Origin of the sequence: Pseudomonas sp. BN515 (genome assembly GCF_029873155.1) — a bacterium.
In the GTDB taxonomy this organism is placed as follows: domain Bacteria; phylum Pseudomonadota; class Gammaproteobacteria; order Pseudomonadales; family Pseudomonadaceae; genus Metapseudomonas.
In genome coordinates, this window is sequence record NZ_SSOH01000092.1 from 1 (window position 1) to 114,887 (window position 114,887).

The following is a 114,887-nucleotide window of genomic DNA, read 5'->3' on the forward strand; positions in this document are numbered from 1 at the left end:
CTGGCGATGGTGTTCCAGCACTTCAACCTGTGGTCGCACATGAGCGCCCTGGAGAACGTGATCGAAGCGCCGGTGCATGTGCTCGGTGTGCCGAAGAAGGAAGCCATCGAAAAGGCCGAGCACTACCTGGCCAAGGTGGGCGTGGCCCATCGCAAGGATGCCTACCCGGCGCACATGTCTGGTGGCGAGCAGCAGCGCGTGGCCATCGCCCGTGCCCTGGCCATGGAGCCGGAGGTGATGCTGTTCGACGAACCCACCTCGGCGCTGGACCCGGAACTGGTGGGAGAGGTGCTCAAGGTCATGCAGGACCTGGCCGTGGAAGGCCGCACCATGGTGGTGGTGACCCACGAGATGGGCTTCGCCCGCGAGGTGTCCAACCAACTGGTGTTCCTGCACAAGGGCCTGGTGGAAGAGCGCGGTTGCCCGAAGGAAGTGCTGGCCAACCCGCAATCCGATCGCCTCAAGCAGTTCCTCTCCGGCAGCCTGAAGTGATCCACGACGCGGCGGCCCCAGGGCCGCCGCACCGCATTCGAAACCCTGTTTCGCCTTGTCCCTTTCCTTTTGCCGGGGTCTGCTAAGCTGCCTGCCATGACTGCCCATCGAATCGCTTTTCTCCTCTGGCCCGGTACCAAGGCGCTGACCCTGGCGCTGGCCGAGGAAGCCCTGCGTGTCGCCCAGCGACTGCATCCGGAAGTGGTTTACGAGATCTCCTTCCTGCAGGCTGAACCCGCCGCCGAGGGTGCCTGGCGCCTGCCGGGCGAGGCCTGGACCGGCAAGCTGGATGGCCTTCAGCGTCTGTTCCTGGTGGCCGACGAGCCGCCGGCGCAGATATCCCCGGCGCTTTCCGCGGCGATCAAACATTCGGTGCGTGCCGGTTGCGTGGTCGGCGGCCTTTCTGCAGGCGTTTATCCCCTGGCGCACCTGGGGCTGCTGGATGGTTATCGCGCAGCGGTGCACTGGCGCTGGCAGGACGATTTCGCCGAGCGTTTCCCCAAGGTGATCGCCACCAGCCATCTGTTCGACTGGGATCGCGACCGCCTCACCGCTTGCGGCGGCCTGGCGGTGCTCGATCTGCTGCTGGCTGTGCTGGCCCGCGACCATGGCGCCGAGTTGGCGGGTGCGGTGTCCGAAGAGCTTGTGGTGGAACGCATCCGTGAAGGCGGGGAGCGCCAGCGCATTCCGCTGCAGAACCGTCTGGGTTCCAGCCATCCGAAGCTGACCCAGGCCGTACTGCTGATGGAAGCCAATATCGAAGAGCCGCTGACCACCGACGAGATTGCCCAGCACGTCTGCGTGTCCCGTCGTCAGTTGGAGCGCATCTTCAAGCAGTACCTCAATCGCGTGCCCAGCCAGTACTACCTGGAGCTGCGCCTGAACAAGGCACGGCAGATGCTGATGCAGACCAGCAAATCGATCATCCAGATCGGCCTGTCCTGCGGCTTCTCCTCCGGCCCGCACTTCTCCAGCGCCTACCGCAATTTCTTCGGCGTCACCCCGCGCGAAGACCGCAACCAGCGCCGCGGCACCAGCCCCTTCGAAACCCCGCAGCCGGCACCGACCCCAGTGGCGGAGCGGAGCTGACCTTAACCCCGGCCCCTCTTCTTGGGTGCTGCTTTTGTAGGGGCGAATTCATTTGAACTTGGGAAACCACGTCCTGAGGACGTGGTCATGAGTCATCGGCTCTGCGTGTGACGATTCGACTGCTTGGGTTAGCAGGATGAAGGCGATCGGGTAGGGTGCACCGTGCGCACCGGCGGTTTGGCCTGGTGCCGAAGCGGGTCCTGAAGTCGGTGCGCACAGCGCACCCTACGGTCCAGACCGGGCGAAAGAGGTCGGCGTTGTGCTCGGTAGTGAATTCGCCTCCTTCCAGGGGGCTACCGCAAGTCCACGTTCTACGAACGTGGATGTTTACTCGCCAAGGGCAGCGCAGCTGCCCCCTTCATGTCCGAAAGGCAGTCCTGCGGACTGCTTGGCGAATGAATTCGCCCCTACAAGCTTCCCGCTCGCTCCCTGCATGAGTACCCACCAGTCACCCCATGGAGAAAATTTCCCGGCGGGTGCATAGCAGCGGCGATCAGCGTTTAAACTGCGCCTTCCCGACGCTTTCTGTCGCATTTCCATAAGCGCCGGTTTTCGCGGGGTTGGCGCTGTAAGAAGTTGTCGCATGGCGGCAATGCCAACCCCGAATCAGTCCCTACAATCCTTTCATCACTAGCCGTTCATGGCAGGAGAAACTGATGTCCGTTGAGCATGCGCAGGTCGAGCGCGCCGATTTCGACAAGGTGATGGTTCCCAACTACGCCCCCGCCGCTTTCATTCCGGTGCGTGGCCAGGGTTCCCGAGTCTGGGACCAGTCCGGTCGCGAGCTGATCGATTTTGCCGGCGGCATCGCAGTGAACTCCCTGGGGCACGCGCACCCCGCGCTGGTCAATGCGCTGACCGAACAGGCCAACAAGATCTGGCACGTATCCAACGTCTTCACCAACGAGCCGGCCCTGCGTTTGGCCAAGAAGCTGGTAGACGCTACTTTTGCCGAGCGCGTGTTCCTCGCCAACTCCGGTGCCGAGGCCAACGAAGCGGCTTTCAAACTGGCCCGTCGTTATGCCCATGACGTCTATGGCCCGCAGAAACACGAAATCATCTCCGCCACCAACAGCTTCCACGGTCGTACCCTGTTCACCGTGACCGTTGGCGGCCAGCCGAAGTACTCCGACGGCTTCGGTCCGAAGATGGAAGGCATCAGCCATGTGCCCTTCAACGACCTGGACGCCCTGAAGGCTGCCATCTCCGACAAGACCTGCGCCGTGGTCCTGGAACCCGTGCAGGGCGAAGGCGGCGTGCTGCCGGCGGACAAGGCCTATCTGGAAGGTGCCCGCAAGCTATGCGACGAACACAACGCACTGCTGATCTTCGACGAAGTGCAGAGCGGCATGGGCCGTAGCGGCCACCTGTTCGCCTACGAGCACTACGGCGTGACTCCGGACATCCTCTCCAGCGCCAAGAGCCTGGGCGGCGGTTTCCCCATCGGCGCCATGCTGACCACCACCGAAATCGCCAAGCACCTGTCGGTTGGCACCCACGGCACCACCTACGGCGGCAACCCGCTGGCGTGCGCCGTAGCCGAGGCCGTGCTGGATGTGATCAACACCCCGGAAGTGCTGCGTGGCATCAATGCCAAGCATGACCGCTTCAAGACCCGCCTCGAAGCCATCGGTGCCAAGTACGGCATCTTCACCGAGGTTCGCGGCCTGGGCCTGCTGATCGGTGCTGTCCTCTCCGATGCCTGGAAGGGCAAGGCGAAAGACGTGCTGAACGCCGCCGAGAAGGAAGCCGTGATGGTTCTGCAGGCCAGCCCGGACGTGGTGCGCTTCGCGCCCAGTCTGGTGATCCCGGATGCGGACATCGACGAAGGCCTCGACCGCTTCGAGCGCGCCGTCGCCAAGCTGACTCAGGCGTAAGCCTCTGCTGGACGCAGCGCAGGGAAGCGCTGCGCTGCGATCCCAGGGACGGAACAGATTCATGTATGAGTGCGGGCCATCGGGGCCCGGCTTATCTCCGGATGGAATCACTGGTTCGTTCGGAGTTTTCAACAAGAAAAAGGAGTGACCCCCATGTTGGTGATGCGCCCCGCGCAAATGGCCGATCTCGCTGAAGTCCAGCGTCTGGCCGCGGATAGCCCCGTGGGTGTCACGTCGTTGCCGGATGACGCCGAGGTGCTGGGCGAGAAGATCGCCGCGTCCGAGGCATCTTTCTCCGCCGAGGTGAGCTTCAACGGCGAAGAGAGCTATTTCTTCGTCCTTGAGGACACGGCGACCGGCCGCCTGGCGGGCTGCTCGGCGATCGTCGCCTCCGCCGGCTTCTCCGAACCCTTCTACAGCTTCCGTAACGAGACCTTCGTACATGCCTCGCGGGAGCTGAAGATCCACAACAAGATCCACGTCCTCTCGCTCTGCCACGACCTGACCGGCAACAGCCTGCTGACCAGCTTCTATGTCCAGCGTGACCTGGTGAACACCCCCATCGCCGAGCTCAACTCCCGTAGCCGCCTGCTGTTCATGGCCAGCCATCCGGAGCGCTTCGCCGATGCCGTAGTGGTGGAGATAGTCGGTTACAGCGACGAGCACGGCGAGTCGCCGTTCTGGGACGCCGTGGGGCGCAACTTCTTCGACCTCAACTACACCGAGGCCGAGCGCCTGTCCGGCCTGAAGAGCCGCACCTTCCTCGCCGAACTGATGCCGCATTACCCGATCTACGTGCCACTGCTGCCGGATGAAGCCCAGGAATCCATGGGCCAGGTGCATCCGCGTGCGCAGATCACCTTCGACATCCTGATGCGCGAAGGCTTCGAGACCGACAACTACATCGACATATTCGATGGTGGCCCGACCCTCCATGCCCGCACCTCGAGCATCCGCTCCATCGCGCAGAGCCGCATGGTGCCGGTGAAACTGGGCGAGCAGGGCAAGGGTGGCCGCCAGTACCTGGTGTGCAACGGTCAGTTGCAGGATTTCCGCGCCATCGTCGCCGAACTCGACTGGGTGCCCGGCAAGCCGGTGGTGCTTGGCGAAGAAGCCGCCGAGGCCCTTGGTGTCGGTGAAGGCGCCAGCGTCCGTCTGATCGCCGTTTGAGTCTTTGACCCTCTTCCCGCCGGGAGGAGGTGGCCCCTGATGGGGCCGGATGAGGGCACAGCCCTCTCCCTGGCTGCCTTCCCGGACGGAAGGGAGCGAAATTTCTGGAGGCACTATGATCGTTCGTCCCGTACGCAGCGCCGATTTACCGGCCCTGATCGACCTGGCGCGCAGCACCGGCGCGGGCCTGACCACGCTGCCGGCCAATGAGGCGCGCCTGTCGCACCGTGTCGGTTGGGCGGAGAAGGCATTCCGTGGCGAGGCCGAGCGGGCCGATGCGGATTACCTCTTCGTGCTCGAGGACGACGATGGCACCGTCATCGGCATTTCCGCTGTGGCCGGCGCCGTGGGCCTGCGTGAGCCCTGGTACAACTACCGGGTTGGCCTGACCGTCAGTGCCTCCCAGGAGCTGCACATCCACCGCCAGATTCCCACCCTGTTCCTGGCCAACGACCTGACCGGCAATTCCGAGCTCTGCTCGCTGTTCCTGCATGCCGGCCACCGCACCGGCCTGAAGGGGCGTCTGCTGTCCAAGGCGCGCTTCCTGTTCATCGCGGAGTTCCCGGAGCTGTTCGGTGACAAGGTGATCGCCGAGATGCGTGGCATGTCCGATGGCAATGGCGTTTCCCCGTTCTGGGAAAGCCTCGGTCGGCATTTCTTCAAGATGGAATTCTCCCGCGCCGACTACCTCACCGGCGTCGGCAACAAGGCATTCATCGCCGAACTGATGCCCAAGTTCCCGCTCTACACCTGCTTCCTCTCCGAAGCCGCGCGCAACGTCATCGGTCGCGTGCACAACGACACCGAGCCGGCGCTGGCCATGCTCAAAGGGGAAGGGTTCAGCTACCAGGGCTACGTCGACATCTTCGACGCCGGCCCGGCTATCGAATGCGAAACGTCGAAGATCCGCGCCGTGCGTGACAGCCAGAACCTGGTCCTGGCCGTCGGTACTCCGGGTGACGACGCCACGCCTTTCCTGATTCACAACCGCAAGCGCGAAGACTGCCGCATCACCGCCGCTCCGGCCCGCCTGGCGGCCGGCACCCTGGTGGTGGATGCGCTGACCGCCAAGCGCCTGAAACTCTCCGCCGGCGCTTCGGTTCGCGCCGTACCGCTGTCGGCCAAGGAGTCCGTATAAATGAGCACCCATTTCATCGCTGGTAACTGGCAGGCAGGGCAGGGCGAGGCCTTCGATTCGCTGAACCCGGTAACCCAGGCAGCCGTCTGGTCCGGTCGTGGCGCCAATGCCGCCCAGGTGGACGAAGCCGTGAAGGCCGCCCGCGCAGCTTTCCCGGCCTGGGCCCGTCGCCCGCTGGAAGAGCGCATCGCCATCCTCGAACAGTTCGCTGTGACCCTGCGCAACCATGCCGACGAGCTGGCTCGCAGCATCGGCGAAGAAACCGGCAAGCCCCTGTGGGAGTCGGCCACCGAAGTGACCAGCATGGTCAACAAGGTCGCCATCTCCATCCAGAGCTACCGTGAGCGCACCGGCGAGAAGAGCGGCCCCCTGGCCGATGCCACGGCGATTCTGCGCCACAAGCCCCACGGCGTGGTGGCGGTATTCGGTCCCTACAACTTCCCCGGTCATCTGCCGAACGGCCATATCGTCCCGGCTCTGCTGGCGGGCAACGCGGTGATCTTCAAGCCCAGTGAGCTGACCCCGAAGGTTGCCGAGCTGACGGTGAAATGCTGGGTCGAGGCCGGCCTGCCGGCTGGCGTTCTCAACCTGGTTCAGGGCGCCCGTGAAACCGGCGTGGCCCTGGCCGGCAATCCGGGTATCGACGGTCTGTTCTTCACCGGCTCCAGCCGCACCGGCAACCTGCTGCACCAGCAGTTCGCCGGTCGTCCGGACAAGATCCTCGCCCTGGAAATGGGCGGCAACAACCCGCTGGTGGTAGACCAGGTCCAGGACGTGGATGCCGCTGTCTACACCATCATCCAGTCGGCCTTCATTTCCGCCGGCCAGCGCTGCACCTGCGCCCGCCGCCTGCTGGTGCCCGAAGGTGCCTGGGGCGACGCCCTGCTGGCGCGCCTGGTGAGTGTCGCCAGCTCCATCAAGGTTGGTGCCTTCGACGCCCAGCCCGCGCCCTTCATGGGTTCGGTGATTTCCCTGGATGCGGCGCGTCACCTGCTCAAGGCCCAGGATCATCTGATCGCCGGCGGTGCGGTGGCGCTGCTGGCCATGTCCCAGCCGCTGGAAAATGCCGCGCTGCTGACCCCGGGCATCCTCGACGTGACCGCCGTGGCCGATCGTCCGGACGAAGAGTTCTTCGGTCCGCTGCTGCAGGTGATCCGCTACCGCGATTTCGACGCCGCCATCGCCGAAGCCAATGCCACCCAGTACGGCCTGGCCGCCGGCCTGCTGTCAGACTCCGCCGAGCGCTACCAGCAGTTCCTCATCGAGAGCCGCGCCGGCATCGTCAACTGGAACAAGCAATTGACCGGTGCCGCCAGCAGCGCGCCCTTCGGTGGTGTCGGCGCCTCCGGCAACCATCGCGCCAGCGCCTATTACGCCGCTGATTACTGCGCCTACCCGGTGGCCTCGCTGGAAAGCGAAACCCTTGCCCTGCCTGCAACCCTTACTCCAGGAGTCAGCCTGTGAACGCCTATGAAGTGAACTTCGACGGACTGGTCGGCCCGACCCACAACTACGGTGGCCTGTCCTACGGTAACGTCGCCTCGCAGAGCAACAGCCAGGCGGCCTCCAACCCGAAGGAGGCTGCACTGCAGGGCCTGGGCAAGATGAAGGCGCTGATGGAAATGGGCTTCAAGCAGGGCGTGTTCGCCCCGCAGGAGCGCCAGGACGTCGCTGCCCTGCGCAGCCTGGGCTTCTCCGGTACCGATGCGGAAGTCATCGCCAAGGCTGCCAAGGAAGCCATGCCGCTGCTGGCCGCCTGCAGTTCGGCCTCCAGCATGTGGACAGCCAACTCCTGCACCGTCAGCCCCAGCGCCGACACTGCGGACGGCCGTGTGCACTTCACCGCCGCCAACCTGAATTGCAAGTTCCATCGCTCCATCGAGCACCCGACTACCAGTCGCGTGCTGGGCGCCATGTTCGCCAACGACAAGTTCTTCGCTCACCACGCAGCCCTGCCGGCGGTCGGCCAGTTCGGCGACGAAGGTGCCGCCAACCACACCCGCTTCTGCAACGGTTACGGTGAAGCCGGTGTCGAATTCTTCGTCTTTGGCCGCAGTGCCTTCGACAGCCGTTTCCCGTCTCCGCAGCGTTACCCGGCGCGGCAGACTCTTGAGGCCTGCCATGCGGTCGCTCGCCTGCATGGGCTGAGCGCGGAGGGCGTGGTCTACGCTCAACAGAACCCGGCAGTGATCGATCAGGGCGTGTTCCACAACGACGTGATCTCGGTGGGTAATGGCGAAGTGCTGTTCTACCACGAGGATGCTTTCCTCGAGACCGACAAGGTTCTGGCCGAGCTGGACGGCAAGCTGGGCAAACGTGGTGGCCGCTTCCAGGCGGTTCGCGTGCCGCGCAGCGCGGTGGCTGTGGAGGACGCGGTGCGCTCCTACCTGTTCAACAGCCAGCTGCTCAGCCGTGCCGATGGCAGCATGCTGCTGATCGTGCCGGAGGAGTGCCGTGCCAACGCCAACGTCTGGAACTACCTGAGCGAGCTGACCTCGGGCCAGGGTCCGATCCGCGAAGTGAAGGTCTTCGACCTCAAGCAGAGCATGCAGAACGGCGGTGGCCCGGCCTGCCTGCGACTGCGCGTGGCACTGAAGGAAAATGAGCTGGCGGCGGTGAACCAGGGTGTGATGATGACCCCGGAACTCCACGCCACCCTGACTACCTGGGTCGAGAAGCACTACCGTGACCGCCTCAGCGAATCCGACCTGGCCGATCCGCAATTGCTGGTGGAGTGCCGGACGGCATTGGATGAACTGACGCAGATCCTTAAACTGGGCGCTGTTTATCCCTTCCAGCTCAACTGAGAACCCTGAAATGTCCGACGCCCTGCAACTCATCCTCGAAGATACCGACGGCACCCAGCTCGAAACCTCCTGCACCCGGTTTGCCGTCGTCTGGCAGGGCAAGGAAGTCTGGATCCAGCAGGCTGGCAACGGTCAACTGCTGATCGGTGTGGACGTCGAGGAAGACGACACCGAGTACGCCAACCTGCTGCTGCGCCCGCTGGCCACCAACCTGGTCAGCCTGGAGCTGGAAATGGAACCGGCCGACGCCGCTGGCGACGACGACCATGTCCATGGTCCCGACTGCGATCACGATCATTGAGGTAACAGGATGCTAGCCCTCGGAAAACTGCTTGAACTGACCCTCGCCGGCCGTGAGCCGACCGAGAAGATCCAGCTGACATCCGGGGGTGTGCGCCTGCACTGGCTGGGCGAGGGGGCGCTGGACGTCACCCCGCCGGCCGCCGAAGACAGCGGGCTCGACCTGCTGCTTTCGGCCGGGGTGCACGGCAACGAAACCGCTCCGATCGAACTGCTGGACCGCCTGGTCCAGGCCATCGCCCGGGGACATCTCAAGCCGCGCGCCCGCATTCTCTTCCTGCTGGGCAATCCCGAAGCCATTCGTCGCGGGGAGCGTTTCGTCGAGCAGGACGTCAATCGCCTGTTCAATGGTCGCCACGCCGAATCCAGCGGTTTCGAAGCCATGCGCGCTGGAGAGCTGGAGCGCTACGCCGCTGCCTTCTTCAGCAAGCCCGATCGCTCCCGCCTGCACTACGACCTGCACACCGCCATCCGTGGCTCGAAGATCGAACAGTTCGCCCTCTATCCCTATGTGGAAGGGCGTGAGCATTCGCGCCAGGAACTGGCTCGTCTGCGGGACGCCGGCATCGATGCTGTGCTGCTGCAGAACAAGACCGGTATCACCTTCAGCTCCTACACCTACGCCAGTCTGGATGCAGAGGCCTTTACCCTGGAGCTGGGCAAGGCACGGCCTTTCGGCAGCAACCAGGAGGTCAATCTCGACCGCCTCGAAACGCGGCTGAAGTCGCTGATCGAAGGGAGTGAGCCGAAGACCGACGGCGACAGCCTGGACGGGCTGCAACTGTTCTCGGTATCGCGCGAGATCATCAAGCACAGCGAATCCTTCCAACTGCACCTGGCGCCAGATATCGAGAACTTCAGCGAATTGCCCGTGGGCTATCTGCTGGCCGAAGACATCGCCGGCACCCGCTGGGTCGTGGAAGAGCAGGGCGCCCGCATCATCTTCCCAAATCCCAGGGTGAAGAACGGCCTGCGGGCCGGGATTCTCATAGTTCCGGCCGACGTCTGACGATTCTTCCCTTTCTGTACCTGTACCCATATGGCGCCGGGCTTTAGGATCGGGCTCTTCGCCCATCCAAGGAGCCCGGAATGAGCCTGATCGACCTGCGCAGCGACACCGTCACCCAACCCACCGCCGGCATGCGCGAAGCCATGCAGCGCGCTGAGCTTGGCGACGATGTCTATGGCGAAGATCCCACCGTGAACCGCCTGGAAGCGAGCCTGGCCGAGCGCCTGGGCTTCGAGGCTGCGCTGTTCGTGCCAACCGGCACCATGAGCAACCTGCTGGGGCTGATGGCCCATTGCGAACGCGGCGACGAATACATCGTCGGCCAGCAGGCCCACACCTATAAATACGAGGGTGGTGGTGCCGCCGTACTGGGCTCCATCCAGCCCCAGCCCATCGAGGGCGAGGCCGACGGCAGCCTGGATCTCGGCAAGGTCGAGGCCGCCATCAAGCAGGATGACTTCCACTTCGCCCGCACACGGCTGCTGGCCCTGGAAAACACCATGCAGGGCAAGGTCCTGCCGCTGGAGTACCTGGCTGCGGCGCGTGAGCTGACTCGCCGTCGTGGTTTGGGTCTGCACCTGGACGGCGCCCGGCTGTACAACGCGGCGGTGAAGCAAGGCGTGGATGCCCGCGAGATCACCCAGTACTTCGACTCGGTTTCCGTGTGCCTGTCCAAGGGTCTCGGCGCGCCGGTGGGTTCGGTGCTCTGTGGTAGTGCAGGGCTCATCGGCAAGGCGCGGCGTCTGCGCAAGATGGTCGGCGGCGGCATGCGCCAGGCCGGATTGTTGGCGGCGGCGGGACTTTACGCGCTGGATCACCAGGTCGAGCGCCTGGCGGACGATCACGCCAATGCCGAGCGCCTGGGTGCAGGGCTGCGGGAGCTGGGCTATGACATCGAGCCGGTGCAGACCAACATGGTCTACGTGCAGATCGGTGATCAGGCTCGTGCCCTGGGCGAGTTCCTCGCTGGTCAGGGTATCCGCGTCAGCCCGGCCGCGCGCCTGCGCCTGGTGACCCACCTGGACGTGCAGGCCGCCGATATCACCCGCGTAATCGAGGCTTTCGCGGCATTCCGACGCGCCTGAATCGACAGCGTGCATAAATAGCCGCCTTCTATCGCACAAAGAGACTATCCCGCTGGCGCAGGGCCGATATAATGCGGCCCTTTGCCGGTGATTCGTATGCCTGTCGCCAGACGGCTGCGAGTTTCGCGCGCAATGTTGGAAATAGGCGGGAACTGCCGGAATTTTCTTGAAAACCTGCTGCCTTTTCGTCGATTTCCACTTGCCGTCCTTCGCCGATAACGATTTGCACCGCCGTCGTGGCCGCAGTTTCCGTGGAAGAACCTATGAAAAGCGCAGAAATCCGTGAAGCCTTCCTGAGCTTCTTCGAAGAGAAGGGGCATACCCGTGTCGCTTCCAGCTCCCTGATTCCGGGCAACGACCCGACCCTGCTGTTCACCAACGCGGGGATGAACCAGTTCAAGGACTGCTTCCTTGGCCTGGAAAAGCGCGCCTACACCCGTGCCACCACCAGCCAGAAATGCGTGCGTGCCGGCGGCAAGCACAACGACCTGGAGAACGTCGGCTACACCGCGCGCCACCACACCTTCTTCGAAATGCTGGGCAACTTCAGCTTCGGCGACTATTTCAAGCGCGACGCCATTCACTACGCCTGGGAATTCCTCACCGGCGACAACTGGCTGAAACTGCCGAAAGAGAAGCTCTGGGTCACCGTCTACGCCAGCGACGACGAGGCCTACGACATCTGGACCAAGGAAGTCGGCATTCCCCACGAGCGCATGGTGCGCATCGGCGATAACAAGGGAGCGCCGTACGCTTCCGACAACTTCTGGGCCATGGGCGATACCGGCCCTTGCGGTCCCTGCACCGAGATCTTCTTCGACCACGGCCCTGAAATCTGGGGCGGCCCGCCCGGCTCGCCGGAAGAAGACGGCGACCGCTACATCGAAATCTGGAACAACGTGTTCATGCAGTTCAACCGCACGGCTGACGGCGTGATGCACCCGCTGCCGGCGCCCAGCGTGGACACCGGTATGGGTCTGGAACGCATCAGCGCCGTGCTGCAGCACGTGCACTCGAACTACGAGATCGACCTGTTCCAGAGCCTGCTCAAGGCGTCCGCCGAAGCCATCGGCTGCGCCAATGACGACGCCCCGTCGCTGAAAGTGGTGGCTGACCACATCCGTTCCTGCAGCTTCCTCATCGCCGATGGCGTGCTGCCGTCCAACGAAGGCCGTGGCTACGTGCTGCGCCGCATCATCCGTCGCGCTTGCCGCCACGGTAACAAGCTGGGCGCCACAGGCAGCTTCTTCCACAAGATCGTCGCAGCCCTCGTGGGCGAAATGGGCGAAGCCTTCCCCGAGCTCAAGCAGCAGCAAGCGCACATCGAGCGCGTGCTGAAAACCGAGGAAGAGCAGTTCGCCAAGACCCTGGAGCAGGGCTTGCGCATCCTCGAGCAGGATCTGGCCGGCCTGTCCGGCACGGTGATCCCGGGTGATGTGGTGTTCAAGCTCTATGACACCTACGGCTTCCCCATGGACCTGACCGGCGATATCGCCCGTGAGCGCGGCCTGACCCTCGACGAGGAAGGCTTCGAGCGCGAGATGGAGAAGCAGCGCGAAATGTCCCGCGCCTCCAGCGCCTTCGGCATGGATTACAACGCCCTGGTCAAGGTCGACGCCGATACCGATTTCACCGGCTACGTCTGCACCCACGGCGATGCCAATGTCGTCGCCCTGTTCAAGGGCGGCCAGGCCGTCGAGCAACTCGCCGAAGGCGAGGAGGGCGTGCTGGTCCTGGATCGCACTCCGTTCTACGCCGAGTCGGGTGGCCAGGTGGGGGACTGCGGCTTCATCGCCGCCAGCGGCCTGCGCTTCGACGTACGTGATACCACCAAGGCTGGCGGTGCCTTCCTGCACCACGGCGTGGTCGATCACGGCACTCTGCGTGTCGGCGCTGCCGTTACCGCCCAGATCGACGCTACCGTCCGTCAGGCCACCGCGCTCAACCACTCCGCCACCCACCTGCTGCACGCCGCCCTGCGCCGCGTGCTGGGCGACCACGTCCAGCAGAAGGGCTCTCTGGTGGACAGCCAGCGCCTGCGCTTCGACTTCAGCCACTTCGAGGCCATCAAGCCTGAACAGCTGAAGGCCCTGGAAGACATCGTCAACGCCGAAATCCGCAAGAACAGCGAAGTCGAGACCGAAGAGACCGACATCGACACCGCCAAGGCGAAAGGCGCCATGGCCCTGTTCGGCGAGAAGTACGGCGACCAGGTCCGCGTGCTGACCATGGGCGGCGATTTCTCCGTTGAACTCTGCGGTGGCACCCACGTGTCCCGCACTGGCGACATTGGCCTGTTCAAGATCACCAGCGAAGGTGGTGTGGCTGCTGGCGTGCGCCGTATCGAGGCGGTGACCGGCGCTGCTGCTCTGGCCTACCTGAACGGTGCCGAGGAACAACTGAAGGAAGCCGCGGGCCTGGTCAAAGGCAGCCGCGACAACCTGCTGGACAAACTGTCCGCGCTGCTGGAGCGCAACCGCCAACTCGAGAAGGAGTTGGAGCAGCTCAAGGCCAAGGCGGCGAGCGCCGCTGGCGACGACCTGGCTGCTTCCGCCATCGATGTGAAAGGCGTGAAGGTGCTGGCTGCGCGCCTGGACGGACTGGACGGCGATGCGCTGCTGGCGCTGGTCGACCAATTGAAGAACAAGCTCGGCCGCGCGGTGATCCTGCTCGGCAGTGCGCTGGAGGGCAAGGTGACACTGGTCGCCGGCGTCACCCAGGACCTGACCGGCCAACTCAAAGCCGGCGATCTGATGAAGCAGGCCGCGGCAGCGGTTGGCGGCAAGGGCGGTGGTCGCCCTGACATGGCACGCGGCGGCGGTACCGACGCTGCGGCCCTGGAGCAGGCTCTGGCCCTGGCCGCACCGTTCGTCGAACAGGGCCTCTGAGGCCCGCCGCCAGCGGTCCGCCCCACGCCCGGCGGACCTTGGCAGTGTTCTGCGTTGATTGTTTAATGGGCGCCCTTCACGGGATTAGGCGGCTTTTGAAATGGCTTTGATCGTACAGAAGTTTGGGGGGACCTCGGTCGGCACTGTCGAGCGCATCGAGCAGGTGGCCGAGAAGGTGAAGAAGTTCCGCGAAGGCGGCGATGACATCGTGGTCGTGGTTTCCGCCATGAGCGGCGAAACCAACCGCCTGATCGATCTGGCCAAACAGATCAGCGAGCAGCCGGTACCGCGCGAACTGGACGTGATGGTCTCCACCGGCGAGCAGGTGACTATCGCCCTGCTGGCCATGGCGCTGATCAAGCGCGGCGTGCCGGCGGTTTCCTATACCGGTAACCAGGTGCGCATCCTCACCGACAGCGCCCACAACAAGGCTCGCATCCTGCAGATCGACGACCAGAAGATTCGTGCCGACCTCAAGGCCGGCCGCGTGGTCGTGGTCGCCGGCTTCCAGGGCGTGGATGAGCACGGCAACATCACTACCCTCGGTCGTGGCGGTTCCGACACCACCGGCGTAGCCCTGGCAGCGGCCCTGAAGGCCGACGAGTGCCAGATCTACACCGATGTAGATGGCGTCTACACCACCGATCCGCGCGTGGTGCCCCAGGCTCAGCGCCTGGACAAAATCACCTTCGAAGAGATGCTGGAAATGGCCAGCCTCGGCTCCAAGGTGCTGCAGATTCGCTCGGTGGAGTTCGCCGGCAAATACAACGTCCCGCTGCGCGTGCTGCACAGCTTCCAGGAGGGTCCGGGCACCCTCATTACCCTTGATGAAGAGGAATCCATGGAACAGCCGATCATCTCCGGCATCGCCTTCAACCGCGACGAAGCCAAGCTGACCATCCGTGGCGTGCCGGACATCCCCGGCGTGGCATTCAAGATTCTGGGCCCGATCAGTGCCGCCAACATCGAAGTGGACATGATCGTGCAGAACGTCGCGCACGATAACACCACCGATTTCACCTTCACCGTGCACCGCAATGACTACCAGAACGCCCAGCGCGTACTGGAGCAGACCGCTAGCGAACTCGGCGCCCGTGAAGTGATCGGCGACACCAAGATCGCCAAGGTCTCCATCGTCGGCGTTGGCATGCGTTCCCACGCGGGTGTTGCCAGCCGCATGTTCGAAGCCCTGGCCAAGGAAACCATCAACATCCAGATGATCTCCACTTCGGAAATCAAGGTTTCCGTGGTGATCGAAGAGAAATATCTGGAGCTGGCGGTCCGTGCGCTGCACACCGCCTTCGAGCTGGACGCCCCGTCTCGACAGGGCGAGTAAGGCAAATTCCAAAAGGCGCGGCTCATCCCGCGCCTTTTGTCGTTTTTGGCCGCTACGGTGGAACTTTCCTTTTGCCGGGGCTGGTCAATACTTGGGTGTAAGCTCCAGCGGTAATTCTGTGCCGGGGCCGTAACCATTTCTTTTTTGCAGACTGTTGTCCCGAAACGAATCCGTAAGGAGAAAGGAATGCTGATTCTGACTCGCCGGGTCGGAGAGACCCTGATGGTGGGTGACGATGTCACTGTGACCGTGCTTGGCGTGAAAGGTAATCAGGTGCGCATTGGTGTCAATGCTCCCAAGGAGGTTGCCGTGCATCGCGAAGAAATCTACCAGCGCATACAGAAAGAGAAAGACCAGGAACCAAGCCACTAATTTTTCTGCATTTTTTGCTTTGCAAACGGGGAAAACATGGATATCATGCGCCCCGTGTTGCGGAGAGGTGGCCGAGTGGCCGAAGGCGCTCCCCTGCTAAGGGAGTACACCTCAAAAGGGTGTCGGGGGTTCGAATCCCCCCTTCTCCGCCATATTTTGTGTTGTAGGGTGGTCAGCGGTAGATCGATAAGTTATTGAAACTTCTCGAAAAAACAGTTGACCAAGGCTGAAAGTTCCCTATAATGCGCGCCCACAACGCACTCATAGCTCAGCTGGATAGAGTACCCGGCTACGAACCGGGCGGTCGGAGGTTCGAATCCTCCTGAGTGCGCCATCTTTCAAGGCTCTCGGCGTAGCCAGGGTCATGAAGAAACCAGCGGTGATCTGGTCTAAAAACACCAACTACGCACTCATAGCTCAGCTGGATAGAGTACCCGGCTACGAACCGGGCGGTCGGAGGTTCGAATCCTCCTGAGTGCGCCATACCGAAAGGGCCTGCAGAAATGCAGGCCCTTTTTTTTGCATTCAGCGCCTGCCCTTCACACAGCCGTCCTCGTCGAACGCCACTTGCTGGCCGGCTCCTTTCTTCGCCTTGTAGTGGTACCGGACCTGGCCATTGGTGCCGCTAATGCGGTCCGGCTTGCCCAGTGCGCTTTCGACGTCGGCGCGGGTCATGCCTTTGCGGATCTGCTTGCGAATGATCGCCTTGCGCCGTTCCTGCGGCGAAATCAGGTTGCCGCACACTTCTTCTCGTTCACCTACAACTACTATTTCCGTGGAGCGTTCGGGGCTTTCCCATTTCTGACTCGGAAAGTACTGGCCGCCGATTTCCTCCGGTATCGGCTCGCTGCTCAGCAGGTTCGGCGTGCCGGTGCGTTGATGCTTGACCTGGCTGTCCGGCGGGCAGCCATGCTGGTTGAAGCTGACGTTGCCTTCGGAGTCGTTGCAGCGGAAGACGAATGCCGCATTCAGCGGGGTTTGCGGCCAGCAGGGCAGGGTGATGAGCGCGAGGATCGAGAGTCGTTTCATGGTGCCTTCTCCTTGGCATGGGCTCTCGAGCGTATCCGGTGAATTTCTTTGCGTGGGCGTGTCCTACAGGGGGTTGCTTTCGTCGCACCAGGGTGAAGGCAATCCCAGCAATGCGATGCAAGCGATTGTTCTTTCCACGATTTTGTAACGCGTGAGCCGAATGGCGGTGTTATCATTGCGCGGTCAGCCCCGCCGGGGCATTCGGACAACCATCATGGACTTACCCAGTAGTTACTCAGAATCCCGATTGCACAATCGCGAAATGACTGTCTGACCCCATTTCGGCGCGCCCCGCCGCTGGGGGTGGAGCGCGCTATATGACTGAAGTAGAAGCCAAAAAGCCGCAAGAGAGCCTGCAGGACCGCCTGGCCCAGGTTATCGATCTGCTGCATCGCCACAAGCTGGTAGAAGACCTGACCCATCGTCAGGAAGGCCAGCATCGCGACCTCGTTGAAAACCTCGTCCACCGACAGAACCTTGCCGAGCTTCAGCGCAAGCTGGACGAGCTGCACCCTGCCGACATCGCCCACATCCTTGAAGCCCTGCCGCTGAATGACCGTTTGACGGTCTGGCAGCTGGTCAAGGCGGAGCGTGACGGCGACATCCTCCTCGAGGTATCCGACGCCGTTCGAGAGTCGCTGATCGCCGACATGGACGATCACGAGCTGCTCGCTGCGGCCAAGGAAATGGACGCCGACGAGCTGGCCGATCTTGCGCCTGAGTTGCCGCGAGATGTGATCCACGAGCTGATGGAGTCCCTCGATGCGCAGCAGCGTGAGCGCGTTCGCTCCGTGCTGTCTTATGAGGAAGACCAGGTCGGTGCGCTGATGGACTTCGAGATGGTCACCATCCGTGATGACGTGGCCCTGGAAGTCGTGTTGCGCTACCTGCGCCGCCTCAAAGAACTGCCCGGCCACACCGACAAGCTTTTCGTGGTGGATTACGACGGCATCCTCAAGGGCGTCCTGCCCATCAAGCGTCTGCTGGTGAACGACCCGGACAAGGAGGTGGCCGAAGTAATGGCCACCGACCCGGTAAGCTTCCATCCGGATGAAGATGCCTACGATGCCGCCCAGGCGTTCGAGCGCTACGACCTGGTGTCGGCCCCGGTGGTGGACAAGAACGGCAAGCTGATCGGCCGTCTGACGATCGACGAGATGGTCGACCTGATTCGTGAGGAAAGCGAGAACGAAGTCCTCAACATGGCCGGTCTGCGCGAAGAGGAAGACATCTTCGCCTCGGTCTGGAAATCGGTGGGCAACCGCTGGGCCTGGCTGGCGGTCAACCTGGTCACCGCCTTCATCGCCTCCCGTGTCATCGGCCTGTTCGAAGGTTCCATCGAGAAGCTGGTGGCCCTTGCCGCGCTGATGCCCATCGTCGCCGGTATTGGCGGCAACTCCGGCAATCAGACCATCACCATGATCGTCCGCGCCATGGCACTCGACCAGGTCGGGACGGGCAACACCTCGCGCCTGCTACGCAAGGAGCTGGGCGTGGCGCTCATTAACGGCCTGATCTGGGGCGGGGTGATTGGCCTGGTGGCCTACTCCCTGTACGGCAGTTGGTCATTGGGCGCGGTGATGACGGGCGCTATGACGCTGAACCTGTTGCTCGCGGCCCTGATGGGCGTGCTGATTCCCATGACCCTGACGCGCATGGGGCGTGACCCGGCCATGGGCTCCAGCGTGATGATCACGGCCATGACCGACAGTGGTGGCTTCTTCATCTTCCTCGGGCTTGCCACCCTGTTCCTGCTCTGACCAGGGCACAAACGAAGAAGCCGCCTTCAAGGGCGGCTTCTTCGTTTCTGCGGCAGCAGGCAGGCAGCCGCTTCTCCGAACTTCGAATCGGAGGCATGAAAAAACCGGCAATTGCCGGCTTCTTCAATGAATGCGAGGCAGTCTCACGACTCCTCGGCAGCCAGTTCCGCATCGTGAGCGATCAGCGCAACCAGTGCGTTTTGCTGACGCCGGGAGAGTTGACGGAAACGTTGCAGCAGCTCGCGTTCGTGCAGGCTCAGCTCTGGGCTGTCCAGGCGCATGGAAACGCCTTCGTCCAGCGCGCCTTCCTGGAGCATGCTCTGCTCAAGGCGGGCGATTATCTCGGAGTTCATGCTGCGATGGTGGTTGCGGGCCACGACAGCAATGCGCTCTCGCATACCCTCGGGGAGACGAACGACGAATTTGTCAGCCGTGCGACTGGAATAGATAGCCTGTTTCATAGGGCGCATACATTCAACCGGTTAGTTCAGGAAAGCGATGCTGGCAATGAGCCGCAAGATTGTCACCGGTTTGACTGTTCTTGGCAGCAATTGTTCAGCCAGTTTCGCGATTCGAATCGGTATGACCCTAAGGTCAGCAAAACGTTTCCTTGACGTCAAATTGGTGTCAGATTGTGATCGTTATAGCGGCTTTTGGCCAGCACCAATTGTCCGAATTGCGAGTGGATGAACACTTTCCAGACAATTCCCAGATGCCGCTTCCACCGCTCTAAATCCCGCATTGAGCACAATCCGACAGCCGCATTGCCCCTCGAAGCCCCATTCAAGGTCCATGAAGGCATCATGATGCTGTCTGGCCATCACTCTAAAGGGTAGCTGCAGTTGTCAGACCACGCCCTTCGCAAAAGAATCCTTTGCGCTGTCATAAAAGCGGTTCAAAATTTTTGAACCAGTACACACGACGCTCCGTCGTAACCATCGTTCGCAACCCATTCCCACCAGGTGCATTCATGACAGGCAGGCTCATCTACCTCATCGGCCCGTCCGGTTCCGGCAAGGACAGCCTCCTGGATGCCGTGCGAGAGCGCTTGGGCGGGCAGGGCTGCCGTGTTGCGCGCCGGGTCATCACCCGTTCTGCAGAGGCCAAGGGGGAGCTGGCGGAAGCCGTCAGCCCCGAAGTGTTCGCCGAACGCGAGGCCCGTGGCGACTTCGCCATGAGCTGGTACGCCAATGGTCTCTCCTATGGCATTCCCCGAGTGATCGACGATTGGCTCGCTGCGGGCGACGACGTGCTGGTAAACGGCTCCCGTGGCTACCTGCCGGAAGCGCGTCGACGTTATCCACACCTGCTTGCAGTGCTACTGACGGTGGAGGATGGCGTCCTGCGCACACGCCTGCATGCCCGTGGTCGTGAGTCGGCGGAAGAGATCGAAGCCCGCCTGGCGCGCAACGCCGGGTTTGCCGACACCCTGCTGGCTGGCGAGAACGCCGACCTCTGTCTGCTGGACAATTCCGGCTCCCTCACCGAGACCTGCCAGCGCCTGCTGCAGCTCATCGAAGATCACCGGCCCCTGGCCTGGCCCGATTCAGCGTGATACTCAATCCAGCGGCAGCTCCGTGGTGCGCTTGACCTCGCTCATGGCGATGTTCGAGTGCGCCTCCAGCACGTGCGGTCGTTGCAGCAGTTGGTCCCGCAGAAATCGCTCATAGCTGGCGATGTCCTTGGCCACCACCTTCAACAGGTAGTCCGAGCCGCCGGCCATGGTGTAGCACTCCAGCACTTCCGGATAGCCGACGATGGCCTCCTCGAACTCGGTGAGGTTGTTGCGGCCGTGGGCGGACAGCTTGATGTTGACGAACACCGTGATGGAGAAGCCCAGCAGCTTCGGATTGAGCAGGGCTACCTTGCGTTCGATCAGCCCTTCCTCCTGCATGCGATGAATCCGCCGCCAGCACGGTGACTGCGACAGCTCCACCCTTTCGGCCACTTCAGCGGCGGAGAGGTCGGCATCGTGTTGCAGCAGGCGCAAAATCTTGCGGTCGATGGGGCTCAGAGAGTTCTGCATGAGTCAGTCCGAAATTTTGTTTTTGTTGGAAGGATCATGCGCAAGTCTGGCGTTGGAACCCGAAAATAGAAAGAAAAAATCAGCACTGTCCGGTCATAGTCTTGGCACGCGTCCGAGGCAGCGATCCTGCTTCGGGCTGAACACAAGATGGCACCCACCGTTGCCATCAAGGTCGCCATAAAAATAAAAGGAGCGCCTGCATGTCTCTGGCCGAGATCCGCCTGGATGACAAATACCGCCTCGAAACCGGTCACCTCTACCTCACTGGCACCCAAGCACTCACCCGCTTGCCGATGCTGCAGAAGCAACGCGACAAGGCCCACGGCCTGAACACCGCCTGCTTCATCTCCGGCTACCGCGGTTCGCCGCTGGGCAACCTCGACAAGAGCCTCTGGGAAGCCAAGTCCTTCCTCAAGGAAAACCACGTCCACTTCCAGCCCGGCGTCAACGAAGAGTTGGCCGCCACCGCCTGCTGGGGTAGCCAGCAGACCAGCCTGTTCCCCGGTGCTCGCTACGACGGCGTGTTTTCCATGTGGTACGGCAAGGGTCCAGGTGTGGATCGCTGCGGCGACGTCTTCAAGCACGGCAACTCCGCAGGCGTCTCGCCTCATGGCGGCGTCCTGCTGCTGGCCGGTGACGACCACGGTTGCAAATCCTCCAGCATCGCCAACCAGAGCGAGCACGCCTTCATCGGTGCTTCCATTCCCGTGCTGAACCCGTCCAACGTCCAGGAAATCCTCGACTACGGGATCATCGGCTGGGAGCTGTCGCGCTACAGCGGCTGCTGGGTGGCGCTCAAGACCATCGCCGAGAACGTCGACTCCTCCGCGGTAGTGGAAGTGGACCCGCTGCGCGTGGATGTGCAGATTCCGCAAGACTTCGTCCTGCCGGAAGATGGCGTGCACATCCGCTGGCCGGACCCGCCCCTGGCGCAGGAAAAGCGCCTGAACATGTACAAGATCTACGCCGCCCGCGCCTTCGCGCGCGCCAACAACCTCAACCAGGTGATGCTGGATTCGCCCAGTCCGCGCCTCGGCATCATCACCACCGGCAAGTCCTACCTCGACGTGCGCCAGGCCCTGAATGACCTGGGCCTGGACGAAGAGCTGTGCGCCAAGGTCGGACTGCGAGTGCTCAAGGTCGGCATGAGCTGGCCGCTGGAACCCGTCTCCGTCCACGAATTCGCTGAAGGCCTGGATGAAATCCTGGTGGTGGAAGAGAAACGCAGCGTCATCGAGGACCAGGTCACCGGCCAACTCTACAACTGGCCCGTGGACAAGCGCCCGCGCGTCGTGGGCGAGTTCGACGAAGACGGCGTCTCGCTGCTGCCCAACCTCAGCGAACTGACGCCGGCAATGATCGCCCGCGTCATCGCCAAGCGCCTGGCCCCGATCTACTCCAGCGAGCAGATCGAATCCCGCCTGGCCTTCCTCGCCGCCAAGGAAAAAGCCCTGGCCGCGCCCAAGCACACGACAACCCGCACGCCGCATTTCTGCTCCGGCTGCCCGCACAACAGCTCCACCAAACTGCCCGAGGGCAGCCGCGCCCAGGGCGGTATCGGCTGCCACTACATGACCCAGTGGATGGACCGCAACACCGACACCTACACCCAGATGGGCGGGGAGGGCGCCACCTGGATCGGTCAGGCCCCCTTCACCGATACACCGCACATCTTCCAGAACCTGGGTGACGGCACCTACTTCCACTCCGGCCAACTGGCCCTGCGCGCGGCCGTCGCGGCCGGGGTCAACATCACCTACAAGATCCTCTACAACGACGCCGTGGCCATGACCGGCGGCCAGCCCATCGACGGCGAGCTGCGCGTCGACCAGCTCAGCCAGCAGGTCTTCGCCGAAGGGGTGAAACGCATCGCCCTGGTCACCGACGAGCCGGAGAAGTACCCGACTCGCGATACCTTCGCGCCCATCGTCACCTTCCACCATCGCCGCGAACTGGATGCCGTGCAGCGCGAGCTGCGCGAGTTCAAGGGCGTGTCGGTGCTGATCTACGACCAGACCTGCGCCACTGAAAAGCGTCGCCGCCGCAAGCGCGGCAAGCTGGTGGATCCGGCCAAGCGCGCGTTCATCAACCCGGCCGTGTGTGAGGGCTGCGGCGACTGCAGCGTCAAATCCAACTGCCTGTCCGTGCTGCCGCTGGAAACCGAACTGGGCCGCAAGCGCCAGATCGACCAGAACGCCTGCAACAAGGACTTCTCCTGCGTCGAAGGCTTCTGCCCGAGCTTCGTCACCGTGCATGGCGGCAGCCTGCGCAAACCCGAAGCCGCCGGTGCCAAGGCGCTCTTCGTGGCGCTGCCGGAGCCGCGCCAGCCGAGCCTGGAGCGTCCCTGGAACATCCTCCTGCCGGGCGTTGGCGGCAGTGGCGTGACCACCGTCGGCGCGCTGCTCGGCATGGCTGCGCACATCGAAGGCAAGGGCTGCACCGTACTCGACCAGGCCGGCCTAGCGCAGAAGTTCGGCCCGGTGATCACCCACATCCGCATCGCCGCCAAGCAGGACGACATCTACGCCGTGCGCATCGCCGCCGGTGAGACCGACCTGCTGCTGGGCTGCGACCTGGTAGTGGCCGCCAGCGAGGAAGCCTTGGCCAAGCTCAACGACCGCATCGCCCACGCAGTGGTCAACAGCCATGAAGCCGCGACCGCCGAGTTCACCCGCAATCCCGATGCCCAGGTGCCCGGCCAGGCCATGCGCGATGCGCTGGCAGAAGCGGTCGGCAGCGCCAAGACCCACTTCGTCGACGCTACCCGCCTGGCCACCCGCCTGCTGGGCGACAGCATCGCCACCAACCTGTTCATGCTGGGCTTCGCTTACCAGCGCGGTCTGGTGCCGATCTCCGCCGAAGCCATCGACAAGGCCATCGAGCTCAACGGCGTGTCCGTCGCTCTCAACCAGCAAGCGTTCCTCTGGGGCCGCCGCGCCGCCCACGACCTCGTGGCGGTGGAAAAGCTGGCCAAACCGGCGGAAGTGGAAGCACCGCGCTGCGAAACCCTGGAAGAAATCATCCAGCACCGCGCCGATCACCTGCGTGCTTACCAGAACGCCGACTACGCCGAGCGCTACCGCGCCCTGGTGGAGCGCGTGCGTCAGGCCGACAGCAGCGAAGACAAGGCCCTTAGCCGCGCCGTTGCCCGCTACTACGCCAAGCTGTTGGCCTACAAGGACGAATACGAAGTGGCGCGCCTATACAGCGCCGAGGCCTTCCGCAAGCAGCTCGAAGCCCAGTTCGAGGGTGACTTCCATCTGGAGTTCTATCTGGCGCCATCGTGGCTGGCCAAGCCCGACCCGGTCACCGGCGAACCGCGCAAGCGCCGCTTCGGCCCCTGGATGCTCAAGGCGTTCGGCGTGCTGGCGCGCTTCAAGTTCCTGCGTGGCACCGCCTTCGATCCCTTCGGCCATAGCGAGGAGCGCAAGGTCGAGCGTGAGCTGATCGCCGGGTACGAAGCCACGGTCGACCTGCTCATCAAGGAACTCAAGGCAAGCAACTACTCCACTGCCGTCGCTCTCGCCGAACTGCCTGAGCAGATTCGTGGCTACGGCCCGGTGAAGGAGCGCGCCCTGGCGAAGGTCCGCGAGCAGGAGAAGCAGCTCCGCGCCCGCCTCACCGCCAGCGACATCCAGGTGCTGCACCTGTTCGACCCGGCTGCCTGAGTCCAAACCCCTTCAGCCCTTCTCCTTTCCTTCGGGAAAGGGGAGGGCGCTCTTCGACTTGAAACACGCCAACACCGATTCGAGGTACATCCATGTCCGTCTTCACCCACGTCGAGTTCGATCATCACGAGCAGGTGGTTTTCGGCCACGACAAGACCACCGGCCTCAAGGCCATCATCGCCGTCCACAACAGCAACCTCGGCCCGGCCCTCGGCGGCTGCCGCATGTGGCCCTACCTGAACGACGAGCAGGCCCTGCGCGACGTGCTGCGCCTGTCCCGTGGCATGACCTACAAATCCGCCCTGGCCAACCTGCCGCTGGGCGGCGGCAAGGCCGTGATCATCGGCGACCCGCACCGCGACAAGAGCGAAGCGCTGTTCCAGGCCATGGGCGATTTCGTCGACAGCCTGGGTGGCCGCTACATCACCGCCGCCGACTCCGGCACCGGTGTCACCGAGATGCGCATCATGGCCGAGCGCAGTCGCCACGTGGCCGGCGCCGGCACCCGCGAAGCCCTGGGCGGCGGCGTGCGTGACGGCAACCCGTCGCCGTCCACCGCCTACGGCACCTTCGTCGGCATCCGCGTGGCGGCCAAGCATCGCCTCGGCCGTGACGACCTGACCGGCCTGCGCGTGGCCATCCAGGGCGTCGGCCAGGTGGGCTTCAGCCTCGCGCAGTACCTCAAGGACGCGGGCGCTCAGCTTTGGGTCTGCGACATCCACGAAGCCAACGCCCGCAAGGCCGCCGAGCAACTGGGCGCCCAGGTGGTGGGGCAGAACGAAATCTACGGCCTCGATGTGGACGTCTTCGCGCCCTGCGCCATGGGCGGCATCATCAACCCGCAGACGCTGGAAGCCCTGCGCGCGCCCATCATCGCCGGCGCCGCCAACAACCAGCTGGCCGACGCGGGCCTGGCTGAGGAGCTGCGTCGTCGCGGCACCCTCTACGCACCGGACTACGCCATCAATGCCGGCGGCATCATCGACGTCTGGTACGAGCGCAGCAACGGCAGCGAGGCCGAACTGCGCAAGCACGTGGAAGGCATTGGCGAGACCCTGCAGGAAATCTTCGTTCGCGCCGACAGCGAAGGCCGCACCACCACCGCCGTGGCGGACCGCCTGGCCGAAGAGCGCTTCGGCCGCTGAGGTGAATGTCTTGCGGGACCCTGGTCCCGCGAGGCATGACAAAACGCGCGGACGTCGCTAACATGCCGCCCGTCCTCCAGACCTTGCCAGCAATTGGCAAGCCCCGCGTCCCAGTAGCTCAATTGGATAGAGCATCCCCCTCCTAAGGGGAAGGTTGGTGGTTCGAACCCACTCTGGGACGCCATATTTTTCGCGCCTTCCAGTTAAATTACCCGCCAGCGGCTTCAGCTCTTAACAGCAGCGTACCAACGCGAACCTACGCAATCTGTTCGCCATCAATCCTGACGGACGCTTTACCAGTGTGGTCGTAGCGTATGTTGATGGTGATGTACCTGCCCGGACTCAGTGGTTAGTTCTATCACCATCCTGGTCGGAGGCGCTGCGAAGTCGTCACTGTAGAGAGTGTGGATGGCGTTCTTGCATGACTCGCCTTTCGCGTGAAGAAACGGAAACCCGAGCAATCCCCGGGTTTCCGGATGAATCAGCTGGTAGTGGCCGGTGTGGTAGCCCATTGACCAGGCTACGACCGGATTTGCGCTGTTTCCTTGCCGCCTTCCAGATGCTTTCGTGTGCAAGGCGAAGGTCTTGCGAAAGCGGAAATGCATCTAGACGAAACGCTCAGCGAGCCGAGTTGCAATCGCTACTCTTCACTGCGGTAACTGCCCGCAGGATCGCCTCACTCGTTGCGGGTGCATCCAATGGTGGGTTCTTCTTGTATTCAGCCACACTGGCGATGGCATCCCGCAAGGCGAAGAACACCGAGAACGACAGCAACAGCGGCGGCTCACCCACCGCCTTGGAGCGATGTACGGTGTCCTCGACGTTGCGGTTGTCGAACAGACTGACGCGGAAGTCGTCGGGACAGTCGTTAACCGCTGGGATCTTGTAGGTCGAGGGCGCGTGGGTCATCAGCTTGCCGGCCGGGTTCCACCAGAGCTCCTCCATGGTCAGCCAGCCCATGCCTTGGATGAAGGCACCCTCCACCTGGCCGATGTCGATAGCCGGGTTGATCGAGTTGCCGGCATCCTGCAGCAGGTCGACGCGCAGCAACTTCCACTCACCCGTCAGGGTGTCGACCAGCACTTCGGAAACCGCCGCGCCATAGGCGAAGTAGTAGAACGGCCGGCCATGCAGCGTCTCGCGATTCCAGTGCAATTTGGGCGTGGCGTAGAAACCGTCCGACCAGAGCTGGACCCGGTTCTCGTAGCCGAGCCTGACCAATTCGGAGAATGCCAACTGATGGCCGTTGGCGCTGACCAGGTCATTGGCGAATAGCACGTCGTCCAGGCTGCCGCCGAATCGGTCCACAGCCAGCTGCGCCAGCCGTTTGCGGATCTGCCGTGCCGCATCCTGGGCTGCCTTGCCGTTCAGGTCGCTGCCGCTGGAGGCGGCGGTGGCCGAGGTGTTGGGCACCTTGCTGGTGTCGGTGGCGGTGGCCCGGACGTTGCTCAGGCCGATGCCCAACTCGCTGGCGACGATCTGCGCGACCTTGGTATTCAGCCCTTGCCCCATCTCCGTGCCGCCGTGGTTCACCAGCACCGAGCCATCGGTATACAGGTGCACCAGGGCGCCGGCCTGGTTGTAGTGCACGACGTTGAAGGAGATGCCGAATTTCAGCGGAGTTAGCGCCAACCCCTTCTTCAGCACCGGGCTGTCCCGATTGAAGGTCTGGATAGCGAGACGCCGGGCGCGGTAGTCGCTGGTCTGTTCCAGTTCGCCAACCAGCTCGTGGAGGACGTTATCCTCCACCGTCATGCCATAGGGCGTGGTGTTGCGTTCGAGCTTGCCGTAGAAGTTACGCTTGCGTACGTCCAGGGCATCCAGACCGAGGTCGCGGGCGATGGTGTCGAGTATGTACTCGATGGCAATGGCACCTTGGGGGCCTCCAAAACCACGAAAGGCAGTGTTCGATTGGGTGTTGGTCTTCCCCGCCATGGAGCGGATATCGACATCGCTGAGGTAGTACGCATTGTCGAAATGGCACAAGGCGCGGGTCGCCACCGGGCCGGACAGGTCGGTGGAAAAGCCGGCTCGCGAGACCATTTCGATGGCTACCCCGCGAATCATCCCGTCCTCATCGAAGCCGACCTGGTATGCATAATGGAAGCAGTGGCGCTTGCCGGTGATCATCATGTCGTCGTCGCGGTCGAGGCGCAGCTTCACCGGACGTTTGAGGTGACTGGCCGCCACCGCCGCCACGCAGGCAAACAAACCAGATTGCGATTCCTTACCGCCGAAGGCGCCCCCCATCCGGCGCACCTCCACCTTTACCTGGTGGTTGCGCAGACCCAGGGCGTGGGCGACCAGGTTCTGCATTTCCGTAGGGTGCTGGGTCGAGCACCAGACGTGCATACAGTGATCCTCTTTGGGCACCGCATAGGAAATCTGCCCTTCCAGGTAGAACTGTTCCTGGCCGCCGATGAAGAACTCGCCGCGCAGGGTTCTGGGCGCCGAGCCCATGGCCTGCTCGGCTTCGCCCCGGCGTAAGTGCAGCGGAGGCAGCACGAAGGATTGCAGGCGCTTGGCTTCCTGTGGAGTAAGCACCGCCGGCAGCTCCTCGTACTCGACCTTGGCCCGCCGCGCTGCTCGCCGTGCTGCCAGGGCACTTTCGGCGACCACCACGAATAGGGGCTGGCCGATGTACTGCACGATACCGTCAGCGAGTATCGGATCGTCATGCACGATTGGCCCGCAGTCATTGCGCCCGGGAATATCCGCTGCCGTCAGGACGGCGACCACACCGGGGCTGGTGCGCACCGCACTAAAGTCCAGCGAGAGAAGGCGCGCATGGGCCTTCTCGCTCATGCCCAGGGCGGCATGTAGGGTGCCCTGCAACTCCGGGATGTCATCGATGTACGTCGCCTCGCCGGAAACGTGCAGGTGGGCGGACTCGTGGGCCAGCGGTTTGCCCGCTTCGCCATGCCGCGGATGTGTCGCCGGTAGCTCGATTGGTTGGTTCATGGTCACTCCCCGGTCATCGCGAATACGCTGACGCACTGCGCTGCCAATGGCTGCTGCAGGCGGGTTTCAAGGTAGAAGCGGTGTAACAGATTGCGCGCCGATTGCAGGCGGTAGCTGGCGCTGGCACGCATATCGTCGAGCGGCGCGTAGTCCTCCGCCAGGGCGGACATTGCCCTCTGCAGACTGTCCTCCGTCCAGACTTGCCCCAGTAGCGTGCGTTCGCAGTGGCTGGCGCGCTTGACGGTGGCAGCCATGCCGCCGAAGGCCAGCCGGCAATCGACGACGCGCTCCTGGTCCAGGCGGATCGCAAGTCCGGCACAGACCGCGGAGATATCCGAGTCGTAGCGTTTGGACAGCTTGTAGCAGCGAAACTGCCAGGCGGGCTGGGGCAATGGAATGTCCAGCGCCTCGACTATCTCGTCGGCCTGCAGGTCTTTCTGCATGTAGCCCAGGTACAGGTCTTCCAGCGCCAGCTCGCGGCTACCTCTCTGGCTGCGCAGGATCACCCGCGCGCCAAGTGCGATCAGCGCCGGCATCGAGTCGCCGATCGGCGAACCGTTGGCGATGTTGCCGCCGAGGGTGCCGGCGTTACGAATCGGTGGCGAGGCGAAGCGTTGCCAAAGCTCGTGCAGTTGCGGGTAGTACTCCACGAGGGCGGAGAAGCCGTCGGTCAGCGGCACGCCAGCGCCGATGCGCAGGCTCGAGCCATTGTTGTCGATCTGCCTCAGCTCGGGCACCTCACCGAGAAAGAGGATGTCGCCCAAATCGCGAAACTGCTTGTTGACCCACAGGCCGATGTCGGTGCATCCGGCCAGCAGCAGTGCGCGCGGATGCTCGGCACGCAGGCGGACCAGCTCGGCCAGGCTGCGCGGGGCGAAGAAACGCTGTTGCCCATGCTGGTAGAGCAGCGATTCTTCACGCTGCAGACTGCGTAGCCGGGAGCTGAACGCTGCGCAATCGAAGGGCACCGCTGGCAGCTCGAACATTCGCTCGCCGGCATCCAGGATCGGCCGGTACCCCGTGCAACGGCACAGGTTGCCGGACAGCGCACTGCGTATCGCATTGCGATCGGGCCTGTCTCCCTCGCGCTGGTGCTCCAGGTACAGGCTCCACAGAGACATGACGAAGCCCGGCGTGCAGAAACCGCACTGCGAGCCGTGGGTATCGACCAGGGCCTGTTGCACCGGGTGCAGTTCACCACTGGCCTGGCGCAGATGCTCCACGGTGAACACCGCCTTGCCGTCCAATGCCGGCAGGAACTGGATGCAGGCATTTACCGTGCGCATCTGCAACTGTCCGTCGTGCAACTCACCGACCACCACCGTGCAAGCGCCGCAATCGCCCTCGGCGCAGCCTTCCTTGGTGCCGGTCTTGCGGCAGTCCTCGCGCAAGTGATTGAGCAGGCTGCGAGTGGTTTCGGCCTCTTCCAGGGTCTGGAGCTGGCCATCGAGCAGGAACTGGATGACGCCTTGCCGAGGCGCGGCGCAGCTTTCGTTCGGATTCATTGAATATTCCTCGATCAGGAAACCCTTCCACTCCGGCGTTCAGCGCCGGGTGGAAGTGGGGAGTGCGTTCAGGCGTCGGCCGTGCGGGTCAGCTCGTTGATGGCCACACCGGCCTGATCCAGCCAGGCCTGGCGACGGGCAAACAGCTGCGGCACCGCCTGGTTCACCTCTGTGATCAGGAAGTCGAGATCCGCAGTCCTGAGCTGGCCGTTCTCTACCAGCACGCGGCCGGAGACCATCGTCAGGTCGACATCGCCGCCCTGGGCGGCATGCACCAGGTTGTGGTGCATATTGGCCAACGGGCCACTGGCCAGAAGTGGCGTCATCCGTGGCGTATCGACGCGCACGGCGATAAGGTCGGCGGCCTTGCCGACTTCCAGCGAGCCGATCTGCTGGTCCAGTCCCAATGCGCGCGCACCACCGATGGTCGCCATGCGACACACCGACCAGGCATCAAGGGCTGCGGCATCCAGGCCGGCGAATTTGGCCAGCAACGAGGACACCTTCATTTCCTCGAACATGTCCAGGTTGTTGTTCTCTTTCTCGCCGTCTGTGCCAAGACCAACCGACACGCCTGCCGCCAGCATTTTCTCGATTGGCGCGGCGCCGGAGGCCAGCTTCATGTTGCTCACCGGGTTGTGTGCCACGCCGACATTGCGTCGGGCCAGCAGGGCGATCTCCTCGTCGTCCACCCACACGCAGTGGGCCAACAGCACCTTGCGCGCATCGAGCAGGCCAAATTTTTCCAGTGCCTGCACCGGCCGGATGCCATGGCGACGCAGGGTTTCCTCAACATCGAAGCGGCTTTCGTTGCTGTGGGTGTGGAAGCCGACATCGTGGGTGCGGCACATCTCACCGATCCGTTTCCAGGCTTCGGGAACGGCATAGAACAGATGCTCCAGACCAACCCAGACGCTGATCCGGCCGTTGGCCGCCTGGTGCCACTTGCGAATCAGTGCTTCGTTGCTGGCCAGGGTTTCAAAGTAATCGTGGTCAGGGTGCTCGGCCACGTAAGGCACCAGCACCGCGCGGATACCTAGCTCGCTGGCTGCCTCGGCGCTGCCGTCCATGTAGCGCCACATGTCGACTACCGTGGTGGTGCCGGAGAGCAGCGCTTCGGCATAGCACAGCCAGGACGACAATCTTGCCTCCTGTGGGGTCAGCACGCGGTGCATGGGATCGATGAATTGCTGCAACCAGTCCCATACGGGCAGGCCCTCGGCGGTGCCCCGCAGCATGCCGGAATGGCAATGGGTGTTGACCAGGCCGGGCATCAGCAGGCGGTCGGTGAGGCGCCGCACCTTTACCTGCGGGTACTGCTGCAGCAGGTTGCGCGCCGGCCCGACCGCCGCGATGCGGCTGCCCTCTACCAACACCGCACCATCGTTGATCACACGGTTATCGGCATCCATGGTGAGGACGTGGTCAGCCCACAGAAGTTCTCTGTTCATTGTTGTCTACCTTGGTTATTTATCAGGATTCGATGCGTTCAGGCATCGTTGAGAGCGGCACTGCGTTCGGCCTGTTCGGCAGCCTGGCTGGCGATACCCAAGCCGTTGAACAGCAGGTTGAGGATCAGCGCACTGCAGACGCTGAGGACGATGCCGCTCTCGGTGAACACCCGGCTCCATTCGGGCAGGTGGTGGAAGTAGGTCGGGGAAACCATGGGGATCATGCCGATGCCGACGCTGGTGGCGACGATCAGCAGGTTGTGTCTGGAGCTTTCGAAATCGACCGTGGAGAGAATCCGCACCCCCATCATCGCGACCATGCCGAACATCACCATTCCCGCCGCACCGAGCACGTATTGCGGCGTGGAAGCGATGACGAAGGCCAGTTTGGGGAAAAGCCCGAGGAAGAGCAGGATCAAGGCACCGGCGATGCAGACGAAGCGGCTTTGCACTCCGGTCATGGTGACCAGGCCGATGTTTTGCGAGAACGAGGTGTAGGGAAAAGCGTTGAACACGCCGCCAATCACTGCGCCCAGGCCGTCCGAGCGCAGGCCGCGCACCAGGCGTTCGCGGGTTGTCGGACGTTCCACGATCTTGCCCAGCGCGAGAAACATCCCGGTGGATTCGACCATCGTCACCAGCATCACCAGGCACATGGAAACGATGGCCAGGGTGTCGAACTTCGGCGCACCGAAAGCGAATGGCTGGATCACCGCGAACCAGGGCTTGTCGGCCATGCCATCCAGAACGATGTCGCCCATCAGGAAGGCCACCGCGAAACCGAATAGCACGCCAAGCAGTACTGCGATATTGGCGATGAAGCCACGCGCATAGCGGTTGATGCCGAGGATTAGCACCAGCTGTACCAGGGAGATGAGCAGGTACACCGGCTTGCCGTATTCGGGGTTGGGTTCGCCATTGGCCAGGGTCGGCTGGCCGCCGGCCGACCACTCGATGCCGACCCGCATCAGGCTGATACCGATCACCAGCAGCACGGTGCCGGTCACCACCGGCGGGAAGAGTCGCAACAGCCGGCCCATGATAGGCGCGAAGAGGATGCCGAAAATCCCGGAGGCGATGATCGCGCCATAGACGCCAGGCAGGCCCAGCGTGGGGTTGAGCGCGATGGCGATCATCGGCGTGATCGAGGCGAAGGTCACGCCCATCATGATCGGCAGACGGATGCCGAAGAACCTATTGCCCAAGCACTGCACCAGGGTGGCGAGGCCGGCGGCGAACAGGTCAGCGTTGATGATCAGCGTCAGTTGGTCTTTCGATAGCTGGAGCGCGGCGCCAAGTATCAGCGGCACGATGATGCAGGCGGAATACATCACCAGCACGTGCTGGAAGCCCAGGACGGCGGTCTGGGCCAGCGGCAGCCGCTGGTCTACGGGGTGCACGGGGTTATCCACTCTGTTCTCCTTAATTTTCTTGTTGAGGCAGAGATTCGGGGTTCAAATAGTGTTTTTGTTGTCGGTAGTCCTGTCAGGCAGGGCGAAAATGCGCCCCCCGGTCCCCGTTGTAAAAATGGGTTCTATTGATTTCTTTAATGGGGTGAACATGAGGTTGTCCCTGGAACAGCTGGCGGCCTTCTCGGCGGTGGCCAGCGAGCGCTCGTTTTCCGCCGCAGCACGCAAGCTGAACAAGTCGCAGTCGGCGATCAGCATCTCGATCTCCAACCTGGAGATCGACCTGGGAGTCAGCCTGTTCGATCGCAGCCACCGCTATCCGCAACTGACCACCGAGGGCAGCGCCTTGCTGCGTGATGCCGAGGCAATCCTCAATCAGTGCTTCAACATGGAGAACCGCGCCAACAGTCTGGCGAAGGAGTTGGAAACGCAGGTGGTGATCGCCCTTGACGACGCAATCCCCTATCCGGCGCTGGCGGATGCGCTGACGGACTTCAGCCAGAACTTCACCCACGTCGACCTGAACGTGCTACACCCGTCGGCACAGGACTGCCTGGCGATGATTGCGCAAGAGAAGGCGCTGCTGGGGGTGATCTGCACGCGCACGCACTACCCCCGCAGCCTGCAGTTCAAGCGCCTGGGCAGCATCACTTTCACCAATGTCGCTCACCGCGACCACCCACTGGCGAAGATGGACGACATCAGCTTTCCCGAGCTGAGCAACTACCGGCAGTTGATCTACCTGCCGTTCCAAGACAAGTTGCCCACCAGTGAGTACCTCGACTCGCCCAACCACTGGCGCGTGGAAAGCTACCTGACTCTGTTCGACATGCTCAGACGCGGACTGGGTTGGGCGACGCTGCCCAAGCGGCTGATGGAAGACCTGAATCGCGGCGAAGAACTCGTCGAGCTGAAGCTGGCGGCGTACCCCTTTACCGAATGGACTGTGGGCGTCGACCTGGTGTGGTCCTCATCGGCTCGCTCCGGCCTGGCAGGAACCTGGCTGCGGGAAACCCTAGGCCGGAGTGTCGTTATCGCCTAAAACCAATGCGCGAAGTACCACTCCTCGAATGGTTCAAATTGGCGAGTGCTAACGTCTTCCACCTGGCGCATGGTCATGGTTGGCGCGAAGCAGGTCGACAGGGTGTGTGGTTTTCTCGTGGCCGCGGTGGTGGGCGATGAACCAGGGCAGATAGGTGTCGTCGATGAAGTCGCGCAGGGTAGGGGAGGTGGCCGCTGTGCGACCTTGCGCGATGGCCAGGGGATCGCGGTGCTCATGGGCCTCTGCTAGGTAACAGGTGGCCTCCTGGCGGGCCTGGTCGAGCGTCATCTTGCCGACTCGGCCGAGCGTGACATTCTTGTTTTGCGCCCCGGTGACCATGTAGCTCATGTGTCCGCTGGGCAGCACGCGGATGAACAGCCCCGGCTGGCTGGTGTCGTGGACGCGGTAAGGCTTATCTGCAGGTTTCAGGCCGTTGAGCAGTTTCAGGCTGAACTTGGTTTTCATGGCTTTCCGTGACAGCAGCGTGACAGCAAAAAGCGCTATACGGGTGCATTTCCCAGTACTCAATCAGACATAAAGCCTTGATATTACTGGCATGTGCGTGGTCTGGAAGGGCCTTTGATGGTTCTTCTAAGGGGAAGGGTTCGAACCCACTCTGGGACGCCATTTTCCCCGCACGTTCATGACTCCTCATCGCTCCTACCGCTAGCCGCCTGTGCTTGCGGTGCCTTGCGCTGCGCGCTTGACTGAAAGATGGGGGCTCACCTCACGGGAGAACTCAGATGCTCAAGCGCTTGATCCCCTTGTTAATGGTGGCGTTGTTCATCGCGATCAGTGGCTCGTCTTGCGATGGCGGCGGCGGTGGTGGCGGTGGCTCGCAACAGAGCGAGCCCATGGGCGGCGGCGGAGGCGGCGGCGGTTACTAGCGCGAACGAGCCCCGCCTGGTGCGGGGCTTTTCATGTCTGGTGCCCGTTGCAGGCAGCTGCAGCGATCAGCGGGTCATTGGCAGCGCCGCGCCGATCAGCGCGAACAGCGTCCCGCAGCCGCGATTGAAGCCCTTGCCGCCACGCTCCAGCCAGGGGCGGACCCTGAACGCCAGGCGTGCCAACAGATACTCCACCAGGAACTCCGTTGCGGCGAAGGTCGCCGCCATCACCACGAATTGGGCAACCAGGGAACGCTGCAGGTCGATGAACTGCGGCAGGAATGCCCCGTAGAAGAGCAGCACCTTGGGGTTGGCAATGGCGGACAGGAAGCCCTGGCGGAACAGGCTGGAGGCCGGGGGCGTAGCCGCGCCGGTCAGGGGATTCAGGCGAAGCGGCGGCGATCTCCAGAGCTGGATGCCCAGCCACACCAGATAGGCACCACCCACCCACTTGAGCACCGTCAGCGCGGCTGAAGAGGCTTCCAGCAGGGCGCCCAGCCCGAACATCGCCAGGGCGATCAACAGGCTGAAGCCGGTAACCCCGCCGACGATGGTGAACAGCGTCCGTTTCGCTCCATGCAGCGCCCCGTGGGTCAGGGCGAGGAGGCTGTTCGGGCCGGGGGTGAGCGAGAGGCCGATGGTGGCGATGAAGTAGATCAGCCAGGTTTCCAGTGCCATGTGTGGGTCCTCGTTGAAGGCTGGGGCCAGTCTAGGGGCACAAGGTGATTGCATGAGGTATTTTCTGGACATTGACGGGTAGGTTCAGGACATACCGATCATGCATGACGACACCCTCCAGCCCGACGTTCGCTTCCTGTTGCTGCCGCTTCCCGAGTTCAGCCTGCTGCCCTTCGGTGGCTTTCTCGACAAGCTGCGTTTCACCGGCGATGAGGAAGACTACAGCCGCCAGCGTTACTGCAGTTGGACGATCCTCGGCCTCGCGCATGGGCATGTCCTGTCCAGCAGCGGGGCTGCGCTCCAGGTGGATGCCAGTGCGGACGAGGTGACCCTCGCCGAATACGACTATCTGGTGGTGTTCGGCGGGCGCAGTGCAGGTGCCACCGAGGCGCTCGCCCCGCGCTACCGGCCGCTCCTGCGCAAGGCGGCTGCGCAGGGCGTGAAACTGGTCTGCATCGATAACGCGAGCTTCCTGTTCGCCGCCTGCGGCCTGCTGTCTGGCCACAAGGTGGTGGTGCACTGGCGGCACGAGGCCGAATTCCGTGCCTCGTTTCCGCGCATCCAGTTGCAGCGGGACCGGCTCTACTGGCTCGACGGTAATCGTATTTCCTGCGCCGGCGGCGCTGCTGCCATCGATCTGGCGGTGGAGTTGTTGTCCCGAGCGTGCGGCCGCACCAAGGCACTCAAGGGGCTGGCCGACATGCTGGTGGATGAAAGCCGCAGCAGCGAGCACCGGTTGCGTTCACGGGAGGCCGAAGTCATGCACGGGCGGCAAGTGGATCGCGCTATCGCCCTGATGAGGCAGTTGATGGCTTCGGCGACCGGTGCTGACGAACTGTCTGATGTGGTTGGCATCAGCCGCCGCCAGCTGGACCGCTTGTTTCAGGCCAGCCAGGGCATGACGGTGAAGGCCTATTGGACCGAGATGCGCCTGAACCACGCGAGGTGGCGCCTGCTGAACTCCAACCACAGCCTGGCGCTGATCGCCGATGAGATTGGCGCAGTGGATACCAGCCACCTGGCGAGGTTGTTCCGCAAGCGCTTCGGCATCTCACCTGCTTCCTTCCGCATGCAGGAAAGGGCACGGGTGGAACGCATAGGCGAGTAGGGCCGCGTCCTGCATCGCGAATGAATTCGTTCCCACAGCTATCGGAGCCGCCAAATCATACGGCTAGAATGCCCGCACTTTCCCGTTCTGAGGTTCCGTCGCCATGCTCAGCGCTGAGCTCAAGGCCTTCTATATGGTTGCCCGCCTGGGCAGCATCACCCAGGCGGCGAAGAAGCTCGGCCTCAGCCAGCCGACCGTGACCACCCAGATCCGCAACCTGGAAGCCCAGTACGGCGTCGAGCTGTTCCATCGTGGAGGGCGCCGCCTGACGGTGAGCGAGGAAGGGGCGAAGCTGCTGCCCATGGTCAAGGTCCTGCTGCAGCAGGAGGCCGACATCGAATTCTTTCTGCGCAACTGCGGGCAGATGCAGGGCACCCTGCGCATTGGCGCTACCGCGCCGTACTACATCCTCGACCTGGTGCGCAGCTTCCGCGAACGCTTTCCGCAGATCGATGTTTCCCTGGATATCGGCAACTCCCAGCAGGTGATCGAGGCGCTGGAGGAATACCGCGTCGATCTCGCTGCCTCCTCGCAGAAACTGGACGACGCCCGCCTGGTGCGCATGGTGCTGGGCAGCGACCCGTTGGTGTTGGCCGTACACCGTGAACACCCCCTGGCACGACGCAAGTCGGTGAGCCTGGAGGACCTGAAGGGCCACTGCCTGCTGATGCGCGAGCCCGGCTCCACCACCCGCCAGCTCACCGAGGACATGCTCAAGGACGCCGGCATCTCCATCGGTCCGCTGCTGGAAATCGGCAGCCGTGAATCCATCCGCGAGGCGGTGATCCGCAACCTCGGCATCAGCATCATCGCCCGCCACGAAGTGCCGGATAACCCGGAGCTGCGGGTGATCGAACTCAAGGGCGCGCCGCAGATCGACGAATACCTCTATTGCCTCAAGGAGCGCCGCCAGGCGCGCTTGCCGGCGGCCTTCCTCGCAGTGGCGCGGGATACCCTCTCCCCCAGCCCCTCTCCCTGAAGAGGAGAGGGGAGCTGATCCGTGCCGCCATCGTCCATGTCGTTCCGATGAACACCGGTGCGGCCGGCTGATCATCGAATCGGCAGGCGCGAGTCACCCCTCGCCCGCTTGCGGGAGAGGGGCCGGGGGAGAGGGCGGGCCTATCCCAAATCCGCCAATGACACTATCGGCGTAATTTGCCCAACCGCCATCTGACGTTCGCATTGCCTCCCTAGCATCACCCTCGTCGAGTCGTGCCCCCGCGCACGCCAACTGCTCAACGAGGTACCGCCATGACCCCAGCCGATCACCACGCCACCCATATGCGGGTGCGAGATATCCACAAGCGCTTCGGCCATTTCACCGCATTGGGTGGCGTGTCTCTGGATATCGCCGAAGGCGAGCTGGTGTGCCTGCTGGGCCCGTCCGGTTGTGGCAAGACCACACTGCTGCGCTGCATCGCCGGCCTGGAGCAACAGGACAGCGGCACCCTGCATATCGGCTCGCGGGATATCTCGCGCCTCCCGCCCCAGGCCCGTGACTACGGCATCCTGTTCCAGTCCTATGCACTGTTCCCCAATCTGACGGTGGAGCAGAACATCGCCTACGGCCTGTCCGGTAGCGGCCGCGAGCAGGTTCGTGTCCGCGTCGCCGAGATGCTGGAACTGGTGGGCCTGGCGGGTAGCGAGAAGAAATTCCCCGGCCAGCTCTCCGGCGGCCAGCAGCAGCGCGTGGCCCTGGCCCGCGCCTTGGCTCCCGCACCGTCATTGCTGTTGCTGGACGAGCCGATGTCCGCGCTGGACGCCCGCGTCCGCGAGCACCTGTGCACCGAGCTGCGCCAACTGCAGAAGCGCCTGGGCATCACCACGCTGATGGTCACTCACAACCAGGACGAGGCCATGCTGATGGCCGACCGCATCGCGGTGATGAACCAGGGCCGCGTGGAGCAATACGGTTCGCCCCAAGACATCTATCGCCAGCCGGCGACGCCCTTCGTCGCCGAGTTCGTCGGCCAGGGTAACTGGCTGCCCTTCGACTCGCGCTTCAATGGTCATGCCCGAGTCGGCGCCCTCGACCTGCGCCTCCCTGAGACCGCTGGAAGTGCCACCAGCGGCCGCCTGTTCTGCCGCCCCGAAGCCATCGCAATCAACCCGTCCGAGCAGCAGGACAATCGCTTCCGTGCCCAGGTGCGGGAAATCACCTTCCTTGGTAACCGCTGCCGCATGAGCTTCGAGCTGGAGCAACTGCCGGGCCATGCCCTGCTGGCCGAGCTGGACCCGGAAAGCCTGCCGCGCCTCGGCACTCCGGATATCTGGGTGGCCCTGCCGTCCCGCAGCCTGCAGGTGTTCGCCTGAGATGGAATCCGTGATCAAGCTGGATAAGGTTCCGGACAAGGGCTCCTTGCGTGGCGACCTCGGTGACCGCCTCTTCGTGACCGGCGGCAAATACCTGTTCCTCGGCCTGCTGATCCTCGCGGTGCTGTTGCCGTTGCTGGCGATCTTCTGGCGCGGTTTCAGCGGCGAGGCGGGGCAGGGTGGTGGTCTTGTTGCGGCGAAGGACTTGCTCGTCAGCGCCAACTTCCACTGGCTGCTGGGCAACAGCCTGAAGGTATCCCTGAGCGTCGCCTCCATCGTGGTGCCCACGGCCTACCTGTTCGCCTATGCCTTGCAGCGCACGCTGATCCCGGCCAAGGGCCTGTGGCGGGGGATTTCCCTGCTGCCGCTGCTGGCGCCGTCGATGCTGCCGGGCATCGCGCTGATCTACCTGTTCGGCAACCAGGGCCTGCTGCGCGACTGGCTGCCGGACAATATCTACGGCTTCTGGGGCATCGTCCTGGGCGAAGCCATCTACACCTTCCCCCATGCGCTGATGGTGCTGCTCTCGGCCCTGGGCATGGCGGATGCGCGCCTGTTCGACGCCGCCGCGAGCATGGGTGCCGGCCCCTGGAAGGCCTTCCGCAGCATCACCTGGCCGGCCACCCGCCAGGCCGTGTTCGCGGCCTTCTGCCTGGTGTTCACCCTGACCATCACCGACTTCGGCGTGCCCGTGGTCGTCGGCGGCGACTACCAGGTGCTGGCGCTGGAGGCCTACAAGGCGGTGGTCGGCCAGCAGCAGTTCGGCCGTGGCGCGCTGATCGGCATGGTGCTGCTGCTGCCCGCGCTGCTCAGCTTCGGCGTCGATGCCTGGCTGCGCCGCCGCCAGGGCGAGGCCATGAGCGGCCGCGCACAGGTCTTCCACCCGGCGTCGTCGAAGGTCCGCGATGCCTGCTTCCTGGCGCTGGTGCTGGTGGTCTGCGCGGTCCTGCTGCTGGTGCTGGGCATGGCGGTGTATTCGTCGCTGGTGAAGTTCTGGCCCTACAACCTGTCGCTGTCCTTGCGTCACTACGCCTTCGAGGAAACCGCCGGCGGCGGCTGGCTGGCCTACCGCAACAGCCTGACCCTGGCTACTTGCACGGCGATCTTCGGCAGCGCGCTGATCTTCACTGGCGCCTACCTGATGGAGAAGACCCGTGGTCAGCAATGGCTGAACCAGGCGTTGCGCCTGCTCAGCTTCGTGCCCATGGCGGTACCCGGCCTCGTGCTCGGCCTGGGGTACGTATTCTTCTTCAACCTGCCAGGCAACCCGCTGCACGCGCTCTACGGCAGCATGGCCCTGCTGGTGATCTGCTCCATCGCGCACTTCCTCACCACCGCGCAGATGACAGCCACCACCGCACTGCGCCAACTGGATGGTGAGTTCGAAGCCGCCGCGCTGTCGCTCAAGGCCCCGCTCTGGCGCCACTACCTGCGGGTGACCGTGCCGATCTGCCTGCCAGCGCTGCTGGACATCATCCGCTACCTGTTCGTGTCGGCCATGACCACCGTGTCCGCCGCCATCTTCCTCTACAGCCCCGACAGCATCCTCGCCGCCGTGGCCGTGTTGAACATGGACGACGCCGGCAACGTCGGCGGCGCGGCCGCCATGTCCACCCTGATTCTGCTGACCTCTGCCACGGTTTCCCTGCTGCTGGCCTGGGCCTCGCGCGGGCTGCTGCGCCGTTCCCAAGCCTGGCGCCAGGGTGCACCGACCACCCCCTGAACAACCACAAACCGCAAGCCAACCCCGACAAGGAGCTTTCCATGTTCAAACGCCTCGCACTCGCCGCCGCCGTTGTGGCCGGCTTCAGCCTCCAGGCCCAGGCCGCCACCGAGCTAACCGTCTACACCGCCCTGGAAGCCGAGCAGCTGTCGGCCTACAAGAAGGCCTTCGAAGCGCAGAACCCGGATATCGAGATCAAGTGGGTGCGTGATTCCACCGGCATCATCACCGCCAAGCTGCTGGCCGAGAAAGACCGCCCGCAAGCCGACGCCGTGTGGGGCCTGGCCGCGTCCAGCCTGGCCATCCTGGACCAGCAGGGCATGCTGGAGAAGTACGCGCCCAAGCACCTGAACACCATCGGTGCCAACTACCGCGACGCCGCCAACCCGCCGGCCTGGGTGGGCATGGACGTGTGGGCCGCGACCATCTGCTTCAACACCGTGGAAGCCGAGAAGCAGGGCCTGAGCAAGCCCGGCAGCTGGGAAGACCTGACCAAGCCCGAGTACAAGGGCAAGATCGTGATGCCCAACCCGGCGTCCTCCGGTACCGGCTTCCTCGACGTCAGCGCCTGGCTGCAGACCTTCGGCGAGAAGCAAGGCTGGGCCTACATGGATGGCCTGCACCAGAACATCGGCCAGTACGTCCATTCCGGCTCCAAGCCGTGCAAGCTGGCCGCCGCCGGCGAATTCCCCATCGGCATCTCCTTCGAGTACCCGGCCGTGCAGCTGAAGCGCCAGGGCGCGCCGCTGGACATCGTCCTGCCCAAAGAAGGCCTGGGCTGGGAAATCGAAGCCACCGGCATCGTCAAGGGCACCGACCAGATGGAAGCGGCCAAGAAGCTCGCCGACTTCTCCGCCAGCCCGGCCGCCATGGATCTGTACAAGGAGAACTTCGCCGTCCTCGCCGCCCCCGGCATCGCCAAGCCGCAGACCGAACTGCCGGCCGACTACGAGCAGCGCCTGATCAAGAACGACTTCGCCTGGGCCTCGCAGAACCGCGACCAGATCCTGGCCGAATGGCGCAAGCGCTACGACGGCAAGTCCGAGAAGCTGCCGCAGTAGTAAGGCACGGCGCCGTCGGCTCCCTCTCCCCAACCCTCTCCCTGAAGGGAGAGGGAGCTGGTCGGTACAACGATTGACATGGGTTCGCCCCGGGACTTCTGGAGCGAATCCGAATCGCTTCCAGGATGAACGCGTCGTCCGCCCTGCGCTGGGGCGACCCCCTCTCCCTTCAGGGAGAGGGCGGGGAGAGGGGACGTGACACCAGGAGAACTCCATGCCCCTGCAAGACACCGATATCGCCATCGTCGGCGCCGGGATCCTCGGCCTTTCCCACGCCTACGCCGCTGCCCGTCGCGGCCTGCGCGTCAGCGTCTTCGAGCGCAGCGCCACGCCGCTGGGCGCGTCGGTGCGCAACTTCGGCCAGGCGCTGGTCACCGGTCAGCCACCGGGCCCGATGCATGCGCTGGCCCGCGCCAGCCGCGAAATCTGGGCCGACTGGGCCGAGGCGGTCGGTTTCGACATCCGCCGCAATGGCTCCCTGCTGTTCGCCCGTACCCGCGCCGAAGAGGAGCTGCTGGAAGCCTTCTGCGAAGTACGCGCCCCCGAGCATGGCTACCGCGTCGAGCTGCTGCGTGGTGATCGCCTGCACGACCTCTACCGGGGCCAGTTCAGCCACCATCGCGCCGCGCTGCTGGGGCTGGACGACCAGCAGATCTATTCCCGCGAGGCCATTCCCGTGCTGGTGGACTACCTGCGCCGCGAGCATGGCGTCGAGTTCCACTTTTCCACCCTGGTACGCGACGTCGAACCGGGGGTTATCCACAGCACCAAAGGCAGCTGCCGCGCCGAGCAGATCGTCATCTGCTCGGGGCACGACTACCAGACTCTCCTGGCTGAGCAGATCGCGCCGCTGCAACCCCAGGTGTGCCGCCTGCAGATGCTGCGGGTGCGCCCGGAACGTGATTTCGGCCTGAACCAGGCGGTGCTCACGGGCCTCTCCTGCGTGCACTACGGCGCGTTCGCCGACCTGCCGGAAGCCGAGGCCATCCGCGAACAGATCCAGAGCGAGCAGCCGGAGCTGGAGGAAAACGGCATCCACCTGCTGGTCAGCCCGACGCCCTATGGCGAGCTGATCGTTGGCGATTCCCACCACTACGGCAGCGATGCCTCGCCCTTCAATGCCGAAGCGGTGGACGACATCATGCTGGCGCTGGCCGAGCACACCCTGGGCACCCGCCTGAAAGTGGTGGAGCGCTGGCAGGGCGTCTACGGCGCCCGTGGCCCCGGCCCGTTCTCGGTACTCAAGGCCGCTCCCGGTGTGACGGCGGTGCTGATGCACAGTGGCGTCGGCATGAGCATCGGCCCGGCGCTGGGTGAGCGGACCATGGCGGGGATGCTGGCTTGATCCGGTAGGGGTGAGAGACCGTAGGTTGGTCCGAGGAACGAGGCCCAGCGAAATGGGCGGGGCCGTGGATCGTTGGGTTTCGCTTCGCTCAGTGGCAACCCGCTTTGTGGGAGCGAATTTATTCGCGAATGAATTCGCTCCCACAAGAGCAAGTCGGCTTTTGGGGTTCAATCCAACCGCTTATGCACCCGCATCACCGCAACGGTGAGCATCACCAGGGTGAACACCACCAACACCACCAGTTCCAGCCAGAGGTCGGCGAGGCCCGCGCCGCGCAGCATGATGCCGCGGGTCAGGCGCAGGAAGTGGGTCAGCGGCAGGATTTCCGCTATCCACTGCGCCGCCACGGGCATGCCGGCGAAGGGGAACATGAAGCCAGAGAGCAGGATCTGCGGCAGGAAGGTGAAGAAGGCCATCTGCATGGCCTGGAACTGGCTGCGCGCGAGGGTGGAGATGAACACGCCCAAAGTCAGGCTGGCGAAGATGAACACCAGGGACGCGCCGTAGAGCTCCAGCAGCGAGCCGCGCACCGGCACTTCGAACAGCCACAGCCCTACCAGCAGGATCACGGTCACCTGCACCAGGCCGATGCCGACGAAGGGCAGCACCTTGCCCAGGGTCAGTTCCCAGGGCGAAACCGGCGTGGTGATCAGCAGTTCCATGTTGCCGCGCTCGCGCTCGCGCACCAGGGCGATGGCGGTGAACAGCACCATGGTCATGGTCAGGATCACGCCGATCAGCCCCGGCACCGTGTTCAGCGGCGCCAGGCGTTCCGGGTTGTAGAAGTTCACCACCTGCACGCCGATCAAGTTGGGCCAGCCGGGCAGGGGATAGGCCGCCAGTTGCCGGGCCGAGGCCTGCACCACCTGGTCGGAGCCATCCACCACCAGCTGTAATGGCGGGCGGTCCTTGCGTTGCAGGCGCGCCTCGAAGTCCGGCGGCACCACCAGGGCGGCGCTGATGCTGCCTTCGCGCAGCAGCTTGTCCAGTTCCTGGGGCGTGGCGAGCTGGTAACGGAAGTCCAGCACCTGGCTGGCCCCGAGTTCGGCCACCACTTCGCGGGAACGGGCAGTGTCCGCCTGGTCCAGCACGGCGGCGTGCAGGCCGCGCACATCCATGTTGATGGCGTAGCCGAAGAGCACCAGCTGCATGATCGGGATGCCGACGATCATGGCGAAGGTCAGGCGGTCGCGGCGCAGCTGGCGCAGTTCCTTGAGGACGATGGCCCCCAGGCGGCGCAGGTTCATGACGGGGCTCCGGCCCGCTCCAGCGGGCGGTGGGTGACGGCGACGAAGACGTCTTCGAGGTTGGCCTCGGTGGGCTTCACCTCGGCTTCGACGCCTTGTTCGGCCAGGCGCCGGGCGATGCGCTCCTGGGCGTCGTCGACGGCACTGAGCACGCGCAGCGTGGCGCCAATCTGCGCCATGGCGATGACTTCCTCGGCGCCTTGCAGGGCACGCTGGGCCTGGCGCGGCTGGGCGCACTCCACCACCAATGGGCGGCCGGGCAGGGCGGCCATCAGTTCGGCGGGGCTGCCATCGGCCACCAGACGGCCGGCGTCGAGGATGCCGAGGCGGGTGCAGCGTTCGGCTTCGTCCATGTAGTGGGTGGAGACCAGCAGGGTGGTGCCGGCTTCGGCCAGTTCGAACAGCGAATCCCAGAATTCCCGGCGCGACTGCGGGTCCACGGCGCTGGTGGGTTCGTCGAGCAGCAGTAGGTCCGGCTTGTGCAGCACTGCACCGGCCAGCGCCAGGCGCTGTTTCTGGCCGCCGCTCATGGTGCCGGCAAGCTGCTTGCGGCGGTCTGCCAGCCAGTAGCGCTCCAGCAGTTCGTCGATGCGCTGGCGGGCCTGGCGGCGGTCCAGTCCCTGGACGGTGGCGAGGAATTCCAGGTTCTCGCCCACCGTCAGGTCCTCGTAGAGGGAGAACTTCTGGGTCATGTAGCCGATGCGCCGCTTCAGCGGTTCGGCGTCCTGGGGGATGCGGCAGCCGAGCACTTCGATCTCGCCGGCGCTGGGCAGCAGTAGGCCGCAGAGCATGCGGATGGTGGTGGACTTGCCGCAGCCATTGGGGCCGAGGAAGCCGAAAACTTCGGCGCGGTTGACGTGCAGGTTCAGCCCGTCGACCGCGGTGAGCTGGCCGAAACGCTTGGTCAGGCCGTTCGCGCGAATGACGGCTTCGTTACTGTTCATGGCTCACTCGCTCCGCCTGCACCGGCAGGCCGGCGGGCAGCTTGCGCGCCGCCTCGCCTTGCAGCACCAGCTCGGCGCGATAGACCAGGCGGCTGGCGTCTTCGCCGGTCAGGGCGAAGTAGGGGGTGAAGCTGGACTCGCTGGCGATGCTGCGCACGGTGGCATCGAAGGGCTCGGCCACGCCTTCAACCTTCACCTTCAGGGAATCGCCAATGGTGATGTTCGGCCGCACGGAGGCCGGCACGTAAACCCGCGCGTAAGGCGCATCGCCCACCAGCAGGCTGACCAGCTCGGCATTCAGCGGCGGCTGGTCGCCGGGCTTGAAGGGCAGGGCGTCGACCCGTCCGGCGCGGGGCGCGCGCAAGCTGAGGTGTTCGCGGGTGACTTTCAATTGAGCCAGACGGCCCTGGGCGGCCTGGAGCAGCGCGGTCGCCTGCTCGATCTGCTCCGGGCGGGTGCCGTTGGTGAGTTCTCGCAGCTGGGCATCGGCGTTGTTCACGGCGGCGCTGGCCTGGTCGCGGGCGGCGCGGGCGCGGTCCAGTTCGGCGATGGCAACCTGGCGGCGCTGGTAGAGGGAGGCGATGCGCTGGAAGTTGCGCTCGGCGTCGGTCAGCTCCGCGCGGTTGCGATTGAGGGTGGCGCGAGCGGCGTCCACTGTCTCGCTGCGGGCGCCGTTGCTCAGTTCGTCCAGCCGCGCCCGGGCCTGGCCGACATCGCCTTCGGCTTCCTTGACGCGGGCGTCGAGGCGGCGGGGGTCGAGTTCCAGCAGCAGCTGGCCTTCCTGTACCTGGTCGCCTTCGGCCACGCGCCAGGCGAGGATAGTTTCCGAGGCTTCGGCGGGCAGGCCGATGCGGTCCCATTCCAGGGTGCCGAGTAGCGCCTGCTGGTCAGTGTCTTCGCAACCAGTGAGCAGGGTGAAGGCCAGCAGGCAGGGAAGCAGGCGTTTCATGGCTTCACCTCCAGGCCGCGTTCGAGCAGGGCCATGATGTGTTTCACCATGGCTTCGTCGCCCAGTTCCGGGGTGGCGAAGATGCCGCGCCAGATCTGCCCGGCGGCGTAGGGCAGCATGACTAGTCCGACCAGGGAAACCACCAGCAGGCGTGGGTCGATGTCAGGATTCAGGCGACCGCCGGCCTGGGCCTTGGCGAAGCGCTCGGCCAGCAGGACCGGCACCATCGGTGCGAAGCGGCTGGTGAGCATTTCACGCAGCGCGCCGCCTTCGCAGAGCACTTCACGCACCCACAGCGGCGGCAGCCAGGGATTGCGGCTGAGGTTGGCGCTCATGCCGCGCACGAAGGCGCTGACCAGATCCAGCGGATCGTCGCCGACCTGTTGCAGGCGCTCGGCCATGCCCTGGAACAGGGGGAGCAGACGCTCTTCCACCAGGGCATCCACCAGGCGTTCCTTGTTGCCGAAGTAGTAGTTGACCAGGGCCGGGGTCACGCCGGCCTGCTGGGCGATGCCACGCAGGCTCGCGGCGTGGATGCCGATGTGGGCGAAGGCGTCGGTGGCGGCGTCCAGCAGGCGTTCGCGCTGGAGCTGGGAATCGCCCGTGGGGCGGCCTGGGGAACGGGGGCGGGTCACGGTAACCATCTCCGGGCAAGTGGGATGATTAATTTAAATAGTCATTTAATTAATTAACAACCGGAAGCCGACGAACGTAAAAGTCGCCTCTGGACGGCATTATGTTAGGAGGCTAATAATAAGCCTTGCGTATAGCCTGCCGACTCCGGCGGGCTATCTTCAATTTCACACTCACCTTCTTTGGACCTTGCCTGTGCGCGATACCCTGCGTGCCTTCGTTGCGCCCGACATCCCGGCGCTGCAGTTCGCGATCAAGACCCTGCTGGGCGGCGCGCTCGCGCTCTGGTGCGCCTTCCGCTTCGACCTCCAGCAGCCGCAGTGGGCATTGATGACGGCCTTCATCGTGGCCCAGCCGCTGTCCGGCATGGTGGTGCAGAAGGGGTTGGCGCGGTTGCTCGGCACCCTGGTGGGGACGGTCATGTCGGTGACCATCGTCGGCCTGTTTGCCCAGACGCCGTGGCTGTTCCTGCTGGCGCTGGCCACGTGGCTGGGCATCTGCACCGCCGCGTCCACCATGATGCGCAGCGCCTGGTCCTACTCCTTCGTGCTGGCCGGTTACACGGTCGCCATCATCGGCCTGCCGGCCATCGCCCATCCGCTGACGGTGTTCGATCAGGCGGTGGCGCGCTCCACGGAAATCTGCCTGGGAATTCTCTGCGCCACGCTCACCAGTGCGCTGCTCTGGCCGCAGCGGGTGGAGCGCCAGCTGGCCCGCCAGGCGCGGGATGCCTGGCAATGCGGTATTCAGGCGTCGCTCTCCGCCCTGAAAGGGGAGCGCCAGGAGCGCCAGGGCCTGCTCGGTGTGCTCGGACGCATAGTGGCCGTGGACGCCCAGCGTGAGCACGCCTGGTTCGAGGGCAACCGTGGCCGCCAGCGCGCGGTGGCGTTGCAGGTGCTTAGCCGCGATCTGCTCAGTCTGTTGCGCCTGGCCCGTGGCGTGGCGCGACAGTGGCGCCAGCTGGGGGAGGGCGAGGTCGAGCAGTTGCGGCCCTGGCTGGAGGAGGTGGAACTGGCCCTGGCCGAACCCGACACCACTCGCCTGGATGATGTGCGCGACCGCTTGCTGGCGGCGTCCGAAGATGAGGCTCTGTCCACCGTCCAGCAATACTGCCTGGGCCGTCTGGCGATGGTGATGCGCCAGGCCTCCGCGGCAGTGACCGCCATGCACGCGGTGGAGCAGGGACAGGCCCCGGAGGATGCGCCGCCGCCGCTGTCGACCCACCGCGATGTGCAGACCGCCGCCATCTACGGCCTGCGCAGCGCCCTGGCCTTTCTCGGCCTATCGGCCTTCTGGCTGGCTACGGCCTGGACTTCGGCCGTCGGCGCGCTGACCCTGACCTGCGTGATCTGCGGCCTGTTCGCCAGCCGCGAGAATGCCGAGCAGATCGGCATGATGTTCCTGCGCGGAATTCTCTATGCACTGCCGGTGGCCTTCATCGTCGGCCAGTTGTTCCTGCCCCAGCTCAGCGGTTTCCCGATGCTCTGCATGGCCCTTGGTGTGCCGCTGTTCTTCGGCGCGCTGGGCATGGCCAAGCCGGCCTTGGGTGCGACGGCCACTTCCTTCTGCCTGCACTTCATCGTGCTCTGCGCGCCGCAGAACGTGATGCGCTTCGACGTCGGCCTGTTCTTCAACGAGGCCATCTCCATGCTGCTGGGAGTTGGCTTCGCGGTGTTCACGTTCCGTCTGATTCGCCTGCGCAACCCGGTGTGGCATGCCCGGCGCCTGCTCAAGGCATCGCTTTCCGACCTGGCGCGCCTTACCGGCGTGCGGCTGGCCGGTGCGGAGAACTGGTTCGGCGGCCGTATGGCCGACCGCCTGCTGCAGCTGGCGCGGCTCTATCCGGTACTGCCGGAACAGAGCCGCAGCCGCTGGGACGACGGCATCGCCAGCCTGGACCTGGGCGACGAGCTGCTGCACCTGCGGCGTTGCCTGGCGGCGGCAGACCGATCATTGGGCGTCTCCGAGGACCGCTTCATGCGCAACCTCGAGCGCGTCCTGATGCAGGGGCCGGCGCCCGGTCGCGCCCAGGCCCTCGACGAACCCGTCGGTGATTTGCTGGAGGCCCTGCGTGGAGCGGGCCGCAGCATCGACCGTCGCCTGGCCCAGGCGGCGCTGTTGCAATTGCAGCAGAGCTGGCGGCAATGGTGTGAACAACAGGAGGCGAGCCATGGGCTTGCGTGAATGGTCCCTGGGCGGCGTGTTGCTCAGCCCCTTTCTGCTTTATGCGCTGCTGGCACTGCTGGTGACCGGCGTGCTGCGCATTGGCCTGGCGCGAGTCGGGCTGGCGCGCTGGATCTGGCACGAGGCATTGTTCGACTGTGCCCTGTATGTCTGTGTACTGGCCGCGCTGGTCGCGCTGACCGGGCACTGGTGAAGGAGAGAAAGATGCGTTCGATGTTGCGTGTGCTGGTAACCCTCACCCTGGTCGTGGTGGCCCTGGTGTCCGGCTATGGTCTCTGGCAGCACTACATGCTTGCACCCTGGACCCGCGATGCGCGGGTGCGCGCCGATGTGGTGGTGATATCGCCGGACGTGTCCGGCTGGGTCATGGAGCTCAAGGTCCAGGACAACCAGCAGGTGAAGGCTGGCGACCTGTTGCTGAGCATCGATCGCGAGCGCTACCAGGCAGCCCTGGAGAAGGCCCGCGCTGTGGCCGACACGCGCCAGCACCAGCTGCGTCTGCGTGAACACGAGGCATCCCGCCGCGAGCACCTGGGGCCCCAGGCCATCAGCGCGGAGCTGCGCGAGAACGCCCTGATCACTGCCGAGGTGGCTCGCGCCGAGTTCCGCGAGGCCCAGGCGGAAGTGAAGGTGGCCGAGCTGAATCTGGCCCGCAGCGAACTGCGCGCGCCCCGCAATGGCCAGGTCACCAACCTGCGCCTCGCCCAGGGCAACTACGTCGGCGCTGGCCAGCCGGTGATGGCGCTGGTGGACGACGGCTCCTTCTATGTCCAGGCCTATTTCGAGGAAACCAAGCTGCCGCGCATCAAGGTCGGTGCACCGGTGAAGGTCTGGCTGATGAGTGCGGGGGAGCCGCTGACCGGCAAGGTGGAAAGCATCAGCCGCGGCATCACCGACCGCAACGCGATTCCGGATACCCAGTTGCTGGCGAACGTCGAGCCGACCTTCAACTGGGTGCGCCTGGCCCAGCGGATTCCGGTACGGATCAAGCTGGACAAGGTGCCGGATGATGTGACGCTCAGTGCAGGCATGACGGCCAGTGTGACGGTGGAGGAGTAGGGCGGGGTCTTTTTCGCGAATGAATTCGCCCCCACAGGAAAAACAAGGAACTACCCGGCTGGCAGGGATAGCTCCCTCTCCCTCAGGGAGAGGGCGGGGGTGAGGGAAGTGCGAGCCGCGTCGGGGTCACAAGGTCAGGACTGCGCCCTGCTTGGCGAATGAATTCGCCCCTACAGGAAAAGCGGACGACGGTCTGACTGGCACAAACTGCTCCCTCTCCCGCTTGCGGGAGAGGGTTGGGGTGAGGGGAATAGGGGCTTGCAGGGATATGAAGATTGGGATTGTTGGGCTTCGTTCCTCAGCACCAACCTACGGCAGGATTGCGTCCTGCTTGGCGAATGAATTCGCCCCCACAGGAAAAGCGGACGACTGCCCGGCGGGCACGGACTGCCCCCTCTCCCGCTTGCGGGAGAGGGTTGGGGTGAGGGCAGACGAATGCCCAACAAAAAAGCCCGGATTCGATCCGGGCTTTTTCATATCCAGCGCAATCAGCCGATGGTGATCGGCGGCAGCTCCGGCAGTTCCACCGAGAGCTGCTGCTTGGGCGCCAGCACTTCGGCTTCGCCATCCACGACCTGGTCGGCGTTCTGGTTGAACACGCGGGTGGCGATGCGCACGCGGTTCTTCGGTAGCTTCTCGAGGATTTCCAGTTCCACGGTCAGGGTGTCGCCGAGCTTCACCGGACGGGTGAACTTGAGTTGCTGGCCGAGGTAGATGCTGCCCGGGCCGGGCATTTCGCAGGCGATGGCGGCGCTGATCAGGGCGCCGGTGAACATGCCGTGGGCGATGCGCTCCTTGAACATGGTGGTGGCGGCGTACTCAGCGTCCAGGTGCACCGGGTTGCGGTCGCCGGAGACGGCGGCGAACAGCTGGATGTGACGCTCTTCGACGGCGGTGGAGAAGGTGGCTTTCTGGCCGACTTCCAGGGCGTCGTAAGTGAAGTTGGTTACCTGGCTCATGCGGTCTCCTTGGCTTGCGTTGGGTGGTGCCGGCTGTGGGCAAGGGCCTGTTCCAGCCAGTCGATCAGATCGTTGGTCACTTCGTCGCGGTTGCTCTCGTTGAGCAGCTCGTGGCGGGCGTCGGGGTAGATGTTCAGTTGCACGTCCCTGATGCCGGCCCGGCGCAATGCCTGGGCCAAATCCTGCAGGCGCCGGCCTTCGCTGACCGGGTCGCGCTCGCCGCCGATCACCAGCAGCGGCAGGTCGGGGTCTATCTGCGCCAGGTGCTTGGGCGGGGTGATATTCTGAAGCCCGCCGAGCAGGTCGAGCCACAACTGGTTGGTGCAGCGGAAGCCGCAGAGCGGGTCGCCCACGTACTTGTCCACTTCCACCGGGTCGCGGCTCAGCCAGTCGAAGGCCGTTCGGTTGGGCTTGAAGGCCTTGTTGAAGGAGCCGAACGAGAGGAACTCGATCAGCGCGCTGCGGCCCTCCTTGCCCTGGCGCCAGCGCTCGAAGCGGGCCACCAGTGCGGCCACCTTGTACAGCGCCACCGGCTGGTAGTTGGAGCCGGACAGGATTGCGCCCTGCAGGCTGGAGCTGTGCTGCATCAGGTAGGCCTGGCCGATGTAGCTGCCCATGCTGTGGCCCAGCAGGAAGATCGGGGCCTGCGGGTGCTGCTGGCGGATGTGGTGGTTGAGGCTGGCCAGGTCGCCGATGACCTTGTTCCAGCCATCATCCGCGGCGTACTGGCCGAGGACGCCATGCTTGGCGCTGCGGCCATGGCCGCGCTGGTCCAGTGCGTAAAGCTCGAAGCCGGCGGCCACCAGGGCCTCGCCCAATCGCGCATAGCGGCCGCCATGTTCGGCCATGCCGTGGGAGAGCATGACCACCGCCCTTGGCGGGGCTTCGCCGGACCAGTGGTTGACGTACAGGGGCACTGCATCGCTGGCGTCGAGCCAGAAAGCATCGTGGCGCATGGCCGATCCTTTTGCCGGGGAATCGGCGCATTGTGCACGGGCGCGGGGGTGGCGCAAAGCCTGCTCAGTTGGGGGCGACGTTATGGCGTTCGAGGATGCGCCGGTACTCGCCGCTGGCCAACAGGTCCCTGAGGCCACGCTCGTAGACTTGCGCCCAGTCCGGCTGTCCGGGGCGCGGCGTGGTGAAACCCGCCAGCAGGGGAACGCGTTCCAGCGCCGGCGGCTGCCATTGGAGCTTGCCGCGCAGGTGTTCGTCCGTGGCGATCAGGTACTGGCCCACCGCGCGCTCCAGCAGCACCAGGTCAAAACGCCGGGCATCCAGCTTGCGCAGGTTGGAGATGTCGTCCACCGCCTCTTCGGCGCTGAATCCCGAGTGCAGCACACTGGTCGGATAGCCGTAGCCCCTGACCACGCCTACCTTGCGTCCCTTGAGTTCGGCCAGGTCCTTGAATTCGATCGGCGTGTCCTTGCGCACGAAGAATCCCAGCTCGCTATAGAACAGCGGGCGTGATGCGTGGAGCTTTTCCTCCACCACTTCCCGCGGCCAGAGGGCCAGGGCGCCTTGGTAGTGGCCGCTGTGCAGGGCGGCGCGCACGCGCGCCCAGGGCATGAAGTCCACCTGGACCTTGTAGCCCTGGGTGGCAAAGGCGCGGGTGGTGAGTTCGATGATGCTGCCGCCCTGTGGCAGGGACTGCGAGCAATAGGGCGGATATTCCAGGGTGGCCAGGCGCAGATCAGCGCGGACGCCGCCGCTGAGGAGCAGGCAGGACAGCAGTGCCCACAGGGCCGGAGGGAGACGCATGGGGGATAGGTAATCCAGATGTCATGTTCTTGTTCGAATGCTAGGCGAATCTAACTGGACTATCGGCAAGATTCACGTGGTCAATGACACCCAGTCGCATATTTGCGCTGCGCGATGGAGCTGCTAAGTTCCGGGCAGTCCCGCAGTGCGGGCCAGACAATTTCAGGGCTTAGAGGATAAGAACAATGCAACCTGATTTCTGGAGCGACAAACGCCCGGCCGGCGTGCCCAACCAAATCGATCTGGCCGCCTACAAATCAGTGATCGAGGTGTTCGAGCGATCCTGCAAGAAGTTCGCTGACCGCCCGGCCTTCAGCAACCTGGGCGTGACCCTGACCTATGCCGAGCTGGATCGCCTGTCCGCCGCCTTCGCTGCCTACCTGCAGAAGAACACCGACCTCAAGCCCGGCGACCGCATCGCCGTGCAGATGCCCAACGTCCTGCAATACCCCATCGCCGTGTTCGGCGCCCTGCGCGCCGGCCTCATCGTGGTCAACACCAACCCGCTGTACACCGCCCGCGAGATGCGTCACCAGTTCAAGGACGCCGGGGTGCGTGCGCTGGTCTACATCAACCTGTTCGGCAAGCTGGTCGAGGAGGTGTTGCCCGATACCGAGATCGAGTACCTGATCGAAGCGCGCATGGGTGACTTGCTGCCGAGCCTGAAGGGCTGGCTGGTCAATACCGTGGTGAAGTCGGTGAAGAAGATGGTCCCGGACTACCACTTGCCCCAGGCGGTCCACTTCAAGGACGTGCTAAGGCAGGGCCAGGGCCATGCGCTGAAACCGGTGCGGGTGAGCCTGGAAGACATCGCCGTGCTGCAGTACACCGGCGGCACCACCGGCGTGGCCAAGGGCGCGATGCTGACCCACGGCAACCTGGTGGCCAACATGCAGCAGGTGGACGCCTGCCTGTCGCAGCTCGGCCCGGATGGCTCGCCGCTGATGAAGCAGGGCCAGGAAATCATGATTGCGCCGCTGCCGCTGTACCACATCTATGCCTTCACCGCGAATTGCATGTGCATGATGGTCAACGGCAACCACAACATCCTCATCACCAACCCGCGCGACATCGGCGGCTTCATCAAGGAGCTGAAGAAGTGGCGCTTCTCCGCGCTGCTGGGCCTGAACACCCTGTTCGTCGCGCTGATGGACCACCCCGAGTTCAAGAGCCTCGACTTCTCCAACCTCAAGGTCACCAACTCCGGCGGTACCGCGCTGGTCAAGGCCACCGCCGAACGCTGGCAGGCCCTCACCGGTTGCTCGGTGGTGGAAGGCTACGGCCTGACCGAAACCTCGCCCGTGGCCAGCACCAACCCCTACGGCAACCAGGCGCGCCTGGGCACCGTGGGCATCCCGGTGCCGGGCACCGCTTTCAAGACCATTGATGACGCGGGCAACGAACTGCCCCTGGGTGAGCGCGGCGAGCTGTGCATCAAGGGCCCGCAGGTGATGAAGGGCTACTGGCAGCGTCCTGAAGCGACCGCCGAGGTGCTGGACGCCGACGGTTGGCTGAAGACCGGCGACATCGCGGTGATCGACCCGGACGGCTTCGTGCGCATCGTCGACCGCAAGAAGGACCTGATCATCGTCTCCGGCTTCAACGTCTACCCGAACGAGATCGAAGACGTGGTCATGGCCCACCCGAAGGTCGCCAACTGCGCGGCCATCGGTGTGCCGGACGAGAAATCCGGCGAGGCGGTGAAGCTCTTCGTGGTGCCGCGCGAAGGCGGCGTCAGCGTCGAGGAGCTGAAGGCCTACTGCAAGGAAAACTTCACCGGCTACAAGGTACCCAAGCACATCGTGCTGAAGGACGCCCTGCCGATGACCCCGGTGGGCAAGATCCTGCGTCGCGAACTGCGCGATATCGCCTGACCGAAAGGGCAGGGCGGGTCCTCCGTCCTGCCCTCGCTCCGCCCGCCCCATCTTCCCCCTGCTTTTTGCACGGACGGCTTGTCCGACAGTCCGATCCCTTCCTTGAGAACCCGTGAAAGCCGCGGAATACGCCGTTTGTCGGCGAATTAGAGTTCAGACTCCAAATATGACCAGTGGCACCGTTTTGGGTCACTTTTATGACTGGCAAGGGCTGGTTTGGTGCTGGTGAGCCTCTTTTAAAGCTGATACTCTCGGCGCGTTTTTTTGCCCGTTCGGGCGCACAATCGCACAGAACACAACAAACAACTGTCCCTTGGAGGACAGTGAAATCAGCTGTTGCTTAGGAGTGGGCCTCCATGACCGAAAACTTCTGGAAGGACAAATATCCAGCGGGCGTTCCTGCCGAGATCAACGCCGACCAATACCCCAACGTCCAGGCGGTATTGAAGGAGTCCTGCCAACGCTTTGCCGACAAGCCCGCATTCAGCAACCTGGGCAAGACCCTCACCTACGGTGAGCTCTACGAACTTTCCGGTGCCTTCGCCGCCTACCTGCAGAACCACACCGACCTCAAGCCCGGCGACCGCATCGCCGTGCAGCTGCCGAACATCCTGCAGTACCCGGTGGTGGTCTTCGGCGCCATGCGCGCCGGCCTGATCGTGGTCAACACCAACCCGCTGTACACCGCGCGGGAAATGGAGCACCAGTTCAACGACGCCGGCGCCAAGGCGTTGGTCTGCCTGGCCAACATGGCCCACCTGGCCGAGGAAGTGCTGCCCCGCACCGGCGTGAAACACGTCATCGTCACCGAAGTCGGCGACCTGCTGCCGACCTTCAAGCGCCTGCTGGTCAACGCCGTGATCAAGCACGTGAAGAAGATGGTGCCGCCGTTCAGCCTGCCCCAGGCAGTCAAGCTCAACGATGCACTGGCCAAGGGTCGTGGCCGCGCCGTCCGCGAAGTCAGTCCGCAGAGCGGCGACATCGCCGTGCTGCAATACACCGGCGGTACCACCGGTGTGGCCAAGGGCGCGATGCTGACCCACCGCAACCTGATCGCCAACATGCTGCAGTGCAAGGCATTGATGGGCGCCAACCTGAACGAAGGCTGCGAGATCCTCATCACCCCGCTGCCGCTCTATCACATCTACGCCTTCACCTTCCATTGCATGGCGATGATGCTGACCGGCAACCACAACATTCTCATTTCCAACCCGCGCGACCTGCCGGCCATGACCAAGGAACTGTCGAAATACAAGTTCACTGGTTTCGTCGGCCTGAACACCCTGTTCGTTGCCCTGTGCAACAACGAGGGCTTCCGCAAGCTGGACTTCTCCGCGCTGAAGCTGACCCTGTCCGGCGGTATGGCCCTGCAACTGGCCACTGCCGAGCGCTGGAAGCAGGTCACCGGTTGCGCCATCAGCGAAGGCTACGGCATGACCGAAACCAGCCCGGTGGTATCGGTGAACCCCTTCCAGAGCATCCAGATCGGCACCATCGGCATCCCGGTCCCGTCCACCCAGTGCAGGGTGGTGGACGAAGAGGGCAAGGACGTCGGCCTGGGCGCGCCCGGCGAGCTGTGCGTGAAAGGCCCGCAGGTGATGAAAGGCTACTGGCAGCGCCAGGAAGCTACCGACGAAATCCTTGATGCTGACGGCTGGCTGAAGACCGGCGACGTCGCGGTGATCCAGGACGACGGCTTCATGCGCATCGTCGACCGCAAGAAGGACATGATCCTGGTCTCCGGCTTCAACGTGTACCCGAACGAACTGGAAGACGTGCTGGCGACCCTGCCGGGCGTGCTGCAGTGCGCCGCCATCGGCGTGCCGGACGAGAAATCCGGCGAGGCGATCAAGATGTTCGTGGTGGCCAAGCCCGGCGTCAGCCTGACCAAGGAACAGGTGATGGAGCACATGCGCAGCAACGTCACCGGCTACAAGGTGCCGCGCGCCATCGAGTTCCGCGATGCGCTGCCGACCACCAACGTCGGCAAGATCCTGCGCCGCGAACTGCGTGACGAAGAGTTGAAGAAGCTCAAGGCGAAGCAGGAAAAGGCCCAGGCCTGATCCCGCTGAACTACCCGACAAGGCCCCGCACTCGCGGGGCCTTGTCGTTTCTGGTGGTCTACGGCGCTGATGAGGCTTGGACCTGCAGGGGCGAATGAATTCGCCCCTGCAGGTCCAAGCCTGCGCCGGGGGAAATCTGCGACAATTCCGCCCTTGCCGAAAACGACAGCAGAATCAGCGGAACCGATGAGCGAGCAATCCCCCAGCCCCGAACAACTCCTGCAACGCCTCGACCAGGCCATGGGCGCCGACCGCCATCGTCTGCGCCGGCAGCTCCATGAACTGCGCAAGCAGCCGGATGCCACCAAGCTGGCGCAATGGGCCGAGCGCTTCCAGGCCTCGGTGGCGCGGGCGGAGGCGCGGCGGGCCAGCGTGCCGGTGATGCGCTATGACGATGCCCTGCCCATCGCCGCCAAGCGCGACGAAATCAAGGCGGCCCTGGAAAAGCACCAGGTGCTGGTGATCGCCGGTGAAACCGGTTCGGGCAAGACCACCCAGTTGCCGAAGATCTGCCTGGAGATCGGCCGTGGCACCCACGGCCTGATCGGCCACACCCAGCCGCGCCGGCTGGCGGCACGCAGCGTGGCCACACGGGTTGCGGAAGAGATCGGCAGCCCCCTGGGCGAGCTGGTGGGCTACCAGGTGCGCTTCGAGGACCAGTCCAACGAGCGCAGCCTGATCAAGCTGATGACCGACGGCATCCTGCTGGCCGAAACCCAGCACGACCGCTTCCTCGAACGCTACGACACCATCATCGTCGACGAGGCCCACGAGCGAAGCCTGAACATCGACTTCCTCCTCGGCTACCTGAAAACTCTGCTGCCGCGCCGCCCCGACCTCAAGCTGATCATTACCTCGGCCACCATCGACCTGGAGCGCTTCTCGAAGCATTTCGGCGATGCGCCGATCATCGAGGTCTCCGGCCGCACCTATCCGGTGGACACCTGGTACCGGCCGCTGGCCGCCGAGGTGGACGAAGACGGCGAGGCGCTGTTCGACGACCTGTCCGTGGACCAGGGCATCCTCCGCGCCCTGGATGAGATCGCCGCGCACGAACGCGAAGTGGGCAAGCGCCCCGGCGACGTGCTGGTGTTCCTCCCCGGCGAGCGGGAAATCCGCGACTGCGCCGAGGTGCTGCGCAAGGCTCAGCTCAAGCACACCGAAGTGCTGCCGCTGTACGCGCGCCTGACGCCGGCCGAGCAGCAGAAAATCTTCCAGCCCATGCCGGGCCGCAAGATCGTCCTGTCCACCAACGTCGCGGAAACCTCGCTGACGGTGCCGGGCATCCGCTACGTGATCGACAGCGGCACCGCGCGCATCAGCCGCTACAGCTACCGCGCCAAGGTCCAGCGCCTGCCGGTGGAAGCGGTGTCCCAGGCCAGCGCCAACCAGCGCAAGGGCCGTTGCGGCCGGGTCGAGCCGGGCATCTGCGTGCGCCTCTACAGCGAGGAAGATTTCCTTTCCCGCCCGACCTTCACCGATCCGGAGATCCTGCGCACCAACCTTGCGGCGGTGATCCTGCAGATGCTCCACCTGCGCCTGGGCGATATCGAAGCCTTCCCCTTCATCGAGCCGCCGGACGGCAAGGCGATCAAGGACGGCTTCACCCTGTTGCAGGAGCTCTCGGCGGTGAACCGCGAGAGCCAGCTCACCCCCATTGGCCGCCAACTGGCGCGCCTGCCCATCGACCCGCGCCTGGGACGCATGGTGCTGGAAGGTGCCCGCCAGGGCAGCCTCGACGAAGTGCTGGTGATCACCGCCGCGCTGTCGGTGCAGGACCCGCGTGAGCGGCCGATCGAACGCCAGCAGGCCGCCGATCAGGCGCACGCGCAATGGAAGGATGTGGATTCCGATTTCGCCGCGCTGATCAACCTCTGGCGTGGCTTCGAGGAACAGCGCCAGGCGCTGGGCTCCAACCCCCTGCGCAACTGGTGCAGGAAGAACTTCCTCAACTACCTGCGCCTGCGCGAATGGCGCGATGCTCACCGCCAGCTGGTGCTGATCTGCCGCGAGCTGAAGCTCTTCCCCGAACGGAGTAAAACCCAGCGCGCCGAAGCCCCCGTAGGATGGGTGGAGCGTAGCGATACCCATGCTGGTCGAAACGATGGGCATCGCTCCGCTCAGCGCCATCCTACGAAAAGCGGTCCTGCCGAAGGTCCGCGTGATGCCGCCGCCAAGGCCGAACAGCAACAGCGCAGCATCGACTACGCCAAGGTGCACAAGGCGATCCTCTGCGGCCTGCTGAGCCAGATCGGCCAGAAGACCGAGGAAGGCGACTACCTCGGCGCGCGTCAGCGGCGCTTCTGGATCCATCCGGGCACCGCCATCGCCAGAAAGCGCCCGCAGTGGGTGATGACCGCCGAACTGGTGGAAACCACCAAGCTGTTCGCGCGGATGGTGGCGAAGATCGAGCCGGACTGGCTGGAGCCCCTGGCCGGTCACCTGGTGAAGAAGAATCACCTGGAACCCCACTGGGAGAAACGTCGTGGCCAGGTCGTGGCCTTCGAGCAGATCACCCTCTACGGCCTGATCATCGTCGGCCGCCGCGCCGTGCATTACGGCCCGGTGGACCCGGAAGTTTCCCGTGAGCTGTTCATCCGCGAAGGCCTGGTACGCGGCGAAATCCACAGCAAGGCGAAGTGCCTCGCCGCCAACCGGCAGTTGCTGGAGAAGCTCGACGAACTGGAAGCCAAGGCCCGCCGCCGCGACATCCTCGCCGATGAGGAAACCCTGTTCGCCTACTACGCGGCGCGCCTGCCGGCGGACATCTACCAGACCGCCAGCTTCGAGAAATGGTACGAGCGCGAAAGGGTGAACAACCCTGACCTCCTGATCATGCGCGAGGAAGACGTGCTGGCCCGCGAAGCCAGCGAAGTCACCGCCGCGCAGTACCCGGACAAACTGCGCCTGGGCGAACTGCAGCTCCCGCTGACCTACCACTTCGAACCCGGTCACCCGCGTGACGGCGTGACCCTGCGGGTGCCGGCGCCGCTGCTGCCGCAACTGCCGGCGGAGCGCCTGGAATGGCTGGTGCCGGGCCTGCTGGAGACCAAGTGCGTCGCCCTGGTGCGCAACCTGCCCAAGGCCATCCGCAAGAACTTCGTACCGGTGCCGGACTTCGTGAAGGCGGCGCTGGACAAGATCGTCTTCGGTCAGGGTTCGTTGCCTGAATCCCTGGGCCGCGAACTCACCCGCATGACCGGCGCCCGTGTGCCGGAGGAAGCCTGGGTCGAGGCCGCTGTACAACTGGAAAACCACCTGAAGATGAACCTTGAGGTGGTGGACGCCCGTGGCAAGTTCCTCGGCGAAGGCCGCGACCTGGCGGAGATCACCGCGCGCTTTGCCGAAGCCAGCCAGGCCGCCCTGGCCATTCCGCAGGCGCAGCAGGAACAGAAACCGGTGGAGGCCAAGGGCTTCGCCCAGGTCGCGGAAAAGACCCAGCAAAAGGTCGCTGGCCTGTCCATGACGGTGTACCCAGCACTGGTGGAGGAGGGCGGCACCGTCAAGGAAAGCCGCTTCCCGACCCAGGCCGAAGCCGAATGGCAACATCGCCGCGCGCTTCAGCGCCTGTTGCTGCAGCAGTTGGGCGAAACCGCCAAGTTCCTCCGTGGCAAGCTGCCGGGCCTCACTGAACTCGGCCTGCTGTACCGCGACATGGGCCGCGTCGATGCGCTGGTGGAGGACATCCTCCTGGCCAGCCTGGACAGCTGCATCCTCGACGGCGAAGCCAGCCTGCCCCGCGACGGCGCCGCCCTGGCCTCGCTCGCCGAGAAGAAGCGCGGCGCCTGGGCCGAACACGCCGAGCGCCTGGCGCGCCTGACGTTGGAAATCCTCAAGCTCTGGCATGCCCTGCAGAAACGCTTCAAGGGCCGCATCGACCTGGCCCAGGCGGTGGCGCTCAACGACATCAAGGCGCAGCTGGGCAACCTCGTCTATCCGGGCTTCGTCCGCGAGACTCCGGCGGAGTGGCTGAAGGAACTGCCGCGTTACCTCAAGGCCATCGAGCAGCGTTTCGACAAGATCGCCGCACAGTTGCAACGCGACCGAGTCTGGTCCGGCGAGCTGGCCGGCTACTGGGAGCAGTACAAGGCCCGCCTGGCCAAGCATGCCCAGGAGGGCAAGCGTGATCCGGAACTGGTGCTCTACCGCTGGATGCTGGAGGAGTACCGCGTCTCGCTGTTCGCCCAGCAGTTGGGCACGAAGATGGCGGTGTCCGATAAGCGCCTGAACAAACAGTGGAGCCAGGTAGAAGCCTGATGAGTGAGCCTTTCGAAATCCGTCCCATGAGCCCCGAGCTCTACCGCAAGCAGACCCGCCGCATCACCCTGGTGGTCGCGGCGATCTTCATCGCCCTGGCGCTGCTGTTGTCCACCTTCTGCGTGCAGGTGTTCGGAACGTCCGGCGGCGATAACTTCCGCTGGAACCTGATCGGTGTGCTGGCCGGGCTGGCGATTACCGTCGCCGTGGTGCGCATCCAGCTCTGGCCGCGCCCCTGGATGGCCCCGGCCGTATACGGCTGGCAGCTCAAGCGCAGCCTGATGCGCGTCACCAACGTCATGCACAAGGTCAAGGCGGGAGTGGCGGCGGGAGATCCAGCGGCGATGAAGCTGCTGCGCTTCTACCACCTGGGCCTGACCCAGATGCACCAGTTGGACGGCAACAGCGCCGACCTCAGCCACCACGTGCGCGAGATCGACCAGCATCGCGAAGCGATGGAGGCACAGGGGCTGGAAGTGGAGCAGAACCGTCTGGACCTGGGCTGGCTGGAAGCGGTGAAGGGATTCGGCAAGTAGTTCCGCCATCGCCCAGCTTCAGGCCCGCGTGAGCGTCAGGATTGCTCAGACCTCACCGGCGCGAGTCACCCCTCGCCCGCCTGCGGGAGAGGGGCCGGGGGTGAGGGAAATTGTGCCGCGCATGTAATCCCAAGGGCAGCTCTTCGATCTGCTTGGCGAATGAATTCACCCCTACAGGGCCCGTGCCAGGGCAAGGTGGCGCCGGCGCGAGTCACCCCTCTCCTCTTCAGGGGTGAAGAGGCACGCTTTCGGAAGCACCGCTTCCGGTGCCGATGAACGCCTGAGCGCGAAGCGATCAGGCCGGGGCGCAGAGCGGGGGCCGGGGCGGGCCGCGTTCGGATGAGGGTGCCTTCAGGTTGGCGCGGAAGCCAAGCCGCTACCGCCCCCCCAACCTCAAGCTGTACTCCGCCACCGCCTTCTCATCCGCCGCGACCCGCTCCGGCAGGAACTCGCGGAGGAATTCCACCCAGGTGCGGATCTTCGCGTCGAGGAATTGCCGCGACGGGTAGAGGGCGTAGATGCCGAGGGGAAAGAGGCTGTGATTGGGCAGCACGCGCACCAGGCTGCCGTCCCTCAGGCCGCTGATGGCCGAGTACACCGGCACCACGCCAACCCCTATTCCGGCCTTGATGGCTTCGGTCATCGCATCGGCCGTATTCACCTGGAAGGGCGTCTGGTTGACGCTGACCATCTCCTGGCCGTCCGGCCCCTCGAACAGCCACTTGTCCAGGGACATCACGTTGTTCACCAGGCGCAGGCAGCGGTGCTTTACCAGCTCGGCGGGCAGGCGCGGCGCGCCGTGCTTCTCGATATAGCCGGGCGATGCGCAGAGCACGCTGTAGGTGGTACCGAGCTGCTTGGAGATGAACCCCGAATCCGGCAGTTCCTGGGCGATCACCACCGAGATGTCGTAACCCTCGTCGAGGATGTCGGTGGTGCGGTTGGCCAGGGTCAGGTCGAAGCTCACATCCGGGTACTTCTCGCTGTACCCGGCGATGGCCTTGATCAGGTAGTGCTGGCCGATGCCGGTCATGGCATGCACCTTGAGGTTGCCCACCGGCCGCGCATGGGCCTCGCTGGCCTCGGCCTCGGCTTCTTCGATATAGCCAAGGATCTGCTCGCAGCGCAGCAGGTAGCGCTGGCCGGCTTCGGTCAGGGCGATGCGGCGGGTGGTGCGGTGCAGCAGGCGGGTGCGCAGATGGGTTTCGAGGGTGGCGACGGCGCGGGAAATGTACGAGGTCGTGAGGTCCATGCGCTGGGCAGCTGCGGTGAAACTGCCGGTTTCCGCCACGCAGACGAAGGCGCGCATGTTGAAAAGGATGTCCATGTAGGGTCCTGGCCCGGAAGGGAGCCGAATTTTGTCACGAAGTATGTCGGTGGATTATGGCTGATTCAGTACACAATCCTTTATCTATCCGTCGCCTTATCCTTATCTCCTCCCAGTTCTAGAATCGCCGCCGTTCCAGGCATCAGCCCTGGTTACCCAGCATTCAGGATATGCCGCAGTGCACCGCAATCCTTGGCCCGGCGTCGCCCGCGCCAGTCTGTTCGCCGTCGTTTCGCTTCTCTCCGCTTGTATCGATAGTCAGGGCATAGCCCCCCAGGCCGAGCGCCTGGACGCCACCCAATTGGACCCCGGTTCGGCCATTCGCCGTGCCGAGCGAGATGCCGCCTGGCCCAGCACGCAATGGTGGCGCGCCTATGGCGACCCGCAGCTGGACGCCTGGATGGAGCAGGCACTGGCTGGCAGCCCCAGCCTGGCCATGGCCGCCGCCCGTGTGCGCCAGGCCCGTGCCCTGGCCGGGGTGGTGGAGTCGGCCGAGCAGCCCCAGGTCAACTTCGATGCCAATCTGCAGCGCAAGCGCTGGCCCGATGATTACTTCTACGGCCCCGGCGAACTCGCCCGCACCACCAGTTGGAACAACATCAGCCTGCTGGGTTTTTCCTATGACCTCGACCTCTGGGGCCGTGAGCGCAGCCGCAGCCACCAGGCCCTGGACCAGACCCGCGTAGCGGTGGCCGAGGCGCGCCTGGCTGCGTTGGAACTGCAGGGCAACCTGGTGCGCAGCTATATCCGGCTGGCACTGTTGCATGCGGAGATGGATGTCGCCCGGGCCAATCTTTCCCAGCAGGAACAAGTCCTGCATCTGGCCGAGCGTCGCTTGCGCGATGGTATCGGCACGCGCCTGGACGTCAGCCGCGCCGAGGCGCCCCTGCCGGAAAGCCATCGACAGATCGACGCGCTGGACGAATCCATCGCCCTGACCCGCAACCAGCTCGCCGCCCTGGCCGGCAAGGGGCCGGGGGAGGGTGAACGCTTGCAGCGTCCCGCACTCGATCTGCAGAACCTGCCCGGCCTGCCGGCGCAGCTGCCGCTGGAACTGCTCGGGCGCCGGCCAGACCTGGTGGCCAGCCGCTGGCAGGTGGCGGCGCAGGCGCGTGGCATCGAAGTCGCCAAGGCCGGCTTCTATCCCAACGTCAACCTGCTGGGCGGCATCGGCTCCAACGCCACCCAGGGCGGCGTGCTGGATTTCCTGCGCTACGACAAGCTCACCTACAACCTCGGCCCGGCCCTTAGCCTGCCGGTGTTCGACGGCGGTCTGCGCCGTGGTGAACTCGGCGCCGCCGCTGCCGAGTACGACCTGGCGGTGGAGCAGTACAACCAGACACTGGTCGCCGCGTTGCAACAGGTGGCCGATGCCCTGGTGCGCATCAAGTCGCTGAATCAGCAGCAGGCACTGGCCGCTGAAGCGGTGGCCGCCGCGCAGAAGACCTGCGACCTCGCGTTGCTGGCCCAGCAACGCGGCCTGACCGACTTCGATACGGTGCTGGAAACCCAGCCCGAATTGTTCCAGCGCCAGCTCCAGCAACAGCAGGTCCGCGCGGCGCTGCTCGGCGCCCAGGCCGACCTGCTGCTGGCCCTTGGCGGCGGCGTGATGCCCGAGCCGGGCGGCCCTTCCGATGCCGGCCTGGCACCGCAGGAACCGCGCCTGCGCTTTCTTCCCAAGTCCTGAGGTCCCTTCATGGTGCAAACCTTCAACCGCGCGCTGGCCGACTGGGCGCGCAGTGACGGCCTGACCTGGGCCTTCATCTTCAAGGCGCTGCTCACTGCCTTCCTGGCGCTGTGGCTGGCCTATCGCCTGGAACTGCCGCAGCCGGGAACCGTGCTGGTGACCGTGTTCATCGTCATGCAGCCGCAGAGCGGGCAGGTCCTGGCCAAGAGCTTCTACCGCATCATCGGCACCCTGTTGGGGCTGACGGTGATGGTGGCGCTGATCGCCCTGTTCAACCAGGAACGGGTGCTGTTCATGCTCTGCCTGGCGGTCTGGATTGGCCTGTGCACAGCCGGGGCTGCGCGCTATCGCGACTTCCGCGGCTATGCTTGCGTGCTGGCCGGCTACACGGCGGTGATGATCGGCCTGCCTGCCACGACCCACCCCGACGACGCCTTCATGCTCGCGCTCTGGCGGGTGCTGGAAATCAGCCTGGGCATTCTCTGCACCGGCCTGGTCAACGGGCTGATCCTGCCGCAGAGCACCAGTACCGACTTGCGCAACACCTTGCATGGACGCTTCCGCGATTTCGCCGCTTTCGCCTGCGAAGGGCTGGCCGGCGGTCTGGATACCGCGCGCTTCGACGCCAGCACCGCGCGCTTTGCCGCCGCCGCCGTGAGCCTGGAGAACATGCGCAGCGCCACCGCCTTCGAAGACCCGCACATGCGCATGCGCAGCGGGCGCCTGGCGCGGCTGAACAATGAGTTCATGGTGCTCTCCACCCGTTTCCACGGCCTGCACCAGTTGCTGCGCCGTCTCACTGTAGGAGCCAGCTCTGCTCGCGAAGGCTCCGAGCCGACGGAATTCGCCAGCAGAGCTGGCTCCTACGGTGGGATCGTGCTCGCTTCATTGCAGCCGTGCCTGGCCGAAATCGCCGGCCTGCTCGCACCTCTGCGCGATCGCCTCAGCAGCGAAGCCGAGGCGGCGCAGCTCGCCATCCGCCTGGAGGCCTGCAAGCAAGAGCTGATGCAGCTGATCCGCAGCGGTCGGGCGCAGCTCGCCATGCAGCAACCCAGCGAAGCCCAGAGCCTGGACTACGACACCGCCGCCGAACTGCTCTATCGCTTCGCCGATGACCTGCACAACTACGCCCAGACCCACGCCTCGCTGCTGGACGACCACCACGCGCGCGAGCAGTGGAAAGAAAACTTCCGACCCCGCGCCAACGCCGTGGCCGCCGCCGTGGCGGGATTGCGCAGCAGCCTGCTGATCCTGGTGCTCAGTGTGTTCTGGATGGCCACCGCCTGGCCCAGTGGCGGAACCTTCGCCATGACCATCGGCATGGTTTCGGCCCTGGCGTCGTCCTCGTCCAATCCCCGGCGCCTGTCGTTGCAGCTCACCCTGGGCGCTTCCGCTGGCGCCTGCCTCGGCATCTTCATGACCTTCCGGGTGTTGCCCGAAATCGACGGATTCGCGCTGCTCTGCTGTGCGCTGGCACCCGTGGTCGCCCTGGGCGCCTGGATGCTCGCGCGGCCGCAAGTGGCCGGCGCCGGCCTGGGCCTGCTGGTGTGGTTCGCCATGACCTCCATGCCCGCCAACCAGACCCTGTTCGACCCCCATCGGGTGCTCAACGAGTACCTCGCCTCGGTGCTGTCCATGGCGTTGGCCACTGCGGCGGCTGCCGTGCTGCTGCCACCCAACCGGCCCTGGCTCTGGCGCCGCCTGGAACATGACCTGCGCATGTGCGTGGTACGCGCGGTGAGTGGCCGGATGAAGGGGCTGGTCTCCGGCTTCGAAAGCGGCACCCGCGATCTGCTGAACCAGGCCTACCTGTATTCCGCCGGCCGCCCGGATGTGCAGCGCCAGCTATTGCGCTGGATGTTCCTGGTGCAGGAAGTGGGACATGCGGTGATCGAGCTGCGCCTGGAACAGGCGCGCTTGCCGGCGCTGTCCTGCTACGCCGAGTCCATGCCCTGGCGCAACGCCATCCGTGCCATGGGACGTGCGCTGGTGCGGCTGTTCATCCAGCCCTCGGAAGCCAACCGCCAGCGTGCCCTGTCTGCCGTGGAACAGGCCATCGACAGTGTGCGCAGCACCGCCGAGCCCTGTGCACCGCAGTTCGAGACATCCCCCCTGCGCAGGCTGCAGAGCTACCTGCACTTCATCCGCACGTCCCTGCTGGACCCGCAGACCCCGCTGGCCGGCGACGCCGTGCCGGCACGCCTGCAAGGAGCCGCCCATGCCGCGTGAGATCGTCCTGCATGGCGTCTATATGCCGAGCCTGACCCTGCTGTTCCTGGTGACCTTCCTGCTGGGCTGGGGGTTGGACCGCCTGTTCGCCTGGTGCGGCCTGTACCGCCAAGCCTGGCACCCGGCGCTGCTGCGCGTCGGCCTGTTCACCTGCCTGTACTGCGCCCTGGCGCTGACCATCTACCGTTGAGGCCCCCATGTCCCTGAAACGCATCATCAGTGTCGGCGCGACCCTGCTCATCCTCACCGTGGCGGTCGTGCTGGTGCGCACCCTTTGGCTGCACTACATGGATTCCCCCTGGACCCGCGACGGCCGCGTGCGCGCCGACGTGATCAACATCGCCCCCGACGTGGCCGGGCTGGTGGCCGATGTGCAGGTGCGGGACAACCAGAACGTAAAGGCCGGGGACCTGCTGCTGCGCATCGATCCCGCCCATTACCAGGTGGCGGTGAAACAGGCCGAAGCCCTGGTGGCAGCGCGCAAGGCCGCGCTGGATATGCGCAAGGTGAATGCCGACCGCCGCGCCGATATGGACGACCTGGTGGTCTCCCGTGAGAGCCGAGAGGATGCCGGCCACCTGGCTGCCTCCGCCCTGGCCGAATACCAGGAGGCGGTCGCTGCCCTGGATGCCGCGAAGCTCAACCTGGCACGTACCGAAGTGCGAGCCCCGGTGTCCGGCCACATCACCAACCTCAATGTCTACAAGGGCGACTTCGCAGAACGCGGTGAAGCGAGCATGGCGCTGGTGGATGACAGCTCCTTCTACGTCAACGGCTACTTCGAAGAGACGCGCCTGCCGCACATCAAGGTGGGTGACCGTGCCGAGCTGCGCCTGATGAGCGGAGAGCGCATCAGCGGCCATGTGGACAGCATCGCCCGTGGCATCTACGACCGCGACAACCCGGAAAGCCGCGAGCTGATCGCCGATGTGAACCCCACCTTCAACTGGGTGCGCCTGGCCCAGCGCGTGCCGGTGCGCATCCACCTCGACGAGGTGCCGGAGGGCGTGCTGCTGGCCGCCGGGATGACCTGCACCGTGGTGATTGGCGAAGAGGGCAGGGCGCCGGAAACTTCGGGCCTGTTCAACCGATTGTTGTTCGCGCAGTAAATAGTCCTTGTTGTATATGGCGCTGTTTGGAAAGTTGCTCCGGCAATAAAATTATCCCGCCTCCCACGACGAGGCGCTTGCTGCCGTAAACATCACCGAAAGGTGTTGCGCTGTACCTTCGACCAGTTCGTGGAGAGCTGGTCGAAGTTCCAACTTCCAAGCACTCGGAAAACTATCCAATGAAAGCTCTCGTCTTGCTGGCGCTCGCCGGCATGTCTGCCTTCGCCTTGGCCGAAGAACCGGTGGAAGCCGCTATTACCGGGGAACCCGTTGTCGAGCAGTACCACTATGGAATGGAGCTTGATATCGCCCGCGTCATTTCCCGCAGTGAAATCCCCGATGTCTGTGGCGTAGTTCCGGCTTATATGACTTACGAAGATCACCAGGGCAAAGTTCATCGCCTGGAATATGTTGTGTTCGGTCAGGGTTGCAGTAACGGTTGATATATCTCTGAAGTTGTTTATGACGCCCGGCCTGAAGAGTCGGGCGTTGTCGTTTCAGGTCTTATGGAAAGGCGCCGGGGTGATTCGGATGGTAGGGGGCGATCCGCCAATGCCGGTCGACACGTTCGCCCACAGGGCCTTGGGCGGGGCACGGGTTTTTCGTTAAACTCTTCATGAATAAACTCCCGGCCCACCCGATCATGCCCAGCCCAAGACCTTCCCTGACCCTGACCCTGCTCCAGGCCCGCGAAGCGGCCATGAGCTTCTTCCGCCCGTTGCTCAACCAGCACGACCTGACCGAGCAGCAATGGCGGGTGATTCGCCTGCTGCGCCAGCACGGCGAGCTGGAGAGCTACCAGCTGGCGGAACTCGCCTGCATCCTCAAGCCGAGCATGACCGGCGTGCTGGCACGCCTGGAACGCGATGGCGTAGTGGTACGCCGCAAGGCGCCGCAGGACCAGCGCCGCGTGCTGGTCAACCTGACCGAAAAAGGCCACCAGTGCTTCCTCTCCATGAGCGAGGGCATGGAAGCCAACTACCAGAAGATCCAGGAGCAGTTCGGCGAGGACAAGCTCAAGCAGCTCTTCGAGTTGCTCAACGAGCTGAAGCAGATCAAGCCCTGATAGGGCACTCCGCAAGCCAGGTCCGATGCCGGAAACGCAACGTTTCCGGCGCTCCATGAAAAGTGCAATCGAGAGACCGTAACGTCCATTTTTGAGGTTTGCCCCCCGTCCCATAATCGCCCTGCACCCACTTGGGTTACCCGTTTCAGGCTCCGGCTTCCCGTGCCTTTGTGCATCGAGATGAGCCATCTGCCTGGCCTTTTCCAAGTACTAACAATAAGCAGGGCCTCGACATGAAAAAGCCAAACTCCCTTCTCGACGACCTCAAGGCCATCCTTCCGGCCATCGCTGCCAATGCCTCGAAAGCCGAGCAGTTGCGCCAGGTGCCGGAAGAGAACATCGCCATGCTCAAGGGCATCGGCCTGCATCGCGCGCTACAGCCCAAGAAATACGGCGGCATGGAAATCTCCCTGCCCGAGTTCGCCGATTGCGTGGTTGCCCTGGCCGGCGCCTGCGCCAGCACTGCCTGGGCCTTCAGTCTGTTGTGCACCCACAGTCACCAGTTGGCCATGTTCTCGTCGCGTCTGCAGGAGGAGATCTGGGGCGAGAACCCGGACGCCACTGCCAGCAGCTCCATCGCACCCTTTGGCCGCATCGAGGAGGTGGACGGTGGGGTGATCTTCAATGGCGAGATGGGTTGGAGCAGCGGCAGCGACCATGCCGAATGGGCCATCGTCGGCTGCCGCCGCCAGAACCCCGAAGGGGAGCAGGTCTACTGCTTCGCCGTGTTGCCGCGCAGTGATTACGAGATCCGCGATGACTGGTTTGCTGCCGGCATGAAGGGCAGCGGTACCAAGACCCTGATCATCAAGGACGCCTTCGTGCCGAATTACCGCATCCAGGCTGCCAAGGACATGATGGAAGGCCGCTCCGATGGCTTCGGTCTGTATCCGGACAGCAAGATCTTCTACACGCCGTACCGCCCGTACTTCGCCAGTGGTTTCGCCGCCATCAGCCTCGGTATCGCCGAGCGCATGCTGGAGGCCTACAAGGAGAAAACGAAGAACCGCGTGCGCGCCTACACCGGCGTGAATGTGGGCACCGCCACCCCGGCGCTGATGCGCCTGGCCGAGTCCACCCATCAGGTTGCCGCTGCCCGCGCCTTCCTGGAAAAGACCTGGCAGGAGCACGCCGAGCATGGCGAGCGCCACCAGTACCCCAGCCGCGAAACCCTGGCCTTCTGGCGCACCAATCAGGCCTACGCGGTGAAGATGTGCATCCAGTCCGTGGACCGCCTGTTCGAGGCGGCCGGTGGCACCAGCTGGTTCGAGAACAACGAGATGCAGCGCCTGTTCCGCGACTCCCACATGACCGGCGCCCACGCCTACACCGACTACGACGTCTGCGCGCAGATCCTCGGTCGAGAGCTGATGGGCCTGGAGCCTGATCCCTCGATGGTTTGATCCTCCGGGCTTCATCGCTCACCTGCGTGCCGGGCGGCCCTGCGTCGCCCAATCAGAACAATCGCGCGGCCGTCCTTCGGAGGCGGCCGCCAGGAGCTGCGCCATGTCCTCTCAAGAAACCCTCTTCGATTCCCGTGCCTTCCGCCGCGCCCTGGGCAACTTCGCCACCGGGGTGACGGTGATGACCGCCACCGCGCCCGATGGCACCCGTGTGGGCGTCACCGCCAACAGCTTCAACTCGGTGTCGCTGGAGCCGCCGCTGATCCTCTGGAGCATCGACAAGCGCTCCAGCAGCCTGGCGGTATTCGAGCAGGCCAGCCACTTCGCGGTGAACATCCTGGCGGCCGACCAGATCGACCTGTCCAATCAGTTCGCTCGTCCCCGTGACGACAAGTTCGAAGGCGTGGCGGCGGAGTCCGGCATCGGTGGCGCGCCGCTGCTGCCCGACTGTGCGGCACGCTTCGAATGTGAAATGCACCAGCGTGTGGAAGGTGGCGATCACTGGATTCTCATCGGCAAGGTGGTGCGCTTCGACGACTTCGGCCGTTCGCCGCTGCTCTACCACCAGGGCGCCTACTCCATGGTCCTGCCGCACACCCGCATGACGCAAAAGGCCGAGGGCCAGCCGGCTTCGAGTGCCTTTCAGGGGCGCCTGTCCCACAACCTCTACTACCTGATGACCCAGGCGGTACGTGGCTACCAGGCCGACTACCAGCCCAAGCAGCTGTCCACCGGCCTTCGCACCAGCGAAGCGCGCATGCTGATGGTGCTGGAGAACGATGCCGGCCTGGGACTGTGCGACTTGCAGCGCGAAGTGGCGATGCCCATGCGCGAAATCGAGGAGGCCGTGGCCATCCTCAAACGCAAGGGCATGGTGGCCGACGCGGAGGATCGTTACGTGCTGACCCCCGCCGGCGTGGAGCAGGCTGACGCGCTCTGGCGCATTGCTCGCGAACAGCAGGACAAGGTCTTTGCGCAATTTGGCGAGGAGCAGGTGGAAACCTTCAAACAGATGCTCAAGGCGGTGATTGCGTTGGGCTGATCGAGCACGAGTGCAGTGAAAATGGCGCCCCATGTGGGCGCCTTTTTTTTGTAGGTTGTGGCTGAGCTTTGCGAAGCCCAACGATTCAGGGGCGAGTCTGGGACGTTGGGCTTCGTTCCTCAGCGCCAACCTACGGCAGGACTGCGTCCTGCTTGGCGAATGAATTCGCCAGGGCTTTCCCTGGCGGCAGGGTGTTCGCTCAGTTCGGCGAGGAGCATGTGGAAGTCTTCAAGCGAATGCTCAAGGCGGTGATTGCGTTGGGCTGATCGAGCACGAGTGCGGTGAAAATGGCGCCCCAGGTGGGCGCCATTTTTTTGTAGGTTGTGGCTGAGCTTTGCGAAGCCCAACGATTCAGGGGCGAGTCTGGCGCGTTGGGCTTCGTTCCTCCGCGCCAACCTACGGCAGGACTGCGTCCTGCTTGGCGAATGAATTCGCCCTTACAGGGGGCACGGGGCAATCAATACACCCCGCCACCCCCGCTCGCCGGAGTGGCCGTTCCCTTGAACGCACCTGCCAGGCTCTGCAAACCACGCATCAGCACCGTGGTATCCACCCCCACCGCAACGAAGGCGGCGCCCAGTTCGATGTAGCGGCGCGCCAGGGTCTGGTCGGCGGAGAGGATGCCGGCGGCCTTGCCGGTAGCGCGGATGCGGACGATGGCATCTTCGATGGCGGCCTGGACTTCCGGGTGGCCGGGGTTGCCGCGATGGCCCATGGCAGCGGAGAGGTCAGCCGGGCCGATGAACACGCCGTCAACGCCCTCCACTGCGGCGATCGCGTCCAGGTTGGCAAGGCCTTCGAGGTTCTCGATCTGCACCAACAGGCACATCTGCTCGTCAGCATGGTCGAGGTAGCCGGGGATGCTGTTCCAGCGCGAGGCGCGGGCCAGGGCGCTGCCGACGCCGCGGATGCCGAAGGGCGGATAGCGCATGGCACGCACCAATTCGGCGGCCTGCTCGGCCGACTCCACCATGGGCACCAGCAGGGTCTGGGCGCCGATGTCCAGCAGTTGCTTGATCAGTACCGCGTCGCCAATGGGCGGGCGGATAATTGGCTGGGACGGGTAGGGTGCAATGGCCTGCAATTGGGCCAGCAGGGTGCGCAGATCGTTGGGCGCGTGCTCGCCGTCGAGCAGCAGCCAGTCGAAGCCGGCGTTGGCTGCCAGCTCCGCGCAATAGGCATCGGCAAGGCCGAGCCAGAGGCCGATCTGGGGTTGGCCGGATTGCAGGCGCTGTTTGAACGTGTTGATCGGCAGGTCCATGGAGGACTCCTTGGCAGGCATTGAATGTAGGAGCCAGCTCTGCTGGCGAAGAGCTTCGCGAGCAAGCTCGCTCCTACAGGGGCGTCAGACGAAGCGGCAGGCGATGGAGCCCAGCTGGTCGTAGTCGACGTGGAAGGTGTCGCCGGGGTTTGCCGCCACAGGGCGCGTGAAGGAGCCGCCGAGAATGATCTGGCCGGCTTCCAGGGTGACGTCGTAGGGCGCCAGCTTGTTGGCCAGCCACGCCACACCCTTGGCCGGATGGTTGAGTACGGCAGCAGACACACCGGATTCCTCGATCACGCCATTGCGGTAGAGGATGGCCGGCACCCGGCGCAGGTCGATATCTGTCGGGCGCACGGCGCGGCCGCCCATCACCACGCCAGCGTTGGCGGCGTTATCGGAAATGGTGTCGAACACCTTGCGGGTCACTTTCGTATCGGGGTCCACCTGCTGGATGCGGGCGTCGATGATCTCCAGCGCGGGAATCACCCACTCGGTGGCTTCCAGCACGTCGAAAACCGTGCAGTTCGGGCCGCGCAGGGGCTTGCCGAGGATGAAGGCCAGTTCCACTTCCACGCGCGGGACAATGAAGCGCTCGAACGGGATGTCGCTGCCTTCCTCGAAGAGCATGTCGTCCAGCAGCGCGCCGTAATCCGGCTCGGTGATATTGGACGACACCTGCATGGCGCGAGAGGTGAGGCCGATCTTGTGGCCGACCAGCTTGCGACCGTCACGGATCTTCTGGGCAACCCAGGCGCGCTGGATCGCATAGGCGTCGTCGATGCTGATGGACGGGTAATCGAGGGAGAACTGGCGCACCTGTTCGCGGGAGCGCTCGGCGGCGTCGAGACGGGCGGCGGCCTGTTGGATCAGAGTAGGGTCGAGCATGACGGGGTTCTCTAACGAGGATTGACGAGTTCGGCGGGCGTGCGAAGCACCAGCGCGGCGCCGAGGGCGATGAATACGGCCAGGACGAACAGCGCGAGGCTGGCGCTCTGAGTGGTGTCGCGCATCCAGCCGATCAGGTAGGGCGCGAGAAAAGCGGCAACGCTGCCGAAGGAGCTGATCAGTCCGATCCCGGCAGCCTGGGTGCGGATAGAGAGGAAGGCGGGTGGCAACTGCCAGAACATCGGCAGGGCGGCGCTGGCGCCCATGCCGGCGATGATCAATCCAGCCAGGACGGGGACGGTGCTGCCGGGTAACAGCCCGCTGATGGCAATGCCGGCAGCGCACATCAACAGCGGAACGCACAGGTGCCAGCGGCGTTCGCGGTGACGGTCCGAGGAACGACCGCAGGCCAGCATGAAGCAAACACCTGCCACATAGGGAATAGCGCTGAGCAGTCCAACCTGGCTGTCCCGGGCGACGCCGGTGCCGTGGATCAGGGTGGGCATCCAGAAGGCCAGGGTATTCACCGCCAGCATCACCGCGAAGTAGATCGCCACCAGGAGCCACACCCAGCGATCGCGCAAGATGCCGGCGAAGGAGGTGATGGGCTTGCGCTGCTCCTCGATGGCCATGTCCTCCCGCAAGCAGCGCTTCTGCTCGTCGCTCAACCACGCAACCGCATCAAAGCGCTCCGGCAGGTTGAACCATACAACCAGGCCAAGAAGGATCACGGGGGAACCTTCCAGCAGGAACATCCACTGCCAGCCGCGCAGGCCCAGGTGGTCGTGGAAGCCCTCGAGTATGGCGCCGGACAGCGGCCCGCCTATCACCCCAGCCATGGGCACGGCAATGGCGAACAGGGCGGTGATCTGGGCGCGGCGGCGCGCCGGGTACCAGCGGTTGAGGTACACCAGAATGCCGGGGAAGAAACCGGCCTCGGCCACGCCAAGCAGGAAGCGCAGCACGTAGAAGCCGGTGGCGTCCTGGATCAGGAACATGCCGCTGGACAGAAAGCCCCAGACCACCATCAGGAAAGCGATCCAGCGGCGCGGGCCGACCCGTTCCAGGGCCAGGTTGCTGGGTACGCCAAACAGGGCGTAGGCGATGAAGAACAGACCGGCGCCGAGGCCGTAGACGGTGTCGCTGAACTGCAGGTCAGCGCTCAGCTGCATCTTGGCGAAACCGATATTGATACGGTCGAGGTGGGCGAACAGGTAGCACACCAGCAGCAGCGGCATCAGCCGCCAGGTGACGGCGCGATGGGTCGCATCGCGGGTGGCGTTCTCGGCGCCGGCAGGGCAAACGGAATCGATTGTGCTCATGGTCTTGTACTTTTTCTGAATGAGAGCGGGGGAGGTGGGGCGGCTTCAGCCGCCCTCGCCCCTCAGGAATGCATGCACGTTGTTGAGCTTGTAATTGAGCTCGGCATGCAGCTCGGTCATCTCGAAAGAGAGGGCCAGCAAACGGCGCGCCTGGAGTTCGGCGAAGTGCTGGGTGATCGTCTCGAACAGCGCGTCGGCCACCTGGCGGCGGGTCTCCAGGTCACGGCCGGCACCGACCTTCAGGGTCATGTGGACAAACGCGTAGTCGTGCTTGCCGTCCGCCATGCGCCAGGTATCCAGGCGCATGGCACGGCTGCGGATGCCCCCAAGGGGAAAGACCCCCGAGGCGCCCAGGCAGGCGTGGACCTTCTCGAAGAGGACCGGCAAGTCAGCCTCGGCCTCGATGTTGTGGGTGTATTCGACGATGAAGTGCGGCATGGCGCTGCCCCTCAGAGACGGCTGGTGGAGGCGACGCCGGCCGGGTTCGAGGCCTGGGCGGCGGGAATGGCGGAACCGTCCTGCGGGGTGACCGGGAACACGGCGTTGATCTGGCCGGTGCCGGAGGAACCGAAGTAGGGGGTGACGACTTCGGCCTTGCCGTCGTACTTCGACCAGCCCAGGGCGCCCAGCAGCATGGCGGTGTCGTGCATGAAGCCTTCGCCGTGGCCCTTCACCGCGTACTCCGGGAGCATGGCGCAGAAGTCTTCCCAGTCGCCGTCTTCCCACATCTGCACCACGCGGTGATCGAGGGTTTCCAGGAAGGGGCTCCACACTTTCGTGGCGAACTCGGGCGCCTGGCCGTTCTGGGCGAAACGGTGGGACAGCGACCCGCTGGCAAGGAAGGCCACCGTGCCGTCGTAGTGTTCTTCCACGGCCTTGCGCATGGCCCAGCCGAGACGGGCGCTGTCGTTCAGGTAGTGGGAGGTGCACAGCGCCGAGACCGAGATCACCTTGAAGTGCTGGTCGGCGTTCATGTAGCGCATAGGCACCAGGGTGCCGTATTCCGGGGCCAGGGTGGTTGCGTCGTGGGCCATGGTCTCCACGCCGAATCGGTTACATTCCTCGGCCAGCAGGCGGCCCAGCTCGGGGTTGCCCGGGAAGCCGTATTCCATGTTGGCGATGAAGTGCGGCAGCTCGTTGCTGGTGTAAAGGCCCTGGAATTGGGCGCCGCAATTGATGTGGTAGTTGGCGTTGACCAGCCAGTGGGTGTCGAACACGACGATGGTGTCAACGTTCAGCTCGCGGCAGCGGCGGCCGATTTCAATGTGTCCGTCGATAGCGGCCTGACGGAAGCCCTGGCGCGGGCCCGGCAGCTCGGACAGGTACATGGACGGAACGTGGGTGATCTTGGCAGCCAGAGCAAGTTTGCCCATGACGGTAACTCCTGGTCTTGTTGTCGGTCGGTTGCACGCCGGCACGGGGAGGGGAGTCGGACTCCCCTCTTTATGGATTAGCAGTTATCTCACACACCCCAGCGTGGGATGTGGTGACTCCCCATGGAGATACAGACATTCTTGATTTCGGCGAATACTTCGAAACTGTACTGACCGCCTTCGCGGCCGGTGCCCGAGCCCTTCACGCCGCCGAACGGCTGGCGCAGGTCGCGCACGTTCTGGCTGTTGATGAAGACCATGCCGGCTTCGATGCCACGCGCCAGGCGATGGGCCTTGCCGATGTCCTGGGTCCAGATGTAGGAGGCCAGGCCGTACTCGGTGTCGTTGGCCAGGCGCAGCGCTTCGGCTTCGTCCTTGAACTTCATCAGGCAGACCACTGGACCGAAGATTTCTTCCTGGGCGATGCGCATGCGGTTATCCACATTGGCGAACACCGTGGGCTGGATGAACTGCCCCTTGGACAGATGCGCCGGGAGGTTCGCCGGACGCTCCAGGCCACCGGCCAGCAGGGTGGCGCCTTCCTCGATGCCGATGCGGATGTAGCCAGTGACCTTGTCGTAGTGCGCCTGGGTGATCATCGAGCCGACCTGGGTTTTCGGGTCCTGCGGATCACCCACGATCAGGCGCTTGGCACGGGCGGCGAACTCGGCGACGAACTGGTCGTACACCGATTCCTGGATGAAGATCCGGCTGCCGGCGGTGCAGCGCTCGCCGTTCAGCGAGAAGATGGTGAACAGCGCGGCGTCCAGTGCGCGGTCGAGGTCGGCGTCTTCGAAGATCAGCACCGGCGACTTGCCGCCCAGTTCCATGGAGTACTTCTTCAGACCGGCGGTCTGCATGATCTTGCGGCCGGTGGCGGTGCCGCCGGTGAAAGAAATCGCGCGCACGTCCGGGTGGCGGACCAGGGCATCGCCAGCGGTGACGCCGTAACCCTGCACCACGTTCAGTACGCCTTTCGGGATGCCGGCTTCCAGGGCCAGGCGACCCAGTTCGTTGGCGGTCAGCGGCGACAGCTCGCTCATCTTCAGCACCGCGGTGTTGCCCAGGGCCAGGCAGGGTGCGGTCTTCCAGGTGGCGGTCATGAAGGGCACGTTCCACGGGGAGACCAGGCCACACACGCCCACCGGCTGGTACAGGGTGTAGTTGAGCATCTGGTCGTCCACCGGGTAGCTGTGGCCATCCATGCGGGTGCAGACCTCGGCGAAGAACTCGAAGTTGTGCGAGGCACGGGGGATCAGCACGTTCTTCGTCTGGTGGATCGGCAGGCCGGTGTCCAGGGTTTCCAGCTCGGCCAGGTGCGGTACGTTCGCATCGATCAGTTCACCCAGCTTGCGCATCAGCTTCGCGCGCTCCTTGGCTGGGGTGTTGGCCCACTTGGGGAAGGCTTCCTTGGCAGCGGCCACGGCGGCGGCGATTTCCTCAGCGCCCCCGCTGGCTACTTCACCGATGGCCTCCATGGTGGCTGGGTTGTAGTTGACGAAAGTCTCTTTGCTTTCGACTTCCTGGCCGTTGATCCAGTGCTTGATCATCTTGTTCATGCCTCTTGTTGCTTGCGGGCGAAGCCCTTGCTTTCGAAGAAATCGGCTTCGCTGACGATTCGGTTGACCAGGCGGCCCACGCCTTCCACTTCCACCACCACTTCATCGCCCGGCACCACGTCGGCCAGGCCCTCCGGCGTGCCGGTGGCGATCATGTCGCCCGGCTGCAGGGTCATGAAGCTGGAGAAGTATTCGATCAGGTAGGGGATGTCGAAAATCATGTCCGCGGTGGTGCCCTCCTGCTTCAGCTCGCCGTTCACCCAGGTGCGCAGCTTCAGCTTCATCGGGTCGGCCACATCGGCAGCGTCGACGATCCACGGGCCGACCGGGGTGGTGGCGTCGCGGTTCTTCACCCGCAGGTTGGGGCGGTAGTAGTTCTCGAGAAAATCGCGGATGGCGTAGTCATTGCAGACCGTGTAGCCGGCCAGGTAGGCGAGGGCGTCTTCGCGCTTCACATTGCGCGCCGGCTTGCCGATCACCGCCACCAGCTCGCACTCGTAGTGCATGTAGGCGACGTTGTCCGGGCGCCAGGTGACCTGGTTGTGGCCGGTATAGGTGCCCGGCGACTTGATGAAGGCCAGCGGCTCGGTGGGTGCCTTGAAGGCCAGTTCGGCAGCGTGGTCGGCGTAGTTCAGGCCGAGGGCGAACATGCTGCCGGTGGCTGGCGGCAACCACTGGACCTGATCCTCGGCCAGCAGGCGGCCATCGGCGAGGCGTACGGCGTTGTCGTCCTCCACGATCACGGCGTGGACTTCGCCCTGGTAACGGATGCGTGCGTGTTTCATCTCGGGCTCCTTATTCCGCAACCACGGTGTTGGCGAGTCGGCCGAGGCCGGTGATTTCCACTTCCACGAGGTCACCGGGCTGCACGTCGACGCGGCCTTCCGGGGTGCCGGTGATCAGCACGTCGCCCTCGTGCAGGGTCATGAACTCGCTGATCTCCTCGATCAGCCGGGGGATGCCGCGCACCAGGTTGGCGGTGTTGTTCTCCTGGCGCAGTTCGCCGTTGACGAAGAGCTTGAGGGTCAGGGCGTGCGGGTCCTGCACGTCGGCAGCGGGTACGAGTTCCGGACCGATAGGGCAGAAGCCGTCGCGGCATTTGGCCTTCACCGCCGGGCGGTAGTAGCTCTCTTCCGGCAGGCTGAATTCGTTGACGATCACATAGCCGGCCACATGGGCCAGGGCGTCGGCGGCGCTTACGCGGCTGGCGCTCTTGCCGATCACCACGCCCAGGGCCGGCCCCGGTTGCAGGCGCTCGACGCCTTGCGGGTAGATCACCGGCTGGCCGTGGCCGTTGCGGGTGTTCGGGGTCTTGATGAACAGCACCGGCTTGGCCGGCGGCTTCTGGTAGGGCGGTTGCTGGAATTCCTCCAGACGGCTTTCCAGCAGGCCCCGGTAGTTCAGCGCGACGCCGAACAGGGTGCCGGTGGCGACTTGGTCGAGTGCGGGGCGCATGGTCGTCTCCTGTAGCAGAAAAAAGCGGGTGGGCCGTGACAGGAGCGCCACCCGAAACGAGGATTTCGTTAATGTGTTAACGTTATATTTAACATGTTAATGATCGTCAAGCCTTGCGTCTTCACCTTCCGTCATCGAAGGTGTGCGAAGGCAACGGAGAAAGGTCGTCATGGCAGAGCGCCAGCCCATTCCCAACATCAATATCGGCCAGGTCTACGACCAGCGGTACGCCGACGCCGAGGTGCACTACGAGGCCCTCGGCAAGCTCGCGGATTTCTTCGGTCGCAACATGCCGGTTCACCGCCACGACCGCTTCTTCCAGGTGCATTACGTGAAGAGTGGTGCGGTGCGGGTCTACCTCGACGAGCAGCAATACCGTCAGGAGGGGCCGCTGTTCTTCCTCACGCCACCGACCATCCCTCATGCCTTCGTCACCGAACAGGATGCCGACGGCCATGTGCTTACTGTGCGTCAGCAGCTGGTCTGGTCATTGCTGGAAGCGGGGCAGGGCCTGGCCGATGGGCAGCAGATTTCGCCGGTGTGTGTGGCATTCGCTGAACTGGGAGAGGAGTTGCGCGAAGAGGTGCAGCGTCTCGACTTGCTGTTCGACCAGCTGCGCAGCGAATTCGCCGCCAACCGGCCGGGGCGCGAGGAGGCGCTGTCGGCGCTGACCCGCCTGATCTTCATCAGCCTGTTGCGCCTCTCGGCCCGTTCACTCAAGGCCCAGCCGGCGCGCCACGAGGACCTGCAGGTGTTCCATCGCTTCAATGGCCTGATCGAAGGGCATTACCGCGAGCACTGGTCGCTGGCGCAGTACGCTGGACAGATGGGGGTGACCGAGGCGCGTCTCAACGATATCTGCCGGCGCATTGCCGACCTGCCGTCCAAGCGCCTGATCCACGACCGGGTGATGCAGGAGGCCAAGCGCCTGCTGCTGTTCACCGGCAGCTCGGCCAACGAGATCTGCTACCTGCTGGGTTTCAAGGACCCGGCTTACTTCAGCCGCTTCTTCGCCCGCAATGCTGGCATGACCCCGAGCGACTATCGCCAGCGCAAGGCTGAAGACAAGGAAGAGGCCTGGCGCTGAGATGGCCCAGGTGGGTTCGGATTCCAGCCGGTTGAAGCCGATCGGGTAGGGTGCGCCGTGCGCACCGCCGGTTTGACCTGGTGCCGCAGCGGAACTCGGAATCGGTGCGCACAGCGCACCCTACGATCCAGGTCCGTGTATCCATGTGGGTTCGAATTCATTCGAAAAAGGGCCGCGAAGCGGCCCCCGAACGCCGATCTGTTGGTTACCACAACGCCAGCGTGTACCCCAGGATGATGCGGTTCTCGTCGAGATCCTGGGTCAGCCCATCCCCGGAACGGAAGGTGACGTTGCGCAGGCGGATGTTGAAGCCGCGCAGGCTTCCGCTCTGTATGACGTAGGCCAAGTCAGTGTCGCGCTCCCACTCGCGGCCGTCGCGCACGGCGCCCTGTTCCACGCCATCGCCGCTGATGTAGCGGGTCATGAAGCTCAATCCCGGAATTCCCAGGCTGGCGAAGTCGTAGTCGTAGCGCACCTGCCAGGAGTCTTCCTCGGGCTTGGTGAAGGTGTTGAACGTCACGAGGTTGACCACGTAGGGATCGCCGCCGGTCAGGAAGGGGAAGGCGCTGTCGCCGGACAGTTGTTGCCAGGCCACCGAGAAGCGTTGGGCGCCGGCGGTGAGGCTGAGCATGCCGTTGAAGTTGCGGTTATCCACACGTCCTGCCTTGCCGGCGCCGCTGTCCCGGCTGTCGAAGTAGCGCAGGTCGCTCTTCAGGCTCATGCCCTCGCCCAGGGGCAGGGTATGCACCAGGCCGGCGAAGTGCTGGCGGTAGATGTCTTCCAGTTCCGAGGTGTAGGCGGTCAGGGCGAGGCTCTGGTCCAGCGCCCAAGTGCCGCCGGCGAAGTCGAAGTGGTCGCTGGTCTGGCCGGCGAAACCGATGTCGTCACGACTGGAGGAGTCCCGCAGGTTGGTTTCGGTGAGGCGCCCTGCGTTCAGGGTCAGGCCGTCGAATTCCTGGCTGGTGAGCATGCCGCCGGAAAAGGTGGAGGGCAGCAGGCGGGTGTCGTTGTACATGGCTATCGGCAGGGTGGGCATCAGGGTGCCCAGGCGCAGGGTGCTCTTCGAGGCGCGCAGCTTGGCGGTCAGGCCCAGCTCGCTGTAATCGTCCACCGGCTCCTTGCTGGTGGGGCCGAAGGGCAGCAGGCCGGTGCCGCGTCGGTCGCGACTGGAATCCAGCTTCACCCCCAGTTCCCCCAGGGCGTCCAGGCCGACGCCGATGGTGCCGTCGGTGAATCCGGACTCGAAGCGGGCGATGAAGCCCTGTCCCCATTCGGCAGCCTTGGACTGGGGCGCTCCTTCCTGGCGGAAGTCGCGGTTTAGGTAGACGTTGCGCAGCTCGAGGCTGGCCTTGCTGTCGCCGGCGAAATCGGCCGAGGCGTGGACGCTGCATGCGAGTGCCAGCACGGTGATGGCGTGGCGGGGAAGGGCGCGGGACGGATGGGGCCGGGTCATTGTTCTTATCTCCTTTTGGCCGTTGTGTGGGCTCCAGGCCGCTTCAGCGGCCAATGGCGGAGCGGATTGTTAGCATTTGATTAACATTTTAACAATATTGTTTTTGCTTATCCCTGCCACGCTCACTTTCCAGATGCTGGTCCGTGGATTTCGTTTTTTATTTGTAACCTATTGATATTTATGAATTTAGTTTGATTTTTTGGTGAGCCAGTGACAGGCAGGTCGAGTTGTCTGTGGTTGACAGGGATGTTTTAAAGATTAATGTGTTAACGAGATCTTGAATGTATTAACAAGATCGCCGCCGCCGATGCTGCATCGCGGGTTGGCAGGCGCACATGAGAACAAGAACAACGAGGCTCACCCCCCATGAAGATGTCCAAGCTCGCCGTCCTCTTCGCTGCCGCCTGCACTTGCGCTGCGGCCCTCGCGGAAACCACCTACACCCTCAAGGTCGCTCACTTCCTTCCCGCCAACTCCAATGCCCAGCGCAACATCATCGAACCCTGGTGCCAGCAGCTCGGCGAGGAATCCGCCGGACGCATCAAGTGCCAGTTCTATCCATCGATGCAGTTGGGAGGAACGCCAGCCAAGCTGGCCGACATGGCCCGCAACGGTGTTGCCGATATCGTCTGGACCGCGCCGGCCTATTCGGCGGGCAAGTTCCCGCGCATCGAAGCCATGGAGCTGCCGTTCATGCTTCCGCCCGGCGCCAGGGCGAGCAATCCGATCATCTGGCAGTACTACGAACAGTTCGCCCGCGATGACTTCAAGGGCTACAAGGTGCTGTCCGTGCACGGTGACGGCGGCATGGACATTCACACCCGCGGCAAGGGTGTCGCCACCCTGGAGGACCTGAAGAGCCTCAAGCTGCGCGCCTCCAGCCGCACGGCCGCGAGGCTGGTCGAAGCCCTCGGCGCCACTCCGGTGAGCATGCCGCCGGCACAGATGACCGAATCCATCTCCAAGGGTGTCGTCGACGGTGCGCTGGCCTCCTGGGAAGTGGTGCCGCCGACCAAGCTGGACGAGGTGACCGATCACCACTCGGCCATTCCTGCTGGCCAGCCGGCGTTCTCCTACACCGTGCTGGCACTGCTGATGAACGAGCGCAAGTTCAACAGCCTGCCCGAGGACCTGCGCGCCATCATCGAGCGCAACAGCGGCCCGGCCCTGAACGAACGCTTTGCCATCGCCTGGGACAAGGCCCTGGACGAAGCCCGCACCCGCACGCCTTCCGACCAGATAGTCGCCATCGACGCAACCGCCTACGGCGTGATGCGCCAGGCCGCTGCGCCGGTAGCCGACGACTGGGCCAACGCCGCCACCGAGAAGGGCCTCGACGGCAAGGCGCTGCTTGAAGGCGCCCGGTCGCTCTCCAGCAACGCCCGGTGATCGATCATGAACGAGTCCCTGTCCTTCGAGTCTTCCCCCGCCGAGGGGGTTGGCCTGGCCAGCCGGGCGCTGCAGCGTACCGCCCAGGGGTTCGCCCTGGGGGGCGGCTGCATCCTGCTGGCCCTGGTGGCCATGTCGCTGGTCTCGATCATTGGCCGCAAGCTGTTCGCCACACCCATTCAGGGTGATATCGAGCTGATGGAGATAGGCGCGGCGGTCGCCATTGCCGCGTTCCTGCCGCTCTGCGAATTGCGTGGCCAGCACATCAAGGTGGACGCCTTCACCCTGAAGCTGCCGGTTCGGGTCCAGGCCTGGCTGGACGCCAGTGCCCATTTCCTGTGCCTGCTGGTTGCGCTGGTGCTGGCCTGGCGCACCAGCCTGCAGGTGCTGGAAAGCCGTGAATACGGCGAAGTCTCCACGCTGCTCTCGGTGCCGCTGTGGATACCGCTGCTGGGCATCGTCCCGAGCCTCCTGCTGCTGGCGGTCACCGCCTGCGCCCGAACCCGTCAATGCCTCACCCGGGAGCAACGTCCATGAGCGGTCTCAGTCTCGGCCTGTTGGCGCTGGCCGCCACCTTCACGCTGCTGGTGCTGCGGATACACATCGGCCTGACCATGATGGTCGGCGGCGCCCTGTGCTTTCTCGCCGTGAACGATGGTGACCTCTCCGCGCTGCTGTTCAGCCTCAACAACCTGGCCTGGTCGCGCCTCTCCAACTACGACCTGGCGGTGATCCCGCTGTTCGTGCTGATGGGCCAGTTCGCCACCCATGGCGGCCTGTCCAAGGCGATATTCCGCTGCGCCGCAGCCTTCGTCGGTCATCTGCGTGGTGGTATCGGCATGTCCGCCATCGGCGCCTGCGCCGGTTTCGGTGCCATCTGCGGCTCGTCGCTGGCCACCTCGGCAACCATGAGCCAGGTGGCGCTGCCGGAACTGCGCCGGCACAACTATTCCGGGCGTCTGGCCACTGCCACTGTGGCAGCGGGCGGCACCCTGGGCATCCTCATCCCGCCGTCGGTCCCGCTGATCATCTACGCGGTGCTCACCCAGGAATCCATCGCCAAGCTGTTCGTCGCCGCCGTGGTGCCGGGCCTGCTGGCAGCGGTCGGCTACCTGGTCGTGGTACGCCTGATGGTGGCGCGGGAGCCGGAGGGTCATAGCCGTAGCGAACCGGCCAGTGCCGCCGAACGATTCAAGGCGTTCCTCCAGGTGCTGCCTGTACTGGGCGTGTTCCTGGTGGTGATCGTCGGCATCTACGGCGGTTGGGCCAACCCCACCGAAGCGGCTTCCATCGGCGCCGCGGCCTGTGGCCTGCTGGCATTCTTCCAGGGCGGCATGCGGGGCGCCGGACTGCGCCAGAGCCTGCTGGGCACTGCCGAAACCACGGCAATGATCTTCCTCGTGCTGCTGGGTGCCGACCTGTTGAACTCCGGCCTGGCGCTGACCCAGATGCCCACCGAACTGGCCGAATGGGTCAAGCAGAGCGGGCTCGCCCCCATGCTGGTGCTCTGCGCCATCCTGCTGCTGTACCTGTTGCTGGGCTGCGTGATGGACTCCCTGGCGATGATCCTGCTGACCATCCCGATCTTCTACCCGGTGATCATGGGCCTGGATTTCTATGGCCTCACCGAAGTCCAGAAGTCCATCTGGTTCGGCATCCTTGCGCTGATGGTGGTGGAGATCGGCCTGATCCACCCGCCGTTAGGCATGAACCTGTTCATCGTCAACAAGGTGGCGCGCGACGTGCCCTACCTGGAAACCGCCAAGGGCGTGCTGCCGTTCCTCGCCTCCGACCTGCTGCGCATCGTGCTGCTGGTCGCCTTCCCCGGCGTGTGCCTCTGGCTGCTGAGCCTGTGATATTCGCGGGCCGCCTTGCGGCCCGTGCCTTTCCTGCCGTTGCGGAGTCCCCGATGACCCAGTCCACCCCACAGGTCGGCCGAAGCCTGATCGTTCTTCTGGCCGCCCTGGTGGCCTTCGCTCCCCTGTCCATCGACATGTACCTGCCCAGCCTGCCGGCCCTGGCGCGGGAGCTGGTGGCCACCGATGCACAGATTCAGCACAGCATCAGCGTGTTCCTGGTGGGCTTGTGCATCGGCATGCTGTTCTACGGTCCGCTGTCGGACCGCTTCGGTCGTCGCCCCTTGCTGCTCGGCGGCATTGCCCTGTACGTGGTCGCCAGTGTCGGCTGTTCATGGGCGGCCAGTGCCGACCAGTTGCTCATATGGCGCGGCCTGCAGGCCCTCGGTGGGGCCGCTGCTTCGGTACTGGCGCGGGCCATCGTGCGCGATCTCTTTCCCTTGCAGCAGGCAGCCCGGGTGCTGTCGCTGATGCACCTGGTGACCATGCTCGCCACGCTGGTGGCGCCCCTGCTTGGCAGTTACCTGATGGAGGTGGCCGGCTGGCGCTCGATCTTCATCGGCCTGCTCGGCTTCGCCACGCTCTGTGGCCTGGCGGTCTGGCTACGGGTGCCGGAGACCCATCAAGGCGAAGCCCGTGGGCACTCCCTGGGCAGCGCGTTCGCTGCCTATCTCTCGATTCTCGGCAACCCGCGCGCGGTGGGGCTGATGCTGTGCATGGAGCTGTCCTTCGCCGGCATGTTCGCCTACATCACCGGCTCGCCCTTCGTCTTCATCGAGCATTTCCGCTTCAGCCCGCAGCAATACGCGCTGTTGTTCGGCGCCAACATCGCCGGGGTGATAGTCGCCACGTTCCTCAACGCCCGCCTGGTGGGGCGTCTAGGTCCGGAAGCCATGTTGCGTCGGGGTTCCCAGGTGTCGGCTCTGGCCGGACTGGCGCTGTTGCTGGCGGCCTGCCTGCCGGCGTCCGGCTGGCCGGCCATTGCGCTGGCGCTGCTGCTGTTTGTCAGCGTCACCGGGATGCTCGGCGCCAACGCCATCGCCAGCCTGATGGCGCTCTTCCCGCAGCGTGCCGGTGCCGCCGCCGCCCTGGCAGTGGCCGGGCAGTTCGGCCTCGGCGCCCTGGCCAGCTTTCTGGTGGGCGTGCTGCATGACGGCTCGCCAATGCCCATGAGCCTGGTGGTCGCCCTCTGCGGGGTCGGCGCTTTTGTGTCCTTGCGCCTGGCCGTACGCACCGGTGCGAGCCCAGCAGGCATAGCCGACCGGTAGGTTGGGTAGAGCGAAGCGAAACCCAACGGGCGAGGGTAGATCCAGCTCCTGTGGGTTCGAATTCATTCGAAAAAGGGCCGCGAAGCGGCCCCTGGGCGAGCATTCAATTTACCCGGTGACCGGTTCTGCACCCCCCTGGCGATTGAAATCGCCCCCACAGGAGAATGTGCTGCCATCGTGCCCCTACGGTGCGCGGCCGAATGCCTCCGCCATCTCGCCGATCAATCGGCTCTGCAACTGGCGCTGGGCTTCGCCGGGCTGTTGCAGGCCGATGAAGTCGCACAGCGGGTCCTGGACCTCGGTGCGGATGCCGGACAGTTCCTCCATCACCGCCAGACCACAGAAGGGCACGTAGGCTTCGGCATAACCGCCTTCGTGGACCAGTACCAGGCGGCCCTGGCACAAGCGCTCGGCGGCGTCGCGGACCAGGCGGGTCATGGCGCGGAAGCTGTCGCTGTGCAGCAGCATGCGCGCCAGCGGGTCCACGGCGTTGGCGTCGTAGCCGCAGGCGACCACGATCAGCTCCGGCTCGAAGCGTTCCAGGGCCGGAATCACGATTCGCTCCATGGCTTCGAGGTAGGCCTCATGGCCACTGCCGGCGAGCAGCGGGATGTTGATGTTGGTGCCCAGCCCCGCCCCTTCGCCGCGATCGTCCGTACCGCTGTAGCCTGGCGGGAAGCAGCCGTCCTGGTGCAGGGAGATGGTCAGCACGTCAGGCCGGTTGTAGTAGACCGCCTGTGTGCCGTTGCCGTGGTGCACGTCCCAATCAATTACCGCCACCTTGCCCAGCCCGTGACGGGCTTTGGCCGCTTCGATGGCAACCGGAATGTTGGCCAGGAAGCAGAAGCCCATGGCCTGGTCCGGCAGGCAGTGGTGACCCGGCGGGCGCGACAGGGAATAGGCGTTGTCGGCTTCGCCCTTGAGCACGGCATCCACCGCCGCCATGGCGAGGCCAGCGGAGAGCTTGGCGATCTCGTAGCTGCCCGGGCCGATGGGCGCGTGCTCGCCGAGGTTGCCGCCGCCGGCGTCGCTCAGGGCCTTGAAGCGTTTCAGGTAGTGCTCCGGATGCACACGCAGCAGGTCCTCGTCGCTGGCGGCCGGGGCGCTGCGCAGATCGAGCCGGGTGGTGAGGCCGGAGACATCCATCAGGTTCTTCAGGCGGCGCTTGGTTTCCGGGGATTCGGCGTGGCCGGCAGCCGAGGGCGGCTGCACCCAGCCTCCCACCGGAAGGATCAGGGCGTGCTGGCTGGCGCTGTGCCAGAGGGACAGTTCGTCGAAGAAGAAGGCACTACGGCGACTCATGGTGAGTTACTCCTTGGCTTACAGGGATTGGGCGGTGGTGAGGGAAGCGGGGCGCAGGCGGCTGCCGAGGGTGGCGAGCAGGGACAGGGTGGTCAGGGTGCCGGCGGCCAGAAGCAGGGATCGGAAGTCGCCGCTGTCGCTGAGCAGGCGGCCCGCCATGGCCGGGCCCAGGGCCAGACCGGCGCCGATGACCAGGTTGCTCAGGCTCATCAGGCGGCCGGATTCATCAAGTTCCACCAGGCTGGCGAGGATGAAGGGCAGCACGTAGGTCCAGGTGAACTTGAACAGCAGGACGGCCACGGCGAAGCGCGCCAGATGGGGCTGGTCGAGCAGCAGCAGGGTGGCGGCCACCATCAGGCCGAAGCCGCTGCACAGCAGTGGCGTGCGCGGCAGGCGCTCGCCGATCAGGGTCGCGCAGCCGGCTCCGGCGATGCCCATGAGGGTGGCGATGGCGAGGATGTCGCCGCTGGCCTGGGCGTTCAGGCCGGCCTGGGCGCCGATGGCCCCGATGAAGGTCCAGACGGCGCTGAGGGCGACATAGAAACCCAGCAGACCGAGGATGGCCGCCACGACTTTCCAGCGTGATGCTGTGCCTCTGCGCGCGATGCGTTCGGGCGCCCGATAGGCCGTTGGGAAGGCGCGTACAAGGGGCAGACCGAGCACCGTCAAGGCGGCCAGCAGCAGGTAACCGACGCCCAGGCCGTAGGCCTCGAACAGGCGTGGCAGCAGGCTCAGACCAATGGCGCCGAGCACCAGTTGGCCCAACACCCAGAAGCCATAGGCGCGGCTCGGATTGGGCAGTGTTGCCGCGCAGGACAGGCAGAGCACCATCAGCGAGCCGCCGGCCAGGGCGGTGACGAAGCGCAGCGCGGCCAGAGGCAGGTGGCTCGCCGTCGCCGCAGAGGCGAGATTGCCGGCGATGAACAGCAGGGCGGCGATCAGCGCCGCGCGGCGGCAGTCGACCCGCTTCAGCCACCAGAAGGAGGGCAGGGTGGCGAGGCTCATGGCGCCCAGTTCGATGGAGAACAGGTTGCCGATCTGCTCCGGGTTCAGGCCCAGCTCGACGGCGAGGCGGGTGGCAATGGCGGGGGCGGTGAGCAGTACCGCCGAGGTGATGGCGGCGAACACGACGATGGCGGCCTGCAGCGCCAGCGGCTGCCTGGATTGGAAGGTCATGGCGATATCTCCTGGATCAGAACACGTGGGCCAGGCGAAGCAGGGCCTGGGCGCCGTGGTAGCCGTTGTCGGTGTCAACGTTGTGGGAGAGGGCGACCATCAGTTGGTTCTGCCGGTCCAGCCAGTGGCCGAGCTCGACACCCAGCTGGGTGTAGCGCTGGTGGGTGTCGTCGAGGGTGCGGTCGTTCAGGCTGAGTTCACCGCCGTCGGCATGCACCAGGCGCAGGGCGCCATAGGTGGCCGGGGTGAAGTCATAGGAGGCGAAGGCTTGCAGGCGATAGAGCGGGTCCTGTTCCAGGTCCATGCCGTAGTAGTCGTCGTTCTTGCCGTAGATCTGGGCTTCGAGGTTGGCTTCCAGCACCCACTTCTCGCCGACGCCCTGGGTGTAGTTGTAATTGAAGGTCAGGCCCCAGCGATTGGCGCCGGGGGATACATCCGGGTTGTTGCCGTGGTACTCGCCCACCGGAACGGTGACCAGGGTCAGCAGGCCGCTGTAGGTGCGGGTGGCCGGGTCGTTGATGATGAACAACGTACCGCCCATCTGCGGGTCGCCGATGCCGCGCTCGCTGGTGTGGCCGGTGGTGCCGGGAAGGCGGGCGTCGATGTCGACGTAGGGCACGATGAACTGCGGCGTGCAGAGGGTGCCGCAGGCATCGGTGAAGAGCACATGGCGGTAGGCCAGGGCGTTGACCTCCAGGTCCGCCTTGCCGGTGCGGTCGGCCGGGCCGTGGAAGTCGTTGGCGCGATTGGTGGGCAGGTAGAGCACGCCGAGCTGGGTGCCCGAGGGGGCGGAGAAGAAGTCGCGGGCGTTCATGTCGGCGGCCTGCGCGGCGAGGGGCAGCAGCACGCTGCCGAGGAGGGCGTGACGGAAGGAGCGGGTGCGGGTCATGGGCGTTGCATCTCTTTTTCTGGGTGCGGTGGGTTTCTTCGGGCAAGGCGCCGCCCTGCCGCCCATGTGGGGCAGCCGGAGTTCAGGCGGCTGGGAAAGCGGGAATCAGTCGGGTGGCGAGTGGAGGAGGTGGGCGATGCTCGCCTTGTCCTTCACGCCGAGCTTGGAATAGATGGTGCGTATGTGGTGGCGCACGGTATTGGGCGCCAGGCCCAGGTCGCGGGCGATTTCCTTGTAGGTCTTGCCTTCGCCGAAGCGCAGGGCCACGTCGTTTTCGCGCGCGCTGAGCTGCTGCAGCGGGCTGTGGCTGCGCGCGGCGAGCAGATACAGGTCGCCCACCGCGGAGACTTCCAGCAACAGGCGCTCACCCTGATAACCCTCGGGGCTGATGCTCTCGGGCAACTGCGGACCGGTCCAGTCGGGCCACTCGGTGAGCAGCAGGTCGACGAAGCCGCGCTCGGCACAATGCAGGGTGCCGCGTCCATCGCATACGGCCAGCGCGAGGTTGCGCGGGTTGGACAGGCTTTCCCGCTTGGCCACCAGGGTGCGGATCTGGTTGGCCGAGACGGCGGCGGCGAGGTGCCGCATCAACTGGTCCATCAGCAGTTGATCCTGGTCGTTGAAGGGGGCGGACGTCGGCGAGCGGTAGAGGGTCAGGTGGTCTACCAGGCCGGTCTGCGGGTCGGAATGGATGACGCAGAGGAACTCACGGAAGCCGTGGCGCTCCCCCAGCCATCGCAGGCCTGGTGTGCTGTTGGCGCTGTCGACGATCACCGCCTTGTCGGGCGTGGCGCTGACCAGGCCGACGGTCACGTCCTCGTGGCGGATCGACTGCCAGTCTTCCAGGTAGTGCGGCGGTAGGTTGAACAGGTGCGAGCTGTGTTCTTCCGGCAGGCCGTCGATCATCGCGGCGCGGCCCCACCAGGCCTTGTCGAAGGGCAGCAGCTGCTGGAGCTGCGTCAGTGCAAGAGCGTGGAAGCGCTCGATGGACCTGTCCCTGGCCAGGCGCTGGAGTTCCAGCACGGTGTTGCTGAATGCCTCCAGCAATGCGGTGGTGATCGTTCGATCAGCCTGGTCGTTCCTGCTCATGCGGTATCCCCGGGTGCGACGTTGTTTTTGTTCTGTCACAGGTTCGAGTCATGGCCTTTCGTCTTTGCGACGGGGCAGGGCCTGGAGCGAGTATCAGGTTCGCGTGAAGGAGCCGCCATCCTACAGATGCAGGATAGGGTCAGCGCGGGCCCTCGCTGCTCGCGGCAATATCCCGGCCCAGCAGGCGCTGGCGCGGAAGCAGCCAGGCGCAATAACCGAGCAGCAGCACGCCGGCGCCGGCCATGGCGGCAGGTGCACCGAAGTGTTCGGCGAGTACGCCCGCCAGCAGTCCGCCGATGGCGTCGAAGCCGAATCGCGTCGAGGTGTAGAGCGACACGACGCGCCCCCTCAGGCGCTCCGGGGCCAGGCTCTGCAAGAGGATATTGGTGCCGACGTTGCAGTTGGTGATGGCGAAGCCGAGCACGGCCATGGCCAACAACGAGAGGGCCAACTGCCGGCTGGCGGCGAAGGCCAGCAATCCCGCACCTCCGGCCAGGGCGCAGGCCATGATGCTCCTGACCAGGCTTGGCAGGGCGTGGCGATTGGCGAGGAACAGCGTGCCCAGCAATGAGCCAAGGCCTGCCGCCCCCCAGAGCCAGCCGAGCGTTCGTGCGTCACCATTGAAGATGTCCTTGGCAAACACCGGGAGCAGCACGGCGTAGCTGGAGGCGGTGAGGTTGACCACCAGCACGCTGAGCATCATCAGGCGGATGGTTGGCCTGCCGGCGACATAGGCCAGCCCTTCACGGAACACATCCCCGGTGGAGCCGGCGGCGCGCGGCGTGGGCGCCATGCGGATCACCAGCAGCCCCGCCGCCAGCCCCAGATAGGAGAGAGCGTTGAGGGCGAAGCAGGCCGCCTCGCTGGTGAATCCCAGCAGCAGGCCGGCCAGGGGCGGACCAACGAAGCGCGAACTGTTGAACAGCATGGCATTGAGCGCCAGGGCGTTGGGCAGGTCTTCCTTGCCGCTGACGAACTGGCTCAACAGCGACTGCCGCAGTGGGGTATCGAAAGCGTTGAGGACGCCCAGCAGCGCGGCCATGACGACGATCAGCGTCGGCCCGATCAGGTCGCTGGCAGTAAGTGCCGCGAGGGCGATGGCCTGAAGGCCGAGCAGGCCCTGCACGCCGATCAGCAGGCGGCGCTTGTCATGGCGATCGATCCAGGCACCGGCCAGCGGGCCCACCAGCAATTGCGGCAACAGCGACGCGAAGGTGGTGATGCCGAGCAGGGCAGCCGAGCCGGTGAGGCGATAGATCAGCCAGGCGAGGGCGACCTGTTGCAGCCAACTGCCCAGGGTGGAAACGGCCTGGCCGGCGAAGTACAGACGGAAGTTGCGGTGGCGCAGGGCGCGGATGGCGGCGGGCCAGGGGCGGGAATCAGGCATTGGGGCAGCCAAGAGCAGGCGAAAGAAGAATGTTAATATCTTAACGTACTTCCCCGTGCCCCCGGCGCCTATTTCCATAACCAAGGGTGGACCACGCTCCACCGGTCCACCATTCGAGGCCCGGCATAGAGCCATTGGTGGATGGAAAAGCGCGATTCACGCTAAGTGGCTACGCCGAGTAGGGGAACGGATGGAGCCTCAAATGCGCCCGAACGCCAAGGTCGGCACGTCCACGATGCTCGACCCGCCATCGGCCACCAGGCTGGCGCCAGTGATGATGGAGGCTTCGTCCGAGAGCAGGAAGCGGCAGACGCTGGCGATTTCCTCCGGCTTGGCCGGGCGGCGCAGTGGCACCTCGGCGGTAACTCGCGCATAGGCCGCGTCCAGGTCTTCGCCATGGCGCTCCATCAACGGCTGCATCTCGGCGTCGGCCATGGGCGTGCGCACCCAGCCCGGGCAGACGGCATTCACCCGCACGCCTTGCGGGCCGTAGTCCCGGGCCAGGGAGCGGGTGAGGCCGAGGAGGGCGTGCTTGGCGGTGGTGTAGCCGCAAACGCCTTCGCCGGCCGCCAGGGCGGCGATGGAGGCCATCAGCACCAGGGCGCCGCGCCGCTGTAACAGCAGCGGCAGGCAGGCGCGGGCGGTGTAGAAGGCGCTGTCCAGGTTGGCGCGCATTGCCGCCTGCCAGTCCTCGTCCGAGGTTTCGGTGGCGCTGCCCAGGCCATGGCCGCCGGCGTTGGCGATCACCCCGTCGAGGCCACCGAAGCGCTCGCGGATGGCCGGGATGAAGTGGGCCCAGTCGGCGCTGCTGGCGGCATCCCCGCAGAGCACCAGGCCGCCGGTCCCGGCGGCTACGTCCTCCAGCGGTTCGCGACGTCTTCCCACCAGCACCAGTTGCGCGCCGTCGCGGGCGAGACGTTGTGCACAGACCGCGCCTATGCCACTGCCGGCTCCGGTGATGAGCACGGTGCGGCCCTTCACAGCGGATACTCCGTGCGGTTCAGCACGCTGCAGTGGGAACTCACCGGGAAGTTCGACAACTGGCCGAAGTCGCCGCCGGCATAGCCGCAGATCTTGCCGTCGCTGCGATGGTGCTGCAGGTCGATCAGCACCACGCCGAGGGTGGGGATGATCTTCTCCCGCCAGACGAAGAGGTAGAGCGACTCGGCGATCTTCAGCGTGTGGCAGCGGTCGGTGTCCGCCAGGCCTTGTTCGACGCCCTTCAGGCACTGCCAACTGTAGAAGTTCTCGTTGAGGTAGAGGTGCTCGTAGACCTCGCTGGGGCTGTAGCGGTAGAGGTTGCGCAGGCCTACCAGCTCGAGACTCGGCGCGTGGGGGCAGGCGCCTTCGCGCCAGGGGCGATCGAGGCTGCCGTGGAGGAATTCCGCCTTCACCGACGTCAGCTCGCCACCGGCGAGGGCCTTGCCGAACAGGTCGCCCCGGCATTCCGCCTCGCTGGGCATGCGCCCGAGCACGGCGGTGAAGGCGGCGTTGGTGATATCCAGCACCAGGCTCACCGAGACCGTGCGGCCGTTCTCCTGCTTGAGGAAGTCCACCAGGTACAGACCCTCGCGCACCGACGTGGCGCGGTAGGGGGCCTCGCCGCCGCTGCCGTCCTGCAATGACCAGGCGAGCTGCTCGGCGCCGAAGCGATGCTCGATCCGCCAGCCGTTGGCGAAGTGCAGGGTGAAGGTGCGGTCGGCAAGGTCCGCCAGGCTGGGCAGGATGAAGGCTTCCGGGGCGAAACCGTCGGCGAGGGCGCCGACAGTGATCCATTCGGGTTGGGTAGTCATGGCTCATCTCCGTGGGTTGGGATGGCGCCATGCTCGGTCGGATGGGGGTGGGGCGGTATCAACCGGAAGGTGGAGGCGGCACGTTCAGATCGCAGGATGGGTGGAGCTTGCGATACACATCGGTCTGACACGGTGATTGATAGGTTTTGCTCAGCTTGCGGAACGCCGCCCGCCCCATCCTACGGGAAGAGCTTTCTCACCAATTCTGTACGGCTGCGTGCACCGGTCTTGCGGAACAGGTGGATAAGGTGGGTCTTCACCGTGGCCAGCCCCATGTCGAGCTGCCGGGCGAGGTCCTTGTTGGACAGGCCTTCGCGTAGGAGCAGGGCGATTTCCTGTTCCCGAGGCGTGAAGCCGGTCAGCCCATCGTTCTCCGCTGGAGCGTCCGGCAGCTGGCGCACGGCGAGGTCGAGCAGGCCGCGCAGGCCATCCAGGCGCTGCAGTTCATCGGCATCGAAGGGCGGCTGGGTGCCCAGGCGCAACAGGGAGACGCCCGCCACCGGCCGCTGGCGAACATGGGCGATCACCTCGACCACGTCGCGGATGCCATGGCGGACCAGGAAGCCCTGGTAGATGCGCCGCGCATTGTCGGCCTGGCGTGCCATGGCTTCCCGCAGTGACACCACGGCGCGGCGTTCGTCGCGGCAAAGGGCGGGCTGCAGCGGGTCGAAGTCGCGGTAGTGGTCGAGGTAGTCGCGGTGGGTCCGGGCGTCCATACGCAGGAGCTGGAAGTCGCGGGCGCGCAGGTGTGGGTCGACCTGGTAGAAGGCGAAGCAGGAGGCCGGGACCACCCGGCTGAAGGCCTGCAGGCAGTGCAGGCCGAAGTCGTCGTGCATGGCGCTGCTCCCGAAAACGGAGGAGCGCGGCATGGGCCGCGCTCCGAAGGGTTACAGATGGGCCTCTTGGAAACCTATCGCGAGGGCATTGACGATGGTATCGATCTGCTCCTGCTCGATCACCAGCGGCGGCGAGAGGATGATCTTGGTGCCCACCGGGCGCACCATCACGCCGTTGGCGCGGGCGATCTCGGCGACGCGGTTGGCGTAGCCACCCATGGGGTCGATCGGTTCGCGGGTTGCTTTGTCGGTCACCAGGTCCAGGGCCACCATCAGGCCTTTGCCACGTACTTCGCCTACGGCGGCGAAGCGCTCGGTGAAGGAGGCCAGGCTTTTGAGCAGGTAATCGCCCTGCTTTGCCGCGTTGGCCGGCAGGTTTTCCTTCTCGACGATGTCCAGGTTGGCCAGGCCCGCCGCGCAGGCCACCGGATGGCCCGAGTAGGTGTAGCCGTGCATGATCGCGCCGGTGAAGTTGCCGTTGTTGGCGAAGGCCTGCTCGATGCGCTCGTTGACCACCGTGGCACCGAGGGGGATGTAGCCGGAGGAGATGCCCTTGGCCAGGCACATGATGTCGGGCTTCACGCCCCACAGGCGGCTGCCGAACATGGAGCCGGAGCGGCCGAAGCCGGTGACGATCTCATCGGCGATCAGCAGCACGCCGTATTTGTCGCAGACCTTGCGGATCAGCGGCCAGTAATTGGCTGGAGGCACGATCACGCCACCGGCGCCCTGGATCGGCTCGGCGATGAAGGCGGCCACGGTGTCCGGGCTCTGGAACTGGATTTCCCGCTCCAGCAGGTCGGCGCAGATCTGGCCGAGCTCTTCCGGGTCCTGGCTGTAGGGGTTGCGGTAGAGCCAGGGCGTGTCGACGTGGAAGCAGCCCGGCAGCAGCGGCTCGTAGTTGCGACGGAAGACGGTGTTGCCGTTCACCGAGGCGCCGCCGAAGTGGGTGCCGTGGTAGCCCTGGCGCAGGGAAATGAACTTGGTGCGGTCGGCCTGGCCCTGCAGCTTCCAGTACTGGCGGGCCAGCTTGAGGGCGGTTTCCACCGCGTCCGAACCGCCGGAGCTGAAGGCCACGCGGCGCATGCCTTCGGGTTCCAGCATGCCGATCACCTTCGCGGCCAGTTCCTCGGCGCGCGGGTGGCTGATGCCGTCGAACACCTGGAAGTACTCCAGCTCGTCCAGCTGGGCGGTGATGGCTGCCTTGATCTCCGCGCGGCCGTGGCCGACGTTGACGTTCCACAACCCCGCCACGCCATCCACCAGGCGGTTGCCCTTGTCATCGAAGACGAAGCAGCCCTCGCCACGGAGGATGCGGATGGGCTCGCGCTGCTTCATTTCGTTGGGGTGCAGCATGGGGTGCCAGAAGGCGTTGTCGCGGGTGGTCGTGGTCATGTGAATTCTCCTCTAGGGCAGCGATGCAAGCTGCGTGGCTCCATTTGTGCCTCAAGGCGCCGCCGATTACTTGCACCTGCCTGCCAGCGGGCTTGCCTTTTCCTGCCAGCGCGCCTGGCAGCCATTGGCAAGTCCGGCGGCAGCCAGGATCAAGATCGTTCACCGGGCTTGGCGCACAGTGCCTCTCGACTATCCGAGATACCCGGTCGCTGCGGCGGCCGTGCGAGAAGAGGAACCGAGATGAGCATTGCCCTTGACCCCCGTGTGGCGGCCTTTGTCCAGGCCCGCCACGGCCTGTTGATCGACGGGCAGTCCCGTCCCGCGCTGTCCGGCGCCGAAATGGCGGTGCACAACCCGGCCACGGGTGAGGAGCTGGCGCGAGTCGCCGTGGCCGCCAAGGCCGACGTGGACCTGGCGGTCGCCGCTGCGCGCCGCGCCTTCGAGGGAAGCTGGGCTGCCCAGCGCCCGGCGGACCGTGAGCGCCTGCTGTTGAAGCTGGCCGACCTGCTGGAGGTCCATGGCGAAGAGCTGGCGCAACTGGAAACCCTGAACAACGGCAAGTCGATCAATCTGTCCCGTGCCATCGAAGTGGGTGCGGGTGTGGAATACACCCGCTACATGGCCGGCTGGGCCACCAAGATCGAAGGCAAGAGCCTGGATGTCTCCATCGGCGCCATTCCCGGCGGCAAGTACCGCGCCTACACGGTGCCGGAACCGGTGGGCGTCGTGGGCGCCATCGTGCCCTGGAACTTCCCGCTGATGATGGCCCTGTGGAAGGTCGTACCGGCCTTGGCCTGCGGCTGCACCGTGGTGCTGAAGCCGGCGGACGAGACGCCGCTCACCGCCCTGCGCCTGGGCCAGCTGTGCCTGGAAGCGGGTATTCCGCCGGGTGTGGTGAACATCGTCACTGGCGTGGGTGCCGAGGCCGGCGCGGCGCTGGCAGCGCATCCGGGTATCGACAAGCTGGCCTTCACCGGCTCCACCCCGGTGGGCAAGCTGATCGGTCATGCGGCGGTGGAGAACATGACCCGCTTCACCCTGGAGCTGGGTGGCAAGTCGCCGGTGATCGTGCTCGACGACACCGCTCTGGACAACGCCGCCGCCGGTGCTGCCGGGGCCATCTTCTTCAACCAGGGGCAGGTGTGCACCGCCGGTTCGCGTCTCTACGTGCAGCGCAAGTCCTTCGACCAGGTGCTGGAGCGCCTCCACGGCATCGCCGGTTCACTCAGCATCGGGCCGGGGCTGGACCCGAGCGCGCAGATCAACCCGCTGATTTCCGCCAAACAGCAGCGCCGGGTGCTGGGCATGATCGACAGCGGCCGGGCCCAGGGCGCCAGCGTCATTTGCGGTGGCGAGGCGCATGGTGAGCAGGGCTTCTTCGTCAAGCCGACGGTGATCGCCAATGTGCGTCCGGACATGCAGGTGGTGCGCGAGGAAATCTTCGGCCCGGTGCTGGTCGCCACCGCGTTCGACGAGATCGATGAAGTGGTGCGGCTGGCCAACGATTCCCCCTACGGGCTGGCGGCGAGCATCTGGTCCAACGACCTGAAGCAGGTGATGGGCCTGATCCCGCGCCTGAAGGCCGGCACCGTCTGGGTCAACGCCCACAACCTGCTGGACCCGTCCATGCCCTTCGGCGGTTTCAAACAGTCCGGCATCGGCCGCGAGATGGGCCATGCGGCCATCGAAGCCTTCACCGAAAACAAGTCCGTGTGCATCGCCTACTGAGCGACGTCCCCTGCATCTATCCGTGAGGAATACAAGAATGAACAAGACCTCCGCCAACGGCCTTGACATGGCGACCCCGGCTTCGGCCGGCGCGTCCGTCCGGCCAGCGAAGAAGCCCCTGGGTTTCGCCACCATGATCGCCATTTGTATCGGTGTCGTGGTGGTGCAGGGCGCGATGATGTCGGCGTTGCAGGGCCTGGGCTTTGGAGGCCTTGGCTTTATCGCTGCCTTCGCCGTGGCCTTCATCCTGGCGCAGTGCTATGTGCAGAGTTTCGCCGAGCTGTCTCTGATGTTTCCCCAGGCAGGGACCCTGGCGACCTACACGCAGAAAGCCATCGGCCACTTCCCGGCCATCGTCGCCGTGTTCTCAGGTTACGTGATCGTGGCGATGTTCGGGCTCTCCGCCGAGCTGCTGCTGGTGGATGCGATCCTCGACAAGCTGTTCCCCGGCGTGTTCCCCGCGACGCTGGTGCCGCTGTTCATCCTGGTCGTACTCGCGGTGCTGAACATCCTCGGTACCGACGTGTTCGCCAAGCTGCAGAACGTCTTCACTTTCGCCATGGTGGCTGCCTTGCTGCTAGTGGGCCTGAGCGCCGTGGGCGGGCTAGCCGAAGCACCGGCGGCGAACTTCGTGCCGGATGTGAACTGGGGGTGGGGAGGCGTTCTCGACGGCAGCTTCATCGGTCTGGTTGCGCTGGCCATGTGGCTGCTGGTGGGGGCTGAGTTCATCTGCCCGCTGATCGGTGAAGTGCGTCGGCCGGAGCGCAATATCCCGCGTTCGATGATGCTCTCGCTGACCATCACCTTCACCCTGTTCGTGCTCTTCTGCATTGGCGCCAGTCGCTACCTGTCGGTAGAAGACCTGACCACCTCACCGCTACCGTACCTGGACTATGTGTTCGCGGTATTCGGCAAGGGCGCGGTGATCATCGCCACGGTGATGGCGCTGACCGCCACCTGCTCCACCGTCAACACGGTGCTGGCGGCGGTGCCGCGCATGCTGTGCGGCATGGCTGAGAACGGCCAGGCCTTCCCGCAGATGAAGGTGCTGCACAAGCGCTTCGGCACGCCGTGGATCGCCATTGTTTTCGTAGCGATCATCATTGCCCTGCCGTTCCTGCTGATGGGGCCGGATTCGATCATCACCCTGCTGATCGCCGCGTCCACCAGTTGGCTACTGGCCTACATCATCGCCCACGTCAACGTGATGGTTCTGCGTCGCCGCCACCCCGACCTGCCACGCCCCTACAAGTCGAAGCTCTACCCGCTGCCGCAGATCGTCGGCATCCTCGGCATGGGCTACATCGCCCTGAACAACTCGCCGTCGCCAGAGATGACGCAAACGGTTTACCTGTTGACCGGTGCCGTGCTGGGAGTGGTGAGCCTGATCGCCCTGGCGTGGGTCAAGCTGGTGATGAAGCGTAAGCTCTTCGAGCCGGACATCTGAGTCCTGCTGCGGATGGCAGAAGGGTCGCATAGCGGCCCTTTTTTGTGCCCGCATCCTTCAGGCGGAGATGGCTTGTTGCTACATGATTAACATGTTAATTATGTAGCCATAATGACAAGGCCGGCTTCAGCCCGCTCCCGAGGTGTCCGATGGTTCCCCACGCTGTCCGCTCCCACGATTTCGATTCCTGGCTCCGTTCCCTGCAAGGCGTTTGTGGCCGCTTCGAGTCGCGCCCGGCACTCAGTCATGGCCTGTTCATCGGCGAGATAGCCCGCCAGGACCTTTCCGGCCTGGAAGTGGCGCAGATCCGCACCAATGCGGGGTCGATCAGCCGCCAGCGCACGTCCATCGACCAGGATGACGACCGTCACTGCTTCCTCATCGTCCAGCGCAGCGGCCGTGCCGAATTGCGCCAGAACGGTGAAAGCGTCGAGCTTGGCCCCGGCGAAATGGCCCTCATGGATTCGGCCCGCGCCTGCGAAATTCTCCCCCATGGCCTGATCGAACACGCTTCCTTCCACCTCTCCCGCGAAGACGTATGCCGGCATATGCCAGAAGGGCGGCCGACGTTCGGCAAGCTCTCCCAGCACTGCGCCAGCGGCCGTGTCCTGCGCACCCTGGTGGAGCAGATCTGTGGCGGCGAACTGGATCATTGCGCCGGCCTGGAGGAGGGCGATGCGCTTCAGGAAGCGCTTATCGCGCTGCTGGCGCCGACCTTGCGGCAACAGGCCGGGCAGACCACCAGCGAACTCGACGGCTCCCACAATGCCGGCATGCGCAGCCTGGCCCAGCAACTGATCGACCAGTCGCTTTCGGAGCCCGGCCTGACGCCGTTGGCCTTGGCCAGGCAACTGAACATCTCCGTACGCCAGCTCTACCGCCTGTTCGAGGACCAGGGCGACAGCGTCTGTCGCTTCATCCAGCGCGCCCGCCTGAAGCGCAGCGCCGCCGACCTGGCCAATCCGCGTCTGCGGAACGAGTCCATTACCGACATCGCCTTCCGCTGGGGCTTTACCGATTCGGCGCATTTCAGCCGCACCTTCAAGAAGCATTTCGAGCAGTCGCCGCGGGATTACCGAGCCAGCGCGTTCGCGGGCTGACGCTGCCCGTAACCGCTGCGGTTGTGGGCTAGGCTGGTTTGACAGCCCCCATCGTCGCGAGGTGTACGCCATGCACGTTCAAGGTCAGCGCCTGCTCAACAAGGTCGCCATCATCAGCGGCGGTGCGGGTGGTTGTGGCGAAGCCGCCAGCCGGCTGTTCGCCGCCGAGGGCGCCAGGGTGGTGATAGTCGACCGCAACGCCGATGCCGCCATGGAAGTGGCCAGGCAGATCAAGGCAGACGGGGGCGAGGCGATTGGCGTGGGGGCCGATGTGTCCCGCGCCGATCAGGTGCGGTCGGCGGTGGCGGCGGGGGAGGCGGCGTTCGGTGGTGCGGATGTGCTGTTCAATCACGCCGGCACGCTGATCGTGAAACCCTTCCTCGATGTGGAGGAGGACGAGTGGGACTGGCTGATGGCGGTCAACGTCAAGAGCATGTACCTGATGACCCGCGCCGTACTCCCGCAAATGCTGGCCAAGGGTAAGGGCAGCATCATCTGCACCTCGTCCATCTCGGCGGAGTACGCCACGCCCGGCGAGGTGGTCTACAACGCCACCAAAGGCGCCTGCCAGATGTTCGCCAGGGCCATCGCCGTCGAGTTCCGGGATCGTGGCATCCGCTGCAACGCCGTTGCGCCGGGCTTCATCCGTACGGCCCACGGCATTCGCGAGATGAAGGAACTGCAGGCGATGGGTGTGGATGCCAGCGAGGCTGCCATTGCTGCGCAGCAGGGGCGCTTGTGCGAGCCGGAGGAAGTGGCGCGCGCTGCGCTGTTCCTGGCGTCGGACGAAGCGTCCTTTGTCAGTGGCGCGCACCTCTTTGTGGATAACTGTTTCTCGTCGGTTTGAGGATTTCGGTGCGGGCTTCGAATCGGGACTCCTGGCCCATTGTTGAGTGGGCATGGGGTCCTGGTTTCGCCTCCCGGCGAGTCACTTCTTTCAAACGCCAAAGAAGTAACCAAGAACGCTTGCCCCTGCATCCGGGTTTGGCTTCGCCAAACTCCCCTCCCTCCATCGTTGCGCCGGGGGCACGGCGAGAGGGGCCATCCATGGCCCCACACGCCTCTCGCGGCATCCATGCCGCTCGTCCCCCTCTGCAACGATTCCGCTCGGCCTACTGACGGGGCGCAGTCGCTGCCCCACCTCGGTTGTCCAGTTTCAGGCCGCTGGCTGCTTCAGGATTGCTTGTGCCTCACATGCGCGAGTCACCCCTCGCCCGCTTGCGGGAGAGGGGCCGGGGGAGAGGGCGGTATCAGGCCTGCTCAGTGCCAACCCAACTCGCAAGTGATTTCGCGCTCTCAGCGCTCCTTGAGCCTGCGCGCCACACCGCGCACGCCGGGTTCGTAGCGCGCCTGTTCCACCGCTGCCAGGGCCAGCCCCAGCACCTGTTCGGCGATCAGCTCATGCTGCTGGTACATGGAGTTCACCGGCAGGGGCAGGAAGTCCAGAAGCTGGGTATCGCCGAAGGTGCCCACGCGCATCCGCAGGGGCCAATCGCCATGCTCGCGCAGGACGTCGAGCACGCCGGCCAGCAGCACGTAGGCGGTAGTGATCAGCACATCCGGCAGCTCACCTCGTTGCAGCAGGTCGCCCATCAGGCGCCGACCACACTCGCGGCTGAACTCTTCTCCCTGGAGTTCCAGCGCCTCGCACCCGAGTCCTTGCAGGGCGTCGTGGAAGCCCGCGCTGCGCTCGGCGCTGATGGGGAGGTCCGGGCGTGCGCCGAGCAGGGCGACGCGACGCGGCCTGGGTTCCAGCAGGCTGCGGGTGAGTTGCTGGCTGGCCTGGCGGTCATCGCTGACCACCGTGCAGAAGCGTTGCGGATTGCGCACCCGGTCGACGGCGATCACCGGCAGGCCTTCGTCCAGCAATTGTTCCAGGCTGTCGTCCTCCGGCGGCAGGCAGCTGGCGACGATCAACGCGTCGCAGCGGCGCGCACGGAACAGCTTGAGCAACTGCCGCTCGCTGTCCGGCTCGTCGTCGGAGCTGGCGATCAGCAACTGGTAGCCCCGCGCCCGGGCGCCCTGTTCCAGCAGTTTGGCCAGGCGGGCATAGCTGGGGTTTTCCAGGTCCGGAAGGATGAAGCCCAGGGTGCGCGTCTGCCGGCTGCGCAGGCCGGCGGCCTGCGGGTTGGGCTTGAAACCATGCTCGTCCACCACCGCCTGTACGCGCTCCACGGTCGCCGGGCTGATGCGTTTCTGCTCGGCCTTGCCGTTGATCACGTAGCTGGCGGTGGTCACCGAAACACCGGCCAGGCGGGCGATATCGCTGAGCTTCAAGTTGACGACTCCTGTTATGCGTATGTGTTTCATCGGGCGGGCTTCAAGAATCGAAGATTATCGAGTAACGTGCTTGCTCAGTTTAGTGAAACGATTCAGCAAGCGTTCTGTCTACGCTTTTGCCAATCGGGACGACGATTGGAAACGCTGCTGATGGCAGGTGACAACGATAAGAAGGGCGCAAGGCCCGGAGAGGTGATGCGATGCTCGAACTGACCGCAGGGCAGATTTCCATGGGCCTGGTGGCGGCGGACAAGGCGTCCGCGTTGCGCCTGCTGGCGGAGCTGCTGGAGGGTGACGGCCTGGTAACGCCGGGTTACCTCGTCGGCCTTGAAGCACGCGAAGCCCAGGGCAGCACCTTCCTCGGCCAGGGCATTGCCATTCCCCACGGCACGCCGCAGACCCGCGACCTGGTGATCACCACCGGCGTGCGCCTGATGCAGTTCCCTGATGGTGTGGACTGGGGCGGCGGGCAGATCGTCTACCTCGCCATCGGTATCGCCGCCCGGTCCGACGAACACCTGCGTCTGTTGCAGGTCCTCACCCGTGCCCTGGGTGAGGCCGACCTCGGCAGCGAACTGCGCCGCGCCGAAACCCCGGATGACATCCTCAAGCTGCTGCAGAGCGCCCCTCAGGAATTGGCGCTGGACGACCAGTTGATCGGCCTCGGTGTACCGGTGGAGGACTACGACGAGCTGGTCCTGCAGGGCGGCCGCCTGCTGCGCCGTGCCGAATGCGTGGGGGGCAGCTTCGCCGCCGCCCTGCTGCAGGGCGAACCGCTGCCGCTGGGCGATGGCCTCTGGTGGCTGCACAGCGACCAGGCGGTGCAACGCCCCGGCCTTGCCTACCTGACCCCGGAAAAGCCCCTGCGCTACCTCGACCAGCCCCTCAACGGCCTGTTCTGCCTGGCCAGCCTGGGCGATGCCCACCTGGCCCTGCTGGAGCGCCTGTGCGCCTTGCTGATCGAAGGCCGGGGCCGTGAGCTGGCCCGCGCCACGCAGCGTCGCGCGGTGCTCGAAGCCCTCGGGGGCGAGGTCCAGCCCGACTGGCCCAGCCTGCGCCTGGTGCTGGCCAATGCCCATGGCCTGCACGCGCGTCCGGCCAAGGAGCTGGTGCAACTGGCCAAGTCCTTCGACGGCGAGATCCGTCTGCGGGTGGCGGACAGCGCTGTCGCTGCCGTGTCCGCCAAGAGCCTGAGCAAGCTGCTGGGCCTGGGCGTTCGTCGTGGCCAGGTGATCGAACTGCTCGCCGAGCCGGCCATCGCCGACGCCGCGTTGCCGGCGCTCAAGGCCGCCATCGAGCAGGGGTTGGGCGAGGAGGTCGAACCCTTGCCGACCGCCGATGCGGCTGTGTCGCAAGAGTTGTGCGAAACCCCGCCGCCCACCGCGCCAGCCGCCGGCAGCCAGCTCCAGGCGGTGCCCGCGGCACCGGGCATCGCGGTGGGGCCGGCGCATATCCACCTGCGCAAGGAATTCGACTATCCGCTGCGTGGCGAGTCTCCCGGTTTCGAGCGTGAGCGCCTGCAACAGGCCATCGGCCATGTGCGCGTCGACATCGAGGGCCTGGTGCTGCGCAGCGAGGCCAAAGCCATTCGCGACATCTTCATCACCCACCTGGAAATGCTCGCCGACCCGGAACTGGGCGACGAAGTGGACGCTCGCCTGAAACAGGGCGAAAGCGCGGCCGCCGCCTGGATGGCCGTGGTGGAGAGCGCCGCCACCCAGCAGGAAGGCCTGCACGATGCCCTGCTGGCCGAGCGCGCCGCCGACCTGCGGGATATCGGCCGCCGTGTGCTGGCCCAGCTTTGCGGTGTGGAAGAGGCTCCCGAACCGGACGAACCCTACATCCTGGTGATGGACGAAATGGCGCCCTCGGACGTAGCACGCCTGGACCGCAACCGCGTCGCCGGCATCCTCACCGCCCGTGGCGGGGCCACCTCCCACAGCGCCATCGTCGCCCGCGCCCTGGGCATTCCCGCGCTGGTGGGGGCCGGGGCCGGCGTGCTGCTGCTGGAACCGCGCACGCCGCTGCTGCTGGATGGCCAGCGTGGCCGCCTGGTCGTCTGCCCGGATGAAGGGCAACTGCAACGTGCCCACCAGGAGCAGGAAAGCCGCCAGCGCCGGCTGCAACTGGCCGATACCCACAAGCTGGAACCGGCCCTGACCCGTGACGGCCATCGGGTGGAGATCTGCGCCAACCTGGGCGACAGCGCGGGTGCGGCCAAGGCGGTGGCCCAGGGAGCTGAAGGCGTGGGCCTGCTGCGTACCGAGTTCATCTTCATGGCCCTCCCGCAGGCGCCGGACCTGGCCACCCAGGAGACCGAGTACCGGCGCGTGTTCGACGCCCTGGACGGCCGCCCGCTGGTGGCCCGCACCCTGGACGTCGGCGGCGACAAACCCTTGCCCTACTGGCCGGTCGTGGAAGAGGAAAACCCCTTCCTCGGCGTACGCGGCGTGCGCCTGACCCTGCAGCGGCCACACCTGATGGAAACCCAGTTGCGCGCGCTGATGCAGGCCAGCCAGGGCCGGCCGCTGCGCATCATGTTCCCCATGGTCGGCACGGTCGACGAGTGGCGCCAGGCGCGCGACATGGCGTTGAAGGTGGCAGGCGACATTCCCCAGGCGGACCTGCAGCTGGGGATCATGGTCGAGGTGCCGTCCGCCGCGCTGATCGCCCCCGCACTGGCCCGCGAAGTGGACTTCTTCAGCATCGGCACCAACGACCTGACCCAGTACTGCCTGGCCATCGACCGTGGCCACCCGACGCTGTCCGCCCAGGCCGATGGCCTGCATCCGGCGGTGCTGCAGCTGATCGACCTCACCGTGCGCGCGGCCCATGCCCAGGGCAAATGGGTGGGTGTCTGCGGCGAGCTGGCCGGCGACCCGCTGGCGGTGCCGCTGCTGGTGGGCCTGGGGGTGGACGAATTGAGCCTGTCTGCCGGTGGCATTGCCGAGGTCAAGGCACGGGTGCGCGAATTCAGCCTCAGCGCTGCCCGCGAGCTGGCCCAGGACGCCCTGACCCTGGAAAGCGCGGCTGCCGTGCGCGAACTGGCGGAGCGCTTCTGATGGCTCGCATCCTCACCCTTACCCTGAACCCCGCCCTGGACCTGACCCTGCGCCTCGACCGCCTGGAGCCAGGCCAGGTCAACCGCAGCCTGGCCCAGGTCAGCCATGCCGCCGGCAAGGGCGTGAACGTCGCCCAGGTGCTGGCCGACCTTGGCCACAGCCTCAGCGTCTCGGGCTTTCTGGGCGCGGACAACGCCGAAGCCTTCGAAACGCTGTTCGCCCGGCGCGGCTTCGCCGATGCCTTCGTCCGTGTGCCGGGCGAAACCCGCAGCAATATCAAGCTGGCGGAAGCGGATGGGCGCATCACCGATATCAACGGCCCCGGCCCGGTGATCGATACCGCTGCCCAGGATGAGCTGATGGCTCGGCTGGACAGTGTTGCGCCGGGCCATGACCTGGCGGTGGTGGCCGGCAGCCTGCCCCGTGGCGTTGCGCCGGGCTATCTCGCCGAACTGATCACCCGGCTCAAGCGCCTCGGCCTGAAGGTGGCGCTGGACACCAGCGGCGAGGCGCTGCGCGCTGGCCTGCTCGCCGCGCCCTGGCTGATCAAGCCGAACACCGATGAGCTGGGCGAACTCCGTGGCCGGGCTGTGCATGACATTGCCTCCCAGCACGAAGAGGCCCACCGGCTCCAGGCGCAAGGGATCGAGCAGATCGTCATTTCCCAAGGGGCCGCTGGCGTGAACTGGTTCGGCCCCGGTCTCGCCCTGCATGCCCAGCCACCGCGGGTGGCCGTGGCCAGCACCGTAGGCGCGGGCGATTCCCTGCTGGCCGGCATGGTCCATGGCCTGCTCAGCGGCTGGACGGCCGAGCGCACTCTGCGCCACGCCACCGCTATCGCCGCGCAGGCGGTGACCCAGGTGGGCTTCGGCATCCTTGACGCCGCGCAACTGCAACAGCTCGAAGGCGCCGTCGCGGTCCAGGCGCTACCAGAACAACAAGAGGTGTCCCGATGAAACTCGCCATAGTCACCGCCTGCCCCAATGGCATGGTCACCAGCGTGCTCTGCGCACGCCTGCTGGATGCCGCCGCCCAGCGCCTGGGCTGGAGCACCAGCGTCGAAGTCGTGGACCCGCAGCATCCGGAGAACGCGCTCTCCGCCTCCACGCTGGAGGCCGCCGACTGGGTGCTGCTGGTGAAGAGCGGCGCGTTGGACCTCTCGCGCTTCGCCGGCAAGCGGCTGTTCATCGCCAGTCCAAGCGAGGCCCTGCGCGACAGCGAAGCCTTCCTCCTGCGCGCCGCCGTCGAGGCCCGCGTGCAGCAGGTTGAGCCAGCTGTGCCCACAGTTGTTTCAGCTGCCCGGCCGCGCGTCGTTGCGGTCACCGCCTGCCCAACGGGCGTGGCCCACACCTTCATGGCTGCCGAAGCCCTGAAGCAGGCCGCCCAGCGCCTGGGGATGGACCTGCAGGTGGAAACCCAGGGCTCGGTGGGCGCGCGCGACCCGCTGAGCCCTGAAGCCATCGCTGCTGCCGATGTCGTGCTGCTGGCCACCGATATCGAAGTGGACACCGCCCGCTTCGTTGGCAGGCGGGTGTTCCGCTGCGGCACCGGCGTCGCCCTCAAGCACGCCGAGGCGACCCTCCAGCGCGCCCTCGATGAGGGGCAGTTGCTGGAGGCGAAGGCCGGCGGCGACAGCCAGGCCGGCAAGGCCAAGGCTGAACCCAAGGGCGCCTACAAGCACCTGCTCACTGGGGTTTCCTACATGCTGCCGATGGTGGTGGCGGGAGGCTTGCTGATCGCCCTGTCCTTCGTCTTCGGCATCGAGGCATTCAAGGAGGAGGGCACCCTGGCCGCCGCGCTGATGCAGATCGGCGGTGAGGCGGCGTTCAAGCTGATGGTGCCGCTGCTGGCCGGCTACATCGCCTATTCCATCGCCGACCGGCCGGGTCTCGCGCCAGGCATGATCGGCGGGCTGCTGGCCAGCGCCCTCGGCGCGGGTTTCATCGGCGGCATCGTCGCCGGCTTTCTCGCCGGTTATTCGGCACGCGCCATCAACCGCCACCTGAACCTGCCGCAGAGCGTCGAGGCGCTGAAGCCGATCCTGATCATCCCGCTGCTTGCCAGCCTGTTCACTGGCCTGGTGATGATCTACGTGGTGGGCAAGCCGGTGGCCGGCATGCTCGCCAGCCTTACCCACTTCCTCGACAACATGGGCACCTCCAACGCCATCCTCCTCGGCCTGCTGCTGGGCGGGATGATGTGCGTGGACCTCGGCGGTCCCATCAACAAGGCGGCCTACGCGTTCTCCGTGGGCCTGCTGGCCTCCCAGAGCTACGCGCCGATGGCCGCCACCATGGCCGCTGGCATGGTGCCGCCCATCGGCATGGGCATCGCCACCCTGCTGATGCGCCGCAAGTTCGCCCAGAGCGAACGTGAAGCCGGCAAGGCGGCGCTGGTGCTGGGGCTGTGCTTCATCTCCGAAGGCGCGATTCCCTTCGCCGCCAAGGACCCGCTGCGGGTGATCCCGGCCAGCATCGCCGGCGGTGCCCTGACCGGCGCACTGTCCATGTACTTCGGCTGCAAGCTGATGGCGCCCCACGGCGGCCTGTTCGTGCTGCTGATCCCCAACGCCATCAACCACGCGCTGCTCTATCTGCTGGCGATAGTCGCCGGCAGCCTGGTGACCGGGGTGATCTACGCCGCGCTCAAGCGCGGCGGTGAGCAGGAGCTGGTGCTGGAGTCGCAGCGGGCCGCCTGAGCCGGGGCCTCACTCCAGCCCGTAGTCGCGCTCGACATAGGCCACCCGGGTACGGAATGCCCGGTACCACTCGGCCCGCCCACGCCGTTGCGCTTCCCGGTGCTCGGCCTGGACGCGCCAGGTGCGGATGGACTCCTCATCGCGCCAGTACGACACCGTTATCCCCAGCCCGTCGGCACCACGGGCCGATTCCACGCCGAGGAAGCCCGGTTGCTCCCGCGCCAGTTCCAGCATGCGTTCGGCGGTGGCGGCGTAGTCCTGCTCGGTGTCGCTGCGCAGGGAGGTGAAGATCACCGCGTAGTAGGGCGGCTCGGGCGTGCGGGCGATCATTGGCCGTGCTCCTGGCAGGCGTTGACGAAGGCAGCGACCAGCGGCGGCAGGCGGCCGATCAGTGCGGCGCGTTCCGGTTGGAACAGGGTGGCGAGGAAGAAGGGATGGTCCTCCAGCTCCACCGCCCTGACCGCACCGGCCGCGTCGGTGGCCGCGACCCGCAGTGGCCCCTGGGTGAGCGCTTCGCGAAAGTCCGGATTCAGGCCGTATCCGCAGTGGTAGCCCTCGAAGGCTTCAGGCGCGCCATAGGCCGCGGCCAGGCGCGAGCCGGCGAGTAGCTGGATGCGCTCCAGGGTTTCCCGCAGGGCGCAGGGCAGGGGGCTGATTACCGCACGCTGGGCATCGGGAGCGGTTTCGGCGTGTTCGGCATCGGCCCAGCCAAGCACGTTGCGCGCATATTCCAGCAGCGCGTGCTGGAAACCGCCGCAGGTGCCGAGGAAGGGCAGGGCAGTGCGCCGCGCATGGGTGATGGCACCCAGGGCGCCTTTGGTGTCGCGGTAGGGGCTGCCGGGGACGCACCAGAGGCCGTGGAAGTCGTCGAAGCGGGTTTCACCGAGGCCGTCCGTCGCCAGCCAGATGCCTTGCACCGCCCGCCCGCTTGCCTGGGCCGCGAGATCCAGGGCGCGCGGAATGGCGCGGTGGGCGGTGATGCTGTCGTCCCTGTCGCCAACCAGGCCGATGCGCAGTTGCTTCATCTCTGTCCTCCGATGCGTGGCGCGGATTGCGCCCGTTCCAGTGGACTATATAGTTGCGCTGAAGCAATCAATATTGGCGATTGGGCAAGGCGGGATTGCATTGATGCAATACGAAATCGATCACTCGGACCTGTCCCTGGTGCTGGCGCTGGTCCGTGGCGGCACCCTGGCGCGCGCCGCGGAGCTGCTCAAGGTGGACGTTTCCACCGTGTTCCGATCCCTGCGGCGTCTGGAAAAGGCCCTCGGCAGTGTGCTGTTCGAGAAAAGCCGCGCCGGCTATCTGCCCAATGCCGCGGCGCAACTGTTGGCGCAACAGGCTGAACTGGCGGAGAGGGCGCTGGAGGTCGCGCGCCTGGGACTGGAGCAGGGCCGCGAGGCCGTCAGCGGCACCCTGCGCCTGACCTGCACCGACGCCGTCCTCCATGGCCTGCTGCTGCCTGCCCTGGCGCGCTTCATGCCCGCCTACCCGGCGCTGGAACTGGAGCTGACCACCTCCAACGACTTCGCCAACCTCAGCCGGCGCGACGCCGATGTCGCCTTGCGCCTGACCACCGCGCCGCCGGGCCATCTTGTGGGACGCTGCCTGGGGGCCGTGCCCTACGTGCTCTGCGCGGCGGACAGCTACCTGGCTCGTTCGTCTGAAACCGACCCGGCGAGAATGGCCTGGATAGCCCCGGACGACTTCCTGCCCAACCACCCCAGCGTGGTCTGGCGGCGCCAGCATCACCCCGAGGTGCAACCGGCCTATCGCTGCAACAGCACACTGTCGGTGGTGCAACTCGTGCGCGCGGGCCTCGGTGTGGCGGCGCTGCCGGAGTTTCTGGTGCGTGGTGAAACGGGGCTCAAGGTGCTGGAAAAAGACTTGCCCGGCTGTACCAGTGCCCTCTGGCTGCTGACCCGTCCGGACTGCCGCGCGTTGCGCTCGGTCACCACCCTGTTCGAAGAGCTGGGGCGTCACATCAGGCTGCCGAGCACCGCTGCTCAGAGCGGCTAACCTTGTTCTGGCAGCACTGCCGAAGTGCCAGTCCACCTGCCTGCAAGCCCCTGGAGGGCGCCATGGTCAAAGCCATCCTCGTCATCATCGTCGTCGCGATACTCGGCGTGCTGGGATACGCCGCAATCAGCCCGGATCACTTCCGCATCGAGCGTACGACCACCATTGCCGCACCGCCGGAAAAGGTCTTCCCGCTGATCAACGACTTCCGTCAGTGGACGGCCTGGTCACCCTGGGAAAAGATCGACCCTGCCCTCAAGCGCAACTACAGCGGACCGAAGGAGGGCGTGGGCGCCGCCTATGCCTGGCAGGGCAACAACGAGGTAGGCACCGGGCGCATGGAAATCACCCACAGCGAGCCGGCATCCAAGGTGGAGATCAAGCTGGACTTCCAGATGCCCTTCGAGGCCCACAACACCGCTGAATTCGTCCTCCAGCCCCACGGCGGCAGCACCCAGGTCACCTGGGCCATGTACGGGCCTTCGCCCTACACCCACCGGCTTATGCAGGTGTTCTTCGACATGGATGACATGGTGGGCAGCAAGTTCGACCAGGGCCTGAACAACCTCAAGGCCGCCGCCGAGAAGTAGCCTGAAACGGACCGCTCGGCCCCTCGACGGGCAAGGTGACGGAGCGGGGCTATCCTGATCCCTTTCCTGCGGGAGCGAGTTCATTCGTGAATGAATTCGCGCCCACAGGGCATGGTCAATCCTGATGAAAGAAGGAATTTTCCGCCGGCCTTGTCGATTCCCGACGCGGCCGAACGACCAATGGGTGTCAGTACCCCGCAGCCACCCGAGGAACCCATCATGAAATACCTGTGCCTGATCTATATCGAAGAAGCCAAGCTCGCCACCCTGACCGATGCCGACTACCAGGCCATCGCCGGCGAATGCGTGGACTACACCGAGCAGCTCACCGCCAGCGGCCATTACCTGGCATCCAATGCCCTGGAATCGGTACGCACCGCCACCACCCTGCGCATCCAGGGCGGGCGGGTGTCCATGACCGACGGGCCCTTCGCGGAAACCAAGGAACAACTCGGCGGCTTCTACCTGATCGAAGCCCGCGATCTCAACGAAGCCCTGCAGATCGCCTCGAAGATTCCGCCGGCCCGCCTGGGTTGCATCGAAGTGCGTCCGGTACGCGAACCCGAAGTGCGGCCGAGCCTGGGCGTCGCTTCGTGATGCCTGGGAGGGCCTGATGGAAGAGGCCGAGCTGCGCCAGCGGGTCGAGTCGATCTACCGCAGTGACTCGCGCCGTGTCCTCGCCACGCTGATCCGCCTCCTGGGGGATTTCGACCTGGCCGAGGAAGCCCTGCACGACGCCTTCATCGCTGCGGTGCAGCAATGGCCGCGGGATGGCATTCCAGCCAACCCGCGCGCCTGGCTGGTGTCGGCTGGTCGCTTCAAGGCCATCGACAGCCTGCGCCGGCGCGCCCGTTTCGACGCGTCGAAGCGTCACCTGGTGGCCGAACTGGAAGAGGCCGCCAGCGCCTTCGAGGAGGGCGAGGATGTGGAGGATGACCGCCTGCGGCTGATCTTCACCTGCTGCCACCCGGCGCTGCCGGCCGACGCCCAGGTGCCGCTGACCCTGCGTGAGGTCTGCGACCTGAAAACCGAGGAAATCGCCCGCGCCTTCCTCAGCACGCCGTCCACCATCGCCCAGCGCATCGTGCGGGCCAAGGCGAAGATCCGCGATGCGCGCATCCCCTATCAGGTGCCGGCCCTGGCCGAACTGCCGGAGCGGCTGGATAACGTCCTGCGGGTCATCTACCTGGTGTTCAACGAAGGCTACTCGGCCACCTCCGGGGATTCCCTGACCCGAACCGACCTCTCCGCCGAGGCCATCCGCCTGGCGCGGCTGCTGCTGGAACTGTTGCCGGACCCGGAAGTGATGGGCCTGCTGGCGCTGATGCTGTTGCACGACTCGCGCCGCACCGCCCGTGCCAACGCGGACGGCGAACTGATCCTGCTGGACGAGCAGGACCGCACCTTGTGGGATCGGGCACAGATCGCCGAAGGCCTCGCCCTGGTGACCCAGGCGCTGGCCAGCCGGCGCGTCGGCGTCTACCTCTTGCAGGCCGCCATTTCCGCCGTGCATGCCCAGGCACCGGATGCCGCGAGCACCGACTGGGGGCAGATCGTCGGCCTCTACGACGTCCTTCAACGCCTCGTACCGTCGCCGGTGGTGACCCTCAATCGCGCCGTGGCGGTCGCCATGCATGACGGGCCGGAAGCGGGCCTGGCGGAGGTGGATGCCTTGCTGGAAAACGGCGAATTGCGTGACTACCACCTGGCCCATGCCGCCCGGGCCGACTTCTGTCGGCGCCTTGGGCGCAAGGACGAAGCGCGGGCGGCCTATCGCAGCGCATTGGCGTTGGCGCGGCAGGAACCCGAGCGGCGCTTCATCGAGAAGCGCCTGCGTGAACTGGAGGCGTGACGGCACCGTTCGTCGGTCGTGGCGAAACGGATGTCGAAGCCGGATGACGGCCCTCGACCAGAGGTGAATCCACCGGCATGCAGCCGGTGCAGCCCTGGCGAAAACCTGGAGACGTACCATGAGCAGCGAAACCTTGAAGGCCACCACCGAACTGGAAGTGCACGAAGTCTTCAACCAATGGCTGAAGGCCGCCCGTGCCAAGAACGTGGACGCAATCCTGGCCTGTTACGCGGACGACGTGATCGCCTACGACGCCATTCTCAAGTTGCAGTTCAAGGGCCTCGATGCTTACGGCCAGCACTGGCGTTATTGCATGGAGATGTGTGCCGGCGACGGCATTTTCGAACCCGCCGAGCCGACTATCCACGCCGATACCAGCGTGGCCTTCGTGCACTGCCTGATCCGTTGCGGCGGCGAGCAGGACGGCGTGGTGAAGACCAGCTGGATGCGTGGCACCCAGGGCTACGTCAAGCGCGGCGGCACGTGGAAGATCGTTCACGAGCACTTCTCCGCGCCCTTCGATATGGAAAGCGGCAATGCGCTGTTCGATCTCCAGCCCTGACCTCGGACGCGTTTGCGGCCCGTAGGGTGGGCTTCAGCCACGGACCGGGACACGTAGGAGCGAGCTTGCTCGCGAACAGTCCGTGCACGATCTTTCGCGAGCAAGAACTCGGCGTCCCCCTCGCTCCTACACACAACACGACACGACACGGCACGACGCGTCAGCCGGTAAACTCGGCCAACCTTCCAGCACCCGAGCAAGCCCATGGATATCGACCTGGCGCGTACCTTCCTGGAGATCGTCCGCACCGGCAGCTTCGTCGCCGCCGCCGAGCGCCTGCACGTCACCCAGACCACCATCACCGCGCGGGTGCAGAACCTGGAGCAGCAACTGGATTGCCGGCTCTTCGTGCGCAACCGCGCCGGAGCGCGGCTGACTGCCGATGGCGAGGTGTTCGTTGCCTACGCCAACAAACTGGTGGAGACCTGGGAGGCGGCGCGGCGCGACCTGCCGTTGCCGGAGGGCTACCGCGACGTGCTCAACCTCGGCGGCGAGGTGAGCCTGTGCAGTCCGCTGGTGCTCAGTTGGGTGATCCGCCTGCGTGAACACATGCCGTCCCACGCTGTGCGCGCGGAGGTCGGCGAGGCCGGTCATCTGCAACAGCAGCTACAGAGTGGTCTGCTGGATGCCGCGCTGGTCTACCGCCCCGATTACTGGCCGGGCCTGCAGGTGGAACTGCTGATGGAGGAAAAGCTGATCCAGGTGCGTTCGACGACCAACCCCGAGCCTTACATCTACAACGACTGGGGGCCGGAATTCCGCCAGCGCCACGACGCCGCGCTCCCGGACAAGGCCAGCGCCGTGCTGGCCACCAACCTCGGCCCGTTGGCCCTGCATTACATCCTGCAATGCGGCGGCTCCGGCTACTTCCGCGCTCGCGTGGTGCAGGGGCACCTGGAAAACGGCGAGCTGGAGCGGGTGGAGAAGGCGCCGGAGTTCACCTATCCCACCTACCTGGTCTATTCCCGCGAGAAGGATTCCCCAGCCTTGCGCCAGGCCATCGACCTGCTGCGGGAAGTCGTGGCCGAGGACATCGACTGGTCCCGGCGCTGGGACCCGATCTGATCCCGAAACCGCTTGGTAATCACGTAGGGTGCGCCGTGCGCACCACGGATTCCGGCGCGGGGTTTCGGTGCGCGCAGCGCACCCTACGGTGATACATGCAGGTGAGTGCGTAGCGCACCTCTGATTCTGATCGGGGATTCTGTGGGAGCGAATTCATTCGCGATTGAAATCGCTCCCACAGAGGCGCTGCTGAACTCAACTTGGCTCTCACGTAGGGTGCGCCGTGCGCACCGGAAATTCCGGCACAGGGTTTCGGTGCACGCAGCGCACCCTACGGTGATACATGCAGGTGAGTGCGTAGCGCACCTCTGATTCTGATCGGGGATTCTGTGGGAGCGAATTCATTCGCGATTGAAATCGCTCCCACCATTCCTCGACCGTCAACTCGCCAACTGCAACGCCGGTTGCTGGTGCAGGTCCTGCAGCCAGTTGCGGTAGAGCGCGGCGATCAGGTCGCTCTGGCTGACGATGCCCACCACGCGGCCGCCGTCGTCGAGCACCGGCAGGCAATGCAGGCCCTGGTCGGACAGCAGCGACACCAGTTCCACCACCGGCGTATCCACGGTCACGCAGCGTACCGGGCGGGTCATCAGGCGCGACACCGGCGCTTCGCGGCGCACACGGAAGCGGTCGGCGAGGCTGCGCGGTGCCGCGCTGGCAGCGTGGCCGAGCAGGTCGGAGAGGGTCAGGATGCCCACCAGGTGCT

Annotated in this window: 96 protein-coding genes, 4 tRNA genes and 1 pseudogene (1 of these 101 running past the window's edge); 62 read left to right on the forward strand and 39 right to left on the reverse strand. The window is 65.0% G+C overall.

The genetic code is table 11. From position 1 onward, the window contains the following. From aotP to E8E91_RS25705, 16 genes and pseudogenes are all read left to right on the forward strand, one after another. A pseudogene (aotP, locus tag E8E91_RS25630) lies at positions 1-492 on the forward strand (arginine/ornithine transport ATP-binding protein AotP); the annotation flags it as partial. 96 nt (positions 493-588) lie between these two features. Beyond that, entirely contained in the window at positions 589-1,581 is a 993-nt protein-coding gene (argR, locus tag E8E91_RS25635) for a transcriptional regulator ArgR (RefSeq protein WP_280372408.1), read from the forward strand. A gap of 656 nt (positions 1,582-2,237) precedes the next feature. Next, on the forward strand, positions 2,238-3,458 hold the full coding sequence (locus tag E8E91_RS25640) for an aspartate aminotransferase family protein (RefSeq protein WP_280379749.1): 1,221 nt from the start codon (positions 2,238-2,240) through the stop codon (positions 3,456-3,458). Between the two features lie 153 nt (positions 3,459-3,611). After that, positions 3,612-4,628, forward strand: a complete 1,017-nt coding sequence (gene aruF / locus E8E91_RS25645; protein ID WP_280372406.1) for an arginine/ornithine succinyltransferase subunit alpha — start codon at positions 3,612-3,614, stop codon at positions 4,626-4,628. 115 nt (positions 4,629-4,743) lie between these two features. After that, positions 4,744-5,766 (forward strand): arginine N-succinyltransferase, encoded by a 1,023-nt coding sequence (gene astA / locus E8E91_RS25650; RefSeq protein WP_280372405.1) that lies wholly within the window; start codon positions 4,744-4,746, stop codon positions 5,764-5,766. Then, complete coding sequence (gene astD / locus E8E91_RS25655; RefSeq protein ID WP_280379751.1) at positions 5,767-7,230, forward strand: succinylglutamate-semialdehyde dehydrogenase; 1,464 nt, start codon at positions 5,767-5,769, stop codon at positions 7,228-7,230. After that, a complete protein-coding gene (gene astB, locus E8E91_RS25660; protein WP_280372403.1) occupies positions 7,227-8,573 on the forward strand; it encodes an N-succinylarginine dihydrolase in 1,347 nt (448 codons plus the stop codon). The genes astD and astB overlap by 4 nt, the downstream gene beginning before the upstream one ends. A gap of 10 nt (positions 8,574-8,583) precedes the next feature. Next, entirely contained in the window at positions 8,584-8,874 is a 291-nt protein-coding gene (locus E8E91_RS25665; protein WP_280379753.1) for a topoisomerase II, read from the forward strand. A gap of 9 nt (positions 8,875-8,883) precedes the next feature. Further along, positions 8,884-9,882, forward strand: coding sequence for a succinylglutamate desuccinylase (gene astE, locus E8E91_RS25670; RefSeq protein WP_280379755.1), 999 nt, complete (start codon positions 8,884-8,886; stop codon positions 9,880-9,882). Between the two features lie 80 nt (positions 9,883-9,962). Next, the gene (ltaE, locus tag E8E91_RS25675) at positions 9,963-10,967 is read left to right on the forward strand and encodes a low-specificity L-threonine aldolase (protein ID WP_280379756.1); all 1,005 of its coding nucleotides are present in this window, start codon (positions 9,963-9,965) and stop codon (positions 10,965-10,967) included. A gap of 263 nt (positions 10,968-11,230) precedes the next feature. Beyond that, on the forward strand, positions 11,231-13,855 hold the full coding sequence (gene alaS, locus E8E91_RS25680; protein ID WP_280379758.1) for an alanine--tRNA ligase: 2,625 nt from the start codon (positions 11,231-11,233) through the stop codon (positions 13,853-13,855). A 100-nt stretch (positions 13,856-13,955) separates the two neighbouring features. After that, the gene (locus E8E91_RS25685) at positions 13,956-15,191 is read left to right on the forward strand and encodes an aspartate kinase (RefSeq protein ID WP_151135892.1); all 1,236 of its coding nucleotides are present in this window, start codon (positions 13,956-13,958) and stop codon (positions 15,189-15,191) included. A gap of 186 nt (positions 15,192-15,377) precedes the next feature. After that, entirely contained in the window at positions 15,378-15,563 is a 186-nt protein-coding gene (csrA, locus tag E8E91_RS25690) for a carbon storage regulator CsrA (protein WP_003283978.1), read from the forward strand. Between the two features lie 61 nt (positions 15,564-15,624). Next, positions 15,625-15,715, forward strand: a tRNA-Ser gene (locus E8E91_RS25695). Positions 15,716-15,820: 105 nt separating this feature from the next. Further along, positions 15,821-15,897: transfer RNA gene (locus E8E91_RS25700), tRNA-Arg, on the forward strand. A gap of 72 nt (positions 15,898-15,969) precedes the next feature. Continuing rightward, positions 15,970-16,046 (forward strand) — tRNA-Arg (locus tag E8E91_RS25705). Positions 16,047-16,088: 42 nt separating this feature from the next. On the opposite strand, the gene bamE is transcribed toward E8E91_RS25705, so the two are convergent. Further along, the gene (gene bamE, locus E8E91_RS25710; RefSeq protein ID WP_280379760.1) at positions 16,089-16,592 is read right to left on the reverse strand and encodes an outer membrane protein assembly factor BamE; all 504 of its coding nucleotides are present in this window, start codon (positions 16,590-16,592) and stop codon (positions 16,089-16,091) included. 317 nt (positions 16,593-16,909) lie between these two features. Between bamE and mgtE the strand changes: the two genes are divergently transcribed. Continuing rightward, positions 16,910-18,352, forward strand: coding sequence for a magnesium transporter (gene mgtE, locus E8E91_RS25715; protein ID WP_280372397.1), 1,443 nt, complete (start codon positions 16,910-16,912; stop codon positions 18,350-18,352). Positions 18,353-18,495: 143 nt separating this feature from the next. On the opposite strand, the gene E8E91_RS25720 is transcribed toward mgtE, so the two are convergent. After that, the gene (locus E8E91_RS25720) at positions 18,496-18,822 is read right to left on the reverse strand and encodes an Arc family DNA-binding protein (protein ID WP_151135887.1); all 327 of its coding nucleotides are present in this window, start codon (positions 18,820-18,822) and stop codon (positions 18,496-18,498) included. 500 nt (positions 18,823-19,322) lie between these two features. Between E8E91_RS25720 and phnN the strand changes: the two genes are divergently transcribed. Next, positions 19,323-19,907, forward strand: a complete 585-nt coding sequence (gene phnN / locus E8E91_RS25725; protein WP_280379762.1) for a phosphonate metabolism protein/1,5-bisphosphokinase (PRPP-forming) PhnN — start codon at positions 19,323-19,325, stop codon at positions 19,905-19,907. A 3-nt stretch (positions 19,908-19,910) separates the two neighbouring features. Here the strand turns inward: phnN and E8E91_RS25730 are convergent, their stop codons facing one another. Continuing rightward, entirely contained in the window at positions 19,911-20,378 is a 468-nt protein-coding gene (locus E8E91_RS25730; RefSeq protein WP_280351311.1) for an Lrp/AsnC family transcriptional regulator, read from the reverse strand. A gap of 200 nt (positions 20,379-20,578) precedes the next feature. On the opposite strand from E8E91_RS25730, the gene E8E91_RS25735 reads away from it, so the two are divergent. The 3 genes from E8E91_RS25735 (at position 20,579) to E8E91_RS25745 (ending at position 25,375) form a co-directional block, all read left to right on the forward strand. Next, positions 20,579-24,046 (forward strand): indolepyruvate ferredoxin oxidoreductase family protein, encoded by a 3,468-nt coding sequence (locus E8E91_RS25735; protein WP_280379764.1) that lies wholly within the window; start codon positions 20,579-20,581, stop codon positions 24,044-24,046. Between the two features lie 92 nt (positions 24,047-24,138). Continuing rightward, complete coding sequence (locus E8E91_RS25740; RefSeq protein ID WP_280379766.1) at positions 24,139-25,191, forward strand: Glu/Leu/Phe/Val dehydrogenase dimerization domain-containing protein; 1,053 nt, start codon at positions 24,139-24,141, stop codon at positions 25,189-25,191. 107 nt (positions 25,192-25,298) lie between these two features. Further along, positions 25,299-25,375: transfer RNA gene (locus E8E91_RS25745), tRNA-Arg, on the forward strand. A 434-nt stretch (positions 25,376-25,809) separates the two neighbouring features. On the opposite strand, the gene xdhB is transcribed toward E8E91_RS25745, so the two are convergent. The 4 genes from xdhB to E8E91_RS25765 all read right to left on the reverse strand — a co-directional run bounded on the left by xdhB (position 25,810) and on the right by E8E91_RS25765 (position 32,520). After that, a complete protein-coding gene (gene xdhB / locus E8E91_RS25750; protein WP_280379768.1) occupies positions 25,810-28,152 on the reverse strand; it encodes a xanthine dehydrogenase molybdopterin binding subunit in 2,343 nt (780 codons plus the stop codon). Between the two features lie 2 nt (positions 28,153-28,154). Next, positions 28,155-29,657, reverse strand: a complete 1,503-nt coding sequence (xdhA, locus tag E8E91_RS25755; RefSeq protein WP_280379770.1) for a xanthine dehydrogenase small subunit — start codon at positions 29,655-29,657, stop codon at positions 28,155-28,157. A gap of 68 nt (positions 29,658-29,725) precedes the next feature. Then, positions 29,726-31,108, reverse strand: coding sequence for an amidohydrolase (locus tag E8E91_RS25760; protein ID WP_280379772.1), 1,383 nt, complete (start codon positions 31,106-31,108; stop codon positions 29,726-29,728). 38 nt (positions 31,109-31,146) lie between these two features. After that, entirely contained in the window at positions 31,147-32,520 is a 1,374-nt protein-coding gene (locus E8E91_RS25765; protein WP_280379774.1) for a nucleobase:cation symporter-2 family protein, read from the reverse strand. A gap of 148 nt (positions 32,521-32,668) precedes the next feature. On the opposite strand from E8E91_RS25765, the gene E8E91_RS25770 reads away from it, so the two are divergent. Further along, entirely contained in the window at positions 32,669-33,559 is an 891-nt protein-coding gene (locus tag E8E91_RS25770) for a LysR family transcriptional regulator (protein ID WP_280379775.1), read from the forward strand. A gap of 48 nt (positions 33,560-33,607) precedes the next feature. Here E8E91_RS25770 and E8E91_RS25775 read toward each other — a convergent pair whose 3' ends face one another. Then, positions 33,608-34,024: an Arm DNA-binding domain-containing protein gene (locus tag E8E91_RS25775; protein ID WP_280379777.1), complete on the reverse strand. Its 417-nt coding sequence runs from the start codon at positions 34,022-34,024 to the stop codon at positions 33,608-33,610. Between the two features lie 278 nt (positions 34,025-34,302). Here E8E91_RS25775 and E8E91_RS25780 point away from each other — a divergent pair, with 278 nt between their 5' ends. Next, positions 34,303-34,446, forward strand: a complete 144-nt coding sequence (locus tag E8E91_RS25780) for a hypothetical protein (protein WP_280379778.1) — start codon at positions 34,303-34,305, stop codon at positions 34,444-34,446. A 66-nt stretch (positions 34,447-34,512) separates the two neighbouring features. On the opposite strand, the gene E8E91_RS25785 is transcribed toward E8E91_RS25780, so the two are convergent. Further along, positions 34,513-35,124 (reverse strand): LysE family transporter, encoded by a 612-nt coding sequence (locus E8E91_RS25785; protein WP_280372392.1) that lies wholly within the window; start codon positions 35,122-35,124, stop codon positions 34,513-34,515. A 100-nt stretch (positions 35,125-35,224) separates the two neighbouring features. On the opposite strand from E8E91_RS25785, the gene E8E91_RS25790 reads away from it, so the two are divergent. The 6 genes from E8E91_RS25790 (at position 35,225) to E8E91_RS25815 (ending at position 42,674) form a co-directional block, all read left to right on the forward strand. Further along, entirely contained in the window at positions 35,225-36,232 is a 1,008-nt protein-coding gene (locus E8E91_RS25790; RefSeq protein ID WP_280379780.1) for a helix-turn-helix domain-containing protein, read from the forward strand. A 103-nt stretch (positions 36,233-36,335) separates the two neighbouring features. Next, entirely contained in the window at positions 36,336-37,211 is an 876-nt protein-coding gene (locus E8E91_RS25795; protein WP_280379782.1) for a LysR family transcriptional regulator, read from the forward strand. A gap of 272 nt (positions 37,212-37,483) precedes the next feature. Continuing rightward, on the forward strand, positions 37,484-38,545 hold the full coding sequence (locus tag E8E91_RS25800; protein WP_280379783.1) for a putative 2-aminoethylphosphonate ABC transporter ATP-binding protein: 1,062 nt from the start codon (positions 37,484-37,486) through the stop codon (positions 38,543-38,545). 1 nt (position 38,546) lies between these two features. After that, the gene (locus E8E91_RS25805; RefSeq protein ID WP_280379784.1) at positions 38,547-40,268 is read left to right on the forward strand and encodes a putative 2-aminoethylphosphonate ABC transporter permease subunit; all 1,722 of its coding nucleotides are present in this window, start codon (positions 38,547-38,549) and stop codon (positions 40,266-40,268) included. 41 nt (positions 40,269-40,309) lie between these two features. After that, complete coding sequence (locus E8E91_RS25810) at positions 40,310-41,329, forward strand: putative 2-aminoethylphosphonate ABC transporter substrate-binding protein (RefSeq protein WP_280379786.1); 1,020 nt, start codon at positions 40,310-40,312, stop codon at positions 41,327-41,329. A gap of 214 nt (positions 41,330-41,543) precedes the next feature. Further along, on the forward strand, positions 41,544-42,674 hold the full coding sequence (locus E8E91_RS25815) for a TIGR03364 family FAD-dependent oxidoreductase (protein ID WP_280379787.1): 1,131 nt from the start codon (positions 41,544-41,546) through the stop codon (positions 42,672-42,674). A 167-nt stretch (positions 42,675-42,841) separates the two neighbouring features. Here the strand turns inward: E8E91_RS25815 and E8E91_RS25820 are convergent, their stop codons facing one another. From E8E91_RS25820 to E8E91_RS25835, 4 genes are read right to left on the reverse strand one after another with little or no spacing between them, the layout of a single operon-like run. Beyond that, positions 42,842-43,921, reverse strand: a complete 1,080-nt coding sequence (locus E8E91_RS25820; RefSeq protein ID WP_280379789.1) for an ABC transporter permease — start codon at positions 43,919-43,921, stop codon at positions 42,842-42,844. Then, positions 43,918-44,865 carry an ABC transporter ATP-binding protein gene (locus E8E91_RS25825; RefSeq protein ID WP_280379790.1) on the reverse strand — a complete coding sequence of 316 codons (948 nt, stop codon included), beginning with the start codon at positions 44,863-44,865 and terminating at the stop codon, positions 43,918-43,920. Before E8E91_RS25825 ends, E8E91_RS25820 begins: the two co-directional genes overlap by 4 nt. Next, positions 44,855-45,814 (reverse strand): biotin/lipoyl-binding protein, encoded by a 960-nt coding sequence (locus E8E91_RS25830; protein WP_280379792.1) that lies wholly within the window; start codon positions 45,812-45,814, stop codon positions 44,855-44,857. Before E8E91_RS25830 ends, E8E91_RS25825 begins: the two co-directional genes overlap by 11 nt. After that, complete coding sequence (locus tag E8E91_RS25835; protein ID WP_280379794.1) at positions 45,811-46,449, reverse strand: TetR/AcrR family transcriptional regulator; 639 nt, start codon at positions 46,447-46,449, stop codon at positions 45,811-45,813. Before E8E91_RS25835 ends, E8E91_RS25830 begins: the two co-directional genes overlap by 4 nt. Before the next feature lie 193 nt (positions 46,450-46,642). Here E8E91_RS25835 and E8E91_RS25840 point away from each other — a divergent pair, with 193 nt between their 5' ends. The 3 genes from E8E91_RS25840 to E8E91_RS25850 are packed head-to-tail and all read left to right on the forward strand — an operon-like array spanning position 46,643 to position 49,690. Further along, positions 46,643-48,631, forward strand: coding sequence for an FUSC family protein (locus tag E8E91_RS25840; protein WP_280379795.1), 1,989 nt, complete (start codon positions 46,643-46,645; stop codon positions 48,629-48,631). Next, positions 48,618-48,824, forward strand: a complete 207-nt coding sequence (locus tag E8E91_RS25845) for a DUF1656 domain-containing protein (protein ID WP_028626407.1) — start codon at positions 48,618-48,620, stop codon at positions 48,822-48,824. Before E8E91_RS25840 ends, E8E91_RS25845 begins: the two co-directional genes overlap by 14 nt. Before the next feature lie 11 nt (positions 48,825-48,835). After that, positions 48,836-49,690: an HlyD family secretion protein gene (locus tag E8E91_RS25850; RefSeq protein ID WP_280379797.1), complete on the forward strand. Its 855-nt coding sequence runs from the start codon at positions 48,836-48,838 to the stop codon at positions 49,688-49,690. A 488-nt stretch (positions 49,691-50,178) separates the two neighbouring features. Here E8E91_RS25850 and E8E91_RS25855 read toward each other — a convergent pair whose 3' ends face one another. From E8E91_RS25855 to E8E91_RS25865, 3 genes are all read right to left on the reverse strand, one after another. Beyond that, entirely contained in the window at positions 50,179-50,649 is a 471-nt protein-coding gene (locus E8E91_RS25855) for a MaoC family dehydratase (RefSeq protein ID WP_190834647.1), read from the reverse strand. Continuing rightward, the gene (locus tag E8E91_RS25860; RefSeq protein WP_280379799.1) at positions 50,646-51,605 is read right to left on the reverse strand and encodes an alpha/beta hydrolase; all 960 of its coding nucleotides are present in this window, start codon (positions 51,603-51,605) and stop codon (positions 50,646-50,648) included. Before E8E91_RS25860 ends, E8E91_RS25855 begins: the two co-directional genes overlap by 4 nt. A gap of 64 nt (positions 51,606-51,669) precedes the next feature. Beyond that, complete coding sequence (locus E8E91_RS25865) at positions 51,670-52,407, reverse strand: transporter substrate-binding domain-containing protein (protein WP_280379801.1); 738 nt, start codon at positions 52,405-52,407, stop codon at positions 51,670-51,672. A 185-nt stretch (positions 52,408-52,592) separates the two neighbouring features. Here E8E91_RS25865 and fadD2 point away from each other — a divergent pair, with 185 nt between their 5' ends. The 4 genes from fadD2 to E8E91_RS25885 all read left to right on the forward strand — a co-directional run bounded on the left by fadD2 (position 52,593) and on the right by E8E91_RS25885 (position 61,137). After that, positions 52,593-54,281, forward strand: a complete 1,689-nt coding sequence (gene fadD2, locus E8E91_RS25870; protein WP_280379803.1) for a long-chain-fatty-acid--CoA ligase FadD2 — start codon at positions 52,593-52,595, stop codon at positions 54,279-54,281. 356 nt (positions 54,282-54,637) lie between these two features. Continuing rightward, positions 54,638-56,344: a long-chain-fatty-acid--CoA ligase FadD1 gene (gene fadD1, locus E8E91_RS25875; RefSeq protein WP_280379805.1), complete on the forward strand. Its 1,707-nt coding sequence runs from the start codon at positions 54,638-54,640 to the stop codon at positions 56,342-56,344. 186 nt (positions 56,345-56,530) lie between these two features. Further along, entirely contained in the window at positions 56,531-60,601 is a 4,071-nt protein-coding gene (hrpA, locus tag E8E91_RS25880; protein WP_280379806.1) for an ATP-dependent RNA helicase HrpA, read from the forward strand. Next, complete coding sequence (locus E8E91_RS25885; protein WP_280379808.1) at positions 60,601-61,137, forward strand: DUF3087 domain-containing protein; 537 nt, start codon at positions 60,601-60,603, stop codon at positions 61,135-61,137. The genes hrpA and E8E91_RS25885 overlap by 1 nt, the downstream gene beginning before the upstream one ends. 376 nt (positions 61,138-61,513) lie before the next feature. Here E8E91_RS25885 and E8E91_RS25890 read toward each other — a convergent pair whose 3' ends face one another. Then, positions 61,514-62,464 carry a LysR family transcriptional regulator gene (locus tag E8E91_RS25890; protein ID WP_280379810.1) on the reverse strand — a complete coding sequence of 317 codons (951 nt, stop codon included), beginning with the start codon at positions 62,462-62,464 and terminating at the stop codon, positions 61,514-61,516. Between the two features lie 178 nt (positions 62,465-62,642). Between E8E91_RS25890 and E8E91_RS25895 the strand changes: the two genes are divergently transcribed. From E8E91_RS25895 to E8E91_RS25930, 8 genes are all read left to right on the forward strand, one after another. Continuing rightward, a complete protein-coding gene (locus tag E8E91_RS25895; RefSeq protein WP_280379811.1) occupies positions 62,643-64,151 on the forward strand; it encodes an efflux transporter outer membrane subunit in 1,509 nt (502 codons plus the stop codon). A 9-nt stretch (positions 64,152-64,160) separates the two neighbouring features. Continuing rightward, the gene (locus E8E91_RS25900; protein ID WP_280379813.1) at positions 64,161-66,380 is read left to right on the forward strand and encodes an FUSC family protein; all 2,220 of its coding nucleotides are present in this window, start codon (positions 64,161-64,163) and stop codon (positions 66,378-66,380) included. After that, complete coding sequence (locus E8E91_RS25905) at positions 66,370-66,570, forward strand: DUF1656 domain-containing protein (protein ID WP_280379815.1); 201 nt, start codon at positions 66,370-66,372, stop codon at positions 66,568-66,570. The genes E8E91_RS25900 and E8E91_RS25905 overlap by 11 nt, the downstream gene beginning before the upstream one ends. Positions 66,571-66,577: 7 nt before the next feature. Then, positions 66,578-67,489 (forward strand): efflux RND transporter periplasmic adaptor subunit, encoded by a 912-nt coding sequence (locus E8E91_RS25910; protein WP_280379817.1) that lies wholly within the window; start codon positions 66,578-66,580, stop codon positions 67,487-67,489. Positions 67,490-67,668: 179 nt separating this feature from the next. Next, on the forward strand, positions 67,669-67,932 hold the full coding sequence (locus E8E91_RS25915) for a DUF2790 domain-containing protein (protein WP_280379819.1): 264 nt from the start codon (positions 67,669-67,671) through the stop codon (positions 67,930-67,932). 200 nt (positions 67,933-68,132) lie between these two features. Further along, positions 68,133-68,555 (forward strand): homoprotocatechuate degradation operon regulator HpaR, encoded by a 423-nt coding sequence (gene hpaR, locus E8E91_RS25920; RefSeq protein WP_280380364.1) that lies wholly within the window; start codon positions 68,133-68,135, stop codon positions 68,553-68,555. A gap of 233 nt (positions 68,556-68,788) precedes the next feature. Further along, positions 68,789-69,958: a p-hydroxyphenylacetate 3-hydroxylase oxygenase component gene (locus tag E8E91_RS25925; RefSeq protein WP_280379820.1), complete on the forward strand. Its 1,170-nt coding sequence runs from the start codon at positions 68,789-68,791 to the stop codon at positions 69,956-69,958. A gap of 103 nt (positions 69,959-70,061) precedes the next feature. Further along, positions 70,062-71,000, forward strand: coding sequence for a p-hydroxyphenylacetate 3-hydroxylase reductase component (locus E8E91_RS25930; RefSeq protein WP_190830437.1), 939 nt, complete (start codon positions 70,062-70,064; stop codon positions 70,998-71,000). A gap of 457 nt (positions 71,001-71,457) precedes the next feature. Here E8E91_RS25930 and hpaI read toward each other — a convergent pair whose 3' ends face one another. The 8 genes from hpaI to E8E91_RS25970 all read right to left on the reverse strand — a co-directional run bounded on the left by hpaI (position 71,458) and on the right by E8E91_RS25970 (position 78,858). Continuing rightward, on the reverse strand, positions 71,458-72,261 hold the full coding sequence (hpaI, locus tag E8E91_RS25935; protein ID WP_280379823.1) for a 4-hydroxy-2-oxoheptanedioate aldolase: 804 nt from the start codon (positions 72,259-72,261) through the stop codon (positions 71,458-71,460). A gap of 84 nt (positions 72,262-72,345) precedes the next feature. Next, complete coding sequence (hpaH, locus tag E8E91_RS25940; RefSeq protein ID WP_280379825.1) at positions 72,346-73,149, reverse strand: 2-oxo-hept-4-ene-1,7-dioate hydratase; 804 nt, start codon at positions 73,147-73,149, stop codon at positions 72,346-72,348. An 11-nt stretch (positions 73,150-73,160) separates the two neighbouring features. Further along, on the reverse strand, positions 73,161-74,471 hold the full coding sequence (locus E8E91_RS25945) for an MFS transporter (RefSeq protein WP_190830432.1): 1,311 nt from the start codon (positions 74,469-74,471) through the stop codon (positions 73,161-73,163). Between the two features lie 45 nt (positions 74,472-74,516). Further along, positions 74,517-74,909 (reverse strand): 5-carboxymethyl-2-hydroxymuconate Delta-isomerase, encoded by a 393-nt coding sequence (locus E8E91_RS25950; protein ID WP_280379828.1) that lies wholly within the window; start codon positions 74,907-74,909, stop codon positions 74,517-74,519. An 11-nt stretch (positions 74,910-74,920) separates the two neighbouring features. After that, positions 74,921-75,844 carry a 3,4-dihydroxyphenylacetate 2,3-dioxygenase gene (gene hpaD, locus E8E91_RS25955; protein ID WP_280379830.1) on the reverse strand — a complete coding sequence of 308 codons (924 nt, stop codon included), beginning with the start codon at positions 75,842-75,844 and terminating at the stop codon, positions 74,921-74,923. A gap of 89 nt (positions 75,845-75,933) precedes the next feature. After that, on the reverse strand, positions 75,934-77,394 hold the full coding sequence (gene hpaE, locus E8E91_RS25960; RefSeq protein ID WP_280380366.1) for a 5-carboxymethyl-2-hydroxymuconate semialdehyde dehydrogenase: 1,461 nt from the start codon (positions 77,392-77,394) through the stop codon (positions 75,934-75,936). Between the two features lie 5 nt (positions 77,395-77,399). Further along, positions 77,400-78,188, reverse strand: a complete 789-nt coding sequence (locus E8E91_RS25965; protein ID WP_280379832.1) for a fumarylacetoacetate hydrolase family protein — start codon at positions 78,186-78,188, stop codon at positions 77,400-77,402. Positions 78,189-78,198: 10 nt separating this feature from the next. After that, positions 78,199-78,858: a fumarylacetoacetate hydrolase family protein gene (locus E8E91_RS25970; protein WP_280379834.1), complete on the reverse strand. Its 660-nt coding sequence runs from the start codon at positions 78,856-78,858 to the stop codon at positions 78,199-78,201. Positions 78,859-79,027: 169 nt separating this feature from the next. Here E8E91_RS25970 and hpaA point away from each other — a divergent pair, with 169 nt between their 5' ends. Further along, entirely contained in the window at positions 79,028-79,945 is a 918-nt protein-coding gene (gene hpaA / locus E8E91_RS25975; RefSeq protein ID WP_280372356.1) for a 4-hydroxyphenylacetate catabolism regulatory protein HpaA, read from the forward strand. Positions 79,946-80,150: 205 nt separating this feature from the next. On the opposite strand, the gene E8E91_RS25980 is transcribed toward hpaA, so the two are convergent. Next, a complete protein-coding gene (locus E8E91_RS25980) occupies positions 80,151-81,398 on the reverse strand; it encodes an OprD family porin (RefSeq protein ID WP_280379835.1) in 1,248 nt (415 codons plus the stop codon). A gap of 366 nt (positions 81,399-81,764) precedes the next feature. Here E8E91_RS25980 and E8E91_RS25985 point away from each other — a divergent pair, with 366 nt between their 5' ends. Genes E8E91_RS25985 through E8E91_RS26000 form a run of 4 tightly spaced genes read left to right on the forward strand, consistent with a single transcriptional unit; the run spans position 81,765 to position 85,911 of the window. Next, a complete protein-coding gene (locus E8E91_RS25985; RefSeq protein ID WP_280379837.1) occupies positions 81,765-82,787 on the forward strand; it encodes a TRAP transporter substrate-binding protein in 1,023 nt (340 codons plus the stop codon). 6 nt (positions 82,788-82,793) lie between these two features. Beyond that, the gene (locus E8E91_RS25990; protein WP_280379839.1) at positions 82,794-83,324 is read left to right on the forward strand and encodes a TRAP transporter small permease; all 531 of its coding nucleotides are present in this window, start codon (positions 82,794-82,796) and stop codon (positions 83,322-83,324) included. After that, the gene (locus E8E91_RS25995) at positions 83,321-84,643 is read left to right on the forward strand and encodes a TRAP transporter large permease (RefSeq protein ID WP_280379841.1); all 1,323 of its coding nucleotides are present in this window, start codon (positions 83,321-83,323) and stop codon (positions 84,641-84,643) included. Before E8E91_RS25990 ends, E8E91_RS25995 begins: the two co-directional genes overlap by 4 nt. Positions 84,644-84,696: 53 nt before the next feature. Continuing rightward, complete coding sequence (locus tag E8E91_RS26000; RefSeq protein ID WP_280379843.1) at positions 84,697-85,911, forward strand: Bcr/CflA family multidrug efflux MFS transporter; 1,215 nt, start codon at positions 84,697-84,699, stop codon at positions 85,909-85,911. A 183-nt stretch (positions 85,912-86,094) separates the two neighbouring features. Here E8E91_RS26000 and E8E91_RS26005 read toward each other — a convergent pair whose 3' ends face one another. The 9 genes from E8E91_RS26005 to E8E91_RS26045 form a co-directional block, all read right to left on the reverse strand. Next, complete coding sequence (locus tag E8E91_RS26005) at positions 86,095-87,213, reverse strand: class II histone deacetylase (RefSeq protein WP_280379845.1); 1,119 nt, start codon at positions 87,211-87,213, stop codon at positions 86,095-86,097. An 18-nt stretch (positions 87,214-87,231) separates the two neighbouring features. Beyond that, complete coding sequence (locus E8E91_RS26010) at positions 87,232-88,389, reverse strand: MFS transporter (RefSeq protein ID WP_280379847.1); 1,158 nt, start codon at positions 88,387-88,389, stop codon at positions 87,232-87,234. Between the two features lie 16 nt (positions 88,390-88,405). Continuing rightward, positions 88,406-89,278 carry a transporter gene (locus E8E91_RS26015; protein ID WP_280379849.1) on the reverse strand — a complete coding sequence of 291 codons (873 nt, stop codon included), beginning with the start codon at positions 89,276-89,278 and terminating at the stop codon, positions 88,406-88,408. Between the two features lie 105 nt (positions 89,279-89,383). After that, positions 89,384-90,367 carry a helix-turn-helix transcriptional regulator gene (locus E8E91_RS26020; RefSeq protein WP_280379852.1) on the reverse strand — a complete coding sequence of 328 codons (984 nt, stop codon included), beginning with the start codon at positions 90,365-90,367 and terminating at the stop codon, positions 89,384-89,386. A 139-nt stretch (positions 90,368-90,506) separates the two neighbouring features. Next, positions 90,507-91,754 (reverse strand): MFS transporter, encoded by a 1,248-nt coding sequence (locus E8E91_RS26025; RefSeq protein WP_280379854.1) that lies wholly within the window; start codon positions 91,752-91,754, stop codon positions 90,507-90,509. A 198-nt stretch (positions 91,755-91,952) separates the two neighbouring features. After that, positions 91,953-92,735: an SDR family oxidoreductase gene (locus tag E8E91_RS26030; RefSeq protein WP_280379856.1), complete on the reverse strand. Its 783-nt coding sequence runs from the start codon at positions 92,733-92,735 to the stop codon at positions 91,953-91,955. After that, positions 92,732-93,547, reverse strand: a complete 816-nt coding sequence (locus E8E91_RS26035; protein ID WP_190830403.1) for a molybdenum cofactor biosynthesis F family protein — start codon at positions 93,545-93,547, stop codon at positions 92,732-92,734. The genes E8E91_RS26030 and E8E91_RS26035 overlap by 4 nt, the downstream gene beginning before the upstream one ends. A 179-nt stretch (positions 93,548-93,726) precedes the next feature. Further along, positions 93,727-94,383, reverse strand: coding sequence for a helix-turn-helix transcriptional regulator (locus E8E91_RS26040; RefSeq protein ID WP_280379858.1), 657 nt, complete (start codon positions 94,381-94,383; stop codon positions 93,727-93,729). Between the two features lie 51 nt (positions 94,384-94,434). Then, positions 94,435-95,778 (reverse strand): aspartate aminotransferase family protein, encoded by a 1,344-nt coding sequence (locus E8E91_RS26045; RefSeq protein WP_280379860.1) that lies wholly within the window; start codon positions 95,776-95,778, stop codon positions 94,435-94,437. A gap of 240 nt (positions 95,779-96,018) precedes the next feature. Here E8E91_RS26045 and E8E91_RS26050 point away from each other — a divergent pair, with 240 nt between their 5' ends. From E8E91_RS26050 to E8E91_RS26065, 4 genes are all read left to right on the forward strand, one after another. After that, positions 96,019-97,506: an aldehyde dehydrogenase family protein gene (locus E8E91_RS26050; RefSeq protein ID WP_280379862.1), complete on the forward strand. Its 1,488-nt coding sequence runs from the start codon at positions 96,019-96,021 to the stop codon at positions 97,504-97,506. 37 nt (positions 97,507-97,543) lie between these two features. After that, positions 97,544-98,953: an APC family permease gene (locus tag E8E91_RS26055; protein ID WP_190830397.1), complete on the forward strand. Its 1,410-nt coding sequence runs from the start codon at positions 97,544-97,546 to the stop codon at positions 98,951-98,953. A 149-nt stretch (positions 98,954-99,102) separates the two neighbouring features. Then, entirely contained in the window at positions 99,103-100,053 is a 951-nt protein-coding gene (gene feaR, locus E8E91_RS26060; protein ID WP_280379864.1) for a transcriptional regulator FeaR, read from the forward strand. Between the two features lie 70 nt (positions 100,054-100,123). Beyond that, positions 100,124-100,900 (forward strand): glucose 1-dehydrogenase, encoded by a 777-nt coding sequence (locus E8E91_RS26065; protein WP_280379866.1) that lies wholly within the window; start codon positions 100,124-100,126, stop codon positions 100,898-100,900. 449 nt (positions 100,901-101,349) lie between these two features. Here E8E91_RS26065 and cra read toward each other — a convergent pair whose 3' ends face one another. Next, entirely contained in the window at positions 101,350-102,330 is a 981-nt protein-coding gene (gene cra, locus E8E91_RS26070) for a catabolite repressor/activator (protein WP_280379867.1), read from the reverse strand. A 203-nt stretch (positions 102,331-102,533) separates the two neighbouring features. Between cra and ptsP the strand changes: the two genes are divergently transcribed. Genes ptsP through E8E91_RS26085 form a run of 3 tightly spaced genes read left to right on the forward strand, consistent with a single transcriptional unit; the run spans position 102,534 to position 108,093 of the window. Further along, a complete protein-coding gene (gene ptsP / locus E8E91_RS26075) occupies positions 102,534-105,395 on the forward strand; it encodes a phosphoenolpyruvate--protein phosphotransferase (RefSeq protein ID WP_280379869.1) in 2,862 nt (953 codons plus the stop codon). Continuing rightward, positions 105,395-106,351 carry a 1-phosphofructokinase gene (gene pfkB, locus E8E91_RS26080; protein ID WP_280379871.1) on the forward strand — a complete coding sequence of 319 codons (957 nt, stop codon included), beginning with the start codon at positions 105,395-105,397 and terminating at the stop codon, positions 106,349-106,351. Before ptsP ends, pfkB begins: the two co-directional genes overlap by 1 nt. Next, a complete protein-coding gene (locus E8E91_RS26085) occupies positions 106,348-108,093 on the forward strand; it encodes a PTS fructose-like transporter subunit IIB (protein ID WP_280379872.1) in 1,746 nt (581 codons plus the stop codon). The genes pfkB and E8E91_RS26085 overlap by 4 nt, the downstream gene beginning before the upstream one ends. A 9-nt stretch (positions 108,094-108,102) precedes the next feature. On the opposite strand, the gene E8E91_RS26090 is transcribed toward E8E91_RS26085, so the two are convergent. Next, a complete protein-coding gene (locus E8E91_RS26090) occupies positions 108,103-108,423 on the reverse strand; it encodes an antibiotic biosynthesis monooxygenase (protein WP_280372332.1) in 321 nt (106 codons plus the stop codon). Then, on the reverse strand, positions 108,420-109,118 hold the full coding sequence (locus tag E8E91_RS26095) for a CTP synthase (protein ID WP_280379874.1): 699 nt from the start codon (positions 109,116-109,118) through the stop codon (positions 108,420-108,422). Before E8E91_RS26095 ends, E8E91_RS26090 begins: the two co-directional genes overlap by 4 nt. 103 nt (positions 109,119-109,221) lie before the next feature. On the opposite strand from E8E91_RS26095, the gene E8E91_RS26100 reads away from it, so the two are divergent. The 6 genes from E8E91_RS26100 (at position 109,222) to E8E91_RS26125 (ending at position 114,181) form a co-directional block, all read left to right on the forward strand. Further along, positions 109,222-110,112: a LysR family transcriptional regulator gene (locus E8E91_RS26100; RefSeq protein WP_280379876.1), complete on the forward strand. Its 891-nt coding sequence runs from the start codon at positions 109,222-109,224 to the stop codon at positions 110,110-110,112. Positions 110,113-110,174: 62 nt separating this feature from the next. Beyond that, entirely contained in the window at positions 110,175-110,702 is a 528-nt protein-coding gene (locus tag E8E91_RS26105) for an SRPBCC family protein (protein ID WP_280379878.1), read from the forward strand. Positions 110,703-110,921: 219 nt separating this feature from the next. Next, a complete protein-coding gene (locus E8E91_RS26110) occupies positions 110,922-111,299 on the forward strand; it encodes a YciI family protein (RefSeq protein ID WP_280379879.1) in 378 nt (125 codons plus the stop codon). 31 nt (positions 111,300-111,330) lie between these two features. Beyond that, positions 111,331-112,554 (forward strand): RNA polymerase sigma factor, encoded by a 1,224-nt coding sequence (locus E8E91_RS26115; RefSeq protein ID WP_280380367.1) that lies wholly within the window; start codon positions 111,331-111,333, stop codon positions 112,552-112,554. A gap of 118 nt (positions 112,555-112,672) precedes the next feature. Then, the gene (locus E8E91_RS26120; RefSeq protein ID WP_280379897.1) at positions 112,673-113,116 is read left to right on the forward strand and encodes a nuclear transport factor 2 family protein; all 444 of its coding nucleotides are present in this window, start codon (positions 112,673-112,675) and stop codon (positions 113,114-113,116) included. A 204-nt stretch (positions 113,117-113,320) separates the two neighbouring features. Beyond that, a complete protein-coding gene (locus E8E91_RS26125; protein WP_280379899.1) occupies positions 113,321-114,181 on the forward strand; it encodes a LysR family transcriptional regulator in 861 nt (286 codons plus the stop codon). 380 nt (positions 114,182-114,561) lie between these two features. Here the strand turns inward: E8E91_RS26125 and E8E91_RS26130 are convergent, their stop codons facing one another. Further along, positions 114,562-114,887, reverse strand: the 3' end of a protein-coding gene (locus E8E91_RS26130; RefSeq protein WP_280379901.1) for a CBS domain-containing protein. 841 nt of this gene lie beyond the right edge of the window; 326 of the gene's 1,167 nt are visible here — the last part of the coding sequence; the start codon falls outside the window, past its right edge; it ends in the stop codon at positions 114,562-114,564.

Coding starts and splice junctions, on each gene's coding strand:
- E8E91_RS26010 (WP_280379847.1), bottom strand. CDS start 88,389: ATGACCTTCCAATCCAGGCAGCCGCTGGCGCTGCAGGCCGCCATCGTC.
- E8E91_RS26045 (WP_280379860.1), bottom strand. CDS start 95,778: ATGACCACGACCACCCGCGACAACGCCTTCTGGCACCCCATGCTGCAC.
- E8E91_RS25790 (WP_280379780.1), top strand. CDS start 35,225: ATGCATGACGACACCCTCCAGCCCGACGTTCGCTTCCTGTTGCTGCCG.
- phnN (WP_280379762.1), top strand. CDS start 19,323: ATGACAGGCAGGCTCATCTACCTCATCGGCCCGTCCGGTTCCGGCAAG.
- E8E91_RS26125 (WP_280379899.1), top strand. CDS start 113,321: ATGGATATCGACCTGGCGCGTACCTTCCTGGAGATCGTCCGCACCGGC.
- E8E91_RS25915 (WP_280379819.1), top strand. CDS start 67,669: ATGAAAGCTCTCGTCTTGCTGGCGCTCGCCGGCATGTCTGCCTTCGCC.
- E8E91_RS25965 (WP_280379832.1), bottom strand. CDS start 78,188: ATGAAACACGCACGCATCCGTTACCAGGGCGAAGTCCACGCCGTGATC.
- xdhB (WP_280379768.1), bottom strand. CDS start 28,152: ATGAACCAACCAATCGAGCTACCGGCGACACATCCGCGGCATGGCGAA.
- E8E91_RS25740 (WP_280379766.1), top strand. CDS start 24,139: ATGTCCGTCTTCACCCACGTCGAGTTCGATCATCACGAGCAGGTGGTT.
- E8E91_RS25905 (WP_280379815.1), top strand. CDS start 66,370: ATGCCGCGTGAGATCGTCCTGCATGGCGTCTATATGCCGAGCCTGACC.
- E8E91_RS25805 (WP_280379784.1), top strand. CDS start 38,547: ATGGAATCCGTGATCAAGCTGGATAAGGTTCCGGACAAGGGCTCCTTG.
- E8E91_RS25860 (WP_280379799.1), bottom strand. CDS start 51,605: ATGCGCCACGATGCTTTCTGGCTCGACGCCAGCGATGCAGTGCCCCTG.
- E8E91_RS25950 (WP_280379828.1), bottom strand. CDS start 74,909: ATGCCGCACTTCATCGTCGAATACACCCACAACATCGAGGCCGAGGCT.
- E8E91_RS25850 (WP_280379797.1), top strand. CDS start 48,836: ATGCGTTCGATGTTGCGTGTGCTGGTAACCCTCACCCTGGTCGTGGTG.
- E8E91_RS25910 (WP_280379817.1), top strand. CDS start 66,578: ATGTCCCTGAAACGCATCATCAGTGTCGGCGCGACCCTGCTCATCCTC.
- ptsP (WP_280379869.1), top strand. CDS start 102,534: ATGCTCGAACTGACCGCAGGGCAGATTTCCATGGGCCTGGTGGCGGCG.
- E8E91_RS26055 (WP_190830397.1), top strand. CDS start 97,544: ATGAACAAGACCTCCGCCAACGGCCTTGACATGGCGACCCCGGCTTCG.
- aruF (WP_280372406.1), top strand. CDS start 3,612: ATGTTGGTGATGCGCCCCGCGCAAATGGCCGATCTCGCTGAAGTCCAG.
- E8E91_RS25820 (WP_280379789.1), bottom strand. CDS start 43,921: ATGAACCTGCGCCGCCTGGGGGCCATCGTCCTCAAGGAACTGCGCCAG.
- feaR (WP_280379864.1), top strand. CDS start 99,103: ATGGTTCCCCACGCTGTCCGCTCCCACGATTTCGATTCCTGGCTCCGT.
- hrpA (WP_280379806.1), top strand. CDS start 56,531: ATGAGCGAGCAATCCCCCAGCCCCGAACAACTCCTGCAACGCCTCGAC.
- E8E91_RS25900 (WP_280379813.1), top strand. CDS start 64,161: ATGGTGCAAACCTTCAACCGCGCGCTGGCCGACTGGGCGCGCAGTGAC.
- E8E91_RS25930 (WP_190830437.1), top strand. CDS start 70,062: ATGTCCTCTCAAGAAACCCTCTTCGATTCCCGTGCCTTCCGCCGCGCC.
- E8E91_RS25825 (WP_280379790.1), bottom strand. CDS start 44,865: ATGAACAGTAACGAAGCCGTCATTCGCGCGAACGGCCTGACCAAGCGT.
- E8E91_RS26105 (WP_280379878.1), top strand. CDS start 110,175: ATGGTCAAAGCCATCCTCGTCATCATCGTCGTCGCGATACTCGGCGTG.
- mgtE (WP_280372397.1), top strand. CDS start 16,910: ATGACTGAAGTAGAAGCCAAAAAGCCGCAAGAGAGCCTGCAGGACCGC.
- E8E91_RS25730 (WP_280351311.1), bottom strand. CDS start 20,378: ATGCAGAACTCTCTGAGCCCCATCGACCGCAAGATTTTGCGCCTGCTG.
- hpaA (WP_280372356.1), top strand. CDS start 79,028: ATGGCAGAGCGCCAGCCCATTCCCAACATCAATATCGGCCAGGTCTAC.
- E8E91_RS25970 (WP_280379834.1), bottom strand. CDS start 78,858: ATGCGCCCCGCACTCGACCAAGTCGCCACCGGCACCCTGTTCGGCGTC.
- alaS (WP_280379758.1), top strand. CDS start 11,231: ATGAAAAGCGCAGAAATCCGTGAAGCCTTCCTGAGCTTCTTCGAAGAG.
- hpaR (WP_280380364.1), top strand. CDS start 68,133: ATGCCCAGCCCAAGACCTTCCCTGACCCTGACCCTGCTCCAGGCCCGC.
- hpaE (WP_280380366.1), bottom strand. CDS start 77,394: ATGATCAAGCACTGGATCAACGGCCAGGAAGTCGAAAGCAAAGAGACT.
- E8E91_RS25685 (WP_151135892.1), top strand. CDS start 13,956: ATGGCTTTGATCGTACAGAAGTTTGGGGGGACCTCGGTCGGCACTGTC.
- fadD1 (WP_280379805.1), top strand. CDS start 54,638: ATGACCGAAAACTTCTGGAAGGACAAATATCCAGCGGGCGTTCCTGCC.
- E8E91_RS25885 (WP_280379808.1), top strand. CDS start 60,601: ATGAGTGAGCCTTTCGAAATCCGTCCCATGAGCCCCGAGCTCTACCGC.
- argR (WP_280372408.1), top strand. CDS start 589: ATGACTGCCCATCGAATCGCTTTTCTCCTCTGGCCCGGTACCAAGGCG.
- E8E91_RS25785 (WP_280372392.1), bottom strand. CDS start 35,124: ATGGCACTGGAAACCTGGCTGATCTACTTCATCGCCACCATCGGCCTC.
- E8E91_RS25855 (WP_190834647.1), bottom strand. CDS start 50,649: ATGAGCCAGGTAACCAACTTCACTTACGACGCCCTGGAAGTCGGCCAG.
- E8E91_RS25770 (WP_280379775.1), top strand. CDS start 32,669: ATGAGGTTGTCCCTGGAACAGCTGGCGGCCTTCTCGGCGGTGGCCAGC.
- E8E91_RS26000 (WP_280379843.1), top strand. CDS start 84,697: ATGACCCAGTCCACCCCACAGGTCGGCCGAAGCCTGATCGTTCTTCTG.
- E8E91_RS25815 (WP_280379787.1), top strand. CDS start 41,544: ATGCCCCTGCAAGACACCGATATCGCCATCGTCGGCGCCGGGATCCTC.
- ltaE (WP_280379756.1), top strand. CDS start 9,963: ATGAGCCTGATCGACCTGCGCAGCGACACCGTCACCCAACCCACCGCC.
- pfkB (WP_280379871.1), top strand. CDS start 105,395: ATGGCTCGCATCCTCACCCTTACCCTGAACCCCGCCCTGGACCTGACC.
- E8E91_RS25720 (WP_151135887.1), bottom strand. CDS start 18,822: ATGCGCCCTATGAAACAGGCTATCTATTCCAGTCGCACGGCTGACAAA.
- E8E91_RS26005 (WP_280379845.1), bottom strand. CDS start 87,213: ATGAGTCGCCGTAGTGCCTTCTTCTTCGACGAACTGTCCCTCTGGCAC.
- astD (WP_280379751.1), top strand. CDS start 5,767: ATGAGCACCCATTTCATCGCTGGTAACTGGCAGGCAGGGCAGGGCGAG.
- E8E91_RS26015 (WP_280379849.1), bottom strand. CDS start 89,278: ATGACCCGCACCCGCTCCTTCCGTCACGCCCTCCTCGGCAGCGTGCTG.
- E8E91_RS25890 (WP_280379810.1), bottom strand. CDS start 62,464: ATGGACATCCTTTTCAACATGCGCGCCTTCGTCTGCGTGGCGGAAACC.
- E8E91_RS25990 (WP_280379839.1), top strand. CDS start 82,794: ATGAACGAGTCCCTGTCCTTCGAGTCTTCCCCCGCCGAGGGGGTTGGC.
- xdhA (WP_280379770.1), bottom strand. CDS start 29,657: ATGAATCCGAACGAAAGCTGCGCCGCGCCTCGGCAAGGCGTCATCCAG.
- E8E91_RS26090 (WP_280372332.1), bottom strand. CDS start 108,423: ATGATCGCCCGCACGCCCGAGCCGCCCTACTACGCGGTGATCTTCACC.
- csrA (WP_003283978.1), top strand. CDS start 15,378: ATGCTGATTCTGACTCGCCGGGTCGGAGAGACCCTGATGGTGGGTGAC.
- astA (WP_280372405.1), top strand. CDS start 4,744: ATGATCGTTCGTCCCGTACGCAGCGCCGATTTACCGGCCCTGATCGAC.
- E8E91_RS26110 (WP_280379879.1), top strand. CDS start 110,922: ATGAAATACCTGTGCCTGATCTATATCGAAGAAGCCAAGCTCGCCACC.
- E8E91_RS26085 (WP_280379872.1), top strand. CDS start 106,348: ATGAAACTCGCCATAGTCACCGCCTGCCCCAATGGCATGGTCACCAGC.
- E8E91_RS25665 (WP_280379753.1), top strand. CDS start 8,584: ATGTCCGACGCCCTGCAACTCATCCTCGAAGATACCGACGGCACCCAG.
- E8E91_RS26120 (WP_280379897.1), top strand. CDS start 112,673: ATGAGCAGCGAAACCTTGAAGGCCACCACCGAACTGGAAGTGCACGAA.
- E8E91_RS25780 (WP_280379778.1), top strand. CDS start 34,303: ATGCTCAAGCGCTTGATCCCCTTGTTAATGGTGGCGTTGTTCATCGCG.
- hpaI (WP_280379823.1), bottom strand. CDS start 72,261: ATGGACCTGCCGATCAACACGTTCAAACAGCGCCTGCAATCCGGCCAA.
- E8E91_RS25830 (WP_280379792.1), bottom strand. CDS start 45,814: ATGAAACGCCTGCTTCCCTGCCTGCTGGCCTTCACCCTGCTCACTGGT.
- E8E91_RS25995 (WP_280379841.1), top strand. CDS start 83,321: ATGAGCGGTCTCAGTCTCGGCCTGTTGGCGCTGGCCGCCACCTTCACG.
- hpaD (WP_280379830.1), bottom strand. CDS start 75,844: ATGGGCAAACTTGCTCTGGCTGCCAAGATCACCCACGTTCCGTCCATG.
- E8E91_RS25795 (WP_280379782.1), top strand. CDS start 36,336: ATGCTCAGCGCTGAGCTCAAGGCCTTCTATATGGTTGCCCGCCTGGGC.
- E8E91_RS25925 (WP_280379820.1), top strand. CDS start 68,789: ATGAAAAAGCCAAACTCCCTTCTCGACGACCTCAAGGCCATCCTTCCG.
- E8E91_RS25980 (WP_280379835.1), bottom strand. CDS start 81,398: ATGACCCGGCCCCATCCGTCCCGCGCCCTTCCCCGCCACGCCATCACC.
- hpaH (WP_280379825.1), bottom strand. CDS start 73,149: ATGCTCGACCCTACTCTGATCCAACAGGCCGCCGCCCGTCTCGACGCC.
- E8E91_RS25865 (WP_280379801.1), bottom strand. CDS start 52,407: ATGCGTCTCCCTCCGGCCCTGTGGGCACTGCTGTCCTGCCTGCTCCTC.
- E8E91_RS26065 (WP_280379866.1), top strand. CDS start 100,124: ATGCACGTTCAAGGTCAGCGCCTGCTCAACAAGGTCGCCATCATCAGC.
- E8E91_RS26020 (WP_280379852.1), bottom strand. CDS start 90,367: ATGAGCAGGAACGACCAGGCTGATCGAACGATCACCACCGCATTGCTG.
- E8E91_RS25640 (WP_280379749.1), top strand. CDS start 2,238: ATGTCCGTTGAGCATGCGCAGGTCGAGCGCGCCGATTTCGACAAGGTG.
- E8E91_RS26095 (WP_280379874.1), bottom strand. CDS start 109,118: ATGAAGCAACTGCGCATCGGCCTGGTTGGCGACAGGGACGACAGCATC.
- E8E91_RS26100 (WP_280379876.1), top strand. CDS start 109,222: ATGCAATACGAAATCGATCACTCGGACCTGTCCCTGGTGCTGGCGCTG.
- E8E91_RS25845 (WP_028626407.1), top strand. CDS start 48,618: ATGGGCTTGCGTGAATGGTCCCTGGGCGGCGTGTTGCTCAGCCCCTTT.
- E8E91_RS25800 (WP_280379783.1), top strand. CDS start 37,484: ATGACCCCAGCCGATCACCACGCCACCCATATGCGGGTGCGAGATATC.
- bamE (WP_280379760.1), bottom strand. CDS start 16,592: ATGAAACGACTCTCGATCCTCGCGCTCATCACCCTGCCCTGCTGGCCG.
- E8E91_RS25775 (WP_280379777.1), bottom strand. CDS start 34,024: ATGAAAACCAAGTTCAGCCTGAAACTGCTCAACGGCCTGAAACCTGCA.
- E8E91_RS26035 (WP_190830403.1), bottom strand. CDS start 93,547: ATGACTACCCAACCCGAATGGATCACTGTCGGCGCCCTCGCCGACGGT.
- E8E91_RS25985 (WP_280379837.1), top strand. CDS start 81,765: ATGAAGATGTCCAAGCTCGCCGTCCTCTTCGCTGCCGCCTGCACTTGC.
- astE (WP_280379755.1), top strand. CDS start 8,884: ATGCTAGCCCTCGGAAAACTGCTTGAACTGACCCTCGCCGGCCGTGAG.
- fadD2 (WP_280379803.1), top strand. CDS start 52,593: ATGCAACCTGATTTCTGGAGCGACAAACGCCCGGCCGGCGTGCCCAAC.
- E8E91_RS26040 (WP_280379858.1), bottom strand. CDS start 94,383: ATGCACGACGACTTCGGCCTGCACTGCCTGCAGGCCTTCAGCCGGGTG.
- E8E91_RS25810 (WP_280379786.1), top strand. CDS start 40,310: ATGTTCAAACGCCTCGCACTCGCCGCCGCCGTTGTGGCCGGCTTCAGC.
- E8E91_RS26025 (WP_280379854.1), bottom strand. CDS start 91,754: ATGCCTGATTCCCGCCCCTGGCCCGCCGCCATCCGCGCCCTGCGCCAC.
- E8E91_RS26050 (WP_280379862.1), top strand. CDS start 96,019: ATGAGCATTGCCCTTGACCCCCGTGTGGCGGCCTTTGTCCAGGCCCGC.
- E8E91_RS25945 (WP_190830432.1), bottom strand. CDS start 74,471: ATGAGCACAATCGATTCCGTTTGCCCTGCCGGCGCCGAGAACGCCACC.
- E8E91_RS25760 (WP_280379772.1), bottom strand. CDS start 31,108: ATGAACAGAGAACTTCTGTGGGCTGACCACGTCCTCACCATGGATGCC.
- E8E91_RS25735 (WP_280379764.1), top strand. CDS start 20,579: ATGTCTCTGGCCGAGATCCGCCTGGATGACAAATACCGCCTCGAAACC.